This window comes from Streptomyces sp. NBC_01571 (assembly GCF_026339875.1).
Taxonomy (GTDB): domain Bacteria; phylum Actinomycetota; class Actinomycetes; order Streptomycetales; family Streptomycetaceae; genus Streptomyces.
In genome coordinates, this window is sequence record NZ_JAPEPZ010000001.1 from 1,886,296 (window position 1) to 2,001,638 (window position 115,343).

The following is a 115,343-nucleotide window of genomic DNA, read 5'->3' on the forward strand; positions in this document are numbered from 1 at the left end:
CCACGCCGGGCAGCAGCGGAGTGCGCGAGGCCAGCCGGGGCAGGAACCGTCGGGCCACGGCGGCCAGTTGGCGGACATGCCCGTGGGTGAAAGAGCGCAGGAAGCTGCCCAGCGTGGACGGGGCGCGCACCCCGGTGAACAGTCGCCGCATCGCGCCGTGCCGCAGCCGGTCCATGTCGTCGATGCTGTCCGCGCCCGCGGCCATGCCCGCGATCAGCGCCATCGCCTTGGCGGACGGGAAAGCGCCGGTGCCGTTCTTCGAGGCCGGCAGCCGCACCAGTTCGCCGATCAGACCCGGCAACCCGCACCGCTCGGCCAGGCGCACCAGCGGCGCGAGCCCGCCGTACGCGACCAGATTCGGATCATCGAACCGTGCGGAGACCTTCGCCGCGGCATGGGAAGATTGCATCTCAGAAGTGCCTTGCTGATCGTGCGTGCTGGAAGCCTAGAGAACTCCCATCATCGCAGGTCACAAGGCACTTCCTCGTTCCCGGCGGTATCACGGCCGGACATCAACCGGTGGATCCAGGATGAGTCCTCGTCGGTTCGCTGACGGGGACTCTGTGCTTGCGAGGTGCGGAATTTCGTGGGCTGGGGCAGGTTGGCGGCCCGGCTGTCGCGTCGGGTGGGCGCCGGGGTTCCACGGCTCCGGGATGTTGCTGTGGCTCGTCGGGACGGTCGGAGTCACTGGTCAGCCGGGGTTCGGCAGGGCTGCGAGTCGCTGGACCGCGTGGGTGATCACATCCGTCCAGGGCCATCGGGCGGTGAAGCGGAGCCAGCGGCGGCGGCCGGTGGTGACCAGCTGAGCGGCGGCAGAGAACAGGCGCAGGCGAAGCCGTTTGGGCTCCCAGCGGCGGCTTTCTGCAGTCAGGGCGAGCATCGGCATCCAGACGAGGAGGTCGAGTGCGATCTGGACGATCTCCAGCCAGATCCGGTTCTGGGCGGTGTCGTGCAGGGGCAGGTTGCGCAGGCCGGTGTCGCGGGCGTTTCGGATGCGGTCCTCGCAGCGGGCCCGGCGGCGGTGACGTAGTTCCAGGTCGGCGAGCTGGCCGCCTTGGGTGTTGGTCGCGAAGCAGGTGAGTCGTAGTCCGTCGAGGTCGGTGAATCGCAACTGGGCGCCGGGGTGCGGTCGTTCTTTGCGGACGATCAGCCGCATACCCTTGGGCCACGTGCTCAGGTCGGGGATGTCGGTGATCTCCGCGACCCAGGCGCCGGGCCGCTCGGTGCCGTCGGCGTCGTAGCCCGGCGTCCATGCCTTCTTCGGAATCTTCAGGACGGCCTGGTGGATGGCGTCGGTAATGGTCATTCCGACGGAATACGACAGCCACCGGCCCCGGCGGGAGAGCCAGTCGAGGAAGGCATGGGTCCCGCCGGCGGAGTCGGTGCGGATCAGCGTCTTCCGGCCCCGCCGCAGGTGCTTGGGGAGTTGGGCCAGGGCGAGTTGGGCTGTTTCGATGTGATCGCTCGCGGTGTTGGAGCCGGCGTTGCCGGGCCGCAGCAGCGCGGCGACCGGCTCTCCGGAACCGGCCTGGCCGTGGTCGACGAACGCGACGAGCGGATGATGACCGAAGGTTTTCTTCCAGGTCGCGGTGGCGTCCTGCTTCTCGGAGTGCGCGAGGACCAGCACGCCGTCGATGTCCACGATCACGTGACCGTCGGCGGCCGGACTTCTCACCCCGGCCAGTTCCCAGACCCGCGACCGTACTTCTGCCCGCGCCGACCGGATCGCGGTGAGCGCCTTCGGCCCGGCTGCGGCGAGGACGTCGATGAGCCGGGAGACCGTGGGATCGGATGCCACCGGGCCGAACACGTCGGGCTCGGACCGCAACATGGCGACATCGGCGAGGCAGTCCCCGCCCAGAGCCGTCGCGAGCGCGACATCCAGCAGGACCTTGCCCGGGTCGTGCACTGTCCGCGGCTTGCGCCACGGCGCCAGCGCCGCCGATATCGCGGTGTCCAGGCCGGACTTGCGGACCGACTCGACCAGCAGCACCGCCCCGGCCTGCGAGACCACCCCACCGCCACCGCCCTCGACGCGGACACGCGGGTACAACCCGATACGCTTGCTCACCTGGAGAGTGCTTCTTTCCGTGCAGCCAACAGGACCCTAGACAAGTCCCATCGTTGCAGGTCAGAAGCACTCTCTGCTTATTTGATCAAGGCATGGACAGGTCCACTCGTGAAAGCGCGAGGCTAGGCCGCGACCCTCGCCACGAGGGAAACGCAGCCGGTCATCCAACGTGTCCCAGGCATCGCCGGTGAGGTCGTCCAGCACGGCGGCGGCCGTGAGGACGAGCCGGCCGAGGCGCGCTTCCACGTCCTCCCACGTGTGTGTCACCTCGGTCGCCTCGCCCCGCGGGCCATGCCCAGCGCCCCGTACACGGCGGTGGCGACCTGCCTCATGTCCCCGCTGATCGCGAGGACCTGGACGATACCCCCGGCCGCTGCCGGCTCGTCCACCGTGTGGTCCTGGAGCTGCTGCTTCACCACAGCCGCGGCGTCCCCGCTGACCGTGTCCAGCGCGATCATGGCCGTCACGATGACGTCCGCGCTCCTTCGCCACGTCCCCCCACCCGTGTGACGCGCCCTTCCTCGGGTTCGCGCCGAGCACGCCGTGCAGGGCCTCCGCCCCCAGCTCCTCGCTGATCTTGAGCACTCGCACGAGCCGGGCGTCTTCCAGCGTCGTCGGCGCCGCGTCCGTGTCGAGCCACTTCCGCAGCAGCGTCACGTAGTCCCAGGTGTCAACCTTCATACCGTCCTCCTCGGGCGGTTCCTGCATCAGGGTCAGAACAGCGCTGGCGCCGAGTGCTCCACGGCGGCCGGGTCGGTCACGTCCAGGGGCGCCGTGGCATTGAGCGCCAGGGCGACCGTCAGGGCGGAGTGGTCCGTGAGCAGCCGGTCCTCGTCGGTGCGCGGCTCGTGCACGTACCGGGAACCCGTCACGTGGCGCGTGAAAGGCCCGGAGACGTGGGCGTGGTCGTAGCGGTAGCCGTCGCCGGTACGCCCCACCCAGGAATACTCCAGGGCGTCCGGGGCCAGGAGGCGGAAGGCGTCCTGGTACCCGGCCGTGGCGAGCCCGGTATAGAACTCGTACCCCCAGGCCTGGAAGGTCCGGTATCGCGGGACGTGGGTGGACTCCAGGATGTTGAAGCCCCCGAGGACCAGGCGGTGGCCAGCCTTCCCGGTGGGGAGCGCGGCGGCCAGGCCCTCCAGGAACGTGCGCTTCCTGGTGACCTTCGCCTCCGTCTGGTCGCGGGACGGGGAGCGGGCTTGTGGCGAGGCGGGACACGATCATCACGCCCCCCTCCCGGGTGCCGTGCGGCGGCCGGGGACGTCCGCGTACGGCTCCGCGACGAGCAGAAAGTTCCGATCGTCGCCTACTCGACCTCCGGGGAGTGGGCCGCGCTCCAGGCCCTCGGCACGGCCGGAATGGTCGAGTACCTGGCGAGTCCGCGCCGAGCTGGCCGCGCTCCACCCGGACGTGCAGACGACGGTGCTTCCCGTGAAGACGACCGGCGAAGGTGGAGGGGAAAGGCGCCTTCACGAAGGAGGTTGACGCCGCGCTCCTGGCCGGTGACGCCGATCTCGTGGTGCACTGTGTGAAGGACGTCCCCGCGGACCGGCCGCTCCTGGCCGGGACCGTGTTCGCCGCCTTCCTCAAGCGCGACGACATCCGGGACGCCCTCATCCACCCCGGCGGCGTCACCCTTGACGAGCTCCCGGCCGGCACGCGGATCGGCACCTCCTCCGTCCGCAAGATCGCCCAGCTCCCCGTATACCACCCGCACCTGGAGTGCGTCCCGATGCGCGGTAACGCGAACCGCCGCCTGGAGAAGCTGGGCGCCGGCGAAGCAGACGGGCTCATCCTGGCCGTCGCTGGCCTGGAGCGGATCGGCCGGCGCGAACGGAGACCCTGGCCACCGACGTGATGATGCCGCCCATCGGCGCCGGAGTCCTCGCGCTCCAGTGTCGCCAGCACGACACGGAGCTGATCGACCTCGTCAGCGGGCTCGGCGACCGCGACGCCTACCGGGAGACCGAGGCGGAGCGCATGTTCCTCCACGTCCTCCAGGGGCACTGCGACTCCCCCATCGCCGGGTACGCCCAGGTTGAGCGCGGCGGGGAGCTCTCGCTCCGCGCCACGGTGTTCTCCCCGGACGGGAAGGTCATGATCTACGCCCACGAGTGGGCGGGCCGCCTGGACCCGGCCACGCTCGGCACCTCCGTGGCCGTCTCCCTTCTTCGTCAGCGCCCGCGAGTTGATCGACGGCATCCCGTATTGAGCCCTCCGCGAGGGCGTAGCGGCGAGCCTCGCCTGCCCGTCCGCGCCCTCGCCGGGACCTCCCTGCCGAGGAGTCGGCCGAGTTACGTCATCGGGGGCGGAGCTCGGCGGCCGTTGTCGGTGCGGGCCCGTACGATTTGTCCATGCCCTCCCCCTCCAGGCCTCACGGTCGGCTGCAGCCTGCTGCTGCGCGGATCAACACGGCGATCCGACGACTCATGGAGGAGCCCAACACGCCCCGGCGCGCGGTGGAGTACCAACGGCTCCTGGTCGAGTGGGAGAAAGCCACCCGGGCCGATATGGTCAAGGCGGCGTAGCGCACGAGCACCCCGCCGACTGGGCGGGTCCTACCGGTAGTTCGTTAAACCCGCCGGTAGCCGTGGGTTGACGGCTGGGTGGTTCGGCCGCAAAGCGGTGGGTACGAGTCAACTGCCGTGCTGGAGATGACTGCCCGCCGTTCGTGTCCGCCCGCGCCAGGTCCATTGGAAGAGTACGCGAGCCGGTTCGACGACCTCTTTGCCAGCCTCGCCCAGCGGCGGGGGTTACTTGACCCTAGAGCGGAACAAGACGATCACCTGTCTGGCCGGAGCGGAGACGGTTGTCGGTGCGCGAACAGCTGCGGCGCAGCGATTGCAGTACTTTCTGTCCGAGTCCGTCTGGGACACCGAGCAGGTCAACGGCCGACGGCTTGACCTGATGCGCGGTCAGACTGCGACCGCTCCGCACGCCGACGGAGTGATCGTGATCGACGACTCCGGGGACCCAGGGACGGCACGGCCACCGCACATGTGGGTTGGCAGTAGCTGGGCCGGTTGGGCAAGACCGACAACGGCGTCGTCACGGTGACCACGGTGTGGACCGACGGCCGTGTGTACTCGCTTGACCACCGGTTCACTCCGGGGCCCGAAGCCTCTGATCTCCAATGTCCATCAAAGCGGACCGGGCAGTTTCTGTGTGTGCCCTCAGGTCAGCGCAGGCCGTCTGTGTCGTCGCACTCTTCACCGACTGGGAGTGGCCGATGGTCGCCCCCCAGGCTCTCGCTGTAGATGACCGAGGAGACCGCCCTGTCGTATGCATCGTTGAGGCCGTTCCCGCTTGTGCCGAGCATGTTCTCCCAGTCAATTCCCATACCTACGAGCCTATCCGCACCGCTCGAGACACTGCGGCCCTGCGGCTGAACAGCCTGGAGCTGCATCCGATCGAGGGCATCTATGTGCACGTGGGCGAGTCGAAGGCCAACCGGGACAATGTGCTGCCCGACATCGTCGTCCTGCCTTTCAGGCGGACGTCATCGAGCTGTGCGCTGTGCGGCACCGGATCACCGATGGGTCTGGTGGCGCCTCTACGACGGAAGACGCCCGTAAGCGTCGGCGGACGATCATGCGGCAGCTGCACAGGTACCAACTCGACGCGCATGTCTTCGGTGTCGGCGGCCGTACGAGGCTGATCAGCGGCGCGGACCTCGCCTCGCCCGCTCCCCTGCTGCGAGCGACGTACCGCAACAGGAGGGACGTACGGATTCAGGAAGCCGGTGTGAGCGGCGACGCGCTGCACGCGATGCTGCACAGGCGCATAGAAGAGGCCGGGATGGATCCGTCGGCATCCGGCTTTTACCGTCTGTGAGCAGGGCACGTCGCTCAGGGAAGACGAAACGGCGCGAGCACCGGGGGAATCATGCGGGCCGGCCGGTGGAGGAAGCCCGAGACGGCGTCTACGACCGGGAATTCAACCCGGCCGCCCGCAACAGCGTCATGCGCCTGGGTCGGTGATCTCTCCGGCCGGCTTGTTGCGGACATCACGCATCCGGGCGTCGAGAGCGGCCTGGGTCTCAGGGTCGAGCTCGTAGTCGCCGGCGGTTTCCGGCTTGACGTCCAGCGCGTGAGAGCGGAATGCCTCCCGCTCGGCGGACAGATGCTGGATGGTCTGGGTGATCCGGTGGATCTTCTGGCGCAGCCTCTCCCATTCCTGCTCGGCAAGGGCGAGTTCGGCGAGCTGGTTCTGGATCTCGGCTTCGTTTTCGCGGGCGTAATTGTCGCTGACCAGTGTGATCAGAGGGACCCCGAGAGCTTCGGCAGCGGTGACCGCCTCGTCGAGCCTGACCGCGCGGGTCTGCTGCTCGATGCGTGTGATGGCGGTGGAGTCAACGTTCGTGCCGAGCAGGGCGGCCATACGGCGCGCTAGCTCTGCCTGGCTGATGCCGAGGCGTTCGCGTTCTTGACGAAGTCGGCGGGCGAAAAGGTCGCCGGGCAGTGGATTCATGGCGGTTTGGCACTTCCTGGTCAAGATCGCGATCGGGTGTGTGAGGGTGGCCCGCCTCGAAATCGAGCAGGCCAGCGCCGCAGCAGTGCTGGAGCGGCACATTACACATCTCACACTGCGGATTCCACAGGCTTCCGCCGCGACCCTGCGGTCGCGCGTCGCGATGCCGATTCGCCTCGTTTCCGAGCCCCTTTTGGGTCTTTATCAATAGACCCTTTCACGGTCCATATGACTAGCCATACGAATGAGGTAGATTAGTCACTGCAGATGCGCACGTATACGAGCCAGCGGGGGGAGCCGACAGCATGTCTACCGACCACCCCGGCTTCTATCACTGCCCGACCGGGCGGATGAGCTGCGCTTGTTGCTTTGTGACTCACTGTCATGCCACCGAATGATTCGAAAGGCGAGAGGAAAGATCCATGACGAAGATCTACGAGGCAGCCGTCCTCACACAGGCTTCCCTGCCGAGTGCAGCCTGGGACCTGACCAGCTTCCTGCAGAACGCCAAGTCCCAGATCCAGCTCTGGGGCGGTCTTCTGCTCATGCTGCTCGGTGCTGCCGGCCTGGTCTGGGGCGGTGTGCTCCTGATCAAGAAGCTGATGGCCAACCCGCAGTCCGCGGGTCAGCAGCAGGGCTGGGGCACGATCGCGCTCCTCATTCTCGTCGGCGGAGCCCTGGGCACCGGCGGGTGGTCGCTGATCTCGACGATCGGTTCCGGCGGCCAGCAGACCATCACGGACCTCGGCGGCGGCACGGTGATCGTCCAGACCACCGATCAGTTCAGCGGGTTCCTGAGCGGCCCTTCCAAGTAAGAGGCCGTCACAGACGTGCACACGACCGGGGACAGAGGCGTCGAGCGAACCGGGTCGGTTGAGGTGCAAGGCCTCATCCGACCCGGTTCGCCATATCCGGGCCCGCAGCACGGTGCAGGCACGAAAGAGAGCAGAACATGGGGATCAAGGACAAGGCACTGGCCTTCAGCAGGAAGTTCAAGCTCGACTCGCACCACGCGATCGAGCGGTTTGGGGTGTTCTTCGGCATCTTCGCGGTCACGGGCGCGATCGTGATCAGCGCATCGGGTGCCTCGGCGTACCAGGCGGGGCGTGACTCGCTGTCGCAGACGGCGCTGTACACCAGCGACTTCAAGACGTCGAAGACGAATCTCGACGGCACCGTCGACGGGGTCTACACCAACGAGAGCGGCAGCAAGGCGCTCGTGATGATGCACTTCAGTCCGACCGCTCAGATCTCGTACAACGCCGCGGACTACAGGGCGTTCCTGCTCGGGTCGGACACCTCGCTGAACAGCGAGCCGGTCAGCACCAGCGGGATCAAGGGCTCCTTCTTCGCCTTCGGTTCGACCGGCTACGTCGGGGTCCTCCTCAACGCCGACCGGCCCTTCGACCGTCAGGTGTTGAACCTGACGGTCCGTGCGAATGCCGAACTCACCACGCCCGGAGCGGAGCAGGCGCATAGCAGCGGCAAGCTGGCCGGCGACGAGACCTTCTCCAAGTACGACCAGTGGCGGGTCTTCTTCAACCCCGGCGCGTCCGGGGTCCAGAAGATCGCGGCGCTCGACGCTCTGACCTTCGACCCTGCGCAGGCCTACTACGAGGTCGCGCTCAAGGAGATGGAGGCCGAGGCCAGGGATGCCCTGGACCAGAAGCTCGTCGAGATGCGCACGAATCTGACGCAGATTCAGTCGTATACCTCCGACCTGCAGACGACGAAGATCGACGGCCTGTTCCTGCGTCCGCCGACCGTCCCGGTCTCGATTGCCACCGACAAGATCACGGGCGTCTCCGCGGCCGCGGCCAAGGACGGCGTCTCGACGCTGGCGCTGCAGACCAAGCATGTCGTCCCCGGCGGCTTCGACCTCAACTGGCGTGCAGGCAACGTCTACGACGGCTACCTCGACGCCCTGGTGCCGGCCGGTCAGAGCTACGCCCAGTTCTTCACCAAGAAGCGTGACGAGGGCTCGGATCTGACGAGCCAGCAGATCTCGGACATGCAGTGGATCCTCTCGGACGGCACCAGCCTCACCAAGGACTACCAGTCCTCTGACGTGACGATGCGCCCGCTCATGAACATCATGAACAACCTTTCACAGGCGTATCAGGACTACTCCCGAAACAAGTCGCAGTACGAGTCTGATCTGTCGCTCGATCTGCTCCGACTGGACGTGAGTCTGCGGGACGTGCAGTCCAACAGCACCATTCGAGACGACAAGGACTTCCTCACCACGCTCCATTGAGTACGGCGATGAAGTGACGCATCCCGCTGCCTGACATTGACCCGGAAAGGAAAACGACATGGCCACCGACAAGCCGAATCGGAGTCCCAAGAAGGGGACGACGAAGGATCAGCCGAGCACGTCGGTGAGTCAGGGGATGCCCCGGCAAGGTCGCGGGACCAAGAGCCTCGGCCCTGAGGAGGGCATCGAGAAGCCTCCCGAGGGCAAGGCCAGCGTGCCCAAGCAGCTCCCGGCCCCGGGAGCTGCTTCTTCTGGTCCTTCTGGCGCGGCAAACACTGCGCCGAAGATGCCGGACGCGGCAGACACCGCAGAAACCGCAGGCAAGGCAGCCGGTGCCGCGAATGCTGGGTCGAAGATCAAGCATGGCATGAACGGCGTTGCCGGGAACATGGCCGGAGGCGCGGCCCAGAAGGCGATCGAGGGAGATGGCAGCAGCGCGACCCGCCGTAACGCCGGGCGTTACGCGGGAGCTGCCGTCTCCGGTGCCGTGGCCGGCGCACAGGCTGGCGGGCTTCCGGGAGCTGCCGTTGGCGCAGCGAAGAACGTCGGCGTCGAAGGGGCCCAGGACGCGGTCAAGGGCGTGTCCAAGGTCACCGGTGGCAGCCCGGACGCCAAGCCGGCCGACCAGCGCATGCTGGGTGCCGGCGGCACGGGCTACGAGCAGGGTGCGCCGAAGGACGACGAGGGCCTGGGCTCGAAGGCGGCCAAGGGCGTCGCCGTCGGCGGTGGCGCGGCTGCTGTTCCGCCGGCCATGGGTGTGGTCATGGCCATGGCCTTCCTGAACTGGCTCAAGTCCATGTTCTTCGCCGCCATGGCGATGGCCGTCAACGCCGGGAAGCTGCTGTGGACGCTCATCGTCAGCATTGTCAAGGCGGTTGGTCATGCGATCGCTGCGCCGTTCATGGCGATCGGCAGCTTTATAGCCAAGGGGGCCGGCGCGGTCCTGGGCGTCGCTGTCACGGCGACGATGGCCCCTGTAGCGGCAGCGATGTCGGGTGCGGTCGCGATGACCGCCACCGTGGCCCTGCTGGGCACGGTCTTGACCGGCGTCCTCAACTCGACGGCGCTGACCGAAGGCAGCATCAACACGAACGGGACGGCGTGCGTCGTCAACGCGGGTAGCGTCGGCAACGGTTCCGGGGCCACCGTCCCGGCGGACGTGGAGAAGAACGCCAAGGAGATCTACTCGGTACTCAGCAGCTGGGGGATGCCGAAGGAGAACATCGCGGGCATCCTCGGCAACTGGTCGCAGGAGTCTGGGATCGACCCGACGAGCGTGGAGAACTTCCCCTCGGGGACGTATGCCATGACCGCCGAGAAGGCCAGCGCCGCACAGAACACGGACAACGGCATCGGTCTCGGGCAGTGGACGTTCGGCCGCAACACGTTGCTGCGCCAGTACGCGAAGAGCAAGGGCGTCGACTGGTTCACGATCAAGGCCCAGCTGGCCTTCATGGTCGATGGTGACAACCCCGGCGATGTCACGGTCTTCAAGGACATGCTCAAGACGTCGCAGGGCTCGCCGCGTACGGCGGCGCTGCACTTCCACGAGAACTGGGAGCGCTCCACTGACGGCGCGGCCGGGCTCACCGCACGAGGCGACAACGCCGAGATGTGGTTCGGCAAGATGAGCGGCTGGTCGGTCGACAGCTCGATCGTGGGCGACGTCAAGGACATCGTCGGCGGGATCATCGAGAACATCGTCAACGGCATCAACACGATCCTGGGCAACTGCACCTCCAAGGGCGGCAGTTCCGTCTCGCTGAAGGACGGCGGGATGACCCAGGAAGAGGCTCAGGCCCTCGTCGACCTCTTCAACAAGGAGGGTGACAAGTTCCTCGACGACCGCTACGGCGACCAGGGTGGTCCTGGCTCGTGCGGGAGCAATCACGCTGAGAACTGCGTGTCGTTCTCGACCTACTTCGTGAACAAGTACACGACGTTCCAGACCTACCCGGCCGGTGACGGCAAGGAGACGGCGTACACGATCGCGGGGGAGGCCGGCAAGCAGTTGTCTTCGACTCCGACGGCGTATTCGGTGGGTTCCGGCCCGGGCTCCGGTCCTGCCGGCCACACCCTCGTGGTGCTCGGCGTCCAGGGCGACAAGGTCATCCTCGGCGAGGCCGGCTACTGCGCCTTCATGGGCCGGATCCGTGTCGACAGCGCGGCGCGGATGGCGGCCGAGGGCTGGAAGTTCGTGGACATGTCGGATTCGATGCTCCCCTCCGGCAAGATCAAGACGGTCTGATGCGCTGCATCTGATCTGGGAGTGAGAAGCCGGTGCCGGGCGATCTGGGCACCGGCTTCTTCATGTCCGGTGCAGGCCCTGCGTGCCGGCTTCGCTTTTCGGAGCCCTTATCGAATGGATTCAAGGTCTATTCTCAATGCCTTTCGAGATAGACTTGAGTCGTTTATGAGGGCAACGTGGAGTGAGGAGTGTGTTCCGTGACGAAAGTCCATGACGAGTCCGAGAGCTCGGGCCCCGATCAGGAGACCGGGTCGATACCCGAGGAGAAGCCCGCGGCACCGAAGACGCGCAAGAAGGTCACCGGAGCCGAGCTCGAGGAGCGCTTCGCGGGCTGGACGATGCGCCAGCGCGAGAAGGTCCAGGTGCGCACCCCTGAGGGCAACGCACGTTTGATCCGGCGCAGCGTGACCGCGGTGATGGGCATGGGGATCCTCGCCCTGGCCGTCGCCACGGGCGTGGTCGGCGAGAGCTTCAAGGCGAGCACGGCGGACAACGACGCCCAGATTGTCCGGCTCAAGGGGCAGCTGGACGATGCCCAGTCCACGCCCGTAAAGGCTGACGCCGGCGCGCAGTTGTCCAAGCTCACCGAGGCGGCAGCCGCTGATGCGAAGAAGGTCGCGTCCGGGGAGCAGACTTTCGCCACGTTGTACCACCAAGCCGGCGTCCAGCCCAGCCCGGACAACGGGTCCCCGAACAAGGCCACGTTGGAGATCATCAAGCACCGCCGAGACATGGCACCGCTGTTCAGCAAGGACTCCTTCCTGGTCAGTGACAAGGAGGCGTACAGCACCTCGTCGCTGACGCCGTTCGATGCGACCACCGAGATCGATCCGCGCCACGCCTGGTACATCCGCTACGACGGCCAGAACGCGGCTGCCCCGAGCACGTACGCGTGGAAGGTCGAGACGGTGATGCCCGATCTGAGCGTGAAGGACGGCTCGGGCGCGACGAACCAGGCAAAGGTCGTCTGGCTGTGCCGGGACACAAAGAGCGGTGAGGTGCTCGCCTGGGCGAGCGCGCGCTACGTGCGCAACGGCTCGACGGGGGCCTTCAGCGACCTGGCGCTCGTGGTGACGGCCACCGGTGCTCAGTACGAGAACCCCGCGATCAAGCAGCCGACCGGGTCCGGAGTCCCTGAACTCAGCGGCTCGGGCGCACAGAAGAAGGGTGGGAAGCGATGACGGAGCAGACGGCAGTACCCACGCGGCGGGGGTTCTTCCGGCGCAATCTCTCGGTCCTGGTGACGGCAGCGGTCCTCACGGTCGTCGCGACGGCTGCCGGTGTGACCTGGGGCAGCCAGCACGCGGCCCTGGCTGAGCAGGAAGCCCAGATCAACGACGCCGAGGGACATCTAGCAGGCATCCAGAAGAAGAACGCCGAGCAGGTGAACGCGGACGTTATGGCGGCCCTGGGGGTCAGTCAGAACCGGCTGAGCACCGACGGTGGGCGCATCAAGTTGCTGCTCCCGATGGCCTTCACGTGGGACTCGGGACAGAGCTACGAGGCGGCGCGCGAGAGCCTGAAGAGCCGGTTCGGCCTCACCGAGAACGAGACGTTCCTGAAGTCGTTCATGCCTTCGTCGAGGTTCAACGAGGACTCCCAGGGGCGGCGTTACTACTACATCGACACGGTCGGCCTGAACTCGGCCCTCGGCGCGGATCCGGACATCGAGGTCGTCGACGTCAAGGCGGGCGTCTACACCTACGCCGTCCTGGCCGACGTCGAGGTCACCTCCGACGCGGTGTCCCAGAACAAAGCGAGCAAAGCCAGTGTCACGGCGCACCGGCGCGCGCTGCTCTTCGTCACGGTCGACGCCCAGGGCAAGGTCTCGAATCTCTCCGGCGTCCCGGCGAGTGGCGAGACCCGCTATTCCGGATAACCAAGACTCCCTTTCGACTCGTCTCATTGATAGAGTTGCCCTGGTATTCGAGTGAAACGGTGAGTTGAGGACTAATGGCATCGACACAGACCGATGAGTCGGGTGGGGGCGCAATGCGCAAGACGCGCTTCGTCGCGACGTCCGCGTCCTCACAGGAGGGCGCGGACACTCCTGCGCAGACGGAGCCCGCGGGCGGCCTGCGCAAGCGCACCCTCGTGGCCGGCGTGAGCATGGGTGTGGGCGCACTGCTGTGCTTCGTACTCTCTGCGGGGTTCTCCGGCGGTGAGAGCGCGGTGAGCGATAGGGCTGCGCCGGAGATCTCCTCTCTGCAGGAGCAGATCAGGATCACCGAGGCGAAAACGGCGGCGCTGCCGAAGGCCGACGACGCCGAGCGTGGTCTGATCGCGGCCCTGACGGCGGCTGGACAGGTCGTGAAGCTGCAGAACGACTACCGCTACCTGACGCCCAGCGTGGCGGCAGATGGCGGCACGCTCGTCACGGCGACGTCTCAGTCGACGCTGCGCAACCTCATCCCCTACTTCGCCCCCTCGGTGCACCAGGCGGACCTGGGGCCGTGGTATCTGCTCGCCGGTGACAAGGACGTGGCGGCCGGCGTCGGGATCCCGATGAGCTTCAGCTCCGGCTTTGAGTGGGTCGCCCAGGTGCCCTACCTGGTCAACGACGACAGCACCATCACGGTGACCTGGCTGGCGATGGAGACCAGGACGGGTGCGGGCGAGAGGCCGGCGGTGCTGGCCTGGGCCCGCGCCGATTACGACCTGGTCCGCAAGGCGTTCGTGAACATCCAGACCGGCACAACGGCCACCGGCGAGGCCTTGAGGCAGGAGGTGAAAGCACCGTGAAGGAGGAGATCAAGGACAAGCTGCGCCAGCACGCCGGGAAGATCCTGCTCGGCGGTACTGGGGCGCTGCTCGCGCTCTCGGTGGTCACGCTCGGAGCCAGCCTGCTCAGCGACGGCCCGGCCTCGTCGGACACTCAGGCCGATGCGGTTGTTCAGAAGCTCGAAGGCAACCTCGGCGACGCCCAGGCCAAGCTCGCAACACAGCACACGGCGCTGCTGGTTCAGCTGCCGGGCATGGACATCGAGCGGGTGAACCGTGACAGGGCGACGGGCCGGTCCCTCCTGCTCAGCCTCACCGACAGCTCGGCGTCGACCCGGACCGTCAAGGAGCAGCAGGTACTGCTCGACGCGCGCTACGGCTTCCTCGACCACAAGTCCCGGGTGCTCACCGAGTTCGTGCCGGAGTGGATGACGGCGACCGGAGCCACGAAGGGCGCTAGGACGACGTACACGCTCGCTGATCTGGACATCGGTGTGAGTCGGGTGCAGGGCCTGAACTACTCCTACACGGGGGTGGCCCGGCTCGATCCGGTCCGCGTCGGGCCGGATCAGAACAGCGCTGCCAAGAGCGAGTTCACGGTCTTCACCTACTCCACCTCTCAGGACGGCACGGTGACGTCGCTGGACGCCTATCGGGCCTCCAGCAAGACCCGCGACGCCCTCGCTGCCGCCAGCGAGGAACAGCCCTCCCTCAAGCCGACCGGGTGAGCAAAGCGCCCACCGCTGCAGCACGCGTCCCAGAAGACCCCGACGAGACGTAAGGACACGAACATGTCGACCCAGACTCTGGAGAAGACCGAGACGACCGCCCCGACGAGCACGGCCGCGACGGCGAAGAAGACCACGGTGAAGCCCGTGAAGGAGCAGAAGGACTCGAAGCTGCGCACTGGATGGCGGCGTCTGGCCCCGAAGAAGGAGACCGGCAGGTTCTCCGTCGTGGTGTGGGCGGGGTTCTTCCGGGCCATCGTTCTTCTCGCCGACTACCTGCTGGCGTTCATCACAGCCCGGGTCATCATCCCGCTGCTGGGCGCATGGCTGCACCAGCGGTCGGGCGCATCCCGGGGTGCGCTCAGTGCGGACGGAACCATCGCCATGTGGCTGATGCCGCTTCTCTTCCTGGTCGCACTGCTCGCCGCGGGCGAGATCGTCGTGATGCGCGGCATGTGGCGCTGGGCAACGCGGATGATCGCGAAGAACCGGGACGCCCGGGGCGAGGCGACCGGCGCCGACGTCACACCGAAGTCCAGGACCAGGATCACCAACCAGAGCAAGACCAACCGCAAGAGGAGCACGTGATGCGCACCGCAGGACTGACGATGAACGACGTATGGGCCCACCGTGTCCTGCGTGAACGAGGAGTGGAGACGTACCGGCTGGAGGGGGTGACCGCCGAGCTCGGCGTCATGGTCGCATCGCTCGACCTCAAGCACCGGGGCAAGGAGGAGAACTACCGCCCGTATCTGCACATGACGGGCGAACTGCGCTCGGTCACTCCGGCCAAGGCCCTGCCGTTCGGCATCTCCCAGGTGACCTACTCCCCCGGCCAGGGCGAGAAGGTAGACGCCTTCTACGAGTTCGACGACCAGCAGCTGGTCGTGCTCGCCAGCAAGGGCTACTTCACGAGCGGCTTCGCCGTGCCCGAGCAGGTCACCGGGATCGAGTGGGAGCTGCCGGCCACGGCGGACATGCTTGTCCTCGCTCCGTCGGGGGCGCAGACCGAAGGCGATGCGCCCGTGGTCTTCACCCAGATCCACGACATCGGAGGCCTGGAGATCGATCTCGAGTCCAGCGGCTACGACCTCGCCGGCTACTTCGCCGACCACTCCAAGGACGGCGTCCCGCGGGCTGAGGCCGTAGTCGATACACGTGGGCTGAAGGCGCGCTCGGACGCGATCAACTCGTTGTTCACCGAGGACGAGCTGGGCCTGGACACCGAGGTCAAGCAGGTCGTCGGATCGCCCGTGCCTGAGGCAGCGCCGGTCGCTGACGGCATGAGCGCGCGTCTGCAGCAGATCGAGGCGGAGATCGCCGCCGAACGGGAGCAGTACCAGACCGAGCGCGCGAGCACCGAGGGCACCACGGAGAACCTCTACCGGGAGCGCGTGGCTGGGGCTCTGCACCCGGCCGAGGAGCAGGAGGAGCCGTTCGCTCCCCCGATTTCGGCCCGTGAGGCGCAGCGCGACCCGAACCTGGATCTCGACCTGGAGCTGGAGGAGCAGGAACAGGAGACCCGACGACGTGAGGTCAAGCCCGTCCCGAGCCTGGACAAGCGCAAGCGCCAGGTGGCCCAGCGTGCGGCCGATCTGGACTTCGGCGAGGACGGCGAGCAGAGCCTGGGGTCCTGAGGACGGATCAGGCATGACGAGCGCGGCCCCGGTTGCTGGCGAACAGCAGCCGGGGCCGTAGTGCATCGGTACCGAGACAGGAAAGGGAGCGACGATGGGCCTGAAGCAGGACATCATCGTGGTCAACGAATTCAGCGTGCCGCTGCCCGGCGGCAGGGGATCGCGCGGTGCGACGCCGGGCGACTACGTCACTCGGTACATGGCCCGCGAGCAGGCGACCGAGTCGCTGGCTCCCATCCAGCGCCTGCGCACCGACGACTTCATCATGCGCTACATGGCGCGGGAGTCTGCCGTTGAGCGCGCCGGTATCTCGCGGGGCGCGGCGAAGCATGAGATGCGCCAGGCCCAGGGCGACGGCGGCGTGGCCTTCGGCTACGGCTCGGTCTCACTCTCCGACGAGCAGCTGCGCGCGGCCGGCAACGACATCCAGCAGCACTTCGAGAACGGCAAGACCGTGCTCAAGACGGTGCTGTCCTTCGACGAGGAGTACCTGAGGAAGCACCGCATCGTCGATCAGGACTTCCACTGCGAGGCACGCGGCGACTACCGCGGCCACATCGACCAGATGAAGCTGCGCATGGCGATCATGCACGGTCTGGAGCGGATGAGCTCGGGCACCAGCGGCTTCGACGACCTGCGCTACGTCGGGGTCATCCAGGTCGACACCGAGCACGTGCACTGCCACCTGGCCATGGTCGACGGCGGCCGGGGCCAGGTGACGAAGAACGGTACGCAGCGCGGCAAGCTCCTGGACCGGCACAAGTCCAGGCTCCGCCGCGGTGTTGACGCCTGGCTCGATGAGAAGCATGCGGTGGCTCATCTCTCCAGCGCCGTCGGCTACGAGCGGCGCAACGTCACCACCTTCATCAAGCGGTGGGCGCACGAGCGGATCCGCGCCGAGTCCCTGCCGCAGTTCCTGCTCGCCTGCCTGCCTGCAGACCGATCGTTGTGGCGCGCCGGCTCGCATGACGCCCGCATGCGCAAGGCGAACCAACTGGTGACCGAGGTCGTGAAGGAGCAACTCGACCGTGCCGGGTCCCCGATGCCGGAGGCCATGGAACGCATCGTCGACTACGCCAACGAGCGCCGCGCGAAGGAGTCTCTGAGCACGGAGGAATGGCAGAAGCTGGTCGAGCAGGGACGTACGCAGATCATGGAGCGCGCCGTCAACGGCATCTACCAGATGCTGCGGGCCATGCCGGAGTGGGAGCTGCGGGTGCGCACGCCGATGCTCGAAGTCATGGGGATGGACTACCAGCAGATGGCGGTGCTCGCTGCGGACCGGCAGGGCGAAGACGAGAATAGGGAGGCCGACTTGGTCTCCTTCGGCTTCCGGCTGCGCAGTTACGCCTCACGCTTGCAGCACCACCGGGAGAAGGCCGGGGTCTACCGCGACCTCGCGCACCAGTGGGAACAGGCCGAGAAGGCCGACGTCGCCGCCGAGGACTCGCGCCCGCTCTACGACTTCTACCGCTTCGAGGAGAACTACCACCGGCGGCTGATGAGCAAGTACCGGCACTTCCTGCCCTTCCCCGGGGACGGCGGCCAGTGGTACGAGCAGGAGCAGGACGTGGCGACCTACGGCCAGCGGCTGCTCTCGCTCATGGCGCTGCGCGCGGATGCCTCCCTGCAGCGGATGAAAGACCCCGAGGAGGCCGAGAACCTGGGCCGGACGATCTACGATCAGCCCGGCGGCAGGCTCCTGACCGAGGGCAAGCGCGGCCGGGCGGTGCTGGACGCGCGTATCCGGACAATGAAGCAGTCCTATGACCAGAAGCTGAATAACCTGCGGGCCGATCTCGCTTCCTCCGGCCTGGTGCTGCGCGTGGGGTCGAGCGCCGAGGATCAGGCGAGTACGGAGACCGACGCGGTCAGCACGGACTTCAAGATCGTCGCCGGTGCCGCGTATGACTTCGACGAGGTCAAGGCCCTGGACCTGCACCACCTGGGCTACGACTTCGTCACCGACGTCGAGATCGGGCCGCACGCACACCAGACCTTCGTCGAGACGACCAGGGACCGCCGGCGGCTGCTGCTGGCGGCGATGGACTACCTGGACCAGTCCGGCCAGGCCGAGGCAATTCCCGATCTGCCGGTGGACGATGTCGCGGCGATGACACGGGTCTCCCGGGAGCTGGCACCTCAGCAGACGGACGAAAAATCCAGCACCCTCGTGTTGCGCTCCCGGATCGTGGAGCTGCGCGCCGAGCGCGAGCAGGCCGAGCGGATGCGGCGGTCCAAGGCTTCGTCACTGGACGCCGGCCTCGTCGTGCGGGTCCAGGCCCAGGTCGATCAGGCTGTGACCACAGCGGATGCCGGAATGGTATTCGACTCGTAGTCATCCCCTATCCCGACCGACTTCGAACGCGGACAGAAAGACTAGTCTCCAGTCTTGTCGAATGCTCTATGAGAGTATTAGCGTGAAGAGCGTTCGGCGGGACTCAATGCCTTGCCCGGACGATGTGACTGATCACGGCCGACTTGTCAGAGGGCAGTCGGAACAAGCGGAAGGAAGAGATCATGGCACTTCTCAAGGGCAAGGGCGCGATGACCGGAGTCAACCTCATCGCGAAGGTCTACAAGAACGGCGTCACCAAGGACGGCAAGTCCCAGTACGCCGACGTCCAGCTCGACGCTCGAGATCCGCGCGGTCCGGAGCAGACGAACCTACATCTGAAGTCCGATCGGGTTCAGGGTGAGGACGGCAAGGTCCGCTACAACAACGGCGCTCCGTACTCCACCGGTCAGATGGAGGAGATCATCAAGGCCGCGGGTCCGAACACCGAGCCGATCCTGAACAAGGACGGCAACGAGGTCGGCACCATCTACGGCTTCAAGGGCAACGTGATGCCCGCGACGCGCGGCACTGGCCTGGTGGTCAACACCAAGTCCGTCGAGGCCTCCGAGTTCAAGGTCGACGACAAGACGCTGGACAACCAGTTCGCGTCCATGCGCGCCGCCCGCGAGGCACGGGCGGCGGCCAAGGAGTCGCAGGCTCAGGCCCCGGCTCCCGAGGCCAAGCAGGAGCAGGCAGCTGAGGTCGAGGTCGACGAGCCGGCGGTCGGCTGAGACCGAGGTCGAGGTCGAGGTCGAGGTCGAGGTCGAGGTCGAGTTAAGCCCTATTCGAAAAGCCCCTGGATGTCACTTGGTGAACTCGCCGTCGTCGCAAGCGGAATGCTCGCTGTCGGCCTCGCTGCCGTGGGTGCCTCGACGTACTCACGGCGCCGCTCCCGTCAGGGCGATCAGCCAGCTTCGCACGGCTGATCCACAGATCCCCAGCGCGTCCGCCGCGCTGGGCGGGGGCCGCGTCTCCAGCGTCCCCCGCACCTCGACGAACACCTCCAACCGAAGGTTTCTTCTCATGCGATCCGCCATCCGCAACGCCGTCATGACGACGACGGCCACCGCGGTCCTGCTCGGCGGCCTCGCCGCCGTCGCCACGCCCGCGTCCGCCGTCGGCTCGTCCGCCTGCACCCGCAACGACCGCAACCACTCCGTGTGGGGCCCCAACCTGGAGTGGCCGAACATTCGCACCGGCCCCGGCGTGGCATACAAGTCCAAGGGCCACCTCGACTCCGCCGGCGAGTTCTGGGTGGAGTGCTCCGCCGTCAACAAGTACGGCAACCGCTGGTACTACGGGGAGAGTCTCTCCTCCAGCTCGTACGGCACGAAGGGCTGGGTCGCCGCCAGCTGGTTCTAGCACCACCGCGCGACGCCGACGCGACGCGCCCCCAGACCGCTCCCTCCTGGAGCGACCTGGCAGAAACGCCCTGACCTGACCACGGCCAGGCCCGCCTTCCAGGCCCCTGGCGACGCCGGTGACACGACACCCCGCCAGCGCCTGCCCACCAACCTCTCGCCGAGGCACACCCCTACCCAACCACACCCCTTTTATGGAGGTTTGCACATGTCTGCACGTCGCATAGCCGTACTCGCGGCCACCGCGGCCGCCGTCGCCCTGCCGCTGCTGTCCGCCCCGGCGGCCACCGCCGCGCCGCAGTCGGTCGCCACCGCGGTGCCCGCCTCGTCCTGCACCACCAACCCCTACCTTCCGTGGGCGGTGCACGGCACCAGCGCGGTGACCATCCGCTCGAAGGCGACCACCAAGTCGACCGCAGTCGGGGTCCTCTACAAGTCGCACAAGTTCACGGTGCACAAGACCACCAAGGGCGCGACCTGGGTGTACATCACCGACAAGAACACCAAGAAGACGGGCTGGGTCTCCGGCAAGTACGTCTACCGCGACGTGCGCATGTGCCTGGACTGAGGCACCGCCTCACTTCCGTGCCCCGGGCCGCCCGGCCCGGGGCACCTCCACCTGGCCTGCCCCCTCGGCGCCGCGCTTCCACTCCAGCCCTCACCCCAGTCCGGCAGGGTTCCGCGAGTCCGAATACGGCGGGTGAGCGACCCGCGACCAGTGCATGGAACGAAAGGCCCCGGAGTTCACTCCGGGGCCTTTCGCATTCTCCATTCAATGCCCTATCGAATGCTACCCGTGATAGGGTTTCGACTGATTTTCCAGTTAAATCTTCAGTCCAGTCGAGAGGTCTTGCGCGGCATGTTCCACGAGGCACAGCTCAACGAGCGCTACCCACTCCTGTCCAAGCTCTCGGAGCCACTGAAGAAGGCCGAGCGCGACATCGTCGGCCGTGAGCACGAGACGATGCAGCTGCTGGCCTCGATGAGCCGCCCTGAGCTGTGCAATGCGCTTCTACTGGCCGAGGCCGGAACGGGAAAGACCGCATTGGTCCAGGCCACGATGCTCGTGGATCCGGGCCGCCTCTACCTGGAGGTGGACCCGGCGCGCATGATCTCCGAGGCGGGCAACGCCGAGAACATGGCCTCGAAGCTCAAGGGCTTCTTCGACGAGGCCGAGGACTTCGTCAAGGACGAGAAGCACGAAGTGGTGCTCTTCATCGACGAGTTCCACCAGATCATCCAGCTCTCCGACGCCGCTGTCGAGGCCATCAAGCCGGTCCTCGCGGCTTCGGGAACCCGAGGCATCAGGATCATCGCGGCGACGACCTACGAGGAGTTCCACAAGCACATCTCGCCGAACCAGCCGCTCGTCGAGCGCCTGCAGCGCATCAACCTCAACCCGCCGGACCAGGCGACGACCATCAAGATCCTGCAGGGCATGGCCGAACGGTACGGGGTGGCCGACGAGTTCTACGACGACCACGTCTTCCAGCAGATCTACGAGTACACCCAGCGCTACATGCCGGCCAGCGCCCAGCCGCGCAAGTCGATCCTCGTGCTCGACTCCATGGTCGGCTGGCATCGCCTGACGCACCGACCGATGGACCGGGACCTGCTCTCGGACGTGCTCATGGAGTCCCTGAACGTGAACGTCGCATTCCGGGTCGACGGCGCGAAGATCAAGAAGCAGCTGGACGCCAAGGTGTTCAGCCAGGACTGGGCGACCGGCGCGGTGGCGCGTCGTCTGCAGTTGTCGGTGGCGGACCTCAACGACAAGGGGAAGCCGATGGCGAGCCTGCTGTTCACGGGATCGACGGGAACGGGGAAATTCTGCGTCGACTCGACGCAGGTTCCTGTCTACTCGAGCGACGGCGAGACCACCTGGAAGCTGCACGGCGACCTGGTCCCGGGCGACAGAGTGTTCGGTCGCCAAGGTCACCCGGTCGAGGTGCTCGGACACTTCCCGCAGGGCATGCAGGACGTCTACCGGGTCACGCTCTGGGACGGCCGGACTCTCGACGTTGGAGGACCGCACTTGTGGACGGTCTACACAGCCAAGCAGCGGTCGAAGAAGCATGCGGGCAAGGACGTCGCGCCGATGGTCCTGAGCACGCAGGAAATGGTCGAGCGTGGCGTCGTGCGGACCTACCCCGGCGACTCTCGGGAAGATCTGAAGTTCTTCATCCCGGCGAACGGACCGGTGCACTGGCCGGAGCAGGACTTCGACGTCGACCCGTACGTCTTGGGCGTCCTCATCGGTAACGGGTGCCTCACTGAGAGGCAGCTGACGCTCTCGTCTGACGGGGACGACGCCGACCACACCGTGTGGATGGTGGGCGAATGGCTGGGGTCGGCACCGAAGTCGTACGGACGCAACTACAGCTGGGTTTTCCCTGTCGGTGTTGGCCCGGTGGAGGACCGCCGCGATTCGCTGTACCAGACGAAGGACGTGCTTGCCTCGGTTCCCGATCTGATCGGTGCGCGCTCGGCGGAGCGCCGTATCCCGGAGAGGTACAAACACGGATCGGTACAGCAGCGGTGGGCGCTGGTGCGGGGCCTTTTCGACACCGACGGATCGATCGGTGCCTCGAACGACCGCTTCAACGTCTCGTACTCGACGTTCTCCAAGGGGCTCACGGAGGACCTTAGGGAGGTGCTGTTCTCGCTCGGCGTCTCGAACACGATCAAATCGTGGACACGCACGAAGGAGGACGGGCGCGAACTGGTCGAGTACGGCGTGCACGTGAAGGTCGGCAACGAGGATAAGGCCCGGTTCTTCTCCCTGCCCCGCAAGCAGGAGATCGCACGGCGCGCGGCCATCGAGACCTCGGGTCGTAAGCGCGTGAAGAAGTTCGACATGGTCGGCATCGCGTCGATCGAGAAGCTGCCGGAGCAGCAGAGCTCGTCGTGCATCTACGTCAACGACGAGGAGCACCTCTACCAGGCTGGTCAGTTCGTGGTCACGCACAACACGGAGCTCACGAAGCAGCTGGCACGACTGCTGTTCGGTGACGACCAGCGGCACCTGATCCGGTTCGACATGACGGAGTACGCCGAGGACTCGTCGTTCGCGGCGTTCCGTTCTGAGCTCACCAAGCGCGTGTGGGCCCTCTCCCACGCTGTGCTGCTTTTCGACGAGGTCGAGAAGGCCTCGGCGATGGTGACACGCGTGCTGCTGCAGGTGCTCGACGACGGCCGGCTCAACGACGCCAACAACCGCGAGGTGAGCTTCCTCAACACCTACATCGTGCTGACGACGAACGCCGGCTCGGAGATCTACAAGGACATCGCGCAGTACGCGGCGGACGACACCGGGTCGGGCAAGCAGCTGCTGGAGTACGAGAAGCTCATCCGCCGCTCGATCTCCTCGACGACGGGCGACAACCGATTTCCGCCCGAGCTGCTGGGCCGTATCGACGCGATCGTGCCTTTCCAGCCGCTGTCGCTGCTGACGCAGCAAAAGATCGTGCGGAAGAAGCTGCGCCAGATGGTGCAGGAGGTGTTCGTCAAGCACAACGTGCGCATCGACGTCGATGCGAGGGTCCTGCAGTACCTCATCGAGGACAAGGGCGATACCGCCTCTGATGCCGGCGGTGCGCGTGCGGCTGTGGCGAAGCTGACCGACGAGGTCACCACCGCGGTGGCGACCTTCCTCAACGAGCACCCCTCGGAACGGCGTATCCGCATCGACGTCGTCGGCGACCTGGTCAGCGACGACAAGAACCTGCTGAGTTCCGACGCCTACGTCGAGGTCAGCGCGGTGCGATGAACCGGTCCGAGGACGGCGGGAACGAGTCGACTCATGAGTCGATAGCCCATCGATGCCCCATGATTGCCTATCGCGATAGAGAGGCGATAAGATACTCATAAACCAGGTGAACTGTGTTTTATTAGCGGAGGGATCGTGCATCAATGGGCATTCTGGGTACGGCAACGGGAAGCCGCAGGAAGGAGCGGAAGAAGAAGCCCGACGAGCTTCTGGCCTCCGTGGTGAGAGAAACGGCAATCCCGGCGGCGGTAGAGCTGCTGCGGTCGAACACGCAGTTCGTCTTTCCCAGCGGTACGGCCTGGGTGATGCTCGTGCTCGCAGCCGACTCGATCGGTGGCTTGAGCAAGCGGCACGGCCGGGACGAGGCGAAGGGCTCGATCATCGAGCTCATCAGCTCCGACCAGATCCGCACGGTGGCCACGGCGGAGATGCTCGAAGAGGAGGTCTTCGGCATCATCCCCACCGACGAGACTCTCGCGCGCATGGAGGAGTACTCGCTGCTCACCGGTGCCACCTACGCCTGGGCCGTCGTGTGGCAGAAGCCCAGCGGCGATCTGCTCGTCGATCTCGTGAACGATGCGACCTTCGCGCAGGCACGCTTTGTCGCTGCAGGTACCACGAGCCTCGAAGAAGCCGTGGGCAAGAAGGCATGGGAGGAGCACAGCGGCCTGGTCGCCGAGGCTGGAGCCACTGCCCCCGCGGTCCTCGGGGAGGACGAGGGGGATGCGATCTTCGACGGAATCCCCGGTGACGAGGGGGCTGCCGAGGGCCTGGACGACGAGCCGCTCTTCAGCGACGTCGTCGACGCGGATGAAGGGGCGGACGCATCCATGCTCGGCGAGGACGCCGCAGGTATCGACGACGCGGGCGCCGTCTCGGTCGAGTCGGAGCCGGACTACGACGGCGACGAGGTGGCCGGCTACGAGGGTTTCGACGAGACCGACGCCGGCTACGGCGTCGAGGGCGACTACCAGGAGGCCGGCGACACTGTGCTGCTGGCCGATCAGGCCCAGGTGCGCGACGTCATCGCCCGTCGGTTCCTCTCCGAGGAGCTGGACCTGGACGTCCGGCTCGATGAGTTCAACGCAACCTTCGCCATCGGCGCGCCGGTCGTGCAGATCGCTGTGCCCGAGGGCGCGACGGAGTGGCTCGGGGACCAGGTCGCCCAGCTCAACCGGCAGGCCAACGCAGACCTGATGCAGCTCCGTTCCGCGCATGAGGATGAGCTGCGTGCGCTCTACGTCAACCTCATGTCGGCGCACACCGAGCAGGTCATCCGCGATGTGGCCACCGACCGCGCGGGCTCCCGGTACAAGCTGCTGAAGGACGCCGCCGAGGCCGAGCACCAGCAGCGGCAGACGGAGAAGGATGAGAAGATCCGGGCCCGCCGGGCGGAGATCGCCAAGGACTACGAGTCTCAGGCCTCCAAGGTGGCCCAGCAGGCGGCGCTCTCGGCGGAACTGCAGTACAAGGAGCGCAACCGCTCGAAGATGGAGCGCGAGCAGACCGACTCCATCGCCGGGATCGAGCGGGACATCGAGGACACCCACGCGCACAACCAGCAGGAGATCCTGCGGGTCCGGCGTTCGGACGCGACGCTGAAGATGCAGACCGGGCAGACGCGGATCTTCGAGGTGCTGGCCGAGCAGCAGTCAAAATACCTGGCGGCCGAGGAAGAGCGCCTGAACCAGTGGAAGTCCGAGATCCAGCGGATCGTCGACGACAACCGCAAGGCCGACATCGCCCAGTCCGAGGCGCTGGCCGAGCACCTGCGGACCACGGACGAGATCGGCGCCCTGCGCCGGGAGCAGCAGGACCTCCTGGAGTCGGTGCGCTCTGAGCACGCCGACCGGATCCGCCGGATGGAGGACGAGCTCGAACGCAACCGCAAGGACGCCATCACGCAGATGACGGCTCGGGACGCCGAGTGGCAGCACAACCTCGACCTGGAGAAGGAGAAGACCAACTCCCAGGTGGCACGGGTCACCGACCTGCTCCAGCAGCTGTCGACGGTCGAGGATTCAGTGGCCAGGCGGTATGAGGTGCGCCTGGCGGAGATGCAGGCCGACAAGGAGTCCTACGCCAACGAGCTGGCGCGGGCCTCCGAGATGCAAAGCCGCTCGAACAAGATCCTCGTCGTCATGATCGTCACGCTCTCGCTCCTGATGGGCGCGGCCGGCTTCATCGTCGGGGTGGTCTTGACCCGTTGAGCGGACCGGTCATGACCGACGGGGTGATCTGACGGCGCATGGGCCCATTCCCCATGCGCCGTCGTCGTCTGCGCAGGCAGGCGCACCGGACAGCAGGACAGCAGGACGAGCGAGGCTCGAGATTAAGGGATCACGATGGCCACGAACAGGCGGAAGGCAACACGGCCGAAGGCGAGCAGCTGGGACAAGATCTCGGCGCGGACGCCCGGCGAGACGCTGACGAACCGAGACGTCCACGACAACCAGCAGCTGGACCGCAGCACGTTCCTGACTCTGAGGTCGACCAGACCGGGCATCGTCGTCGCGGTGATTACCGGCGTGCTGGTGATGATCGTCGCCTGGGTCTTCTACTCCCTCATCGCCACGGCGGTGCTCTCGGTGGGCGCGTCCGTGGGTTCGGGCGTGCCCGGCAACGGCACCGGCAAGCCGAGCGTGTACTACGTCCAGGACACCACGACGGGTGCGGGCGGCTCGGTCGTGAAGTGCTACCGGCCCCTGGCCAAGGACGGCAACCCGGACGTGAAGGCGAAGTGCTACCACAGCGCTGAGGCTGTTCCGGTCCCCAGCTGGTACACCGCGGCGAAGGACGGCAAGCCCAGCGCCGAGAAGCCGGCTGAGCCCAAGAAGAGCGAGACGACGGTCGGCGAGCAGCTGGCCGACGTCTCGGGGTTCAAGCTCTTCATCACGCTCGGCTCGGGTCTGATGGTCGCCCTCATCATCGGTACGTGGTTCTCGCGGAAGGTCGCCGCGGCGAACCTGATGAACACCACGAGCGACATCAACCAGTACCAGAACGACCAGCACATCTCCCTGCCGGAAGAGATCCAGCAGAACTACGACTGGTTCCCCGACGCCGGTGCTCACTCAAGCGTGCAGGTCAGCTCGATGCTCAGCCACATGATGCTCAAGAAGAAGGGCCTGGGCACCGTCGAGGTCGCCCAGCGCGCCAAGAAGGACGTCATCGATGAGGAGGGGAACCTCGTCTACTACGCCGGCGAGGTCATGGACGACGACGAGGGCGATCCGCTGACGCAGACCCTGCCGATCATCGACGAAGACTTCGGCGACGAGCTGTTCGAGGCATCCGGGCTCCCCGATGACAAGACGCTGCGGCAGAAGTACGACACGGCACGGATCCCGTACAACCCTGACGGCAAGAACCGGGACAAGCTCGGCTTCGGATCGGACACGTACAAGACCGTCGCTGACCTGATCAAGAAGGACTGGGAGTTCCCGGCGTACGAGGTCCAGCGCCCGGCCGGGGCGTACGTGGTCGATACCGCGCCGGTGAACACCATGGTGCTGGCCATCACCCGAGCCGGTAAGGGCCAGACGTACATCGAGCCGATCATCGACATGTGGTCGCGGGAGAAGAAGCCCTCGAACATGGTCATCAACGACCCCAAGGGCGAGTTGTTGGTGAAGAACTACGTGCCCCTGGTCACACGCGGGTTCGAGCCGGTGCAGTTCAACCTGATCAACTCCATGAAGACCGACATCTACAACCCCCTGGGACTGGCGGCCGACGCGGCGCGTGAGGGCAACTTCACCAAGTGCGCGCTGTACGTGGAGAACATCGCCGGGATCTTCTTTCCGCTCGACGGCGGCGAGGACCCGGTCTGGCCCAACGCCGCCAACAACGCCTTCAAGCGCGCGGCCTACGGACTCATCGACTTCTATCTGGAGGAGGAGCGGGAGCTGCGCAGCGCCGCAGCCGTGCTGAATATGGACCCGGCGCTGCTGGAGCAGAAGCTCGATGACCTCTGGGGCAAGGCCACGCTCTACAACTGCTACCAGCTCTTCGTGCAGATGAGCTCGAAGAAGATCAAGAACCCTGAGGCCGAGCTGGAGAAGCGGGTCAAGGCCGGCGAGTTCGAGAACAACGAGGACGCCCTGGCCGAGGAGCAGGAGAAGGCTGCGGCCCAGGCCTTCATGTGGGAGGGCAAGGCCGATCAGGACATGCTCAGCCTGTACTTCAACGCGAGCGAGGAGCTGCCCCGCAACAACATGCGCACGCTGGTGGGCAACGCCCACAACGCGCTGCGCTCGATGGCCGGGGCGGAGAAGATGCTGGCCTCGGTGTACGGAATCGCGATCACCGCCATGTCGTTCTTCACCGACCCCACGATCTCGACGCTGACCTCGGGCAAGCCCTCGCAGAACACCGACCTGGCCGGCCTGAGCTTCCCGCGTCGCCTCGGCGTGCGCTTCGCGCCGAACTACGTCAAGCGCGACCACCTCGTCGGTCAGCAAGCCGTGTGGTCGGCCTACGCGGACCCGATGTTCACCGAGAACCTGGGTGAGGACTTCGAGCACGAGGAGATCGTCGGCCGCGAGGGTTGGGCCCGGTACAACTTCAAGGGCAAGTTCCCTGACGACGAGGCCTGGCTCAAGCTGGAGCTGGTCAACCCGCAGACAAAGATGCTGGTGCGCACCTTCTACTTCAGCTTCACGAAGAACTACCAGGTCTCGCTCAACGGCCGGCACTACGTGGTCGAGCCGGTGACGGGCAATAAGATCGTGAAGAACGGCGTGATGCGTGAGCTGAAGCCGGTGCGTGAGGGCGGCACCCGGGACGGGAAGATCCTGTCCTTCCAGCCCGGGGACACGCTCTACCCGGACACGCGACTCGACTTCTCCGGCGTCGGCAACCCGGAGAAGGTCTCGTACCAGGCACGGGCGATCACGCAGACGCTGTCGCGCTACTCGGAGTCCCCCAAGGCGCTGTTCCTGGTGACTCCACCCCACCTGATGAAGTACGCGAAGCTGATCCTGATCCTGGTCAAGCAGCTGTTCGACGTGAGCGCCGACCAGGCGTACATGACGAAGTCGAACCAGAAGCCGCTCTACCGCACGCGGTTCATGCTCGACGAGCTCGGCAACCTGCAGTCCGAGGGCAAAGGCATCGACGGCTTCGAGACGATGCTCTCCATCGGCCTGGGCCAGGAGCAGCAGTTCACGCTCATCCTGCAGACCCTGCAGCAGCTGCGCGACGTCTACGGCGAGAGCGTCGACAAGATCGTACAGGGCAACACCTCGAACATCGTCTTCTTGAAGTCCACGGACGATTCGATGATCGAGACGCTGGAGAAGATGAGCGGCAAGACGCACCGGTCGTACCGTGACAGCAAGCAGATCAGCCAGGATCTCGACAAGGTCATCGGCGGCAAGACCGAGGGCCGGGTCTCCTACACGATGAACACCAAGGAAGAGCCGCTGATCAGCTACAACGACATGGCATTCCTCTCGCCGCGCAACTCGATCGTCTTCCGGGCCGGCGACGCGCCGATCTGGAACCGCAACCAGACGATCCTGCCGATGTCGTTCCGGCTGCTGGGCAACACGATCAAGCACCCGGGGCACACGTACTCGCTGCAGACGATCCCGACGCTGTCCAGTGCCATGGACTTCGACGTGCGAATGAACCAGCCGGACTTCGTGAAGATGCTGGAGAAGCGCATGCGGCAGGCAGTCAAGGCCGCAGACGCGAAGGCGCAGTACAAGGAGATCTACAGCTACCAGGAGGTCGACATCGAGCGCCTGGATCCCGATGTCTACGCCGACGAGGTCATGGAGGTCATCACGACGATGACCACGGTCGACGAGGGCCAGGACCCCAACGCTCCGGTGGTCGTCGACCCCGACGCGTACGAGGGGATGAGCATGTTCGACGAGGACCAGTTCATCGAGAACGTCGAGGTCGGGGTTGCGGTCGCCGAGAGTCAGGCGGTCAGCGTCGAGCGGCAGCGTCTGCTCTACGCCGAGGGGACGATCAGCAAGGAGATGCTGGTCAACCCCGACGGCTCGGCGAAGGTCAAGAGCCTGGACATCGAGATCGGTGAGGCCTACAAGTCGGCGCAGACCGAGTTGGAACAGGATCGCGAGCACTTCTCGGTCGGCGGCGACGGCGAGCTGCGCAGCGCCGACGGGTCTCAGACGTACATCAGCCAGATCCGCTCGGACGCGTACGCCCATGCGGCCCGCCGGATCAACGGCCATGTGAACAACGAGGACTCGCGGGTGTTCGCGGAGGGGGACGTCACCGAGGAGGACCTGAAGTCCCTGGCGACGGTGATGGTCCACTCGGCCTTCTACCAGTACCTGGCCTCACTGCCGAGCTGGGAGGTGCTGGCCGACGGCCGGTTCGACCGGGCCATGGCCATCGAGATGAACTCGAAGTAGCCGACGGCCACTTGGGGCCAGCCAAGGATCACGGCCAGTGCCGAGGTCGTCTCTCGACTAAGGGAGACTGCCTCGGCACTGGCCTTTCTGGATGATCCCTCACTTCCTTTCGATAGGCAGAGTAGGCTCTATACATGCTTATGTAACCCCGAGCGTCCGCAGGAGGCTGATTGACTATGAAGAAGGCACACGGACTGCGCAGGTACTTCTATGAGTACGTCTACTACAAGGCAGTCGAGCAGGCCCGGGATCAGACCGGACAGGTCATCCCGATCTCCCAGGCCAAGGCGATCCGCGCCCGGGTCGACGAGATCCTCGGACAGCGGGGCACCGCGCTGGCCGACCCGCGGCTGGGCGCCACGGACTGCCTCACCGCCATCGACCAGGCATTCGCGGAGAAGGTGTCCGACTACGAGCCGCAGTTCGGTGACCATTCCCCGCAGAACGAGAGCTACCAGCAGTCGCAGCGGGAGTTCATCCGTGCCACCGGCGTCGGTGCCCAGGCCGACCCGAAGTCGGCCCGGCTGCCGATCAGCCCCTACGACCCCGACTGGTCCGAACGCGCGACCGTGAAGCGCGCCGGGACTGCGCTGGTGTACCTGCCGGACGAGACGATCGCACGCGTGGCCGGCGGCGAGGTGGAGACCCTGGCCGATCCCCGTCGCGGGAACATGGTGCTCTGGCGCATCGACGACGAGGGCAAACCTTTCGAGGCCGGCCGAGCGATGACGAACGATGACGCCGCTGGGCTCACCGCGCTGATGGACAAGATGAGCCAGCAGGAGTACGACCAGGTCCGCGAGTGGGTCATCGACGGCGGCCGGGATCCCCAGACGAACCGTGTCGACCGCAACCGCTTCATGTCCCGGCGCGCCGTGGCACGCTCGGCAGCACTGCTCGAAGAGCTGAAGGCCCAGGGCGTGTCCTACGAGGTGATGCGCGACCGCGAGCCCGGTCAGATCAAGGCGAAGATCGCCCAGACCGGCATGGAGATCCGCCTCACCGACACGCGCCAGGAGGAGTACGCCGGAGCCCGGATTTACGACAACGGCACCGTGCTGCGCTACTCGACGAACTACCGGGTCCCCGGCGGCATGGCGGTCTACTCCCCCTCGCCGACGGAAGCCGTTCAGCTGCTGCGCTTCGCCCAGGGCCACCGCATCGAGCGCACGGATCTTCCGGGGCACGCCGCCGGCGAGATGGGCACGACGCACCAGGAGCGCGGCCGTGGCCGCACGCTGGTGGATGTGCCCGACAGCTACCACGTCGACCGGGAGTCGATGTTCGTGGTCGGCAACTATGTGGCCCCGGGCGAGTCCGGTCCCCGGCCCGGGTCGAAGGTGATGCTGCGCCGGGACGCGAAGAACCGCTCCCTGCCGACCTTCTTCATCGACGCCCAGCCCGCTGAGGCCTACGCGAAGGCCGCCGTCGAGAGCGCGCGGCAGAACCTGCAGGCAGCTCTTGGCGTCGAAGACCTGATCGCTCGTGCTGAGGCCGAGCTGGAGCGAACCGGCGGACAGCTGGATGCGATCGAGCCGCCGGAGTACTCGGCTGACTCTGAGGTCGCTGCGATCCAGCGCTCCTACTGGGACGTCCTCACCGGCGCGCACAGCGATCTGCTGCGCCCGGGGGCGACCGAAGAGATGTACCAGGAAAGGCTGGAGGAGATCGGCGAGTTGCAGGCCGAGGAGGTGCCCGAGATGGGCAACCTCGTCTACGGCGGCACCGCCGTCGAGAAGGTCCGGCAGCACGCCGAGGACGTCCCCTTCGAACTCATCGGGACCTGGGAGGCGGAGCCCCACGACGTCGACGGCGAGTGGGTCGACCAGCGCTTCAACCCGGACCGGGTGGCGCGGTACATGACCAGCCCCACCGGGCAGTGGTCGAACCTCGACAACCTCGCCTCGGCGCTTCGTCGTTGCGGAATCTCCCCCGACGAGATGATGGGCTCGACCTTCCAGACGACCCGGTTCAAGGACCGGCTCGTCCGTTTCGACGCCGAGCGCTCCGTGCCGATCGCCGATCACGAATCTGCATTCATGCGGCGCATCGGGGCCACCGTGCGCGAGAGCATCGAGCGCAACGCGGCGACGGTCTCCGAGATCCTGGTCGACGAGCAGGGCGTCATCCGCTGGAGCGGCGAGAAGCAGCGCCGTGACGGCAAGGGGACTCCGATCTCGGGTGAGATCGGCCAGGTCTTCGATGTCGGCGAGTACGGCGAGATCACCACCGCCTTCGCCAGCGGGGATAACGCCCTGGTCGTGCCGGGCTACGAGGCCACGATCACGGCCCAGACTCCGGGCGAGGCTCCGACCTCGGTCGAGGAACGCACGCGCCTGCGCGGCTACGAGCAGCTCATGCACGAGCGCATCCAGTACCAGATCGCCGGCGACCTCATCGCCGGGCGCAGCGAGACCGGCGAGCCCTCCTCGCTCAACGCGGTCTACTCGCAGCTGTACGGCACGAAGCACCCGATCGACTTCATCGAGCGCGCCACCACGTACCAGCTCGACGAGTCCACCGGCGAGATCAAGGAGCACCTGGACGAGTGGACGGCCGCGATCCTGCAGACCGAGGCGCGCCGTGTGCGCTACTCCAACGAAATCAAGGCCGGCTCGACGATCTACGCCGAGTACCGGGCCCAGCGCGACCAAACTGACCCGGCTGACGACAACCGCTTCGACGCCTGGCGGCTCACCGGCGGGCGGAACATGACGGTACTCACCGGCAAGGACCGGAACAACGTCGCTGCGCCCAGCGGCTACTTCGACCCGGTGATGACCGGAGGCGCGACCAACCAGGGCATCGTGCGGTACCTGACCACTCAGGCCCAGGTCGACGCCGACGGCCGGATCGTGCCGGGCGACGAGAGCGTGGCCGGACAGCGTGCGCCGCTCATGGCTCTCCCCGAGCTCGAGACGCTGCGGTACGACCCGTTCGACCGCCAGCAGATGACGGCCTCGACGATCATGCAGTCTTCTGAGGTCACCGCGCCGGCGAAGACGGCGCTGATGACCTTCGGCGGCTGGACGGCTGATGACCCGATCGTGGTGTCGAAGGAGTTCGCCGAGCGCCACCGCATCCGCGGCGCCGGCGGCCAGGAGCGCGATCTCGTCGTGGGCGACAAGATCTCGGATCTGCACGGCAACAAGGGCGTGATCTCGCTGATCGTCGACCGGGACATGCCGCTGCAGGACGCGCAGGAGCAGGATGTCGTCGAAGAGGTCAACTGGTTCCGGGCCAACCCGGGCCTGGACGTAGTGATGAGCCCGTTCAGCCTGATCTCCCGGCGCAACGCGGGCTCGGCGCGCGAGCTGATGAGCGGAAACGTCTCCGACCTGCGCTCCCCCAACGGAGAACTGCGGCCGAGTGCCCTGGGCGAGATGCGCTTCGTGGTCACCCACATGGCCGTCGACGAGAAGACAAAGATCTACGACGACGAGCAGGTGCGTGCTGGCAAGGGCCGCAAAGCCTCCTCGCAGCTGGCCTGGGCGCTGCAGTCTCAGGACTGCCCGGCGATCATGCGCGAGTTCTACGGCCACAACAGCGGGGCCGAGTCGAACCTGCGCGAGTACCTGCTGGTGACCGGCATGGACATGGAGGCTGACGGCACACTGCGGGTGGTCGGCCAGGCCGAGGGCATCGACGAGCGCCCCGAGCGCCGGTTCATCCCGATGCCCGAGCTGCTGCGCACTCAGCCGCGCAAGGAGGGCCAGCTCCCGGGACTGAACACCACGGCGATGCGCAAGTCCTTCGGCAATCTCATCGGCGACCGCGGCGGCGACATGGAGATCCCGTTCCCGCTCACGTATCCGACCGGTGAGCAGACCGAGACGGTGAGCGCGAGCTCGTGGAAGCTGCCGGTGATGTCCTCACATCTGCGCAGTGGCCAGGAGTTCGAGGACGGGTCCTCCGTCACGCACGACTACACCCGCAGCTACCAGGACGTCTTCGTCGAGGCCTGCCGCTACCGCTACATGACCGAGCAGCTGGACGGCCAGGGTCTGTCCGCGGAAAAGCGCTCCGAGGTGCGCCGCGGCATGAGCGAGTCGGTCTCGCGCGCTCAGCGCGCCTTCGAGGCGATCACGACCGACGTGCAGAACCGGGTGCTCACGGGCAAGAACAACATCTTCAAGACCGGGCTGATGGCCTCGCGGTTGACCGACTCGGCGACGATGGTGTGGACTGCGGACCCGCGGCTGGACGTCGACCAGGTTGCGCTGAGCTCGGTCAAGGCCGAGCAGCTGGGGCTGGCCGAGGGTGACCACGCGCTGGTGTGGCGTGACCCGGTGCTCCGTGACGCCGGCGTGCGTTACATGCGGGTCGCGATCGACGACCGGCTCACCGGTGCCGCGATCAACCCGGTGATGGACGCCTGCTTCGACGGCGACTTCGACGGCGACTCGGTCGCCGTGGTGAAGCTGCACAGCGAGGCCGCCAAGGGGGAAGCCCTGGCGAAGCTCTCGGTGCCGGCCAACCTGCTGGACACCGGCGTGGTCAAGGGCGACGGCTCGCACCCGCTGGCCATGCAGGTCTCGCTGGACACCCAGGTCGCGCTCTCCAAGGACACTGCTCTGGCTGAGGAGCTGGAGAGCTCGCGCAGCGAGGCGAACCGGCTCCGGCTGCAAGCGCTCACGGGCGCAGAGTCGCCTGAGGACATCAAGCTCGACCAGCAGGTCGTGACGGAGGAGCTGAGCGCGCTGTACCGCCAGGCGCAGCGTGGCGAGTTCGGCGCGGCACTGACGTTCTCGGACCGCGAGGCGCACCTGCAGAGCGTGCGCGAGGTCTGCGTCGAGACCGGTGCCAAGGGCAGCGAGAAGAAGCTCACCGACTACGCCCGGAACCTGGGCGATGCGCAGGGCACGCCCGGCATCACGCAGGCCGACCAGGAAGCCTCGATGTTCGCCACGGCGATCAAGGCTCACGGCACCGGCCTGGGCGGCTCGTTCAGCCAGCGCGCCGTGCGCGCGCTGCGCGGCGAAGACCTCAAGGCCGTCCTGGAGGTCACCTACCCGGTGACCCAGTCGATCCTGCAGGCCAAGCACGACGCCGCCGAGGCCCGGCACAAGTATGCGATGCTCCAGGGCCCCGGCCGCGAGCTCTGGAGGGGCCGCAGCATCGAACACGTCGGCCCCGGTCAGTGGCGCACGGCATTCCTCGACGGTGAGCCCGTCCAGGCCACGGCCGAGGAGTGGGAGAAGAAGTTCATCGAGTTCTACGAGTCCAAGGAGGGCTTCGGCGTCACGGTCAACCCGGCCTACGTGGCCCGCGTGGCCAGTTCGCTGGAGGACCCGAAAACCGGGCTCATCCGCAACCTCGAAGAGGACCCGTCGCTGCGGGGCACCGTCATGGACCGGATGGCCTACGGCGGTGGCTTCGAGGCGCTCGTGCAGGCGGCCAAGAACCGCGAGAGCGTCTACGACGGCGAGAAGAACGAGCAGTTCGCGTCCTCGGGGACCCGGAAGGCCCGTGCGGAGATGTCCCGGCAGCTCGAGCAGCTGAGCTCCGCCGAGGCGCAGGGCCTGGACAGCGCTGCGATCGCCGTCGATGACTCGGCGGTCAAGCGCGACGTGATCTCTCAGGACGCGGGGGCCTCCCGCACCCGCGGCTCGCACCGCCGCTCTGCGCATGCCGTGGGCGTGGGCGCGTCGCGCCCGGTCTACACGCCGAGCATCGAGATCGATCAGCCGCAGGGCGACGACGACTACGGGGCGGGCTACTGAAATGGCACAGCACAAGGAACTGGGAACGGGCCCTGCGGGCCGCCCGCGCGCGGCCAAGGAGCTTCCGGTGGACGACGATCGGCAGCAGGCCGACGAGCCGCAGAGCAGCGCATACGCCTACTGGGACTCGCGCTCGGACGAGCCGATCGACGCCGAGGTGATCGACGAGCCCGGACCGGAGGACGCAGACGGTTCGCGCGCCTGGCGCGAGCGGCTCCGGGACCGCGCCCGCGGGTTCTTCGGCGCGAAGACACAGGATCGGATGGCCGACCGCGAGCGCGTGCACGGGATCGACGTCGACCGGGCAGAGGACGAGACCGAGGGCCTGGAACAGCGCGAGCAGCTGCTCAAGCTTCGGGCGGAGACGCGGCTGGCCGGCGAGAAGTACATGGCCTCGCTGCGTGACTCGAAGCTGCTGGTGCCCGGCTTCAACGACGAGGAACGGACGCAGGAGCTCGGCGTCATGCACCACGTCTACATGCAGATGATGATGCAGTCGTGTCTCAAGCCGCTCTCGCGCGGAGTGAATGCCAACTCGATCATCCAGGCCGTCGGCATGGTGATGACGATGCGGATGCTCGCCCCGGACTTCAAGAAGGAGATGGACAGCTACCTTCAGCCCCTCAAGGACAAGATCCAGGAACGCATCGACACCAGGACCCGCGGCATGATCGCCTCTGCCGAGAGCGGCATCGCGCACCGGCAGAGGATCTTCAAGGACGTGCCGAGCGACGCCCGGCGCGAGCGCCTCATCGGCAGCACCGATCCGCGTGACCACCTGACGAAGAAGTGGCGCAAGCGCTTCGACGCCATGCAGCACCGTGAGCGCGGCCACCGGGAGATGTTCACCCCGGACTCGGCAGCCATGACCGAGGTCGCGCTCATGGAGAACGCCTTCTGGAAGATGCGTGAGCCGGGCGCGGACGCCGGCCTGATCCGCGACAGCTACCGGGCGATGCGCAAGCGGCTGCACGAGCAGATGCGCGAAGACGGCCTGGAGCGCCAGGAGGTCGTCCAGCGCGCGCGAATGATCATCGGCGAGCGGATGGAGTACGAGCCCGAGCTGCGCACGATGTTCAACGGCGTGGCCCACGGCCGGATCGTCAAGGCTCCCGCGCACGAGGAGCGGATCGCAGGCTCCGACCGGGTCCGCACGGTCTGGAGCGGGGAGTTCGACGACCAGCTGGGTCAGCGTCTGCCCGAGGACGGGATGTTCACGCTGCGCCGGCCCATGGATGCGGACGCCCACCAGGTCCAGCTCGCCGAGACGATGAAGACCTCGCTGCTCGACGCGCTGGGCCGCAGCGACCAAGAGGGCTACGGGGGCAACATGCTCGGCTACCTGGTCGGCTTCGCGGCACAGAAGCAGGGCCTGGACACCAGCGGACTGCCCGACACGCTCCAGCACCGCCTGGACCAGTCCGAGGTGATGATCGCGAGCATGGACATCGACGGCCTGCCGCCCGAGGAGCAGCAGCGGGTCTACTCCAACGCTTACGTCGACGCGATGGAGGCGGTGAACGAGAAGTACCCGGATCTTGAGGCCGAGCTGAAGCGGAGCCTCGGGGAGAACTGGCAGCAGACGCTGCAGACGGCGGTCGACGACCCGGGTGCCTTCTTCGAGGAGCAGCGGCTCAAGCCGCGGTCGCGCCCTACGGGTCCGTCGTCCGAGCAGGAGGCCGGCCCGCAGAACGAGAGCCCGAACGCTGAGGCCGATTCCGAGGACTACCAGCCCGCCTGAGGGCGATCCGAGAACACGAACAAGGAGCAGGAGGAAGGGCCATGAGCCAGGAACAGAATGAGGGACAGCAGGTCAGGTTCGGCTCACGTTTTGCGCGGATGTTCGGCTACGTCACGCCGGAGGACCGGAGCCGATGGGAGCAGCAGCGGGCGCAGAACAAGCCGAACGTCAACGCGATCAAGCAGGGCACGAAGTCGGCGCTGGGCTCGATGATGGAGTTCGGGGAGCGCAACATCGGCGCGAAGCTCGATGCCGCCCACCGCGTAGCGGCGCAGCAGCGGTTCGAGGAGTCCCACGACAGGGTCGTGAACCAGCGCCGCGATCCGAACACGCGGAACATCATCGAATCGGTCGACTACGAGCCCAAGGACGACCGGGAGGAGATCGAGCCGGATCTGGAGCTCTAGCCGAATGGGCCAAGACAAGCGTAGCGAGTGGCACTCTATAAGCCCGTCTCTCCTTCTCGACTCGTTACTATCTTCGATAGACTGGTTTCTCAGCGAAACCGCGTCATGAAGGACGACAGGACAGGGTGTGGGTATGGAGACGACGACGAATCCGCGTGTCAGTAAGCGCGAGTTCATCTCTCGGGTCGCGACTCGCAGCGGGTTGCCGATCCGGGTGGTGAACAAGGTGTACGAGTCGCTGCTCGGCGAACTCACGGGCGCAGTCAGCTGCGGAGAGACGGTCGTGCTCACGAGCTTCGGCCGCTTCTACCGACAGGACCACAAGGGCCACAAGGTGCGCTTCGGCAAGAGCAACGTCGACGACTACGTGGTGCTGAAGTTCTCCGCGTCGAGCAGCTTCAACCGCCGGCTCGGCGGCGATGAGGACGAGATCTCACCGGAGACCTACGGGATGATCGAGGATGCCGACGAGTTCGAGAACGTCATTGAGGATCGTGAGCTACGGGCCGCGTCGTAGGCAACGAGGAGCCAGCAGAAAAAGAGAACCCCCGTGATGCACTCGACTTTCGACGTTTTCGCGGGTCGCTCTGGCGAGTGTGGCTGTTGGCGTTTGGGTCCTGCGGTCTTGGCGGCGGTCGTAGGGTGAGGCTGTGGATGAGCGGCTTGTAGAGCAGGTACGGCAACTGGACCAGCAGGGTCGGTCGGTGAAGGCGATTGCCAGGACGTTGGGGGTGGGCGTCAGGGATGTTGGCGGGGTGCTCAACGGTGCCGTGCAGGTCTCGGCGTCGGTGCGTGACGAGCCGCGTTGCTGGGTGAACGCCGGCTGGAGCCGCAGCGTGGATCTTGAGGGCGCGCCGCAGTGGGCGGCCTTGGACCCTGGGGCTTCTGACGCCGAGGAGGTGCGTGGCCTTGTCGCCGTGCTCGTCGCCGCGGACAGTACGCGCTCCGCGAAGGCGCAGGTCGCCGGGTTCCTGCTGGATGTGTGGTGTCTGGGGGTGAAGAACGCGCTTGCCCCGGAGTCGATGGGCGAGAGGCAACTGAGCGGGCACCGGGCGGTTTACTTCGGCGCCTTCGAGGGGCATGTGCCGGTTCCTGCCGAGCTTGCCCGCGCCCTGGTGTTCGGTGCCGCCGCCTACGCTCGCGGCCTCGGGTTCGATCCCGAGGCGGACTTCGAGGCCGCCGCCGCTGTCCTCGGTGAGCCCGCCGGTCCCTGCCCGATCCGCTTCGGCCGCGATGGCAAGCCCTTCTACGTCAACGGCCCCTATGACGATCCCGAGGCGGTGGCGCGGACGTTGCGGCGCGCCGTAGGTGACGACGGCTTCCACTGTGCCATTGCCTTCCCCGAGCAGCCGCGGCGTCGGTTGTCCTGGTCGCGCCGGTAGGCCGGACCCCGGGGCGGGGGAGCCCGGTGGCTATCACCTTGACGGGTGAGGCACCGGGTGTCCGGGCCCGTGGTGGGCGGGGCCGCGGCAGCATCGGTGGTGTGGCGACCGCGCCCGGGGAGGGATACCTGCGATGCCGACTGTGCCCGCTTCGCTGTTCGCCGTACTGGAGTTGGTACGGGGCAACTTCACCGCGCCGACGTTTCGAACCTTCACGGCGCTGGTCACGGGTCTGATCGCGCAGACCGGGCGGTGCACGGTGACCGGGATGCTCACCGGTGTCGGGTTGACGCGCGCATGGTCCCACGACCGCGCCCACACCTTCTTCTCCCGCGCCCCGTGGAACCCGGACATCCTGGGCATCTCCCTGTCCCACCTGGTCGTGCGCCAACTCCTGCCCGCAGGTGCGGTGTTGACGGTGGCGGTGGACGACACGCTGTTCAAGCGGCGCGGGAAGAAGGTCTTCGGTGCGGCCTGGCAGCACGACGGCGCGGCCACCGGACCCCGGGGTGTCGGGCGCGGGACCTGCTTCGTCGTCATCGGCCTGGTCGTCGACCTGCCCTTCCTGGCCCGGCCGGTGTGCCTTCCTGTCATGGCCCGGCTGTGGCGACCCGGGCAGGAAGGCAGCAAAGTCGACATCGCCGCGTCCATGATCCGCCTGCTGGCCGCCTGCCACCACGGCCGGCGCGTTCATGTCGTCGCGGACGCCGCCTACCACGGCAAAGCCTTACGCGATCTGCCCGCGACCTGCACCTTCACCACCCGACTGCCCGCACCCTCGGTCCTGTTCGCCCAGGCCCCGCCCAGGACCGGCAAACGCGGGCGCCCCGCGCTCAAGGGCGCGCGACTGGGCACGCCCGCCCAGCTCGCGGCCACCGCCGACTTCGCTCCCGTACAGGTCACGCGCTACCAACGTACCGAGCAGGTGCATCTGGCCGAGGTCACCTGCCTGTGGTACGGCTCCTTCCACACCCGCACCGTGCGCGTGATCCTGCTCCGCGACGACACCACCGACACCGGCTACGACCTGGCCCTGGTCACCACCGACCTGACCAGCAGCCCGGCCGAGCTGATCACCCGTTACGCGCGGCGCTGGTCGATCGAGGTCACCTTCGCCGAGGCCCGCGGCCTGCTCGGAGCCGGCCAGGCCCACAACCGCACCCGGGCCGCGGTGGAACGCACCGTGCCCTTCGCCCTGTACTGCTACACGATCACGGTCGTCTGGTACGCACTGCACGGCCACCAGCCCGGCGACGTGGCCGAGCACCGCGAGCGCGCCCCCTGGTACACCACCAAGACCGACCCGTCACTGTCCGACATGGTCGCCAAGCTCCGACGGGTGATCATCGCCGCCCGATTTATGCCCACCCGCCCAGGTCAGCCCACCGAGCAGGAAATCCGCACCGTCCAGCAGGCATGGGCCGCGGCCAGCACCGACGCCGCCGCGTGACTCCCCGAGCCTGTCAGAACGTCGAAAGTCGAGTGATGCACAGGCATCACGGGGGTTCTCTTTATGGCGGGACGAGCCCAGTTGCGACGCTCAGCCGTCGGCGATGGCAAAGATCAGCACGAGCACGATGACCAGGACGATGAGCACGCCAGCCCCGGCGAGGAGGTGCTCCCACCCCAGCGGCGAGTTGATCCAGCCCATGAAGTCGTTCACAGGCCGGCGAAGGTGCTCGCGATCGAGGCGAAGAAGCCGGTGACCCATCCGCCGATGACCGCCAGACTGACGCCGCCGATCAGACCGAGAGCGATGATGGCACGAGCACTCTTGAACATGGTCCTGCACATGACGCCCCGCACTACTTCCGGTCCTCGAAGAGCAGGTAGTACAGCCCGATGTGCGGGATGACGAGGGCCGCCAGCGCGATCCAGGCCCGCCCCGGGTCCTCGACCACCCAGCCGATGAAGTCCCTGACGGGTCCGACGTAGGCCAGTACGGGGGCGAACAGCTCAGTGCGGAAGATGACGTGGAAGATGCCGTAGGCCATGCCGAGGGCGATCGCCAGTCCGATGCCGCGCCGTACGAAGAGGGCGCAACGAGGACTGATCAACCGGCGGCGTCCCGCGGTTGTGCTGGACTGGGGTTCAGCATCCAGAGCTGCCGCCTGGGTCACTGGCTCGTAGTCGTACATCGCCACCATCTCGCTCTTATCAAATAGCTATTACCTCCATTCTATGAGAAACCATCAATGGTCAGAAGAATCGCGAATTACAGGTCACTCGAACTGGAGGTCAGGCTCATCCGCGGATGGCGTGCCGAAGCTGCTGATCGAGCGCTGTCGGGGTCGTGAGGGACTCGCGATCGGCTCGCGCTGCGCAGCCAGCTCGGCGAGAGTGAAGCCCACGGGGCGACCGAGGCGCTGGCCGGCCATGTAGTAGGCCTGCCCGTTCGCGCGTTCACCCAGGGCGATGATCTCGCGGGTGACGGGCTCGCCCGGGCGCTGGGGCGCGCGCTCCCGCCAGACGATCCGGTGCGAGGGCTTCGCATTCGGATCCGCGCCGACGTACGTGGTCTCGCAATCAGAGAGGTCGGGATAACTGGGCATGTACTCCAGCGGGTGCGTGCTCGGCGCGCCCTGCTGGATCCGGCCCAACTGGTTGAGAGCCACGCGCAGGAGCCGGTCCTCCGGTCCATGAGGGTGCATCACCGCGGCGTCGTGGAGCGTCTGGAGGTCCTGCTTGAGACCGGTCGTCGGCAGAAGGCGGACGGGAGACCGACGCTCACTCATCACGCTTCTCCTGCTGGGCAGCACGATGCCCATCCGCCCACTGCTGACCGAGCGGGCCAAGGCTCTCGGCGAGCTCTTCGATGGTCATGCTCGCCTCGCCGGAAGCGTCGGACTCCTGGGTGCGACGGGAGAGCTCGGCCTGGAAAGCAGCCTCAGCGTGGACGTGGGCCGCGTGGTCGTACTTCATGAGGCGCACGAACGCGGCGAAGGGGATGATCGCGGCCTCGGGCTTGTTGCCGTCCCCGAAGATCAGCGGCGTGATCTCGCCGCGGCGATAGAGGTTCAGCATCGTGGCGAGGTCCTCGCGCCTGAGCTGGTCGGTCGGGACGACATTGACGGAGAACTTCGGGAGCTCGGCGTCGGGAGTGCCGTTGTCGTGAGCGTTGCTGTTGTGAGTCATAGCTTCAGCCTAATCAGTCAGGAATAGCTTGTCATCGACTCGCATACGACTTTGTTCGCCGAGTCGATAAGGACATCGAATGGTCGATCGCTCCGCCTCTGAGAGACGGAGCGGTTAGGGGAAAGAAGAGACCCGTGCCCCAGTCCCGCACGGTGCGGAGCCGGGGCACGGGCCCTGATGGATGGACGGTCGCGACTTCAGAAGTTCCCCTCGTCGGTGAGGTCGACGGTGAGGTCAGCGCCCTCGTCGGGGCGCAGCAGCGCGAGAGTACCGAGCGCCGCGGACAGAACCTCGTCATCCAGGTCGGCAGTCCCGGCCGGGGGTAGAGGGGCGGGCGGCCTGCTCGTCGCGGACGGCCATGGGCAGCATGGCGGCAGCCTGCGACCGGTAGTCCTCCAGGCCCTGGGCGTACGTCCCGGCCGCGGTGATCCAGCCGTACCGGGCGGAGTGCAGGCGGCCGGCCCGGAACGTGTAGCCGGTCAGCCGACCGCGCTCGGTACGCTCGGCCTGGAATGCCTCGGCGTGCGGGTACGTGCGTTCCACGCGGGCGCGGGCCTGGTCCTCGGTCAGCTCGTCCGGCTGCGGGCGGTCGCACAGGCCGCACAGGCGGGTGTTGGGCACGCCGTCGACCACCTCGTCCACCTCTATGACCACGTACACGCAGCACTCCCGGCACGGCACGTCCACGCGGCGCACGCGCCGGCGGAACTCCAGCCGGTCTTCGAGCGTGAAGCGGAGCGGCCCGGCGCTGATGCCGTCCAGGACCAGCCACACGTGAGCGTTGGTGGTCTTGTCCACCTGGAGACCCTTGACCTCCATCGCCTGGCCGTCGACCACTACCAGGTCGCCGTCCTTGGCGTGGCAGGCCAGGCCGCGGGGGCGCGGCGGGTGGTAGAAGACGGCCGTGGTGTCGCGCATGGTCAGCTCCTCGCGGCTGCCGCGTGCGGGGCGGCAGCTCCCCGGCCACACCCACATGACGCCCTGCTGGCGGTCGTGCTGGGCGAGCTTGCCGGAGGGCAGCAGGGGCGCGGTGTGGTCGTCGTAGCCGCACAAGCCGGTCGGGCCGTCGTACTCGGCCGGGCCGTGGAACGGCACGGCCAGGCGGCTGCGCACCTCGACGGCGGCGGCCTGGGTCACCCGGCCGTCCGTGCCCGTGTACGCCTCGGCACGCAGGACGGCGCGGCGTCCCTGGACCTTCCAATCCTGGTCGACCTGCTCGGCGACCTCCATCACCTGGGTGACCGGCACGCCCAGTTCGCCGGCGATCTCGGCGACCTCCACGGGCCACGCCTGGGCCACGGCGTCCTTGGCGGCGTCCAGGTCGTGGTGGAACCCGACCTTGCCGTCGCGGCGCTCAGCGTAGGGGGCCCAGGCGGCGTAGCGGCCGCGGCGCATGCGGGCGCCCTCATCGTGGACGGTGCCCAGGAAGGTGCCGCCGCGGACGACGGCCCAGCGGGCGGCGCCGTCCGACTCCAGGCGCACTGTGTCCGGGTCCAGGGCGGCGGCCATGCACTCCAGAACCTCGGTGGGCTCGGCGGTCACCACGGCGATGTGCTCAGCCATGGGGGCGTCGTCCAGGCCGGTGCGGCGGGCGAGGAGGGCGGCCTGGTCAGCCTGCCACCGGTACTCGCTGCCGTCGCCCTGGCTGATGATGTTGCGGACGGACACCCAGTGGTAGTGGGCGCGGGCGCCGTGGCCGGTGCGGAACGTCCAGGCGATACGCTCGCCGTCCGGCAGGTCGACCGGCTGGAAGGCGTGGGCGGTGGCGTGGCTGGCCAGGACGAGCGTCCGGGCAGACCTCGGTCACCAGCTCCTGACGGCGCGCCTGGTCGTCCTGGTCGGCGCGGTGAAGGACGTGGGGGGCGACCAGGTCGGCACCGCCGTCGTCCCAGCGCACGGCCTGGTAGGCGTAGGGGGCGGCGCCGTCCGCCACGCCGAACGTGGTGCCGGTGCGCTCGGTGTCCTTGGCGCGCATGACCACCCGGGTGCCGTCCGTGTAGTAGGTCAACTCCGGGTCGAACATGGTCGCGGTCGTGACGGTGTCGGCATCCAGGGGGCGCACGCGCCGCTCGATGTCGGCGACCTTGGCGGCCTGGTCGTCCTCCGCTGGGGCTGCCGGGGTCTGCTCGGCGGCGCCGGCGGCGGGGGCCTCGGTCTCGGCCGGCGGCTCGGTAGCCAGGACCTCCACGGCGCGCTTGCAGGGGCCGCACGCCTTGCGGTCGGCGGCCTCCTGGGCGGTCAGCTCCCGGGACACCAGTCGACCGCAGCCGATGGTGTGGGAGTGGAACGTGTCCTTGCGGACGTAGTGCACGGCCTTGCCATTGCCGACCTGGGCTGGGGCGGTGGTGATCGCGGACATGACGCGGTTCTCCTGGTGGGTAGTGAAAGCAAAGGGGTGCAGGGCGCGCATGGTTCCTGTGGCGCGCGGGCCAGAAGCGCTGCGGCGAGGCGCCCTCGGGCGACCCCCTAGGCCACGCGCGCCCCGCCGTTTCGGTGTACGGGGTCAGTCGGTGAGGTCGACGGCGAGGTCCGCGCCTTCGTCGGGGCGCAGCAGCCCGGCGAGAGTGCCGAGCGCGGCGGACAGGACATCGTCGTCCAGGTCGACGGTCGCAAGCCCGCCCTCGTCCTCGTGCTTGTTCTCGTCTTCGTGCAGCTCCACGTCGTGGAGGCGGTAGTCGGCATGGCCCATGCCCAGCTTGGAGTCAGAGGCCGCGAAGACGGCATGCGTGTAGCGGGGGCCGTCGGTCGGCGTGAGCAAGCGGACCCGGCGGGCGATCGTGTCGCGCAGGGCGGCTTCCTCGGCCTCGGCGACGGTCTCCCGCAGCTCGGTCAGCATCACCGGGCCCACGGCGTCCAGGAGTGCCCGCAGGGCGGTCTTGCGGGCCCGTGCGCGGGCGTAGTCGGTGGCAACCTGGGCGCAGCACTGCGCGCGCCAGCACACGCAGCGGTGGCAGTCGAGACAGTTCTGGGCCCGGTCGCAGCCGCACCGGCAGTCGAAGGGGCGGCAGTGGGCACCGTGTTCCGTCTTCGGTGCGGCGGGGATGGCGGCCAGGGAGCGGGATATCTCGGTGAAGTCGCGGTTCTCGTCCACGAGATCTGCGGCCAGAACCTGGCCATCATCGCGGAGCTCCCCCGCAAGGTCATCGCAGGTCTGGCGGCGGACCACGAGGGCGTACGCCTCGACCTGCGCACCGACGAGCAGCGGCCCAGGACCCGGGACCTCCGGAGTGCCGCCGGGGGTGGGGGTTTTATCGGGTGAGGACATGGTCTGTATCCGTTCGGGTAGTGACCCCGCGGGCAGGCCGGGCCCACCCACGGGGCGAGTGCGGGGGCCAGGGTCTGGCCGTTTACGGCGGGGTGGGTCAGGTCGATGACCTCTGGCCGTCCAGCGGGGCCGGTGTGGGCCGGGACAAGGCCGCCTGTAACCCGTCCAGCCGCGCGTACAAGGTGCCTTCGGTCACGACGAGCTGCTCCGGGTGGCGTTGGATGGCTGCACGCCCTTCAGCACGGCAAGTTCCCGCTGTACCGCGGTCAACTTGGCCAGGTACTCGGCGGCCTGCATCTTCCAGTCCGCTGGCACGTCCGGCCGCGGAAGGACCCGGCCGGTCATGAAGCGGTCCCAGCCTTCCAGCGCGTACTCCAGGTCCCGGATACGAGCCCGCAGCCCGTCCGGGTCACGGTCCTGCCGTAGTTCGGCTACCTCGTCCTTGAGACGCCGTACGTCGCCGGCAGTGCGCAGCTTCTGGCGTTCCTTGCCCTTGTCGAAGCCGCGGCCAAAGGCGGCACGGCGTTCCTCGCGGGGGCACCCCTGGATCCACGGCGCCAGGTGCGCGGCCGCGTCCCAGTGTTCCTGGGCGCGTTCGGGGTCTTCCTGCTCGAGCTCGGCCAGGGGCCGGTAGTCGTACTGGCGGGCCAGCTGGTCGGCCAGGCGCTCCAGTTGGGACGGCAGGGTGATGTCGTCCTCGGTAGGATGGCCGGTGGCAGAGGCGATCCGGTCTGCCTTCTGCTGGAGGGACTCCGGGAGCCGCTCGGCGTTGACCGGGTCGTCCGGCAGGCTGTCCTGCAATTCCTGCCTCCTCTGTTCATCCATCACGACTCCTCCACGCTGTCATTGATGCGTTCGATGGAGAGACCGAGCAGTTGAGGGTTGATGGTGAAACTGCGGCCGTCCGAGGTGCGAACGGTGAAGCCCAGGCTGCGGTTGCCTGCGCTGGACCACTGCCAGGCGTCGACGACTTCGGCTCCGAAAGGTGACGCGGACCTTGGTGCTCTTGCGGGGGAGCGCGCGGGTCCTGGCCTCTTCGTCGCTGAGCGCGTGCAGGGGGCGCCGCTTCGGAGCGTGCAACGGTGACCTGGGTGGGGCGCAGACTCGGCACAGGAGTCTTAGAGGGCTTCTCGAAACCGAGTGTGGAGCTGGGGGTTCCGTACGGGTGTGCTGTTCAGGTGATTGTGGCCGCGTGGGGGCATGAAGGCAGGGCCTCTCGGTAGCACAGAGGGTGTCTACGCCACTGCTCACCGGGAGGCCCTGTTGCCGCAGTTGTATCGGTCTGCTGTGAAAGAGTCCATTCCGGACACACGGACGTGCGACTGCTTCGCCCACACGTACGGGAACGCGGCGGACAATGCGTCCGGCGGGCACTGCTATCCGACCGACATGAGGGACGCGGAGTGGGCCGCGGTCCGCGAAATGGTTCCGGTGCCGGCGTGGAGCGAGGGGCGGGGCGGCCGGCCGGAGGAGTACTGCCACCGGGACATACTCGACGCGATCAGGTATGTGGTGGACAACGGCGTGAAGTGGCCTGCGCTGCCTGTGGATTACCCGCCGTGGAAGGCGGTGCATCGGTTCTTCACCCGCTGGCGGAAGCAGGGGCTGATCGGCGAGTTCCACGACCGGCTCCGTGCCGCGACCCGTGAAGCGCAGGGCCGGGATGCGGAGCCGACGGCGGGGGTGATCGACTCGCAGTCCGCGAAGGGCACGTCGACGGTCGAGGCCGCGACCAGCGGCTATGACGGCGGGAAGAAAATCAAGGGCCGTAAGCGGCACATCGTGGTGGACACCCTCGGCCTGATCCTGGCGGCCATGGTCACCCCCGCCTCGACAGGGGACCGGGACGCCGCCCAGGACCTCCTGGCCCGGGCAGCCAGGCAGCATCACCGGCTTCGGCGCGTGTGGGCGGACAGCGGATACACCGGCATGCTGGTGGGCTGGTGCGCGACTGCTTTGAACCTGATGCTGACCGTCATCCGCCGCAGCGACGACCGGAAAGGCTTCGTCGTGCTGCCCAAACGGTGGATCGTCGAGCGGACCTTGTGCGCCACGAGGCGCTCTGTTTGTATCCCCGGCTCAGCCGGGAGGAACTCGGAAGGAGGTTCCTGGGCCGGATGACTTACCTGGATCCGAAAAGTGAAGGGGACAACAGCATGTCAGAAAACCAGTGACCGGGCTCAGTTGTCAGAGACGGTGTGCTGGGCGGCCCGCGCGATATGGCGAAGACTGGATTGTTTGAAGCCCAATCTCCAGAAGATGCAAGTTCCCATCCGCCGGAAAGACGACTGAAACCGGCGCCGTGCTCTGCCCTGGATTCGAAGGTTGTCTGGGGCACTTCCGGAGCTCGGAGCGATGTCCAACGAGGACATCCAAGGAGATGAGTGGGACGCCTAAGTCGCGCTAGAACGTACAGACAGAGACGAACGTGGGATCGCCTACGGGACGCGAGTCCTATGGCGACGGAGGCCCCGTAGTAGTCGCCGGAGTCACGACCGGCCAGGGAGGGCGGGAAAGCCGTCCACATCGGGCGAAGGGGGCCAGGTGACTCGGACACCACAGAATCGTGAGGTATGCGAAATGCAGAGCGCCAAAACGGTGCTGGGTGTCCTGCGTGAACGCGGCAGACGTGGTCTGCCGTGCAAGGAGCTGTATCGGCAACTGTTCAATCCGCAGTTGTATCTGCTGGCCTACGGGCGGATCTACGCCAATCACGGCGCGATGACGCCCGGGGTCACACCGGAAACCGTGGATGGCATGTCCCAGCGGAAGATCGACCGGATCATCGAGGTGATGCGCCACGAGCGCTACCGCTTCCGTCCGGTCCGGCGTGTCCATATCCCGAAGAAAAACGGGAAGACGCGTCCGTTGGGGCTGCCGACCTGGTCGGATAAGCTCGTCGGGGAAGTGATCCGCCTGTTGTTAGAGGCGTTTTACGAGCCGATATTCTCCGACCGCTCCCATGGATTTCGTCCGCGCCGTGGCTGCCACACCGCATTGCGGGAGGTGGACCACACCTGGACCGGGACGTCCTGGTTCATCGAAGGGGACATCGCCGACTGCTTCGGCAGCCTGGACCACCAGGTCCTGTTGTCGATCCTCGGCGAAAAGATCCATGACCAGCGGTTTCTGCGGCTGGTGCGCAACATGCTCAAGGCCGGATACCTGGAGGACTGGAAGTGGGGTGCCACGCTCTCCGGAGCGCCGCAAGGCGGAGTGGCCTCCCCGGTCCTGTCCAACATCTACCTGCACAAGCTGGACGAGTTCGTCGAGACAGTCCTTGTTCCGGAGTACACCCGAGGGAAGCGCCGGGCCCGAAACCCGGCCTATCTGGAGTTGCAGAATCTGCTGGCGAAAGCCCGCCGACGCGGCGACCGGGTCCAGGCCCGTGCACTGCGTCAGCGGATGGTCAGCCTGCCGAGTGCGGATCCGAACGATCCGGAATATCGCAGGCTGCGCTACATACGCTATGCGGACGATCATCTCCTTGGTTTCACCGGACCGAAAGCCGAGGCCGAGCAGATCAAGCAGTGCCTGGCCCAGTTCCTGCGTGACGAACTCAGGCTGGAACTGTCCCAGGGAAAGACGCTGATCACTCATGCCCGCACCGGGGCAGCAAGGTTTCTCGGCTATGAGATCACGACCCAGCACAACGACACGAAGAAGACAGGACGTTACCGTCGGGTCAACGGCCAGATCGCTCTCCGTGTCCCACGGGACGTGATCAAAGCCAAGTGTGCCCCCTATCTTGACCGCGGAGAACCCGCGAAGAGGACGGCCCTGATCAACAGCACCGATCACGCGATCGTGGCGACCTTCGGGACCGTCTACCGGGGCACTGTCCAGTACTACCTGCTCGCCGGAGATGTCTTCCGGCTGCACCGGCTGCAATGGGCCATGGAAACCTCGATGCTCAAGACCCTCGCAGCCAAGCACCGCTCATCAGTGTCGAAGATGGCCGCCAAGCACAAGACCAGAATCGACACCCCCAACGGGCCCCGAATCTGCTTCGAGGCCCGAATCGAGCGGAAGAACAGGAAACCGCTGGTGGCACGGTTCGGTGGAATTCCTCTCCAACGGCAGCGAGCGGCAGAACAGGGCTTGATCAAGTTCCGTAGGTGTCTGGTTCGGTTGTGATGCCCAGGATGTGGAGTGCTCGTTCGGGTTCGTTTCGAATCGCTCGGGTGGTTTTGGCGATGTTGTCGGATCCCAGGGCTTGATCAAGTTCCGTAGGTGTCTGGTTCGGTTGTGATGCCCAGGATGTGGAGTGCTCGTTCGGGTTCGTTTCGAATCGCTCGGGTGGTTTTGGCGATGTTGTCGGATCCGAGGGTCTTCAGGACGCCGATGGCGAGGTTGCGGAGGGTTGCCATGGCGCGGGGTGCGGTGCCGGTGTGGACGGTGGAGGCGTCTTCGGCGAAGGTGACGTCCCTGATGTGGTGTGAGGAGTTCTCGATCCCCCAGTGCCCGCGGATCGCGGTGGCAAGGCCGGCGGGGCCGGTCTGGTGGGCGTCGAGGCTGGTGACGGCGTAGAGGCTCTCCCGGGTCTCGCGCTGGCCGGTTTGCTTGCGGCGGCGGTGGACACGGATGGCCAGGCGGCCGTGGGGGAAGGAGATCCCGCCGAGTTCGTCCGGGACGGCGCAGGTCTTGATCGAGCGGGACTCGCGCCTGCCGTGCCCGGTGGTGGAGGCGGTGTGCTGGACGGGAATATCGCGCCACGGCAGGTCCGCGAGCTGGCTGTGGGCGGTCGGCTGGTTGGTCTTGATCACGGCGATGTAGTGGGCCTTCTTCGTCTCGACCAGCCAGGAGACGTTCGCCTTGACCGAGTGCAGCGCGTCGAAGGTGACGACGGTGCCGGCCAGGTCCAGCGGTGCCAGGAGCGGTTGGAAATGTGTGGTTTCGTTCGTCTTCGCGCCCACTTCCACCTGCGCGAGGGTGACGACCGGGGCGTGGGTGACCGCGGAGAGCAGATGCCGGCGCTTCGCGGTCAGACGGGCTGATCCCTTGAGTGTCTTGCCGTCGACAGCGATCACACACGGCCGCCCGGACGCCGAGGGCGATGGCCTGTGGGCCGGCTCGGTGGCGACGCGGTGCCGGTCGGCGAGGTAGGCGCCCACCGCCCGGTCCAGGGCGTCACCGTCAACGGTCCCCAGCACCCGGCCGATCGTGGCCGGTGACGGAGTGCGTCGCCAGCCGAGCAGGTGACGCCGGATCCCGATCACTACCAGGAGTGCGTTCGAGGCGCGCTGGCCCCACTCGGCGAGTTCCTCGATGCTCCTCGCTCCCGACACGGCCGCACAGGCGCACACCAGCAAGATCGCGGTCAGTGAGTACCAACGGCCCCGCCGCGAGCGCGGATCGGGCACCGCATCGAGGTAGGAACGCAGATCGGCGACCTGACCGGCGTCCAGCGGACCCAGCCTCATCAGCACGGCAGGGACCGGAGAAGATATTGCAGCAGGCACGGGCCACCTCGTGATCATCGGGCGTAGGAACCACAATGATCACGAAACCCGTGCCTGCCCTGCTATCCACCCCAACCGACGACAGCCCGGCCAACCCTCACCACCCCGGAACTTGCAGCCGCCCTGGTCGGATCCGAGGGTCTTCAGGACGCCGATGGCGAGGTTGCGGAGGGTTGCCATGGCGCGGGGTGCGGTGCCGGTGTGGACGGTGGAGGCGTCTTCGGCGAAGGTGACGTCCCTGATGTGGTGTGAGGAGTTCTCGATCCCCCAGTGCCCGCGGATCGCGGTGGCAAGGCCGGCGGGGCCGGTCTGGTGGGCGTCGAGGCTGGTGACGGCGTAGAGGCTCTCCCGGGTCTCGCGCTGGCCGGTTTGCTTGCGGCGGCGGTGGACACGGATGGCCAGGCGGCCGTGGGGGAAGGAGATCCCGCCGAGTTCGTCCGGGACGGCGCAGGTCTTGATCGAGCGGGACTCGCGCCTGCCGTGCCCGGTGGTGGAGGCGGTGTGCTGGACGGGAATATCGCGCCACGGCAGGTCCGCGAGCTGGCTGTGGGCGGTCGGCTGGTTGGTCTTGATCACGGCGATGTAGTGGGCCTTCTTCGTCTCGACCAGCCAGGAGACGTTCGCCTTGACCGAGTGCAGCGCGTCGAAGGTGACGACGGTGCCGGCCAGGTCCAGCGGTGCCAGGAGCGGTTGGAAATGTGTGGTTTCGTTCGTCTTCGCGCCCACTTCCACCTGCGCGAGGGTGACGACCGGGGCGTGGGTGACCGCGGAGAGCAGATGCCGGCGCTTCGCGGTCAGACGGGCTGATCCCTTGAGTGTCTTGCCGTCGACAGCGATCACACACGGCCGCCCGGACGCCGAGGGCGATGGCCTGTGGGCCGGCTCGGTGGCGACGCGGTGCCGGTCGGCGAGGTAGGCGCCCACCGCCCGGTCCAGGGCGTCACCGTCAACGGTCCCCAGCACCCGGCCGATCGTGGCCGGTGACGGAGTGCGTCGCCAGCCGAGCAGGTGACGCCGGATCCCGATCACTACCAGGAGTGCGTTCGAGGCGCGCTGGCCCCACTCGGCGAGTTCCTCGATGCTCCTCGCTCCCGACACGGCCGCACAGGCGCACACCAGCAAGATCGCGGTCAGTGAGTACCAACGGCCCCGCCGCGAGCGCGGATCGGGCACCGCATCGAGGTAGGAACGCAGATCGGCGACCTGACCGGCGTCCAGCGGACCCAGCCTCATCAGCACGGCAGGGACCGGAGAAGATATGGCAGCAGGCACGGGCCACCTCGTGATCATCGGGCGTAGGAACCACAATGATCACGAAACCCGTGCCTGCCCTGCTATCCACCCCAACCGACGACAGCCCGGCCAACCCTCACCACCCCGGAACTTGCAGCCGCCCTGGCGGCAGAACTCGCCGATCGCGAGCCGGTTCGGGTGGACTATCCGCAGAAGGAACTCATCGCGAGACTCCTGGCGGACACCTGCGAGATCTGCGGAAGCAAGGGCAACGTACAAGTGCACCACGTCCGCGCTCTCGCCGACCTCGCACATGCCGGATGGCAGCCTTCCGACTGGGCGCGCGTCATGCTTCACCGGCGACGCAAAACCGTCGTGGCCTGCGACACCTGCCACGACCGTATCCACTCAGAACGGCCAGCCAGACCACTCACGCAGTAGTCACTGGAGAGCCGGATGACCGGGAAACCGTCATGTCCGGTTCGGCGGGAGGCCGCGCGGAACAGGACTCGCCCTCACGGCGAGCACCTCACCGCGCGGCCGACCCAACCGCCTGGCTCACCCGTTCCCGGCGTCTCGCCCGCGACTACGAACGGCTGCCCGCGTCGTCGGAGGCGATGATCCTGTGGTCAATGACCATGGTCATGACCCGCCGTCTCGGCCGTCGCCGCAGACGAACCGGCCCGGTGCCGGCTCGTGCGCCCATCCCCGCGCAACGAGCCGCTTGAGCTTGCACCGCACACCCTCGGTCTTCGCCGGAACCACCTCCAGCCCCAACAAGGCAGTGATCTCACGGCAGTTCAGTGGCTGACCGCCAGTGGCACGGCGATCGGCCAGCAGGTCCATGACCTGCTGATACTCCGGCGCCAGTACCTCGGCCGACAGTCCCTCCCGCCAGGGAGGAACAACCGACCCGGGCCTCGCCGCCGTCGGCGCCGTGGCTTCGTTCCCGCCCGGCGTCCTCCCTACCTCGCCCTCCTGGCCTGCGGATTCACCCAGGTCGTCCCACACCTCGCCGACCCGCCTACGGGCGACCAACCACTCGTCCCACTCCGACTGCGCCGCCTCCAGCTCGGCCTGCAACTCCTCCACCCGCTTCCGGGCCGCCCGCTCCCGCTCCTCCAGCCGCCCCAGCACCGACGCCATCACGCACCTCCAGCACGCCACCTCAACGGACGCACCGGACCTACCTCACCCACCGCCGGACTATGCCTGACCAGCACAAACCAAGCCCCACACTCGGTTTCGAGAAGCCCTCTTACAGCGGCAGGCGGGGTCCTGCACCTTCTAGGACTTGCGGCAGCGCGAGCGGTACCAGACCAGCGGCGTGGTCTCGGGAAGCTGGGAGGTCATCGCTGGTCTTCCTTCGGCTGCGGGTCGGTGATCGGTGCGAGGTAGCCGTGCATCCGCCGTACGTACTTGATGCTGTGCTCGTCCCACCGGTGCCTGACCGCGACCTCCTGGAGGGTGCGGTCGTCCCAACCGATGAGGATCGCCCACAGGTAGGCGTCGATCCGGTCGACTGTCCAGTCGCGGTGATCCAGGAAGTCGGCCGACGTCCGCATCATGTTGCGGACCGCGGCGATGGCGCTGGATACGCCGCCGAGGGTCTGCCGGTGCCAGTCCCAGGCCTTGAACATGGCCTGCGCGGCGTCGTAGGTCTCCGCACGGTCGTGCTCGGTGTCTTCGACGGCCTCGTACAGCTCGCGCAGGCTGTCCTCGGTGTGCTCCTCCAGCGGGAGCCGGCCGAGCTTCTCAGCGAGCGAGACAGGGGCCTCGAGCTGGCCCGTGGCGAGCAGGAGATGTTCCTCCCACAGGGGGCGCAGGAGACCGCCGTACGTCTGCGGGCGGGACATCCACTCGCATGCGCAGGCCACCATCCACCGTCCGTTGGACAGGTCCACGGTGCGGGGCAGGTGCGCGGTGACGGCATCGAGGTGCTCGGGGCAGATGCTGCCCGTGGCGGGCCCGCGGGTTACCTGCCGCCATCCCTCCCCTGACCACTCGGGGCGGGCCGGCTGGCCGCCGGTGAGCGTGGCGAAGTGGTCGTACTGCTTCAGGCAGCCCCGTGTCAGGCAGGTGCGCAGGCCCATCGTGATGTGCAGACCAGCGAGTTCGCGCCGCAGGTCGACGAGTTCCTCCGGAGTGATCGTGTCTGCGGTCGGCTGATCGGTCACGCGCTGGTCCTTTCGCAGGTGGGGTGGCGGTGGGCGGCGGTGCCGATGGCGTGCGGGTAGTCGTAGAGGCCGGGCATGGGCTTCCACGTCTCGCCATGCGCCCCGCATGTTTGCAGCGCCAGCGTTCGCCGCCGTCGATCTCCTCGAGGTCGAACGTCCCTCCGTATCGAGGCTGGTGCTTCAGTCGGCTCCCGGAGCAGAGCCAGGGAACTCGCGCACGACGGAGACCAGGAGCGGCACGAGGGTGTCGAACGGGCCAGCTGCGTGCTGTTTCCCGTGCGGGGAGGCACTGTGGAAAAGAGCAACAGGGGCCTCCGGCAGGGTTCCGGACTCGCCGCACTTGGGGCACGCCCAGGTCCAGCCGACGACGGGAGCGTGGACGATCTGGCCGTCCTGGATGATCCAGTCGAAGCGGTCGGCCAGCCTGTGCTCGTCGGAGGCGACGGAATCGGCGTCGAACAGCTCGTCGGGCACGGTGAGTTCAGGCATCGGTGGGCTCCTCTCGGCTGGTAGTGGGCCCCGGCAGCGCCGGGGCATCGAATGACGAGCTTTCGATGGAGGGCTCGGCACCCGTCAGCCGGACAACCTCCAGGACGTGGGCCTCGATGTCGGCGCGGGCCTGGGCGACGACCTGCTCGCCGGCCTCCACGAGTGAGTCGACGGTGAACTGGGCGTTGCTGCCCGCACCGGCGACGGCGTTCTCCAGTGCGTTGAGTGCCTCCTTGGTGGCTCTCACGCCCTTCTTCTCGTGGATCGCCTCGTGCAGTGCCGCCGTGGCGGCCTTGACACGGGCGTACATCCGGTCGGTGACCTCGCGGACCTCCCGCAGGCTCTCGGCGGTGCGGGGCTGATGAGGGATCTCGGGCACGAAGGCGTCGTGCTCGGTACACCGGATGGTCACCGGCACGCCGCTGCCGAGCCCCACGGAGGACACGAGCGAGCCCCACTGCGCGAGGCTCATCTCGATCTCCACGAGCTCTCGGCCTGGATGAACCCAGTCGTGGTTGAGGTCGCGTTTGCGCGTGGCCTGGTGGACCGAGAGCGAGATGGTCTCGTTGTGGAGCAGGTCGGACTGGAACAGCGAACGACCTCCGCCGCTCCTCCGTGTCACGACCGCGACGCCGAAGGCGGGGTGGATCTCATCGCCCTGCGCTGCGTCAATCACTGGGTCCTGGACAGGACGGCGGCTCATGACTGCACCGCCTCAGTCGTCGGGTGGCTGCTCCGCCGTCGCGGACGGCCGCGCGCGCGGAAGCCGCGCACGTCGGCGTCGTACATTTCCACCTCGTACGAACGGCCGCCGCAGAGCTTCTCGGCCCAGTAGTGCACGTCGATGCTCGGCGCGCCGTCGGAGTAGTGGCTCTGCCAGGTGGTGATGTCCCAGGACCAGATGCGCGTGCCGGGCTTCTGGATCCGCAGATGGCGGTAGAGGCCGTCATCGTGGAGCACCACGAGCTGGTGCTCGGCGGTTTCGCGCAGGAAGTCCGCGTAGGCGTGGGCGTAGGGGTTGGTCGGCTTGGTCATGATGAGTGTGCTGCGCTTTCTCTGACGTGCGGTGGGATGTTGTGGGGAGGCGGCGAGCACGACGGCATGACGAAGCCGGGGCTCAGCTGACCGGCACGCTCTGCTTCTCCTGGGCCGGGAGCGTGGCGAGGACGGCGTCGGCCACTTCCTTCGCGGGGGTGTCGAGCGGCATCTCGCGCTTGTACCCGTGGCCCCATGAGAAGCCCTGGAACTCCGCGGTGTCGGTGAGCGTGGTCGCCTCGATGGGATACGAGCCGTCCGGGGGCCAGGCGTTCACAGTGGCGCTGTGAAACTGGCAGCCGCCGCACCATGCCCGCCGGCGCAGCGGCTGGGTACTCGTCGTCGGGGCGCCGGATTTCGACGAGGTGGACCGGGCGCTCGGTGCTGTCTGCGGGCGCCAGGTGCGGGAGAGGGGCGTCAACGGTCGTCATCCAGGGGTTCCAGGACGTCGGCCGCCGTGATGTCGCCCCGGATCAGCAGGAGGGCGACAGCGTGGGCCCGGTCGTGCGTGCCGGTCTTCTTGTAGATGCGCCGCAGGTGGGTCTTGATCGTGTCCTCGGAGAGGAACAGGTCCACGCCGGACTTCGCGTTGGACATGCCGCGCGCCACGCGGACGATGACCTGCTTCTCGCGGCCGGTGAGCGGGTGCGTCAGCGAGGGCGGGAGCATCCCCAGGTCGCGCAGGTGGCCGCGCCTGCCCCGGTGGAACGCCGCCTCCAAGTGGGGCATGACGGCCCGCAGGTAGGTGGCGACGACGTTGCGCTGCGACAGCCAGGCCGCCCGCGTCTTCTCTGTGGCGTCGGCCAGGTCGTGGGTCAGTTCCTCGCGCCAGGTCGGGGGGCGCGTCTCGGTGGGTTGGGCTAAGGACATATCAGCGCTCCTTGCGCTTACGGAACTTCGAGAATTGCTGGCCGCGCGGGCATCGAGTCGGCCAGGGCTTGGGCCGCCTCGGGGCGGCAGTTGGGACAAGGGCGTTTCGTCTGGTGGGTGACGGGCTGGCTGTCCCGGGTACGGTCGGCTGTCGGCGCCGCGCTCGGGCTCCTGCTCGACGGTGTCGATCCAGCCCGCCACGCACGGAGGCTCGTGCGTGCACCTGCACTCGGCCCACGGGTACGGTTCCCGGCTAGGAGCGTGTCTCAGTAACCGGCAACCCGCCTGCGGTTCGTGATTATTCATACGGGATGATCACGGTATGCGTGGTGGCGAGGGGCTGTTCGAGGTCGAGCCGGTCGGGAAGAAGCGGCCGCAGGGTCAGCTGGCGGCGGTGGACAAGACGTTTCGGCCCTTCGATCCGCATCAGGTCCTGCTGCTGCCGCCGTCGCTGGACGACTGGCTGCCCGAGGGCCACCTGGCCCGGTTCGTCGCCGACCTGGTCGATGAGGTGCTCGACCTCGGACCGGTCCTGGCGGACTACACCGAAAAGCGCGGCTACCCGCCCTACGATCCGCGGCTGATGGTACGACTGCTGATCTACGGCTACACCACCGGCGTCCGCTCCTCCCGGGCGATCGAGCGCCGCCTGGCCGACGATGTCGCGTTCCGGTTCCTGGCCGCCGGCCAGGAACCGGACTTCCGCTCGATCGCCCGCTTCCGCCGCCGCCACCTCGACGCGCTGGCCGGTCTGTTCACCCAGTCCCTGCACCTCGCACAGACACTCGGCATGGTCAAGATGGGACGCGTCGCGCTGGACGGCACGAAACTGGAGGCCAGCGCCTCCAAACACAAGGCGATGAGCTACGGCCGCCTGGTCGACAAGGAAGAGCGGATAGAGGCCGAGATCGCCGCTCTGGAAGCGAAGGCCCACGCCCTGCTGACCGACGCCGAGGCCGCCGACGAAGCCGAGGACGACACCTTCGGCGTGGACGGCAAGGAGGCGGACCTGCCCGCCGAGCTGGACCGGCGTGAGAAACGCCTGGCGAAGCTGCAGGCCGCCCGCGCGCAGATCGAGGCCGAGGCCGCCGCCAAGGCCCGCGCCCACGCCGAGGACAAGGAACGCCGCCGTCAGGAACGTGCCGCCAGCAGCGACGAGCAGGCCGTCACCGACGCCGGGGAAGCGGCCGCCGCCAAGGCCCGTCCCAAGCCCAAAGCCCAGGCCAACTTCACCGACCCCGACTCGCGGATCATGAAGAACAGCGACGGCGCCTACATCCAGGCCTACAACGCCCAGGCCGTCGTCGACGAAGAACACCAGGTCATCACCGCCGCCGACGTGACGACCAACCCCTCCGACGCACTGAACTACACCACGATGCTCGACCAGTCCGCCCACAACACCGGCATCCACCCCAAGCAGGCCCTGGTCGACGCCGGGTACTGCTCCGAGACCAACCTCGAAGCCGCGAACGAGCGCCAACTGGCCTGCGGCACCGACACCTTCATGGCCACCGGCCGACTCGCCCACGACGAGCAGGTCCCGCCCGCTCCACGCGGACGCATCCCCAAGGACGCCACGCTGAAGGAGCGCATGGCCCGCAAACTGCGGACCAAACCCGGCCGGAAGGCATACAGCCGCCGCAAAGCCATCGTCGAACCTGTCTTCGGACAGGTCATGACCTGCCAGAACGGCCGCCAGCTCCTCCTGCGTGGCGAGGACGGCGCCCGCGGTGAGTGGCGACTGCTCGCCGCCTGCCACAACCTCCGCAAGATCTTCCGACACTCCGGGCTCGCCGCCCAGGCCGGCTGACCAGCCAGGCCCCCGGCCCACGCCACAGGCCCTACCAGCCGAACAACAGCCGGGAAGGACCCAACCACGGCCTCACAGGTGCACACGAAACGGCCGCGACCGATCCCATCGATCACGGCCAGCGAGCCCCTTGCTCGTTACCGAGACACGCTCCTAGCCGAAGTGGTGCTCTGCGGGCGGTGGGGCCGCTGGAGGCCGGGAGCCGGGGACGTAGTCGGGGGTCACTCACGGGTCGTCAGCCGTGCGCGGCTGCCGCTCGAACGTCGGCGGCCCTTCCAGCTCTCACTGCAAGGTGCCGAGCGTCACGGGCTTGCCCGCCTCGGCGAGGACCTTGAGGGCGCGGGTGATGCGCGGTTCGAAGCACGCAACGCCTTCGGCTTCAGGAATCGACGAGCCAACCAGCGCCTGCGCTCACGCTGTGCGACCACTCGTCGCAGCCGACGGGAGGCGCACCCCCACTATCGGTATCCGGCGGCGGGGCAGCGCGAAGCTGGTGCGCGTGCCGGTGCGTGGCCGGAGTCCGGGCGCGCCTCAGCCGGGGCTAGACAGGGGCCGAGGCCGGTTTCACACCTCCTCGGCGTCCCAGGCCGTACGCGATGCGGAACGGATCGGGCATGTCCCAGGACCCATCGGTACTGGGGTGCACGACGCCAGCAGCAGTGAGCTCTTCGAGGAGGTCGTGGTAGCGGGCTAGGTGCCGCATGCCGCCGGGGTACGGGTCCGCCGTGCGGGAGCCGAGACGTCGAAGACGGTCTGGCAGGCACGCGTGGTCCCACTGGGCGATGACCTGGTCGGATTCGATCGGCAGCTGCTGCCCGGCCAGCGGAGCGAGTGCCGCCCGCACCCATGGCATGGCCTGCTCGACTTCTGCGGCGCGGGCACGCGCTCCCTCCGGCACGCCCCGGCGGATGTCCCGGTGGTGAAGGGCGCGCGGGTGGTCGGGGTGATCGTCCAGGGCGTGGCGCACGGCCTGCCTCAGTGCGATGAGGAACGGGCGCGGGCTGATTCCGCCGACACCGTCCTGGAGATGCGTGAGCATGAACCGGTACGTGGAGCCCTTGCGGGCGGTCGCGCCCATGTACGGGTCCGCGATCACGGTGAAGAGGCGTTCCTGTCGCGCCCATGTACGGGTCCGCGATCACGGTGAAGAGGCGTTCCTGCGCGGCGGGATCGGAGGTCAGTTGCTCGGGCGCGCTGAAGCGACCGTCGGGGGTGAGCCTCCAGCCCGGGGTCAGAGAACGGAAGGCGGCGGCAACTTCACTGGGGTGGTTCGCCAGGAGCTGGAAGAACAGCCCGTAGAGGTGCGTTCCGGTCACCTGGCCCCAGTGGTCCGGCGTGCTCCAGTTCAAGTCGGTCGTACGCAGAGCACGTCGGGCCTCGGACCTGAGCGCCCACAGGGCCGCGTCGAGGGTGTCGGGGCGTAGGAAGACCTTCGCCCTCACGCGCGGCCCGAGGCGGGCCAGGTCGGCAGCGAGCTGGAGGACTCCGGAGGCGAGGCGGTCCGTAATGCGCTGATCGGGGTGGAGACGGTCCAAGCTGTCGAAGACAACCAGATGAGTGTGGCCCTGCGAGTTCAGGTCGGCCACGGCCTGGCGCAGGGCGTCGGGGTTACGCAGCAACCACTGCGCGCGGTCGCGCCAGCTGGGCAGGTGTGTGAGGTCGCAGACGCCCAGGGCGGTCAGGGCGGTCAGGGCGACAGCGGTCCACACCATCACGGGGCGGATTCCTTCGCCGATCAGTGCCTCCAGCTCCGGCGCGGCCGGATAGCCGTCGCTGTCTCCTGCGGCCCCTGGGGCGGAGATCACCCGGGTATCCTCCAGGCGCGGCATCTTCAGGTCATAGGCGGCTGCCGCACGGAGGTCAGGGTCGGTCAGGACCCGGGCCCACAACGTCTTGCCGACTCCGGGACCGCCTCGGACCACGCTGCTGTCGATGAACAGCGCGGGGCGGCAGCCGGGCGTGTAGAACATGGAGGCCGGCAGTGTGGCGGCGTCGCGGGTCAGCGCTGTGGTGAGCGCGTCATGTATGAGCGTGCGCAACTGGCCGGGGGTGGGGAGCGTCATCACAGGGTCTTCCTTCCAGTAGGAGCGTGCAGCACGCGGGCGTGGTGGTCGCCAGCGGGCGATCAGTCGAAATCCGTCTCGGACAGCCATTGGGAGCAGCCCTCCCGCAAGAACCAGCCGCGCACGTTGGCGTCGTCAACCTGGGGTGCGGCATCCCGTGTCGGTCGCGGGTGCGTTGTGACGTCAGTCGTCGTTGGTGGCGGGCGGGATCGGTACGACTGTTTCGCCGCCTTGGTCGACCCATATGCGCCGGGCCCGGTCTGCTCCGTTTCCACAGCTGCGGCATACAGGGCGTCCGGGGTCACGTGGAGAGTGGTCATGGGCGCGGACATGCGTCGGGGTGGTGGTCACTGGCACACCGGCGCCGGTTTTCCCGTCCCTGATGGCCCGATTTCGGCGGATTCTCCGGCGCCGGCTGGTGGCTCGCCCTGAAGCTCCGGGTCATCCCATACCACCTACTCGTGCCGGAAGGTGCCCTTGTTGGTGGGCTCCCTGGTCGCTTCCGGTAGCCGAACTCCTCCACCGGCGGCCTGGGGGTCTCGTATCCGGCCTCTTCGAGGGGTGGTTGAGCTGGTTGACCAAGTGCTGCAGATTATGGGTCGTGCGAGCGCTGTCAGTCCTCGCTCTCGTCTTCGCCGGCCTTGCCGATCTCTTCGACGATGTACGCCGAGAGGAACTTGCTCGACAGCGGGTCGAGGCCGTACCGCTCTGACCAGCGCTTGAGGTACTCGACGGGCTCAGCGTTGCCGGGTTCGTCACGCACCTTGCCGATGGCCTCGGCGATCCACTTGAGGGTGTCCGTGCCGGGCCACTCCGGCGAGGTGCCCAGGCCGAGCGCGATCGCGTCGACCACATCGGTGTCAGTGAGGGGCGCGCTGGCCCCGCGGCTGTTCGCGTGGGAGAGCGGCTGCTCGTAGTCCGGGATGAAGCCCATGGCGAGGATCACGCTCTCGGGCAGCTTGTAGGCGTCCCAGATCGCTTGGGTCACGTTCGTGGGGGTGTCGCCGTTGGAGAGCCCGCCGGAGATATAGAGCCTGTAGTCGGCGACCGTGAGGAATGTCGTCTCACGGGAGTCGAGGGCCATTTCGAGGTTGTTGATGATGACGAGCCCGGCGCGCCGGGCGTACTCGATGAGCACTGCGCCGTTCTCGTCGAAGAGGTCGGACTCGTCGTCCAGATCCGGTAGCAGCTCCTCCAGCTCAGTTCCGGGCTCGTCGAAGGTGAAGAGCGAGGGATCTTCGATCTTCTCGAGCAGCTGACGGCCTCGGTCGAAGTTCGGCGGTTCGGTGCTTCCGGCCGGGAACGCGATGGTGGCGGTGAGCATGCTCGCGCCCATGATGATCTGCTCCTTCAGGATGGAAGAATTAGTGGGTCGAATCAGTCCTGGATCCAGCGGAGGACGTCGTCGACGTCCTGGTCGCAGCTGGCCTTGATCGCCTGGCGCGGGGTCGCGCCGGGGTTCTCGAGGTAGTGCAGCGCGGCGCTGTCGATGAGGTTGGCCGCGTCACGTACCTGCTCGTTCTCGGGCGCGAGATCGCTCACGTCGTTGGCGGCGCGGCTCATGGCGTCGCTGATGCGCTCCTGGAAGAAGGCGGCCTTCGCGCCGGTGGAGCCGTCGAGGCCCTTCGCTGAGGATCGTGCGGGTCGTGCGGCTGGCTCACCGGTCCTCCCCCGCGGTGTCGCCGGTAGTGCGCGACGGCGCATCGGCGTGCGCCACGGGGGAGACGTCCGGGTACGCCGCCTCCGTCTCGGTGACGTCGGTCCAGCCGTCGTGCTTCCAGTTCTCGGGGCTCATTCCGTGCACGGTCGCGGTTCCGTCTTGGCGGGCGAGGTAGCCGACCGCGTGGACCTGGCCGTTGTGGGGCGCGGGGGCTACGGCGAGGCACTGGAACATCCAGCGTCCGCGCTGATAGGTGCGCTCCGGCTGGAAGAAGTCGGGAGCGGCCGGGGCCTCCGGCGCGTCCTGGCTGTTCGGGCCCGGCACATACGGGATCTCTCCGCCGAGCCGAGTGGCGACTTCATCGACCGAAGCCAGTTCACTGATCTGCTCTACCAGCGTTCCAATCTCATCCGGCTCACCCGTCAACGCGAGTTCTCCGAGGTCCTCCAGCTTGGTCACCAGGTCATACGACGGCTCCTGGCGCAGCGCCAGGGCGAGAGCAACGAACGTTGCCGCCCGGCACTGGGCGTTGGCCGTCTTCAGCGCGGCGATTCGCTGGGTGAGGTCCTGACTCTGTGCCGGGCCTCGACTGAATCGAGCCCGCAGCCGCTCCAGCTCGGCGATCTCGCCCGGTGCGAGCCAGGCCGCGACCTTCCGGCGCGTCTCTGGGTCGAAGCACAGCGCCACGGGCCGCCCGTCGACCGCGCCGACCGTGAAGACCGGCTCTTCCTCCGAGGCGGGCTCCATGGCGACGTCGTACCGCGACACGACCAGCGGTTCGTGCTCTGGGCGGCTTCCCTTCTCCTTGGCCATGGCCTGGACGATCACCCGGCAACGGCGCCACGCGTCGGCATAGGAACCGGCGTTGAACGTGCCCTTCAACTCGTCGGGCAGCTTCATCGCGGCGAACTGCTCGTCGACCTCGCGCAGGACCGAGACGCGATCGAGGCGGCGCAGCGCGGCAACGATAATCTCGGTCGACGGCATGCCGGTGTCGACGAACTCAACATCGGGGTCCATGTAGGCGGCAGCCCACACCGACCAACCCCTCGCGGTGCCGACCTCGCGGATCTTCACGGACCACTCGCGCAGCAACTCTGCGTCGGAAGCCGCCACCAGCGCTTCGGACGTCTGGGGGGCGGCGTCGTGCCGCTCGGCCCACTGTCGGAGGATCCCGATGAGTGTGTCGCGGGCGCTCACTGGGTCTTACCTCCCTCGGCTTCGTCGAGGATGAGCGCGGCGGCCTGTTTGGCGGACAGCAGTCCGTTCCGCTCGGACACGGCGCGGCGGATCCGCTCGGCCTCGGCCGTGTGGCCATGGGCGTCGAGCAGCTCGGCGGCGTGCGTGCCGTGCATGCCCCGCCGGGTCTTGGTGGCGTCGAGGATGAGGCGGACGGCTGGGTTGCCGTCGATCCGGGCCTGGTTCCATGCGGCGGAACGTCCTTGGTGCACCTGGGAGTTGCGGGCGCGGGTGCCGCCGTGGCTCCTGCACAGTTCGCCGGCCGCCGAGCCGCAGTCCGGGCAGGCGACGGCGAGCGGCGGCAGGTTCTCACGCTGCCAGTCGTTCGGGGTCAGGTCGGTCATCAGGAATCCTTCGGAGTGCAGTAGGGGGCGCCGGGGCAGGGGCCGAAGCCGTTGTGCTGCGAGCACTGGAGCTGTGACGGATTCGGGCCGCCGTCCTCGGCGGGGTCGATCAGTTCCGAGGCCCTGCGCATTCCGACCTCGTACTCCTCGCGCTCGTAACGGCCGAACGAGTCGCGACGGCTCCAGGAGTCGTCCGCGTATCTCTTGCGCCGGCGCGCGAGACGCCAGCGGTAGAGGGGGCTCGGCACACGGTTGGACTTCCGCCGGTTGTGCCGGCGGCAGAGCATCTGGCCGTTCCACAGTTCAGTCGCCCCGCCGCGGCTCCAGGGGTGTATGTGATCGGCCTCAGTTCCCGGTGCCGGGCACCGGAACCAGAGGGGCGGCTTGTGCTCGCACCGGCCGTTGGCCTGGCGGATGAGCTGCTGCTTCTGGGGCCAGCTGAAGAGCCGGGTGGGATCACGCCAACGCCGCTTACGGCCAACGCCGATGGCGAGACACAGGACACCGAGCGCAGCGACGGCCAGGCAGGCGAGCAGCACAGTCGGATCTGGCTGCATAGCGCTCAGTGCAGGTCGTTGCCGAAGGAGATCAGCTCACGCCTGGTCACCCGGAACAGATCCTCGGAGTCGATGGCCGTGACGAGACTGACCTTGCCGAGGCAAAGGTTGGCCCTTCGGGGCTCACGATGCTCTGCGCCGGGGCGGGGCTCGGAGACGATGCGGTACTCGGGCATGGTCGAAGGCTGCTTTCTGTACAGGAACGCGTGAGCCGGACAGCGAACCGCCGAGGAGACTGGAGTGGCGCCTCGGCGGTTCAGATGGGGGCGTCCTCAGAAGTCGATGGAGTACTTCGGGGGACGGCGCAGGATCACCGCGGCGGCACGCAGGTCCTTCTCGTCGTCGGGCGACCTGTCGTCCTCGTCACGGAGGTCGGTGAGCGTGAAGGCACCATCCGGGAGCTGGTAGCCGTCCTCGGACGGGACGGCGTCGCGCATGCGGAACTGCAGCCCGATGCCGGTGTCCCAGTCGTTGATGGTCTGCAGGCTGTCGCTGTTGAACAGATCGACACGACCGTCGAAGACGTCGGTGTCGCCGTTCTTCCAGGTGATGTGGGCCTCGATCCGCGAGCCGGCGTGCTCGCTGCGCTTGATATTCAGGTCACCGATCACCTCGGCGAACGACTCTCCCAGACGCAGCTCGAAGGCGATCGCCCGCAGGTGGTCGAAGTTGATGTCGTACTTCCGGGAGAAGTCGACGATCTCGGCCACTTGCTTCTCGGCTACTCCGGGCACCTGGTCGCGCAGGTAGGTGGCCACCGTCTCGGGCTCGGGGTAGGCGAAGCGCATGTGGTAGTGGAAGCGGCCGGGGCGGTTGAGCATGTAGTCGTTGACGCGGTGCAGCTCGTTGACCGACAGGACGTAGAGGCGCTTCGTCGTGCTCAGCCCGTCGAACAGACTCAGGAACTGGTTCTGCGACTCGTCGTCCTCGTTGGAGAAGATCTTCTCGAACTCGTCGAAGACGACGACGACTTCGCCCAGCTCGTCGAGGAAGGCTGCCAGCCCCGGTGTGTCGTGGTGTACGAGCACGGTGGGCAGGTGGTGCTCCTCGCGCATCCGCTCGGCGAGCAGGCGGAGCATGAGGCTCTTACCCATGCCCTTGTCGCCGGAGAGGATGACGCCGAGCGAGCGGTCCATGGCGGAGTAGCCGGTGACGATCCTCCGTACACGGGAGGCGTGGCTGCCATAGACGGTCTCTCCGGCGCATGCCAGCGGCTCCGTCTGGCGCAGGCTGTAGCCGGTCGTCTGAGAGAAGGCGATCGTGTAGGTGGCCACGGGCAGGTCAGCGAAGGTCTGCACGGAGTCCCCGTAGAGGCGGAACTCCCCGCCGGAGGCGACGATCGTGGATGCGGGCATGAAGACTTCTCGCTTTCGCGGGAGTTGAGTGGATGGAGATGGCGGCGGACCAGCGGATCGGAAGCCCCCTGTTGTCCGAGGGCAATAGGGAGGTGCCCCAGGGAGTTGTGCAGCTCCGCGATGCGACCCTGGTGAGCGCCGAGTGCGACGACGACGAAACTCTGGGAGCGGCGGAACAAGCCGCCTCGCGTGAGGGTGTGTATTCCGCCGGAGAAGAAGCCGCGCCGACCGGGACCTTGCCGTCGTCGTCGAGGTGTGCCGACAGGCTGAGGATCTGGTCGCTCAGCCGCTGGACGGTGCCGTCGGTGAAGTAGTTCTTCATGAAGTAGGAGCGGTCGATCACGAGGTAGACGGCGGCGCGGTCGCCGAGGCCGCCGCTTTTGCGGAGGCTGCTGCGCGCCGCTCGTGGGACATGGCGGCGCGGGTCTTCTTGCGCTGGGCCCGTTGCGGGCGTGCGGGGCGGTGCTTGGCTCAGTGGGTCAAAAGCTCGTCGAGGAAGCTGTCGATATCGACGGTTTCAGACTCCCGGCCTGCGGGGACGACCTCGAAGGTCTTGGCGAGCCATGCCTTCACGGAAGCTGCCGGCCCTTCAAGGCAGGCGTATCCGCCGGGGGATTCCAGTTCGATGCTGAAGCAGCGGTTTCGGTGAGGACCGATCGGAGTGATCTTCACGTCCCCGATGCCAGCGGGTGTGATGAGGCCCTGGTCGAGCAGTTCCCGGGCGAACGTCCACCGGACCACCTCGTCGGGCGTGACGTCAAAGGAGAACTGCACCGCGTACGGGTCGGAGTCCGTGTAGTACAGCCGCACGGGGACGAAGACACGCGCGTCCGGGTCGGCCACGAGCGTCATGCGGATCTTCAGTTCCAGGCCGGGAAAGTCCATGGGTGGATTCCTGTTCTTCGGCGGGAAAGCGTGGTGGAGGCGGGAGGCAAGGCCCGGCGCTGCTCAAACACCGCCGTTCCGCCTAGCTAGGTCGCTGTGCGGGAGGGGGACATGGCGGGTGCGGCTTGCTGCGCCTGGCGTTCTGCCAGGGCGTTGATGGCGAAGAGGACCTCGCCCTGGATGGCCCATTGGACGAGGTAGGTTTGTGCAATGCGGAAGACCGCAGGGGCGGGTGTCTCGCTCGTCGAGAACACCCGCCCCTGCGGCATGGGGTGGCGGCGGTTGGTCAGACGGCCGCAGTGACCGCAGAGCGATCTTCGGTGTTGCCGGGAGCAGCGCTGTCGTTGTCGTCCAAGAGGTCCGGATCGATGCCGAGGGCGCGAGCGGCGTTCCTCTTGTCGCGCTCGGTCAGAGCCGTCACGATCTGCTCGTAACTGCTCTGGATCGGCGGGTTCTTCACGGTGCCGTAGCCGAGTACGTACTGGCTCTTCATGGCACGGGTAAAGGCGACGTAGAACATCCGCTTGACGTCCTGGGTCATCTTCGTGTCCTCCCTGTAGAGGACGACAACGTTGTCGAATTCGAGACCCTTGGCACCGTGGATCGTCGAAACAACCAGGTCGGCCTTGGACTCGAGGTTCTTCCGCTTGCGCTCCTGGTTCTTCTGCTTGTTGATGTTCAGCTTCTGCTGGTTCCGCCGAATCTCAAAGGAGAGCAGGTTGTCGCGCAGCCGATCGAAGAACGCCACGTGCGTGAGCGTGCCCTGGTGGCAGAGCGTGACCCAGCCGTTGATGGTCGCGCTGTTCTCGATCCACCACTCGGAGATCGTGCGCAGGATCGCCTTCTCAACGTTGGCGTTGGCAGCGTTCTTTGTCAGCTTGCCCATGTTGTCCTTGATCCCCTGGGAGACCACGAACGCGGCGTTGGCCGGCGGTGCCTGCAGGACGTCGTTCCAGAAGAACTTGATGTACTTCGAGAAGATGTCCGTGGCGTAGACCCGATCGCTGACCAGAGAGGCGACGTGGCGGTCCGGGTAGCGCTTTTCGAGCACATCCTGGATCAAGGACACCTCGCGGCGCGAGTAGGCCAGGAAAGCCACCTGCTCGCCCCGGTCCAGGCACTTGTCCACGTAGTCGGGGATGACCGTGTTACGCACGATCGCCTGCAGGTCCTGGGTGACGAACCCGGTGAGTCTGGCCACCTCGCGGTACTCCAGGGTGACCTTCTCCTGGAACGAGTCGGCCGTAGGCATGGCGAGCGAGTTCGCCTGCAGCTGGATGTTGGCGAACTGGTTGGTCTCCAGGCCGCCGAGCACGACGTTCGCGAAGTCCAGGATCTCCTGGTTGCTCCGGTAGTTCGTCGTGAGCTTGAAAGTCGCGAAGACCCCCGAGCCCTCCAGCGTGTTGAGCGCGCGCGGGTTCGCTGAGCGGAACTCGTACAGCGTCTGCGAGGCATCGCCGACGATGAACAGGGACTGAGCGTGCTTGGTGATGTACTTCAGCACGTAGATGAACTCAAACACGCTGTTGTCCTGCACCTCGTCGATGATGAGGTACTTCGACTGCACGTGGGCCGGCTCGGCCATGTCGTCGATCTTCTGGTAGCAGATGATGATCTGCAGCTCCAGCGACGTCTGCTCGATGCGGTCGAGCAGGGCGATCACCTCGTCGAAGTGGCTCTCGACGAAGGTGTTCAGGGCCGTGAAGGCACCGGTCCTGTTCTGGTCGACCTCCAGCAGGCGGTGGCGGAACGTCGCCGCGAACTGGCTGTTCGGGTAGAAGATGTCGATCGAGTTGATGATGGTGTCGATGGCCGAGACCTTGTGCCTCGGGTGGTTCATCGAGTAGATATCGATGATCATCTTGGCGATCGTCATCGAGCCGACGTCCGGGTTCTTCTCCGTGATGTTGTCGGCTGCGGCGTTGGTGAACGAGAGCACCGTGATGTCCGAGGCGGGGACGCCGCAGGCTTCGAGGTACTTAATCCGTTCGAGGATCACGGTCGACTTGCCGGTGCCGGCTCCCGCCTGCGTCATCACCAGCGGCTCGTGCGTGGTGAGCGCGTCGAGCTGCTGCTTGGACAGGTGGGGCGGCAGATTCGGAGGCGTGGCCGGCTGCGCAGGCACGATCAGCTGAGGCTTCATCTGCTCCAGGTGGTCGAGCGTGCGGTTCATCAGCAGGCTGAGGTTCTGCTTCGACAGCTTCGTGGCGATCCGGTCGGAGAAGGTCGCATCCAGCTGCTTGTGGATCTGGCGGTAGGCCTCCAGCGGGACGTTGTAGTTCTCCAGGTAGCGCAGCTGGACGGCGAGCATATTCAGCTGCTGCTCCGTCGGGCCCGCGGGCATGTCCTGGATGTAGCGGCAGACCTCGTCGGCAATCACCTCGGAGTCCCAGATCTGGGCCAGGCGCGTGATGCGCTCGTAGATCGAGTACTGGCGCATCCACTCGTCAAACTCATCGCCGAGGTTGGAGGCCGTCAGGCCGGCGGATGTGAGCACGTCCTGGACGTAGTCACGGGCGTTCTCCAGCGGGCTGGTGTCCCACTGCAGGAAGACGGCGGCGTCGTGGTTGCCGTAGCCGGCCGAGCGCGAGACAGCGGTCGCGTACTCCGGGTCGGGCAGCCCATTCTTGAAGAAGTACAGCTCCATCCGGTACTGGATGACGAGGTCGCGCGTGGACTTGCCGCCGGACTTGTCCTCGTAGAACACGAGCGCCTGCGGGGTCATGTCGAAGGCGACGTCCCAGTCGTCGAATCGGCTGGACGCGGTGTCGACAGCGAAGCGGTCGTCGGCGTGCGGGCTCGGCAAGGTGAAGGACCCGCCGGCGTTCAGAGCGCGGCGCGTGATCGGCGCGAGCGGGATCGACGTCGTGGTGATGTCATGCTGCGTCGAGCTCTGCTTGACCTCGATATCGGTGGCCATGGCGTAGGCGGTGTTGGTGGCAGTGTTGATCGGCAGCAAGGACTCGTTGAGCAGGCCGATCTTCTTGCCGTTGCCGGTGAGCTTCGAGGAGAAGAACTTCGGGTCGACGGCCTTCTGAGCAACGGCATTGGCCGAGAGGTCGAGGTCATCAAGCAGGACAGGCATGTCGCTGCCTTTCTTGAGTGGATTGAGGGGCGGATTGATAGAAGGCATGAATCACGCCGCATAGCAATTCCGACAAGAGATTAACAGCAAGTCGAATGCTCGAAGGTGAGCGAAGAGCACAGCGACAGGGCTGGACCATGGGGGCGCAGGTACGAACACGGGCGGGGCTCTCGTCAGCCGACGAGCCCCGCCCGTGTTCCTCTCAACCCACCCGTCAGGGGCCGTTAGGCCCCTGAGTCCGGGGTATGTGGCGAAGCCACGCCCCGGACACCGCGCGCTACCCAGGCGCGCGGTCGTTCATCAGCGGCAACTCACCTCACGTCGAGGTCGACTCCGAGCGGCGCCGGTCGGTTCCATCGACGGCAGCATCGTCGGCATCGAGATCCCAGGGACAGGCCGTGACGAGGGATCCTGCGGGATCGACCTCGATCAGGCCAAGCATGAGGCCCAGTTCGCGGAGTTCATCGGTGCTCCGGACATGGGCGGTGAGGTTCGTTCGGGCCGCGGCGGAGAGCTCCATGGCTCGCTTTCGGTGCTCTTGGAGCAGAGGTTTGGGGAGCATGGTGGACATGGCTGTCCCCCTTTCTGAGCAATGAGGGCGTGGGGGCGAGGTACGTCGCTGGCGTGCTTCAGGAAGACGAACGGCAGCAGATAGTCCTGATATTGGTGCGGGCTCAGCGGGCCGCGCAGCACCTCGGCGGCGCCCAGCAGGTGCCTCTCGAGCTGAGAGAGCGACCGTGGCATGACGGACGTCCTTTGCACGGCCCATGGGCAGTGGAATCAGTGGTGCCCGGCCGGGAGGCGGGGCGCCGAAGTCGTCTGGTGGGGAAGGGCGGTCCGGAACCTGTCAAAGCGATCAAGGCAGGTAGATCGTTTTAACGCTGTGCTGGGATCAGTGGGCCGTCTGGTGCCGGCTGGTTGATCCAGGCCGCTGCGGGGACCTTCGGGGGCTCCGGTGGCTTGCGGACGAAGCGTTCGGGGTGCTTCGCGTAGACCGCCTGGAGGACGTCGGCACGCATCTCGCGGAGCTGCTCGGCGAGACCGAAGTGCACGTCGTAGGGCGTGTGCAGGCCGATTCCGGAGTGCCGATGCTCCTCGTTGTACCAGGTGAAGAAGTGGGTGCACCACGCCCGGGCGTCCTCGAGGGATCCGAAACGCTCGGGAAAGTCGTGCCGGTATTTCAGGGTCTTGTACTGGCTCTCGCTGTACGGGTTGTCGTTCGACGTCTTCGGCCGCGAATGCGACTTGGTGACGCCGAGACCGGCCATCATCTGGGCGACGTTCTGCGCGACCATCGGGGACCCGCGGTCCGAGTGGATCGTCAACTGCCCCGTTTCAATGCCGTACTTGGCGATCGACTCGGACAGGAACCGCTCGGCGAGGTCCTTGTTCTCGTGGGCGGCGATCATCCAGCCGACCGTGTAGCGGCTGAAGATGTCGATGATCGTGTAGAGGCAGTAGTAGACGCCCTTGACCGGCCCCTTCAGCTTCGTGATGTCCCAGCTCCAGACCCGGTTCGGGCCCTCGGCGACCAGCTCGGGAACGGTCCGGGGTGGGTGGACGGCCTGGCGGCGGCGTTCACGGACCTCGCCGTGCCGTCGCAGGAGCCGGTACATCGTCGACTCCGAGCACAGGTAGACACCCCGGTCCAGGAGCACCGCGTAGATCTCGGCGGGCGCCATGTCGGCGAACTCCGGGGAATGGAGCACATCGAGGACCCGTATCTCCTCCTCGGGCGCGAGAGCGCGGGGGTGTCGGCGCCGTTCTGGCCGCGGCTTGGCCGGGGCGGGGCTTCGGCGGTGTCGGCGGTAGTAGGTGGCACGGCTCACGCCGAGCGCGGCGCATGCCTGGACGCGTCCGACCAGCCCGGTGAGCTCTTCAAGAGCCTGGTTGCGGGCGGTGTTGAACGCCACGGCCGCGAACTGGGCCCCGGTCACCGGTTCTTCTCGCCGTTCCTGTTCGGGGCGCTGTCCGTGGCGAACTGGTCGAGCAGCGCGGAGAGTTTTCCCTGGACCTCGATGACGGTGCGGGCCTTCGCGAGGTCGGCTTCCAGGCGGGCCTTCTCCGCCTTCAGCTTCGCGATCTCCTTGTCCCTCGGGTCCGCCTTCGGCCGTCCGGCCGACGCGGCGAGCGCGTCCCGGGCGCCCTTGTCCCGTTGCTGCCGCCACGTCGTGATCAACGACGAGTACAGACCCTCCCGCCGCAGCAGAGCGCCCTTGTCCTTCTTGTCCAACGTCTCGTACTCCGCGAGGATTCTCGCCTTGTACTCCGCGGTATACCGGCGCGGACCGGTCGAACGGGCTTCTACCTGCGGATCAGGGGTCCCGTGGTCATTCGTGCTGGCTACCCGGGCACTACTCCTTCTCCGCCCTCGACTCAATGAATCATCCAGTATGCCTGACTCGATCTACTTTGACAGAGAGGGGTCCGGCCAGGTGCGGGCTGGCCCGAGCCGTCGCTGGCCCGTGGCCGCCCGATCAGCGTGTCGATCACATTGGCGGTCACGGCCAACGCGGTACTCCCGAGAGGGTTGTGGCGGGTACCCGGCCCGTCTGGGCCGGGGTTAGCGCACCACGTCACTACCGCGAGCGTGTCGCCGGTCGGACATCGCGTGCTCGACTCGCGTCCCTGACGGGTCACGCAGTCGGCAGCTGGACGGCGACGGTTCCGCCGGACACGGCCCGGGCGATGAGTTCGACCAGCATCTGGCGAACCACCTGTGAGTCCGCTGTCTCGGGGTTTTGGTGCCCGGCGGCCGCGGCAAGCAGCACCGTCAGCGCCTCGGCCGCGGCGAAGGAGTCGTCCGTCGCGCCGGGTGATGACGGACGAGCGGTGATCGCGTACTCCAGGTGCCCCAGGAGACCGGAGAGTATGCGGCGGCGGATCTCGGCGAACCGGCTGTCGTCCTCGGCCGCCCGCAGGTCGACCACCCGCAGGACCACCTCGTGCTCCCGCCAGAACGCGAAGAAGGCGTCCACCGTGCTCCCGGCCGCGTGACGCCCGCCGCCCCACCAACTGCCGATCTCCGCGTAGATCAGTCCGTCGCTTCCCTCCTGCGCCACGGGCCGGGCCAGCTCCAGGGCGGCCGCGTCGACGTCTGCGAAGTACTGATAGAAGGTCGCGGGCGAGGTACGCGCGCGACGGGCGACATCGATCACTCTCGTCGCGTGATAGCCGTGCTCGGCCAGCAACTCCTTGAGACAGAGCAGCAGTTGGCTGCGAGTCTTCAGACCGCGTGCCCCGATCGGGCGCCCTGCGGTGCTCCGGATCTCCTCGGTCATGTCACTTCCTGTTCGGTGGGGTGGCACCGGCCCGGCCCCTCGGAGCCGGGCCGGCGGCGGCCGCTGTCTGGTCCAGGCCCGGCCGCCCGACGCGGGAGCGTGTTCGCCCCCGCGATGCTGGTCAGGGCCGGGCCAGCGCCGCTGTGATGTCGTCGACGGACTTGACGCCGAGCGCTCCTGTTCCGGAACATCCGGAACGGGAGCGCTCGGTGCGATGTGGACGGCTGCTCAGTCATCCGAGGGGGATGCCGAGGCTGTGCCGCCGGTCTGGGCAGCGAGCAGGTAGTCCTCGATCCAGGTGCGAACTGCCTTGCGCGCCGGCCGCGCACCCTGGGAGTCCACGTAGGTGGTCTCTTCGATGGCGCGCAGCTCGTCGTCGGGCATCGACGCGGGAAGCGCCTGGGCCAGCCGCGGCTTGGCCTCGACGATCCGTTCACGCTGCCGCTCGTAGTCGGCGGCCATGATCTGTCGGTAGGTCTGCCGGTCGATGGGGTTGAACCCCACGACCAGTGAGAACCGGCCCAGCAGCTCGGCGTCGAAGAACTGCTCCAGTGCCTTGTTGAGGCTCTGGTTCGAGATGGTCTTCGGGTTGTTGCCGAAGCCGATCATCTTGCCGTCGAGCGAATCACGGGCGGCGTTGGTCGTGCAGATGACCAGGGCCTTGGAGAAGTCCAGGATCTTGCCATGGGCATTGCGGATGTAGCCTTCGTCGAATGCCGAGAGGAACAGGCGCTGCACGGCCTTGTCGGCCTTCTCGAACTCGTCGAGCAGGATCACCCGGTGGGGGTTGGACTCCAGCGTGTCGAACGGGAGCTCCTGGTTGGAGTCCGATCCGACATAGCCGGGAGGTGCGCCGATGATCTTCGACGTCGACCACTCGCTGTGGAATTCGGTCAGGTTGAGGATGATCGGCTCGGTGCCGGTCGTCTCCTCAGCGATGATCTTGACCGCCTCGGTCTTACCCACACCCGAGGCCCCGGCGAACAGCCACGTCGTGGGCGTCTTCGTCGGGAACAGGTCGAGCTCTTCGCGGGCCAGACGGTCCGTGAGCTTGGCGAGCACGTCGTCCTGGCCCTGCAGGCGGCTGGTGAGCGTGGCGCTCAGCGCGGCAACGTCGAGGTCCTTGCGCTGGGCGTTTCCGGTCATCAGGCGCTTGGCCACATCGAGCACACGGGTGCTCGTCAGCGGCACCTGCGGAATGGACCGCAAGGTCTGCGCGAGCGCCGTGTCGCCGGCGACCTCGGCCTGGACGATGAGCTTCTTCTGCTCCAGGACCCGGTCAGCCATCGCCCGGTCGAGCAGCGTGATGGCGTTGTCCGGACGGCGCTGGCCAGCCCGGGAGTTCGCTTCGGCGATCTGCACCACCGAGGCCAGGACGTCGTCGGAGACCCCGATCTGGTGACGGTAGTGCGCCATCAGGCCGGGCCGGACCGTGGTCATCACGGCCAGCGTCTGTTCCACGCTCAGCTCGTCGACGATGAGCCGGGTGAAGCGACGGGCGAAGGCCGGGTCCTCATCGAAGGCACGAGACTCCGTGCTGGTGGTCGCACCGATGACGGACATGTCGCCGCGGGCCAGGGCCGGCTTGAGGATCTGCGAGATCTTGCGGCCGACGGCGTCGCCATGGCTGCCGGACCCTCCGGTGATCTGGTGGATCTCGTCCATGAACAGGATGGCCTTGTTCTTGGGGTCCGAGGCGAACTCGACGATCGCCTTGACCTTCTCCTCCAGCGAGCCGACTATGCCGGTCCCGGCGATGATGTTGGTGATGGGCAGCTCGTAGATCGTGTAGTCCTTGAGCTGGTCGGGAATGAGGGCGTCGCCGAGCGCGATGCGCCGTGCAATGTCCTCGACGATCTTCGTCTTGCCGACGCCGGCGGAACCGACCAGCAGAGCGTTGGGCTTGGTCTTGCTGATGATGACCGAGAGGACCTGCCCGATGAGCGTGTCACGGAACATGGTCGGATCGGCGTTCTTGAACTTCTCGTTGTAGTCGACGAGGAGCTCCTTGACGTCATCGGCGCTGCCACCGCTGGACGGCAAGGCCGCGGACGGGAACTGCGGAGGGAAGCTGCCGCCACCGCCGTTGCCCTTGTCGTCGTCGGAGCCGCCGGGTGTGAAGTTGCTGAGACCCACCGGGTCCTCCTTCGGTGCGGGTCGCTCGGCGTGGTGGCGCGCTGGGTGGATGCGCCACGGTGTCCCGAGCAGGGATATGGATGAGTGAGAGGGAAAGTCAGGGGTCGCCAAGAGCGGTGCCAGCCAGGGGAGTTGGTTGCACGGCACCGCTCTTGGCGGTTCTTGGGGCAGCAGGGTCAGACGACCATGCCGAGGAGCTTCTGCCGGATGCTCGGATCGATGTGCTGCATCGAGTCGGCGTAGCGTTTTGCCAGGTCAACCATGAACGACCAGTCCATGGCGGAGCACGGTGCGTAGTACAGGTTCTTCGGGTGGTCCTGGCGCGTGGACGGCGGCAGCCAGTCGAAGTCGGTGACCACGAGCGAGAGCCTGCGCTGGCGCACGCGGCTGGCGTTGATATACCGCCAGATCTGGGTGTACTCCGTTCCGCCCGACACCTTCGGGATCCTGCGGAACTCCTTCCAGATCTGAGTCGTCGACTTGTTCTCCGTGCGCAGCATCACCTCCTGGGACAGGAAGTGGCTGAACGAGTTGAAGTACAGGTTGATGTTGAGCTTCTTGGCGATCCGGATGAGCATCATGACCGCCTCCTGGTAGTTCTCCTCGGAGATCGAACCGGAGGTGTCGATGTAGATGTGCAGGTCGGGCATGTACTGCACCGAGGTGATCCGGCCGGGCTTGTTGCAGTCGTCCGGGTCCCGGCGGTTGGCCTTGAGGAAGGTCGCCTTCGTTGTGCGGAAGATGTTCTGTGACTTGTTGACCTTGCCCATCCGGCGCAGCACCCGGGTGATGTCCTTGAGCAGGTCGAGCTTGCTCGGCGGCTGCTTGCGGAACGCCACCTGGGCGCTACGGCTGCCAGGCTGGCCCGGTTGCTGCGTGGCTCCCAGGGCGGCGGCCCGGGCGGCGGCCCGTGGCAGCGACGTGAGCTTGGACAGCGACGTGTTCGAGACGACCTTCACCGGCGAGGCCAGCGACTGGTTGATGAGGTTCCACTCCCCCGTGATCTTCGCCGCGGTGGCCCGGGCATGGGCCTCGACGTTGACCAGGACGAGGGAGCGCGGGCAGAACAACTCCCCGATCGTGAACGGCAGGACGCCTGTGTCCAGGGCGGTGTTCTGCTGGCTGGCCTGGACCCGCTGCTGCTCGATGTAGTTCATGAGCATGTGCACGAGCACGCGGGCGAAGGAGTGCTCATCGTTGGCGTCAGAGTCGTCCTTGCGCACCAGCAGCGACTCGGTGAGCCCCTTCAGGGACAGGGCCGTGAAGTCGTTGAGCAGCTTGGTGGTGGCCAGCGGCAACGCACTGGCCATCGTCTGTGTCTGCTGGGACAGCCAGATCTTGAAGTCGTCGAAGGCCGCGGAGGACTGGAACCAGAACCCGAGGGTGTCGGGGTGGAAGGTGTAGGCGATCGAGGCGAAGAAGGCGCTCTCGTCGCCGGTCCCCGCCAGCAGAGCCTTCGCGGCCGGGAGGACATCAGCCTGCGCGGTGTAGAGCACCCGCGGGGAGGGCGCGGGCATCTTGTTCTGCTGTCCGGCCTGGACGGCGAAGAGCTCGGCGACCGGCAGCGGTGTGCCCTGGTCGAAGTTGATCAGGGTCTGCCCGAGCAGCTCCTTGACGGTCTGCTCGCTGGCCACGTTCAGCGTGTCGCCGAGGCAGCTCAGGACCAGATCCGGGATGTTCCCCGTCAGATCAGCGCCCTGGGCATCGGTGATGCTCGCCGGGGCGTTGGGGTTCAACGGCTCCAGCAGCGGGTCGATGAGGGTCTGCTGGATCGCCGGCATCGGGTCGTAATCACCGGTGCACGAGATGGTGTGCAGTGCGTCGAGTACGGCCGGCTTCTGGTTCGTGACGGTGATCGTCATGGGTCGTGGTCTCCTTCTGAGGACAAGGCAGCGGCAGAACGCCGCCGGTGGTGGGGAGTTGCAGCAAGGACTGCACCGCAGTAGTCCCCACCACCGGTAAGCGAGCGATCAGAGGAAGGCCGAGAGGACCGGCTTGGCCTGGTTGACGATCGGAGCGTCGATCTCCATGAAGGCCTCGAGGTTCTGGCGGTCGATCTGCTGGCTGGTCACCATCTCGATGAGCGTGCGGGTGTGCTCCGGCTCGATCTGGGTGATGGCCTGGGCCAGCTGCTCGATGAGGCGCGCGTTGTCCTTGCTCTCCTTGAGCGCGTACAGCAGCGACCCGGACTTCTCGTTGTCGGTCAGCGTCGCGATGACCGCGGCCATGTCGGTCATGGTCGCTGCGGCCTTCAAGCTCTGGTAGCAGTTCGGCTTCGGGACGTTCACCCGGTTCTGCTGCACGCCGCCGACGTTGCTCGCCAGGTCCTGGGCGATGGTGGCCACGAGCTGCGTGGTGAACATGGTGTCCCCGACGTAGGCCTCGATGGCCTCGTTCAGCAGCGAGGTCTCGCGGTCGCCGATCTGGATCGGGGTGGCCAGATACTGCGCCAGCTGCTGCGGGTCGGCCGCGTTGAGCCACTTCGACAGGTTGTCGATGGTGCGCGGCGTGGTGAGCTGGTTCATCTCCTCGCCGCCGTCGAACAGATCGGCCATCGTGACGTTGCCGTTGTCGTCGTCGTCCTGGCCGTCGGCGACGATGGCCTCGGGCGTCGACTTCTGGAAGACGAGCCCGGGGGCTTGCGTGAGCACCGTCTTCACCCAGGGGTTCATGTTGTCGCCGAGGACGGACATGAGGGTGGCGGCGTCGGGCTCGACGTGAAAGATCGCGAAGCGGGACAGGCTTGCCTCGTCGAGCGAGGTGACGTTGCCCCTGTCGTTGCCGGCCACGACGATGCGGACGTTCTTGGGCAGGTCGACGTACCCCATGCGGCGCAGCGTGACCAGGGTCAGCGCGCCGGAGGTGACGTCGGAGGTGGTGCGGTTGATCTCGTCGAGGAAGAGGATCGGCCACTCGCGCGGGTTCTTCTCGGCGTAGTCGATGCACTCCTGGATCACCTGGTGCGGGTAAAAGACCTGCTTGTAGCTCTGCGTGCCGTCGTCCTTGGTGTACGGCACCAGGCGCGCACCGGTGAGGTCTGCTTTGTCGGCGAGCTGGTTGCACGGCAGCGTGAATGCCTGCGTGCCCATGGAGTAGGCCAGGTCCTCGACGAAGCTGGACTTGCCGATGCCGGGTTCGCCCATGAGAGCGGGCGTCGCGCCGACCTCAAGGGACTGCTTGATGAGGGTCGTCAGGGTGTCGTTGAACTTCATGTCGACGTCTTTTCTGTGCGTGGGCGAGGAAGAGAGAGAAAGCCAAGAGATGTCGGAGGACGGCGCTGCTGCTCTCGGCGTCGCCGAGGCTGCATAGGCCGTGAAGGCTCCTGTGGCGCGGGCCGCGCCGTCGGAGCCTGGCGGAGACCTGCACTCCCGCCATTGGTGGCGATGGAGCCCCGCTGCACATCGCCACCCGATCGCGCTCCGCGCGATCCAGCACTGTCCTCCACCTGTGCCCGGCCCCGCCGCAGCACCCGTCACCCACCCCACCCCCGTTGCCGGAGGCAGCAGATGAACCAGGAGCAGAAGCAGCAGCAGGAACAGGCACAGAGCGTCAGTTGGTCGACGAGGAACGGGCCTCGCGGTCGGCCACGAGCGCAGCCGCCCGGTCGAGGAGGAAGGGCCGGCCGTTGCGCCGCTCGCGGTGCTTGGGGCGCGCAGGGATGACATCGACCGCCGCCTTGTAGAGCAACCACGCGGTGTCGCCCGTCGAGTACTCGACGCCGAGGGCGCTGTAGGCGCGCAGTTGCGTCCGCATCCAGCCGTAGAGCGAGGCGAGAACCGAGAATTCCCAGCGGGACATGTCGTGGTTGAAGTCGCCGGGATCCCGTAGCTGATGGCGTGCACTGGCCAGGGCCTGCTCGACGATCGCCTGCGAGTACGGGATGTCGGGCATGTCCTCGGTGGTGTCGACAGCTGATGCTGAAGCACCGGAGCTCTCGCTGGCGTTCACGGCCAGCTGCGCGTAGAGGTCCTCGATGGAGGCGAAGGCCGGCACATTAGTTGCTGTGTTGACGTGAGCGACGATGCGATCGGGCACCGGCTGGCGGGTGAAGGTCGACCAGTGGTCCAGGAGCAGCTCGTACCAGCCGTGTTCCTCACGCAGGACGCGCTTGCCGGCGGCTACAGGGAAGTCGTGGAAGTTCTTCGGCAGCGGCATGACGAGATGGAAGCCCTGGCCGGACATCGACAGCTCCGAGTAGAGGATGCCCGGCAGCCGCAGCAGGTCTGTGGCCACTCCTGGCGGGCAGTCGGCCTCGATGTCGAGGACGAGCAGCCCGTCAGTCTGGGCCTGGAGGTAGAAGGCGGTGTTCGCGGCGTTCGGTATCGCCGCGGTGAGTTCGTCGAGGGTGAGCAGGCAGGTCTCGTCCAGGGCGAAGGCTCCGCGTAGTGGGCTGGCGTGCTTGCAGCTGGACGTGCAGCCGGCGAGCAGGTGCCGTACGTCGATCGGGGCCTTGCGCTTCGGCGGCTTGGTGGGATTGTCGGGGGTCTCTTCCCCGATCTGTCCGGAGATGGTCCACCGACAGGCACTGGCGAGAGTGCGGATCGCGGGGTTGCCGTAGAACTGCGGGAACCAGGCATGGGGGTCGGCTGGAGTCATCGTGGGACGCACGCTTTCGGTCGGAGGCGTCAGGAGGGGAAGAGAAAGACAGGACCCTCGTACCGCACGGATGCGAGTACGGGGGTCTCATCGAGGGTCAGCGTGGATCAGCCCTGGTAGGTGATCCCCGCCTGCTGGGCCAGGCCGGAGCCGTTCCAGGGGTCGGTGGCCACGGGCGAGCCCACGGCCGAACCGGCGTCCTTGAGGGAGGCGTTCTCGGCCTCAAGGCGCGCGAGCTTCTGCTCCAGGGTCTCCTGCTGGGCAGGAGCCGCGGCCGGAGCAGGAGCCGCAGCGACGGGCGCAGCCACGGCGGTCGCCGGGGCCTGAGCCTGAACGGGAGCCTGCGCGGCCACGGCCACAGGTGCGGACGCCGGCTGGGGGGCCGGGAAGGACAGGCCGTCCTCGACCTCCGTCGCCACCGGGACGGCGGCGGCAGGGGCAGCGCTGGCAGGAGTGGCCTGAACGGGACGCGGCGTGCCGTTGAGCACGATGCCACGCGCAGCCAGCTCAGCCTGGTCGATGCCGCCGGCCTTGTAGTAGCGCGGCGCCTCGTGGACGATCACCTGCTCGAGGGCCAGGCCTCGGTTGTTGAAGTTCTTCGGCTTGTAGGTGCGCAGCACGAGCGTGACGTCGAGGCCCTGCGCGAGCTCCTGACCGGACTCGTCCTGGTCGTAGGTGCCGTCGCCCTTCGGAGAAGGGATCGCGATGACCGGCAGGGTGCTGCCCTTGGAGTCGATGGAGTAGTTGGGTCCGGTTTCGGGCCGCTTCGGGGAGTCGTAGCGGCGCTCGGAGACGAACTGCTCTTCGAGGGTGGGGTTGTTCGGATCGGCGAACTGGACCTCGGCGTGAATGATCGTCGCGGTGGTGTGCGGCTTGCCGACGGGGCTCATCCCGTTCTTCGTCTTGCGCTGGTCGCTGGCAACGAGCTCCGCGCCTTCGATGAGGCGGGCGAGTACGGCGAAGCCGAGCTTCCCGCGGATGAAGACGTTCTTGCCCTCGGTGATCTGGCTGGCGGAGATGGAGTAGTTGGCCATGGTGATGCGGTTCCTTCGTTCGGTCTGGCGGTCGGTGACTCAGGGGTCCATTGGGGGGCTATCGGACAGGATTCGGACTGCCATCCAATCCCTTATTCTATCAACTTCAGTTCGACTATGAGTAGAATGCCAATGCCGGACATGAATGATTGTGCGTGCTATTCGCAGAGGAGTCGGGACAGGGATGACGGCTACGATTCAGAGGCCAGTGGGGACGACGTCGAAGCCGTCGGCGCAGACGAGAGCAGCTGCCGGGAGTCACGCCGGCCCGATGGGCTTCGGCAACGGACCCGTCATCGCCGCCAGCGTCATGGTGGGCGGAGCGGCGCTCTTCGCCGGATGGGGCCTGACGCAGCTCGCGACGTCCGACGGCGGCTTCATCCAGGCACTGCAGGGCAATCACGCCCCGGTCGAGGCACCGGTGAATCCCGGCGAGAAGAACGCCGGAGGCGGCAGCGCCCAGCAGCCGAGCGAGGGCGGCACGGGGAAGCAGGACGAGAACGGGGCGAGTCAGGATCCGACGCCGGGTCGCGGCGACGAGGACAAGCCCAACGGATCGGGTGCACCGGCCGAGGCGAAGCCCGCGCCGAAGGCGAAGCCGTACACCATCAAGCCAGGCGATACGCTCACCGCGATCTCGGGGACGACGGGGATGCCGATCGGCATCCTGGTCGAGACGAACAAGATCCAGAATCCGGATCTCATCTACGCGGGGGCCTCGCTGCTCATCCCGCCGGTGTGACGACCCGGCAGGGCGGCACTGCCGCGTACCGAGCCTGATTCGATGCCCTGACCGCCACGAGGCGGTCAGGGCATCGTCGTCTTCTCAGGGCGGAGGACTCTGCTTCCCGGCGGGCCCGCAGGTCCATCAGGCGCGTGCGCAGCTGGTGCAGCTGCTCGACCTCGTCGTTCATGGACCGGATGCCATCCGGCGTGTAGTCCTGCGGGTATTTGAGCTTGTAGTCGCTGAGCAGCTCGATCTTCGCATCGACGAGATCGAGCGCTGTGCTCAGATCGAGGACGTCGTCCAGCGGGAGCCCGGAATCGGCGGAGGCGGTCATGCTTCGGTCCTGGGCTCTGCCGCCCAGTCGCTGCTCAAGGTCGGGGGGAAGGTTCTGGTCGACGGTGTTGAAGACGAACTGCGTGGGCCTCGTAGAGCTCACCGCGAGGCGTCACCCGGGACCGGCGTTAGCCGGTCCACGGCATGTCTCCCCGCAAAGCACTCGGCCTGGGTTCGACACACGGATCAGCTGTGCTGATCCCCTCCCCTGTTGCGAAACGCAGCACTCGTAACAGCGTCAGAGATCAGACGACCCCCGCCGGCCAGGCTGCCGGCGGGGGTCGTCTGAGGCACGAGGTCGTGGTCTCTCACGCCGCATCGGTGTCGTCGGACTCACCCCGGCCAAACAGGAATCCGCGGACATCACCGTTCTTCATCATGTCCTGCAGATGCGCCAGGAACACCGCACGCTGCGTGGCCCGGCGATCGGCCAAGGGGTCGTACTCGCGCAGTACCTTCAGGTTGACGACCCAGCCGTTCTCGCGAGAGATGGACTGGTCAAGCTGAGAGTCCGGAACGACGTCCATGCCGGTGAAATCGTGGTCGAACTCGGGCGCGATGCCGAGGTGTTGATTCGGCTCGTCGATGTAGAGCGTGTCGACGCCGACCTGCTGGCCGGCCTTGTCGAAAGCCACGAGGAACACACGGTCTGCCCTGGTGGTGTTGTCGACGTGGACCGCTGCAACGTTCGAGTCACCGATGAAGCTCGTCTGCTCGAACCGTTCGTACACGCGGGCACGAGCTTCATGGCACCACATGATGCGCCGGGCTTCATCGAAACCTTTGAACTCGTCAGAGTTGGACGCTTCGGGGTGGGGGTGGATCATCGGTGCGCTCCTTCATATGCGGTGGCTCCAACCACCTTTCAGCGCCCGCCTCCTGGTGCGTGCAGCGGTTCACCACCGCGGGCTTTGTCGGCTTCCCCGTGGGCAGTTTCGGCTTGAGCCTCACTCGCCTCATGGTTGGCCGGGCTTGCATCGGCAACGCTAGGCATATGCGCGTGGCGATGCCATTTCGCCGGTGCACAAACTGGCCGTTGACACCTGTCGGTATTGCACCAGTCGGCTACATGCCGGCGCGGAAGTGCACCTTCCTCATGACAGGGGTGTCGGGGTTGCACACTTTCAGGCCCCACGCGTAGCTCGTCTATCACTTGGCAAACTTCCGCCCCATCCTGAACACCACGCCACGAACGGCAGGTTGGTCGATAAGGAGACATTTCCCGGTGGTCTCTTGCGGTGGCGTGGAAGGTGATCTAACCCCATACTGACGAGCCGTTTTTCCTCGTGTCTTCCTTCGTCCCGCGAGGCGTTTGTGGTAGCCCTCCGATGTGATCGACCTTCCCTCCGAGCCAATGCTGGCGAATCCCGTCGAGACGTTTGCACTTCCCTTGAACTGGTTTGCCGAACCGAAATGGGATGGCTTCCGGGCGTTCGCGGCACACGATGCTACCGGTCCTACGGTGCTGCGCTCGCGCACGGGCAGTGATCTATCCGCGGCCTTTCCGGAGATCACCTCAGCCCTTCGGCGGTTGCCCTTTTCCGTCGTCTTCGACGGCGAATTGGTCGTGTGGGAGGAGAACAGGCTCGCGTTCAGGCGGCTCACGCAGCGGTTGCACCGCCGGGGCGCCGTCGCTCAGCAGGCCGCGGCTGCCCAGCCGGCCCACTACGTCGTGTTCGACCTGCTCCACGTCGAGGGCCAGAGCCTGCGCGAACGCTCATACGTCGAGAGACGGCGGGCACTCGAAACCCTGTTCCAGCGGGAGGGGCTGGCTGCGCCGTGGACGTTGTGCCCGTCAACAAACGATGCCGAAGTGGCCCGAGGGTGGCTGGCCTGGTCCGTGGCCGGCGTGGAAGGCTGCGTGTTCAAGGACGGCGGCGAAAGCTATCGGCCAGGAGAACGCTCCTGGCGGAAGTAGGTGCGCGACACCCTGGAGATGATCGTCGGTGCGGTCACCGGGGCGCCCCACCGTCCCCGGACACTGCTGCTCGGCCGGCACGACTTCGACGGACGACTGCAGTATGCGGGACGCACGAGCGCCTTGCCGGGAGTTCAGGCTCAGATCATGGGGGGTCTCTTGCGCCCGGTAGCGGATCACCCGTGGGCCGGGTGGTCTTTCTCCGCCGGCTGGGGATCACGGGAGAAACTGCAGGTGTCTCTGGTCGTTCCGGAGACCGTCGTCGAGATCAGCGTGGATGTCTCCCGGGACGCCCGCGGCCGTCTGCGCCACCCTGTGCGCTTTGTGCGTGTGCGTGCGGACATGGCCGTCGAAGACGTGCCGCCCCTCGACGCGCTGCGAAGGCCGGCCACATGAGGAAGAAAAAGGAGGGGTCTCTCTCACGCCGAGTTCTGTGACGCCGAGGCGCTCAGCAGGCAACGACAGACAGTCCTTGCTGATCTGAGGGCAGATCAGGCTGGCCCGTGACGACATGAAGTGAGAACTGCAGATCGCGTACGCCCGCGAGGGTGGCGAGATCGCGCTGCATGTGGTTCTCCACGGCCCGCAGATGGGAACGCACTGTGACCTCGGAGAGACCGAGCGCGCGGGCTGCCGGCTCGACGTGCGTGTCGAAGGTGAGCCAGGCGAGCGCCGTGGACTGGAGGTCACGCCGGTCTGCCTGGACCGGTCTGACCAAGGTCTGTGCCCAGGCGTGCACCTGGGGAGTGTCCAACAGCCGCGCCAAGGAGGGCGGTTCCGCACCGGCCAGCCGCGGAGAGGCGGAACCCTCTCGTTGCGTGACCAGTTCCATGGCCAGGGCGACGGCTATGCGGTCGCTTATGGACGTGAAGTCCATGCGTAGGAGTTCGGCGGCTCGTGAGGCGCGGCGCATGACCGTGTTGCGGTGCAGGCGCAGCCGGCGGGCGGCCACCGTGTATGGGTAGGCGAGGGCGGCCGGAAGGGTTTCGCGCATGGACTCCCACTGCGTCTCGTCGCGCATCAGCGGGTGCAGCAGGCGGCGGGCCCAGTGTTGCGCTTCCGCCTGCGGCAGGAGACTGACGAGGTCGGAGCCGTGCACGGAGAGGGCCACGGAGTCAGGCTGGAAGGCGGCAAACCTCTGGGCGGTGATGGCCTCGTGAAGTGCGTCGGCGAGCAGGGCCATGGAGTAGACCCCGCTGCCCCCCAGAGACGACGGCGACCCCAATGCGCCCACCAGGCGGGTGAGTTCGGCGGAGACATCCTCCCCGGAATCCTCGTCGGGGCGGATCGGCTGCACGATCAGTATCCGCCGGTCGTCTCTCGGGGCAGGCACGACGAGGGCATGCTGGCCGACAGATGTCCTGCAGCGGCGGACAGTCAGCTCCCGGCGTGACGGCTGGGTCTCCACAACGAAGACGCGGGCGGTTTCCGTTTCCAGAAGTCCGGGCGCCAAATTGGCCATGACACGCCGCGCCTTTTCAACCTCGCCGTCTAGAAGAAGCTCGAACGCTGCGCTGCGCGCCGCTTGGGAGGCACCGGAGGCTGCCCGGTATTCGCGGTGCGCCTGGTCCACGAGGCCCAGGAGTTTCGCCGCATGACGCAGCAACCGCAGATCCGCCTCGTCGAATGGGGTTCTGCGGGCCACCGCGAGTACGGTGTCCGCGGCCGAGGCCGGGGCGAGCGAGATGAGCTGGGTGTGGGGTCCGGAGAGCGTCTCGGGGAGAACTCCGTCGACGGACTGCCGGATGATGGCCTGAGCCAGCTGCTCTGCTGCCGTGGCCGGTGAGGCGGCGAGGACCCGCTCCGGTTCGCTGACCAGAACCTGGCAGTCGAGGACCCGGGCGAGCCAGTCCGCGATGCGCTGCATGGCCCTGGAATCGGCCAGCTGGGCCGGCAACTCCTGTACCAGGGAGCTGAGTTGGGCGGCACGATGCTCAGCGAACCTCAGGCGGGACTGCTGGATCTCCTCATGCACGCCTTCCCAGCACTCGGTGGGAGCAGACGTGATCAGCAGGGCGATGCCCAGCCCACTGGCCCGGTCCACGATGACCGGGGGGAACGGCTGGCGCGCCCCGGGAGCTGCACTGACGGCCAGACCTGCGCCGCCGTCCCGGCTCATCCGCTGCAGCAACAGATCGAGAACCGTGGTGATACGGCCACGCAGGCGGAAGGGAGAAATTCCGGTGATCAAGACGAGCGAGCCGTCAGGCAGAGCCGACGGGACACCGTCTTCCAGCAGCTGCTCCGGCGTCACCGTCACCACGCCGGTGATCTCCGCGGTCTGGGCACGCAGGGAACCGCTTGCTACGAATGTCAGTTCGAGTTCCGGCCGGTCAGTGGGCAGTGAGCCCAGAGTCAGCATGGTGCGCTCCTCGGGAGTCGGGACGAGGTCGTGAAGTACCTCCGGTACCGGCTGGCCGGCACAGGCACTCAGTGATCACGACCTCATGGCTCCGCTTCCGTCGATTCGCATTACTGGTCCTGGAGGTGCGCTTTGACCCACCCGCGCGCCAGCAAGAAGAAGCCGGGGGCGTGGAGGTGCCGCCCGCTCGAGACGGCGTCCCGCGGGAGGTACCGCGGGATGCACGAGGCGCTCGGCCCGGCGCCATCTGCGGGCGCGGGCCAGTTGCGCCCGGCGGGGAGTCACGCGAGGGCACGGACGAGCCCCTCCCCCGGCGCTCACCCTCCCCCGTCGAGAGCAGTGGCGTTCACGAAGAGCACGCGCCATGGCTGACTCTCCCCGCACATCCCGGCCAGCATGGGCACTGCTGTTGGATGCCAGCTCCATCCTCAACTCTTCCCCCTGCCGGTGCAGCGCCCGAACTGCGAGCGTGAGCCGCAGTTCGGCAAACACCAACGCCGCATCCACCGCCGTCGTGTCCAACTCTTCGGGCTACTGGGGACCCAGCACCCAGGAGATCATTCCTGCACTACAGTCGTTACGGTCAGTAATCAATCTGCTGCGCAGGGTTTCATTCACCCTATCGTGATCCTGCCTTGCGCCCCCGGCTATGTCAACTAAAATACACAGCACCGAACCCCGCCTGAGTGAGAGACCGATACATAGTGGTGTACAGCCTGCAGCAGGACGGCCCCCAGGCCCTGTCCGGCAATCCCTGCCTGTGCTGAGGCGCGGCCGCCGCCCTCTGGCGGAGAGACTTAGCGCGTTGATGGCCGCCCGCCGCGATGCCAAAGGCCGCGCGTTCTCGTCGCGCACGCTGTCTGCCGCCGTCGACGCACTGCCGGGCGAGCACCCGTCGGTGTCTCACGCCGCCATCGCCAAATTGGCCAAGGGTTCCCAGGACAACCCGACGGTGGGCACCATCCTGGCACTGTGCGAAGCTCTCGGCGGCGTCCCACCCGCACATCTTCTGCCGCACAACACCTATGGCGATCTCAAGGCCCTGGAGGCCTTCGAGGATCCTCAGGTACGCCGAGTTCTCGCACTGCTGAACGGCATGCCGCCCGACGAGGTGCAGAACCTCATCGCGGACCTTGAACAGCGTCGGGATGATCTCGGTCTAGAGCCGGTGCCGGACGACGAGGCGGACAAGTCGCCCGACAAGCCTCAACGACGCCGGAGTATGGACGACGCCGCACGCTATGCGGCAGATGCACTGGAGGGTTTGTAAGTGGTCGACGGCATAGTCTTCGGGACGTGCACCGCAGCCGGATTGGTGGTCACAGCGCTCTGCACACGGAGGGCCGTGGGCAATCCGCGGGTGTCCACCTGGGCGATCGCCCTCGCCTTCGGGGTGTGCACACTGGGCGTCCTGTGCGCCGTCCCCGCGGTGGCCGATGCGTTGCAGGACATCACGGGCCTGCACAACGTCGGCAAGCTGGTGGCTCACATCTGTGCGGTCCTGTGGTGTGCCTTCCTTCAGATCACGATGGTGGACCTCGCCTACCGGCCCGAGTACCTGAAGGCCGCGATGTTCCAGCGCGGCTTCGCCGCCGCGGTGGAACTGATGATCCTGGTGCCGCTCTTCCTGGCCACGAACCGGCCCGATGTCGAGTTCACGACCGAGTACGCCGACGACCCGAAGGTCGCCGCGTATCTGCTGATTTACCTCTCCTACGTCCTGGTCACCTGCGCTGAACTCGCATTCATGTGCGGCAGGACGGCACGCCGCAACTGGGGCATCAGACCGTGGAGCGGCGCCGGCTTCGCCTTGTCCTCCGTGTCGGCGGCCCTCGGCCTGGCGTACGCGTTCTCCAAGGGCTCGTACATCATCTTCTACACCCTCGACAATCCCTGGCCGCTGAAGGCCGAGGAGGTCGTGAGCCCCACGCTGAGCGGACTGGCGGTGCTGTTCCTCTTCTGCGGTCTGACGCTCCCCATGGTCGGTGCCCTGCGTGAGCGCCTGCGCGACAAGAAGGCACTGGCCGGAGACTAGGAGCGTGTCTCGGTAACGAGCAAGGGGCTCGCTGGCCGTGATCGATGGGATCGGTCGCGGCCGTTTCGTGTGCACCTGTGAGGCCGTGGTTGGGTCCTTCCCGGCTGTTGTTCGGCTGGTAGGGCCTGTGGCGTGGGCCGGGGGCCTGGCTGGTCAGCCGGCCTGGGCGGCGAGCCCGGAGTGTCGGAAGATCTTGCGGAGGTTGTGGCAGGCGGCGAGCAGTCGCCACTCACCGCGGGCGCCGTCCTCGCCACGCAGGAGGAGCTGGCGGCCGTTCTGGCAGGTCATGACCTGTCCGAAGACAGGTTCGACGATGGCTTTGCGGCGGCTGTATGCCTTCCGGCCGGGTTTGGTCCGCAGTTTGCGGGCCATGCGCTCCTTCAGCGTGGCGTCCTTGGGGATGCGTCCGCGTGGAGCGGGCGGGACCTGCTCGTCGTGGGCGAGTCGGCCGGTGGCCATGAAGGTGTCGGTGCCGCAGGCCAGTTGGCGCTCGTTCGCGGCTTCGAGGTTGGTCTCGGAGCAGTACCCGGCGTCGACCAGGGCCTGCTTGGGGTGGATGCCGGTGTTGTGGGCGGACTGGTCGAGCATCGTGGTGTAGTTCAGTGCGTCGGAGGGGTTGGTCGTCACGTCGGCGGCGGTGATGACCTGGTGTTCTTCGTCGACGACGGCCTGGGCGTTGTAGGCCTGGATGTAGGCGCCGTCGCTGTTCTTCATGATCCGCGAGTCGGGGTCGGTGAAGTTGGCCTGGGCTTTGGGCTTGGGACGGGCCTTGGCGGCGGCCGCTTCCCCGGCGTCGGTGACGGCCTGCTCGTCGCTGCTGGCGGCACGTTCCTGACGGCGGCGTTCCTTGTCCTCGGCGTGGGCGCGGGCCTTGGCGGCGGCCTCGGCCTCGATCTGCGCGCGGGCGGCCTGCAGCTTCGCCAGGCGTTTCTCACGCCGGTCCAGCTCGGCGGGCAGGTCCGCCTCCTTGCCGTCCACGCCGAAGGTGTCGTCCTCGGCTTCGTCGGCGGCCTCGGCGTCGGTCAGCAGGGCGTGGGCCTTCGCTTCCAGAGCGGCGATCTCGGCCTCTATCCGCTCTTCCTTGTCGACCAGGCGGCCGTAGCTCATCGCCTTGTGTTTGGAGGCGCTGGCCTCCAGTTTCGTGCCGTCCAGCGCGACGCGTCCCATCTTGACCATGCCGAGTGTCTGTGCGAGGTGCAGGGACTGGGTGAACAGACCGGCCAGCGCGTCGAGGTGGCGGCGGCGGAAGCGGGCGATCGAGCGGAAGTCCGGTTCCTGGCCGGCGGCCAGGAACCGGAACGCGACATCGTCGGCCAGGCGGCGCTCGATCGCCCGGGAGGAGCGGACGCCGGTGGTGTAGCCGTAGATCAGCAGTCGTACCATCAGCCGCGGATCGTAGGGCGGGTAGCCGCGCTTTTCGGTGTAGTCCGCCAGGACCGGTCCGAGGTCGAGCACCTCATCGACCAGGTCGGCGACGAACCGGGCCAGGTGGCCCTCGGGCAGCCAGTCGTCCAGCGACGGCGGCAGCAGCAGGACCTGATGCGGATCGAAGGGCCGAAACGTCTTGTCCACCGCCGCCAGCTGACCCTGCGGCCGCTTCTTCCCGACCGGCTCGACCTCGAACAGCCCCTCGCCACCACGCATACCGTGATCATCCCGTATGAATAATCACGAACCGCAGGCGGGTTGCCGGTTACTGAGACACGCTCCTAGCCTCGCCGTTTCACTTGGGTACGGCTGGCTTTGGGGCGGAAATGCGAAAGTGCCTTCCTGACCTGGGACGATGAACCTTGCTGAGGAGTTCTGTCGGTCCAGGCGGAGGGCACTTTCTACGTGCAGGCTATCGGGTTGCGTCCCAAGATCCAGGTCAGTGCAGATGGTTCGGGGGTGGTCGGGCATGCCGGGGCACGGTTACTGGCCGATCTCGCTGATGCCACCGGGCTGACCGCCGCGTACTCCACCGCGCTCAGGCCACTTCGGCCGCGCGGGACCGGGCATGATCCGGGCCGGATCGCCACCGACCTGGCGGTGGTGCTCGCCGACGGCGGTGAGGCCATCGCGGACCTGGCCGTACTGCGGGACCAGGCAGGGGTGTTCGGTTCGGTCGCCTCGGCACCGACGGCCTGGCGACTGCTCGCCGACACCGACGAGAGGACACTGGCTTCTCTGCGCGCGGCGCGTGCCCAAGCTCGGGAAGTCGCCTGGATGCAGGCCGCCGAGCAAGGCGAGGGCATACCCGCAGTCCGGGCCGCGGGACGCATTCTGCCCGGGCTGGTCCTGGACCTCGACGCCACGCTGATCACCTGCCACTCCGAGAAGGAGCAGGCCGCACCCACCTATAAAGGCGGCTTCGGCTTCCACCCGCTGCTGTGCTTCCTGGCCAACACCGGCGAGGCACTGTCGGGCCGACTGCGTCCCGGAAACGCCGGTGCCAACACCGCGAGCGACCACATCACGGTGTTCGACCAGGCACTCGCGCAGATCCCCGACGCTCAACTTCACGGCACCGACATCCTCGTCCGCACCGACAGTGCCGGATCCGCGAAAGCATTCCTCGCCCACGTCCGCGACGTGCGGAAACGAGGAATCCGTACCTTCTTCTCGGTCGGATACGCCATCACCGAGCCGGTCCGTCGCGCTGTCCGGGCCATGCCCGACCGCCTCTGGCATCCCGCCCTGGACCAGGACGGGACTCTGCGTGATGGCGCCGAGGTCGCCGAGCTGACCGGCATGGTCGATCTGGACGGCTACCCGGCCGGCACCCGCATCATCGTGCGCCGAGAGCGGCCGCACCCCGGAGCCCAGCTGTCCCTGTTCGACCAGGACGAGGGCCTGCGGCATCAGGTGTTCCTCACCGACACCCCGTACTCCGGTGGCGGTTCCGCCCAGTTCCTGGAGGTCCGCCACCGCGGACATGCCACTGTCGAGGACCACATCCGGTGCGGCAAGACCACCGGCTTCGGCCGCTTCCCCTCCCGCGACTTCGCCGTCAACGCCGTCTGGCTCGAACTCAGCCTCGCCGCGATCGACCTGCTCGCCTGGACCCGTGTCCTCCTCCTGGACGGGGAGCTGGCCACCGCCGAGCCGAAGAAACTCCGCTACCGGCTACTGCACGTCACGGCCCGCCTCACCCGCGGCGGCCGACGCCTCCACCTGCGAATATCGGCGACCTGGCCCTGGAGACACGAACTGGCCACGGCCTTCCACCGCCTCGCCGCACTGCCCCGACCCGCCAGCTGACCAGCAAACCCCCGTCCGCCCACGACCCGAAAGAACCCGGAGAACCCGACCACCGCGCCGGGACTCCGACCTGCCCAAGCACCGAAATCACATCGGCCACCCAACAGTTGGCGATCAGCGACGCCGCCTCAGCCCAACCGAAACGGCGAGGCTAGCTGCCCCGCCCACGCCGGACAGGGCAGCGGCGTCGTCGACGAGTGCCTCGGTCAGGACGAGGACTCGGTGGCTGCGTAGCGCACCGGCAGTTCGAGGAGTCCTCGGGCGCGCAGCGAAGGCCGCCACCGCGGTTCGTTCCCGGTGAGCTCAAGATCCGCGAACCGCTCCAGGAGCGCGGCCAGGGCGATCTCAGTCTCGGCTCGTGCCAAGGGTGCGCCCAGGCAGTAGTGGATGCCGTGGCCGAGCGCCAGGTGGCCGCCGGCATCGCGGCCGAGGTCCAGGCGGTCCGGGTCCGGGAAGCGATCCGGGTCGCGGTTGGCGGCGGACAGGGACAGCAGTACCGTCTCGCCCGCCGGAATCCGGACGCCGCCGATCGTCACGTCCTCGATCGCGAAGCGCCGGATGGCAAGCAAGGCCGGGCCCTCGAAACGGGCGAACTCCTCGACGGCGGCAGGAATCCGGGACGGGTCCTGCCTCAGCAGCACCATCTGGTCCGGATGCTGCAACAGGGCCAGGATCCCGTTGCCGATCAGCTGGACGGTGTTCTCATAGCCAGCGAAGAGGATGAGGAAGGCCAAGGACATCAGCTCGTCCTCGGTGAGCCGGTCGCCCTCCGTGTCCCGTACGGCGATCAGGTCGCAAAGGAGATCGTCGGCCGGCTCGCGCCGCTTGTGGGCCATGAGCTCTGTGAAGAAGCCCAGCATGGCCACGATGGCTTCCTTGGCTTCGTGGGGGCGGGCCGGATCCGGGGCGATCAGCGCTGTTGTCCAGGAACGGAAGTCCCTGCGGTGGCTTGCCGGGACGCCGAGGAGATCGCAGATTACGGTGATCGGCAGCGGGGCCGCATAGGCGGTGATCAGGTCTGTGGTGCCGTCCGCGCCCAGAGCGTCCAGGAGTTGGTCGGCGGTGGCGCGGATCGGCGCGCGCAGCTGCTCGACCCGGCGCTGGGTGAAAGCCTTCCCGACGAGGCGACGCAGACGGGTGTGGTCGGGAGGATCCATATTCAGGAGGTTGGCGTCCAGAGCCGGAGGCAGGGACAGCCCCCGGTAATTGCCCTCACGCGCATGCGTCTTGTCCAGCGACAGCAGCGGATCGGCAAGGCCTGCGCGAACGTCGTCGAACCGAGTGACGAGCCAGGCAGGTTGCCCATCCGTTCCCGTGATGCGGTGTACCGGAGAGGTGGTCCGCAGCCCCTGGTATACGTCGTATGGGCGGGTGATCAAATCGTCCGCAAGATCCATGTGTCCACCCTAGGAGCATGTCTCAGTAACCGGCAACCCGCCTGCGGTTCGTGATTATTCATACGGGATGATCACGGTATGCGTGGTGGCGAGGGGCTGTTCGAGGTCGAGCCGGTCGGGAAGAAGCGGCCGCAGGGTCAGCTGGCGGCGGTGGACAAGACGTTTCGGCCCTTCGATCCGCATCAGGTCCTGCTGCTGCCGCCGTCGCTGGACGACTGGCTGCCCGAGGGCCACCTGGCCCGGTTCGTCGCCGACCTGGTCGATGAGGTGCTCGACCTCGGACCGGTCCTGGCGGACTACACCGAAAAGCGCGGCTACCCGCCCTACGATCCGCGGCTGATGGTACGACTGCTGATCTACGGCTACACCACCGGCGTCCGCTCCTCCCGGGCGATCGAGCGCCGCCTGGCCGACGATGTCGCGTTCCGGTTCCTGGCCGCCGGCCAGGAACCGGACTTCCGCTCGATCGCCCGCTTCCGCCGCCGCCACCTCGACGCGCTGGCCGGTCTGTTCACCCAGTCCCTGCACCTCGCACAGACACTCGGCATGGTCAAGATGGGACGCGTCGCGCTGGACGGCACGAAACTGGAGGCCAGCGCCTCCAAACACAAGGCGATGAGCTACGGCCGCCTGGTCGACAAGGAAGAGCGGATAGAGGCCGAGATCGCCGCTCTGGAAGCGAAGGCCCACGCCCTGCTGACCGACGCCGAGGCCGCCGACGAAGCCGAGGACGACACCTTCGGCGTGGACGGCAAGGAGGCGGACCTGCCCGCCGAGCTGGACCGGCGTGAGAAACGCCTGGCGAAGCTGCAGGCCGCCCGCGCGCAGATCGAGGCCGAGGCCGCCGCCAAGGCCCGCGCCCACGCCGAGGACAAGGAACGCCGCCGTCAGGAACGTGCCGCCAGCAGCGACGAGCAGGCCGTCACCGACGCCGGGGAAGCGGCCGCCGCCAAGGCCCGTCCCAAGCCCAAAGCCCAGGCCAACTTCACCGACCCCGACTCGCGGATCATGAAGAACAGCGACGGCGCCTACATCCAGGCCTACAACGCCCAGGCCGTCGTCGACGAAGAACACCAGGTCATCACCGCCGCCGACGTGACGACCAACCCCTCCGACGCACTGAACTACACCACGATGCTCGACCAGTCCGCCCACAACACCGGCATCCACCCCAAGCAGGCCCTGGTCGACGCCGGGTACTGCTCCGAGACCAACCTCGAAGCCGCGAACGAGCGCCAACTGGCCTGCGGCACCGACACCTTCATGGCCACCGGCCGACTCGCCCACGACGAGCAGGTCCCGCCCGCTCCACGCGGACGCATCCCCAAGGACGCCACGCTGAAGGAGCGCATGGCCCGCAAACTGCGGACCAAACCCGGCCGGAAGGCATACAGCCGCCGCAAAGCCATCGTCGAACCTGTCTTCGGACAGGTCATGACCTGCCAGAACGGCCGCCAGCTCCTCCTGCGTGGCGAGGACGGCGCCCGCGGTGAGTGGCGACTGCTCGCCGCCTGCCACAACCTCCGCAAGATCTTCCGACACTCCGGGCTCGCCGCCCAGGCCGGCTGACCAGCCAGGCCCCCGGCCCACGCCACAGGCCCTACCAGCCGAACAACAGCCGGGAAGGACCCAACCACGGCCTCACAGGTGCACACGAAACGGCCGCGACCGATCCCATCGATCACGGCCAGCGAGCCCCTTGCTCGTTACCGAGACACGCTCCTAGCTAGCCTCGATCTTTCTTGACGGTCCGCGAGGGAGCCGGTGGACCGTTTCGCTTTCGGTGGCTGATGCCGGGCAGGCCGTGGGCCCGAGTGTCGCGTCGGGTGGGCGCCGGGTTCCACTGCTCCGGGTGGGGTGGTGCTACTCGCAGGGGTAGGGAAGCTGCTGGTCAGCCGGGGTTCGGCAGGAGTGTGAGCCGTGCAAGGGCGTCTGTGATCTCGTTGGTCCAGGGCCAGTGGGCCGCGAGGCGGAGGATGCGGCGCCGGCCGGTGGTGACGAGCTGGGCGGCTGCGGAGAACAGGCGGAAGCGGAGGCGGCGGGGTTCCCAGAGACGGGTCTGGCCGGTCAGGGCGAGCATGGGCATCCAGGCCAGCAGGTCGAGTGCGATCTGGACGATCTCCAGCCACACCTTGTTCTGCGCGGTGTCGTGCAGGGGCAGATTGCGCAGGCCCGTCGCGCGGGCAGCTCGGATACGGTCCTCGGCCCGGGCCCGCAGCCGGTGACGGAGCTCGAGTTCGGCGATGGGACGGCCGGCGGTGTTGGTAGCAAAGCAGGTGATCCGCATGCCGTCCGCATCGGTGATCCTCAACTGGGCCCCGGGATGCGGCCGTTCCTTGCGGACGATCAGCCGCATGCCCTTCGGCCAGCCCTCAAGCAGGTCGCCGGTGAGTTCGGCGACCCAGGCCCCGTCGCGGACCTCGCCGCCGGTCTCGACGGCCGGCGTCCATGCCGATGCAGGGATCTTCAGGACGTGCTGGTGAATGGCTTCGGTGATCACCATGCCGACCGAGTAGGACAGCCAGCGCCCGCGCTGGGCGATCCAGGCGACGAACTCGTGGGTGCCGCCCGCGGAATCGCAGCGGATCAAGGTCTGTCGCCCCCGCCGGTACTTCGTGGGCAGCTGAGCGAGGGCGAGGCGGGCGGCCTCGATGTGGTCGGCGGCCGTGTTCGAGCCCGCGTTGCCCGCCCTGAGAAGGGACGCGACAGGTTCACCGGTGCCACCGGAGCCGTGATCGACGAAACCCATCAGCGGGTGGTGACCGTAGGTCTTCTTCCAGGTCGGGGCGGCGTCCTGCTTGTCCGAGTGGGCGATGACCAGCACTCCGTCCAGATCCACGGTCACCTGCCCGCCAGCGTCCGGAGCCCCGTCGCGGGCCAACTTCCAGACCCGGCAACGGACTTCGGACCGGGCTGTGCGGATTGCGGTCAGTGCCTTCTCGCCCGAGGCGGCAAGGGTGTCGATCAGGCGGGAGACTGTCGGGTCGGAGGCGACCGGCCCGAACACGGCTGGCTCGGCCCGAAGCATGCCCACATCTGCCAGGCAGTCCCCGCCCAGCGCGACCGCCAGCGCCACATCCAGCAGGACCTTGCCCGGATCATGCACCGCCCGCGACTTGCGCCACGGCGCCAACGCCGCCGATATCGCCCTGTCCAGGCCCGTTTTGCGGATCGTCTCCACCAGCAGCACACCGCCGGCCTGGGAGACCACCCCGCGACCACCACCTTCGGTACGGACACACGGGTAGGACCCGATACGCTTCTTCACCTGGAGAGTGCTTCTTTCACGCGACGACCTGGACCCTAGACAAGTCCCATCGTTGCAGGTCAGTCCCCCTGATCCCTTTCGGGTACGCCTTGCTGGCGTGAAAACATGATCGCGGTGCCTGCCCGCCGACCCCGATGCTTCGTTGGGACTGTGAGCCCGTAGGTCAGTCTGGCGCCGGGACCGCAGAGGGGCCACGCACTGTTGCCTCCGAGCACGCCGGTCAGATTCTCGCTCCCCCAGCGGTCCCACGGGCAGGCACCGTCCTGTACTGGCACGGTGTGAAGGGGAGGGGTTCATGGCTGAGGCCGAAGACATCGAGGAGATCGAGCAGGCGGTCGAGCTTGTGGAGCGGGTCGCGGCGATCGACATCGCCAAGGCGTCCGGGATGGTGTGCGTGCGCCTGCCGCACGAGGACAGGCCGGGCTTTCGGACCCAGCGCGTCTTCAACACCATCGCGACCAGCGGCGCGATCCTGGACCTGGCCGACCACCTCATCTGCCAGGGCGTCACCCGCGTGGTCATGGAAGCCACATCGACCTACTGGAAGCCGTACTTCTTCCTGTTGGAGTCGCGTGGCCTGGAGTGCTGGCTGGTCAACGCCCGTGACGTCAAGAACGTCCCGGGCCGGCCGAAGACCGACCGCCTGGACGCGGTCTGGCTGGCGAAGCTGGCCGAGCGCGGCATGCTCCGGGCCTCGTTCGTGCCCCCGAAGCCGGTCCGTGAACTGCGCGACCTCACCCGGGCGCGTGCGGTGATGACCCACGAGCGCACCCGCCACAAGCAGCGAACCGAGAAGCTCCTCGAAGACGCCCAGATCAAGCTGTCCACCGTGATCGCCGACATCTTCGGGGTCTCGGGGCGCGCGATGCTGCAGGCACTGATCGCGGGCGAGCGCAGCCCCAAGGCCCTCGCGGACCTGGCCCACGGCACGATCAAGGCCAGTCACACCACCCTCGCCGAAGCCCTGACCGGCCGGTTCGAGGAGCACCACGCATTCATGTGCCGGATACTGCTGGACACCGTCGATTACCTCACCGTGCAGATCGACAAGCTCACCGCCCGGATCACCATCCGCCTGGCCGAACTGTCCACCACCGAGGACGACGAAGGCCCGGGTCAGGGCACGCTGATGCCGATCACCGACGTGGAACGACTCGACGAGATCCCCGGCGTCGGCCCCAGCACCGCTCAGGTGATCCTCGCCGAGACAGGCCTGGACATGACCGTCTTCCCCACCGCCGGCCACCTTGTCTCCTGGGCGAAACTCTCCCCACGCACCATCCAGTCCGGCGGGAAGAACACCTCCGGGCCGACGGGCAAGGGCAATCCCTGGCTCCGGGGAGCCCTGGGCGAGGCGGCGATCTCCGCCGCGCGCACCGACACCTTCCTCGGCGCCCGCTACCGGCGCATCGTCAAACGCCGCGGCCACATGAAAGCCCTGGTCGCGGTCGCCCGCTCGATCCTGGTGTCCGTCTGGCACCTGATGGCCAACCCGACCGCCCGCTACCGCGAACTGGGCGCGGACTTCCATGCCCGCAACCTCGACCCCGCACGCAAGGCCCGCGACCTGGTCCGCCAGCTCAAGGCCCTCGGCCACGACGTCACCCTCGCCCCGGCAGCCGCCTGAACTCCTCCCGACACCCCCGAACACCCCGGAAGAGCCCCCGACAGCCACCGCCGAGGGGCTATCTCGCAGTACCCACCTGACCGTCGAGTTTTCCGGTCAGAATCACTCTCCGCGTTTCTGATCACCTACCGGACGCCCTGCCACGTGAAAGCGCGAGGCTAGGCCAGCTGCCTACGGGTTGCTACGCCAAGTCTGCGTCGCTGACGTACATATCCCTGCGGCGGATGAAAGAAAAGGCGACCAGCGCGCCGACCGCCGCAACGATCATGCACACCACCATGGCATTGTGCAAGCCGTCCGTGAACGCGGTGCGAGCGGCGAGAGCGACGCGTGCGGCGATCTCGGGGTCCGGGATGCTCGCGACAATTTGCCTTGACCCTCCGGCAGCCACTGTGTCTCCGATGTTACCGCCGAGAGCGCGGCCGGATGGGGATGCATCGAAAAGGTGACTCACCCGAGCCTGAAAGAACGCACCTATGGCAGCAATTCCCACGGCCGTCCCAACCTGAAGAAATGTCTCATTCATCCCCGATGACATTCCTGATTTTTCCGGCTTGACGAGGGAAATAGCCAAGGAGGCGCGAGGCGGTTGAAACAGCCCCATGCCCAGGCCCAGCAGGATCATACTTGGCAGCAGTGCGGTCCATCCACTGTTCGGAGTGACCAGCAAAACCAGCCCAATTCCCGCAGAGATGGCTGAGAGGGATGCGCCGAGGAGAATAGCCGGCGGCACCTTTTCGGTCAGCAACCCCACGACGCCGGCCGCGATGAACAGGGTGAGAGTCAGGGGTAGGAAGCGGACGCCGGCCTGCCAGGCGGTCAGGCCGAGTTCGTTTTGCACATAGGAGATTTCCAGGAATATGGCGGCCATCTGCGCTGCCGCACACAGGATGGTCACGACCGAGAAGCCCATGAATGTGCGGTTGTGGAACAGTGAGAGGTCGAGCATGGCACGCTCGCCCAACCGGCGTTCGAGGACGAAGAATGCTCCGAATAGAATGACGGAGGCGGCAAAGCAGGCCACGATGACCGGGCTTTTCCAACCTTCTGCTTCGCCACGGAGGAATCCGAGCACCAGCAGTGCCAGGGCAAAACAGAAGGTGACCAAGCCAGACCAGCCCACGGGGCGCGGAGCGGTCTCCCTTGACTCTTTCACGCGCGAGAAGGATATGATCAGTGCGAGAATTCCGACGGGTACGTTGATCAGGAAGATATACCGCCAGGACACCGAGGTCAGTGCACCTCCGATGAGCGGGCCGAAGGCGATGGCCAGTCCCACCACACCGCCGAAGACACCGAATGCTTTGGCCCGGTCCTTGCCTTGGTACTCCTGTCCTATCAGTGCGGGTCCAACGGCGAACAGCACCGAACCACCGATGCCCTGGACTGCCCGGGATAGCGAGAGCATTTCCACATTGTGGGAGAGTCCACAGGCGAGGGATCCAAGAATGAAGACGATAAAGCCGATGTTGAAGGTGCGCTTGCGTCCCGATCTGTCTGCGATCGATCCGGCTGTGAGGAGAAAGATGGCCAGCCCGAGCGCGTACGCATCCAGGACCCATTGCAGCGCTGGGAAAGAGGAATGAAAATCGGCCCGGATGTCAGGAAGTGCGACGTTGACGACTGTAAGGTCGAGTATCAGCATGAAGGTCGCCATAGCAACTGTGGCTAGGGTCCAGCCACGTCCACGCGTGGCCCCACCAGTGGTAGTTGTGAGATCTGGCGAGTCGGGGAGAGCCTCGTCACGACGGGAGGCCATTCCCCGGGGCCCCGTGGTCTGGTGAACGGAATCGGGCATTGCGTTGTCTCCAGGTGGGATGTTGTGGTGGATTAGGCGTTTCTGACGCGTTGCTCGCGTCGCAGACGCTTCGCGATGGCCGGTGCGTCGTAGCGCATGTCCGGTAGCTGACCACCTGGCAGTCGGTAGCCAATGAAGTGCAGGCCAGGGGCTTTTTCCAGAGTCTCGGCGCCATGAACAAGGGGACGCCCATCTGTTCCGAGTACTCCGAGGTGCCCGACTATTGAACTGATTCCGGCCCGCTGGCCTGTGGCCAGCACAACGACGTCAGGCTGAATTCGCTGGTCGTCGGCAAGGATAACGTCGTCACCGTCCAGGCGGATAACCGCCGGGACGGTTGTCACTTCTCCCTTTTTGAGAGCATCTAGCAGACCGATTTCCATGGTGACTCCGTGGCCCCGTTCGGCGAAGGCCGTCATCATTCCCGTCGGCGGTGCACCAAAATACTGTTCTGCCTCGGGGAAAAACCGACGGTGGACATTAAGCGAGGATTTGTCGAGCATGGTGGACGGCAGCTTCAAATAGTGTTTCGTGACGTATGTCAGGGCTGCCGATGAGAAGCCGAGCATACGTTTGGGCGCGAGGATCGGCGGCGTGCGAACGGATACACGGACCTTCCCGGCACCGCCATTCACCAGATCGAGTGCGATGTCATGGGCGCTGGCACCGGTTCCTACCACTAGAACATCGCGCCCGGCATAGGGAGCTGAATTTTTGTACTGAGTGACGTGTACCAATTCGCCCTTGAAATCACCCTCACGTGCCCACTCAGGGACGAAAGCCGGACCGTTGAGCCCAGTTGCCAAAACGACAGCGGTGCCGCTGTACTCTCCGGCCGATGTCTTCACGACCCAATCCCTTCCGGCTTGGTCAACCCGCGTTACCGAAGCACCGAATTCGATCGGATCGCCGCTCATCTGGGAATATTGGGTCAAGTACTGCACGAAGTTGTCTCGACTCACCCAGGGACCATACTGTCGAGGTATACGGTGGCCGGGAAGGGAAGAAATTCCCCGTCCCGAGTTGAGCCGGACGCTATCCCAATGCTCACTCCAACGTGCGCCAACACCTGCGCCTCGCTCAATAAGCAGTGTTGTCAGCCCGAATTTATGCAGCATGTGGCGGACGGATAGACCTCCCGGGCCACCGCCGATAATGATGACATCTCGGCCTTCGTCGGGGTGGTTACTCATGCGAACACCTCTCAAGAATTTTCAGAATGCGTGTTAGATTCAGGTGCAATGTTTCGGCTAGAACCGCAAGGCAGCCTTCATCTTCTGAATTCGGGTGTCAGGACGAAGGGAAGCTGCCTTCTTGGCATCTTCCTCGATGAGAGCTGTCGCAGCCCGCACCTTTTCTTTTGCCTGTTCGACAGCGTCCTTTATGGGCATCACCAATGGGAATTCGAAAATGCCGATTATTTTTTCAAGCCGCTCCTCGATTGAGCCGCCGACGACATGGTAGGGTATTCCCATTTCCTCGATTGTTTCGATTAGCAGGCGGTCCGAAAGCGCCCGGAATTCTTCCGAGACCGGGCGATGGCCATCTGCTTTCAGTGGAAACTCCACCGGTAGGTGAACATAGGCGTCATACATCTTTTTTGCTCTTGCCTTCACCACGATTCCGTATGCTTCCATGTACTGCCGATAGAAGGCTACGTAAGGCAGCCCGACGATACGCTTAGCGATACGCAATGGTGCCGGCGCTCCGGGGCTGACGCCGATTTTCAGGCGTCCAACACCGTAGATCCACTCGTGAACCACGGAGCCGTCGGAAACATAGGAGCCGGTCTGTATGGCCTCGTGATGGATCCGCTCCTCCAGCCTTCGCAAACCAAGCGCCGTCAGTTCACTCGCGGTGAGCTCTTCGAGTTGCTTACCCGGCGCTATGCCCTGAATCAGTTCACGGGCCGTAAGCGCATGGGTGCGCGGAATGCCAACCGCCAGGGAAAGCGCCTCAGTTGTGGTCGACTTCCCGGTCGAATATGTACCCGATACAGCCAGGCGAATTGCGTCAGTCATAATAAATTCCGCTCATCTAAAGAAAATTAGAGTTTGCTTTTCATCTGGAGGGCAATATGTGGGTCACGGATGCTGTCCCAGACATGCTGAGCATGCTTGCCTCAAAATCTGCCATGCGCCATTCAACTCCACCCTTTTCGATAAGCCGCAAGGACTTAGTATTCGCGGACGCCATGAAAGGACTTGCGAACGGCTGATAGGGCGTCTCCGTAGAGAACGAGAAATGCCGCATCCAGAGGGTCGAGGAATCATCACGGCTGACGGCGTCCAGGCGATAAAGGGAAGCCTGAATCAATTGAGCCGTGACAATAATTCCATCCAGCACCGAGACGCTACGAGCGTACGCCGAAGAAATTCCCCCGTAAGCCCTGATGGAATTTGGTGTAAGCGTGACTGCTCCACGGGCATCGGTCTTTTCCTTTTCGATGCGTACCACCACGTTCTCGACGGAACGAATATTTTCCCTGTGTCCAACGCCGTACAGCGGGAAAGATTGACCCAGGACCTCGGATGCCGACGGGAAGGATGCCACCTTGTGGGACAGGTGGCTGATTTCATGCTCAACCGTAATTTCGACCTTGATGTTGGCGATCATGCATTCAAACTTTGTCACATAGTCAAGAATGGAGTACGGCTGCCGGAAAGTGTCCGCTCCCCGAGCTGAAATGGGGAATGCGTCCAGGTTTTCGACCGGCGCCGCGCCAGCCCTGATGTTCAGCGAGCGTATCCATGCGCGGGAGATCTGCTCCTCGTTCAGGCCGTAGACCTGGAGTAGGTAGCACTCCGCCAGCCACACAGCAAAGACGACGGCATCGACACTGCTCAGATGAGGTTTCAGCTCCCCGGCAGACGAACTCTTGGAAGACCACAGGGCCGGATAAGCCAAGCTACCCGTGGCGCTGACGACCGACACCTGGCCCAGACCAATATGTATGTCTGAGATCGACTGCTCGACCCTTCGTAGTCCATCGCCGAAGTAACGGCGAGTAGCGGGACCCAACGCATCATCGATTGACGCGTACTCAACAATAGACGCCAATGGCTGTTCGGTGATGGCCATGCTCACAACCTTCTTGGCGTTTGGTTATTAGGGTGGTGACCGTCGGGGGTCGAACTTAGCCCCTAACAACAGAAACGTGACGGGTGCTCAGAAGGTTCAAAAAATGTGCCCCCCGCCACATCTGGCAGGGACCTGCAGCGAGTCAGGCGCACTGTGACACGCAGTAGCAGACACTCGCGGCCGAAGAAGCCGTGAGTTATTCGGCCCCGGTCGGTGTATGTGCGTCTTTGAGACGGCTGGCGACATAGCTGGCCCGGTCTCCCCCGTTGAGGGTGTGCCAGGTATGGGCTGTGCCGTCGGCGGCGCCCAGGAGGTCGGCGAGCATCTTCCAGTGGACTGCGCCGACCAGGGCGAGCCAGGCACCGTTGCGGGCCTTGCTGATGCTGGGGACCCCCAGCTGCTTCAGCCGTCTCTGCAGGGTGTTGGAGTGCATGGGCTGGTCGGGACGAAGGCCAGGGAAGAGAAAGGGTGTCTCGCGTGTCCTGAGCGGAGCCGCCAGCGGGCGCCTCTCGTTGATGAGCTGTTGCAACAGGACCGACAGCCGGGGCCGGAGCCAGAGGGGATCTCGGCCGAGCTGAAGTCCGAGGACCCCGGGTTCCTCTGGGTGCACCCGGACGTGGCTGACGGTGAGCTTCACCAGTCGGTCGGCCCGCTGTCCGTATTGCAGGACAAGACAGCCGGCGACGCGGTCGAGGATCGCCTGTGAGGCATCGGTCTCCAGCTTGAGGGCAGTCAGAATCCGGTCGGCGTCGCTCATGATCGACCGGTCGACGGATCTCACGGCGGTGGCGATGGCGACGTTCTGGGGGGCGAGTCCGCAGGAAGCTGCCCAGATCAGGAACGACCTGGCATAGCTTTGGAGGGTTTTGTTGGCGATCAGCCATCGGTCGAGGAGGCTCTGGGAAACGTCAGCAAGGCTGTGCTCACGCCGGCGAAGATGGTCGAGCAGGTCGCGGGCGGCGTGCAGTCTGCGGCGGAGATGTTCGCGATGAAATCGGTTGAACCCGGTTCGTCCGAGATGTTCGTGTGCGAAAGGCATCAAGTGCCATTGGGCATACCGGGCAAGGATTGACCTGTCGCGCGGATGGGTCACCCCGTCGAGGCAGAGTTGGATATCCCTTCTTAACTGCGCGAGTTGTTCCTCTCTCGGCTCCAAGATCTCGGACAGTACGAGCAAACCGCGCAGGTGATGGGCAGACGAGGTCTGGCGGAGAGCGTCGAGGGCATCGTGGGAGCAGTCGAGTTCGCCGCTGACGATCGCGCGGATGAGTTGGCCGCCGGGCCGGCGCAGGTAGAGGACCAGCGAGTACGGGTTGTCGTAGCGCTCCAGGACTTCGGCCAGGGGTGCGAGCCGGGCCGAGCGGCGGCCATCAGGGCCGGTGAACGTCTCGTTCAGTTCCCTCTCGGCCCTGCAGCGAGGACACTCGCCCTGCAGGAGACGACCCATGGACGCGCAGGTCGGGCAGCGGTAGGCGAAGGTCACTCCGGCGCATTCGGGGCAAATGGGACCAGCTTCTTCGTAGCGGAAGACGGCGGCCATCTGGCCACATTGGTGGCAGTGCTGGTGGGTGAAGCGGACTGTGTCTGTGCAGGGGAGGCAGACGGGGCCCTCAGGCCAGCGGCGTTCGGCTCTGGCGAGGGTCCCGCAGCGGGTGCAGGGGACGCTGGCTGCTGCGTAGCAGGACACGCAGCGGGGTGTGCCATCCCGGGTGGCCATTGGCATGGACGGGAGTTGTCCGCAGTCGACGCAGGTGGGGCCTGGTCGGGCGTGCTGCCAGCAGGTCATGCACCAGGGGCCGCGGTGGTCGCGTGCGCTGATCACCTTCGTGATGCCGCAGCCGCAGCAGGGTTCGGCTCGGTCGCGGCGGCGGCAGCCGTCGCACCAGGGAAGACCTTCGTCGTCACGGTAAGCGACTGGCATGCTCCGGCTGCAGATGCGGCATGGTTCGCAGGGGCGGGTCTGCTGGACACAGGCGCGGCAGAGCCCGCTGTTGAGGACGCCGACCTTGCGGCGTTGACCGCATCGGGGGCAGAGCACGACCGGTGCCCGCCGGTTGTTGCACTTCTCACAGAGAGGCCCGTCTTCCGATATCCGGTCGGCGGCCCTCGTCTCTCCGCAGTCGACACACCGGTGCCTCGGGCGGTCGCCGCGGTTCAACCGCTGATAGCAGGCACTGCAAACCGGACTGCCGTCCTCTTGCCTGACGGTGATTTTCCGGGTGATGCCGCATAGGGAGCACGGCTCCGCACGAGCACGGTTGCGGCAGGTATCGCACCAGGCCCCCTCCTTGGTATGCGCGGAGGCCACGACTTCACGGCCGCAGACGCAGCAATTCTCCTTGGGCAGTGTCTTGCGGTGGCAGCCGTAACACATGACACCCGTGGGGGTGTTCTTCGTCGCCCTGAGGGTGCGGCCGCAGACGTGACACGGATGGGACACCCGTCGCTCTCGCTGGTAACAGCGTCGGCAGACCGGACTGCCAGCGCGGCGCACTGCGACCCTGCCGATCCGGTCGCAGACCGAGCACGGCTCGGCGCGGGCCTTGGACCGGCAGGTCTGGCACCAGGCGCCGTTCTGGTCGTGGTAGACCGGAACCGTCGGCCTTCCGCATGTGCAGCAGACCTCTGTCGGTCTGCTGTTCTTGTAACAGGTGTGGCAGAGCCTCGCAGCTTTGAGGATGAGATAGCGCTCCTGACCGCAGCCGTTGCAGATGCCCCGTTCCTTCGTTCCCACCTCAGGCCTCGGCGTCGAAGAAGTCCGTGGCCAGCAACGACATATCGGGAACCACCGGCCTCGGGCCCTTCGGAGTCGGCGGCTCGACGGGAACCTCGGGTTCGACTTCGACGACCAGTTCCTCGAAAGTGCTCTTGAGGATCTTGCAGAGCGCGAGAATCAGCTCCAGCGGCATTTTCGGCGGCCGGTCGGTCTTCACCAGCCGGTAGATACTGCTGCGGTCCATGTCGAAGCCGTACTTGTGGAGCTCTGCCCCGAGCTTGGTCGTGCTGTACCAATTTCTGCGGACTGCCATCAGTTCCTGGAGCCGCCACTCGTAGCGGGGCTGGAGAGCCCCCAGCTCTTCCTTGCCCTGCGGGTTCCCGGCTGCGGGGATCGCCGCCATCACGTCCTCCTCGGGCGGCCGGCGGCGCTGACGGGCTCCCCGGCTGGCTGTTCGCTGAAGTCGTCGTCCATGTCCGCCTCGGCCTCCGCCAGGGCGAACACAGCCGCAAGCTGGATGCTCTCGGCAGCATCCAGGAACTCTCGGACCTTCAAGTTCTTGAAGTCGCTGCTGAGCGCCGTATAAATCGCAGTAGTTGCCGCGTGCGAATGCCCGACCTGCTCGGTCACGAACTGGCCGTCGTATCCCGCCTCGATCAGCCTGGTCACGTAGGTGTGCCGCAGGCAGTGAGGGCCCAGCGATTCCGGCAGTTTGCCAATCTCGCGCCAGTGCTGGAATCGCTGGTTCACCGCGCGCTCGGAGATGACCTCGTCGCGCTCGGTGGGGAACATCACGCTGTCATCATCACGGTCGGCGTAGAACAGCGGGCGGACGTGTTCCATGTAGAGCTGGACAGTCCGGACCGCCCAGGGCCAGACCGAGATCACCATCCGCCGCTTCGGCGGCTGCCCCGCGCCGGCGGCCTTGCCCCAGCGGACCGCCAGGCCCGCATAATCGCCGAACTCCGGCAACTTTGCCTGCCGCCGCCAGTCATGCGTCTCCAGACGGGCCGTCTCCCGCCGTCGAAGCCCCCAGCCATACATCGTGGTGAACATCGCCAGGTCCCGGGCTGCTGCCAGGGCGCCCTTGTGCCCCGCTGCCCGCAACCGCTTGATCTCCGGATCCATCTGTCCGAAGAAGAGCTTGATCTCCGGCCGTGTCAGGGGCCGGTTGCCACTGGGCTGGCCCATGTACTCCTGCGAATGACGCACGGAGTTCAGGTCCCGTAGGGCGAAGCCAGTGAACGTACCGAACCTCTCCATACAGACCTGCGGCCACTCGTAGGCCGGATCGCTCAGATAGGTCAGATACAGGGCGAGATCGCCCTGGTAGCCCCGCATGGTCGTCGTGGCCACGCTGTCCGCAAGCATGGCTGACCATCGGTCGAACATGGCCAGGTTCCAAGCCGGCTCCCACGGGTAGCCGCCCGAAAATGCCTGCACCTGCCGCACGATCCGAGCACGATCTTTGATCGTCCCCAGCGACAGGCGACGGGCCCTTTGGTGATCGCCGAACCCTTGAAGGGTGACCCTGTTGCCCATTCGGTTACGCGGCGAGGCTGAGTTCGAGTCGGGCGAGGTGGCTGGTGTGGCGGCGGTCGAGTGGCCTGCCGTTCCACCAGGCGTTCAGGCGGATAAGGTTGAGGGCGACGGCGCTGTGGACGTGCTCGAGGTGGGTCTTGGCCAGGCCGCGGTAGCGGGCCCGGCGGCTGTCGGTGACGGCGATCGCTTGTCGCATGGTGCCCTCGACACCGGCGCGTAGGGCGTATGCGTCCTGCCAGTCCCGGTCGGCCTGTTCGGCGCGTGCGGTGCGCAGGGCCTCGGTCAGCGGGCGAGGGTTCAAGGTGAGCTGCCGGAAGCCCCGGCGGCTGGTGGTGCATAACTCGCGGACCGGGCAGGGGCCGCAGGTCGGCTTGGTGAAGGCGACCACGATCATCGGGTGGCCGTGCTGGGTGCACGGGCTCCAGGAGGAGCTGGTCTGTCCCTGGGGGCATGTGACCTGCTGGTACTTCCAGTCGATGGTGAACGCGTCGGCCTGGAAGCCCTGGGCGGCGCGGGTCTGGCGGGACTGGTCGAGCAGAACCGGGGTGATCAGCGTGATGCCGTAGGTCTTGCGGGACTTCACGATCAGTTCGGCGCTGGGGTAGCCGGAGTCGAGGTAGTGCTCGCCCGGAGGCAGGCCGCGGCGCTGAAGCTGCTGGTGGATGCCGTCCAGGGCCTTGGTGTCGGGGACGGTGGAGGCGGTGGTGGCCACGTTCGTGATCAGGTTCGGGGCGGTGCGCTCCTTCTCGGGCGCATCCGTGCAGCTCTCACTCACATGCAGCTTGAACCCGTTCCAGAAGGTGTCGCGCTTGGCGGACCAGCGGGCGTCGAGGTCGTAGGGGAAGCGATGCGCAGATGGCCGGGCGGCAGCCCGTCGCCGCCCTCCTCGGTCCTGGTGCGGCGGGCCACCGCCTCGCGTCCGTTCTGCGCGGTGGTGCGGGTGTAGTTCTGCAGCAGCACGGTGCGCAGGGTCTGCACCGCGGGCAGCTCGCGCAGCCAGGGTTCGGAGCGCGGATCGTAGACGGAGCTGAGCAGGGCGAGGCCGTCGCGGGCGTAGGTCAGCGCGAGCTGGTCGCGCTTGGTGGCGGAGGAGGGCATGCGCCAGGTGTCGATGCGGGTGTCGTAGCGACGCGACCAGCCGGGCACGTCCAGCACGCCGGCGACCCAGTGCGGGGCCGCCACCGTCAACGCCTCCACTGCCGCGCGTACCGACTCACCCGCCAGCTCCAGGCGGTTCAGGTCCCGCACCGCGGAGACGATACGGGTGGAGTCGGTGCGCTGCTTGCCCCCGGCCCCGACCAGACCCTGCGCTTTCAGACGGGTCAGCAGCAGGTCCAGGACCTTCTCCTCCAGACCGTGCTCAACTACCCGAGTGCGGAACTGGGACAGCACGGTGAAGTCGAAGCCGGTGTCTTCCAGCCCCAGCCCCAACGCGTAGGCCCACGAGAGCCGGTCACGCACCGCCTCAGCGGCCTGGCGGTCCGTCAAGTTCTCCGCCATCTGGAACACCGTCACCAACGCCAGGCGCCCCGGAGACCAACCCGCCGGCCCCGTCTTGCCGAATGCAGCCGCGAACTCCTCGTCCGGGAACAGTTCCCCGAGCCGGTCGCGCACCGCCACCGGCAACGGCACCGCGCGTCCGTAGTTCTTCGCCCGGACCGCCCGCGTCACCACGGGATCCGGCTCCGGCCACGACCGCGGCTCCAACGACACGACCACTCCCACCCCGCGACCGGGGATCAGGAAGGAACCGGCCGCAGCACCAACCGTGCCAGCACAATCAAGCCGCTGTCAGCCCACAACCCGAATGGGCAACAGGGTCAAGGGTCTTCTCAAAGACTGCAGCCTCGGGCCGCAACATCGAGATGCCTTCCACGACATGCAGCCTGGCAACCCCCGGAACAGCGAGCACACTGCCCGAACCTCCCCGAACCATCCGTCACCCTCCGCGATCAGCGACCACGCGCAATCCTCATACAGTGGTGCACCCACCGCACCACCGGTGCAGTGAGTACACCAGCCGCAGAAGTCGCGCAGGCCAGATCGCGGACAGGACCACCCCATCGAGCGACTATTCGGCACGAGCAGCGAGCTGACGCGGTAGTGTCCAGGCACTTCTCCGCAGCACGGCTGATGCAGCCCGCGCAACATTGCCCAGAGCGGGCGGCGCGGTCGCGAGATTCGTCGCTGCGGAGTCCGAGCGACTTCAGGCGGCGAACGCGCCGGGTCAACTTGACCGCGTTGGGCTTGGTCGCCAGACCCAGCTTCACCTTCAAGCCGTTGATGATCGGGGTGAACGAGGCATCCTCGACCTGCTCCTTGAAGGCCTTCGTGCAGTACCTGGTGCCCAACCGGGGAAAACAGCCGTACGCGGCGATGTACGTCAGCAGGTCGTACGGCTCCGGATCGTCGTCCAGAGTGAGCTTGGTGGCCTCGATGTGCCGCTCGGCTGGCACACCTGATGCGGCGCTCTGCTGGGCAGCGAGCTCGGACACGCTCGGGTAGTACTGGCCGCCGTACTCGACGCCGGGCCATTCCAGCGGGCCCAGGGTGGCGTGGAACGTCCACACGCGGTCGGCGACACCAGCCGCACGGGCAGCGTCCATCAGGACGCTCTGCATCAGCCAGCTGTCCTTGCCGCCGGACAGATTCCCAACGATCAGGTCGTAGTCCGCCAAATTCGGCAACTGGTCACGAGTGACTGTGTTGTCGGGCACGACCAGCGCGGTGGGCTCGATGTCGAACAGGGTGCTCACGGTGGGCCCTTCAGGCGTCAGGGTCGGTGATGGCGGCGGGGACCAGCTCGGTCGTCATGGCGAGTGCGTGCACCAGGACCGGGGTCCGGGAGCCGTCCCGGCGGGGCTCGGTGTGGGTGTGAAGGGTCCAGAGGGTGACGCCGTCGCCAGCCGCCTGGTGGGTGACGTGGCCGCCGAGTGCACGCAGCCAGGCGAGCAGCTCGTGCATGTCGGCGAAGATGTACGCGGTGTCTTCGCGGGCAGCGAGGCGCCCGGTGGGGAGGCTGTGGAGGTCGGCGGTGACCAGAGCGGCCTCGTCCGCGTCGCTGCTCTCGGCGCTCTCGCCGATTGCCTCCTCGGGGGTAGCGACGGCATCGGCGGCCGGCTCGGAGTCAGCGGGGGAGACAGGGAACGGGCTTGCCGTCGGCGTGCGCCCTGACAATGTCGCGGATGTCGTCGATAAACGGCTCGTCGTTGATCACGGACGGGTGGGCGATGCGTTCACCGTCGGGGGACACCACGATCCACGGCCACTCGCGGCCGTCCTCCTTCACGATCGTGTACACCTGCGCGCGCGTGGTCGCGTGCTACAGAAACCCCGTGATCCGCTTCACCGTGATACACCGCTTACCCGCCATGTCCGTGCGTCCATCCGTGTCGTTGTCGTGGTCCTGCCGTGTCCTGCTGTCGCTGTCGCCCGGAGGGAGGGCGGGGAAGTCCTCGATGCCCCGCGCTGCCAGTTCCCGGCACTCCCCGCACCGCCAGTCCAGCGGCCACACCCCCCGGCAGCACCGGCGCGGCGCGGTGCGCTCGGCCTCCCGTGCTGCCTCGCGGCGGGCCTCCCGGCGGTCCCGGATCCGCGCCCGCCGCATCAGGGCCTCGATGCGCTTGCGGGTCTTCTCCGCCTCGACGGCCGCCCGCTCCGCGCCCTTGCGGGCGACGGCCAGGCGGCGGCGTTCCTCACCGCCCCCGGGGAGCACCGGCAAGGCGTGCGCGTCCTGGCCAGCGTGGCTGTCCCACTGGCGGGCGCGGCGGGCCTTGCGAACCGACGCCATGACGTCGGCCTCATCGCGCAGCACGCCCGGCCCGGCAGCCTCGGCGAGCCTGAGCGCCTCGTGTCCGTCCTCCGTCGCCACGACCAGGCCCGAGGCGTGACGCGCGAGGTACCCGCAGCGGGCGAGTAGCCGCACCCGCTCACCCTTGACCCGCCGCCCTGTACGGCCGTCCGCGTCGACCGCGCGGAACCCGGAAGCGTCGGCTTTCAGGCCACCGGTGACAGCCAGCCGCACCGTGTCCACGAACGCGGCACACCAGCCGAGATCGGCCATGGTCCGCGCGGCGTCGCTATCCGGGCCCTGCGAGCCGACCATGACCCGGGGGCCAGCGACCAGCGCCAGCCGGGGGCGGGGGGCCGCCCCGAAGTGGGCGGCCGTCGTCTTGCTGCTCATCAGACCACTTCCCCCCAACGCGAGCGGAGATCGTCAAGCGACGCCGTCAGTGCGTCGAACGGATCCTCCGACAGCAGCGGGCCTCAGCCGGGGGCGCCGGGGCAGGGACGACCGGGTCTCGTCGTACTGGACGGTGAGGTCGTCCTCGGTGACGAGGGGCGGGTCAACAGTGGTGTAGGTCATGGTCTGTTCTCCTGGGTCGCGGTGAGGCTACGGATAGCGCTCAGCCGCTGGCTGATGGTTTGTTCGAAGCCGTTAAATGTCGGCACGTAGTACTGCGTGCCGAGCGCTCGGTCAGGTAGGTACTGCTGGGTGACGACGCCGTGCTCGAAGTCGTGCGGGTACAGGTATCCCTGGCCGTGGCCGAGGGCCTTGGCTCCCGGGTAGTGCGCATCGCGCAGATGCACCGGGACCTCCCCGGTGCGGCCACGCCGCACATCTCCGAGCGCCTGGTCGATACCGCGGATGATTGCCGGCGACTTGGGAGCCGTGGCGATCGCGACCGTCGCCTGGGCGAGGTTGATCCGGGCTTCGGGCATGCCGATCAGCTGGACCGCCTGCGCGGCGGCCACTGCGATGGAGAGCACCGACGGATCAGCCATGCCGACGTCCTCGCTGGCGTGCACGATCAGCCGGCGAGCGATGAACCGCGGGTTCTCCCCTGCCTCGAGCATCCGGGCCAGCCAGTGCAGGGCAGCGTCGGGATCCGAGCCGCGAAGCGACTTGATGAACGCCGAGATGACGTCGTAGTGCTGGTCGCGGTCGTAGCGCTGCAGCACGGATCCGGTGATCTGCTCCAACACCTCACGGTTGATGGTGCTCTTACCGGCGGCCTGCGCCGTGGCGACAGCGGTCTCCAGACGGTTCAACGCCTGGCGGACGTCGCCGCTGGAGAGGTCGGCGATCGCATCGAGTGCAGCGTCTTCGACGCCGATTCCGGTCGCGCTGAGTTGCGGGTCGTCATCGAGCGCCCGCGCCAGGAGTGCGACGATGTCGCGGCTCTTCAGGGGTCGCAGCACCATGAGGATCGAGCGTGAGACGAGCGCAGCGTTGACCGCGAAGCTCGGATTCTCGGTCGTCGCCCCGATAAATGAGATCAGCCCGGCCTCGACGGCGGACAGGAGCACATCCTGCTGGGCCTTCGAGAAGCGGTGGATCTCGTCGATGAACACCAGCGTCTGCTCGCCAGCGTCCAGCGTCTTCTGAGCAGCAGCCAGCGTCTTGCGCACGTCGGCGACGCCCGCGGACGTGGCCGAGAGTTCGACGAAGCACCGGCTGGTCTGATGCGCGATAGCGCTGGCGACCGTGGTCTTGCCCGACCCGGGCGGGCCCCAGAGTAGGACCGAGGTGGCCCCCTGTCCGCCGGCGAGCAGCTCCAGCGGTGAGCCGGGGAAGATCAGGTGTCCTGGCCCACCATCTGGTCGAGCGAGGTGGGCCGCATGCGGGCGGCCAGCGGCTGGCGGCTGGAGGACACGATGGCCCCTTTCGTCGATGGTCGGACGGGAGGGAGCCTCCTCTTGCGTCTGGTCGGCCGGCTGGATCGGGATCAGCCGGCGCGGCCTGCGCTGGCTCCTTTTCCTGCGTGCGGAGCTTGTTGAGCACCCGGTACACGGTCTTGCCGGAGATCCGGAGCTCGGCGGCAATTGGAGGGCACGTCGGTCTCCTGCCGGCCATCGCGGCGGCTGCGTCGTTCAGGCGTCCAGAAGCACGCAGACGGGGCACTCGGGTGCTCCGGACGGTGCGTCGCGCTGCACGGTGTAGCCGCACAGGCAACCATGGGATGTGCCGTCGCTCACGTGCATGTAGGCGTCTTCTCGCCCTTGGATCTGGTTGCGGGCATCGGTGATTTCACCAGGCTCGGCGAAGGCGATGCCGTTTGCGCCCATCGGGGCGAGGTTCCCAGCGATGGATTTCTTGAGGGCCGCCACATTCGGGTCGTAGGCATCGACATCCAGCCCGGTGAACGTGACGTTCTGATTTGCCGGGTTCGGCTTGGGGCTCCTACGGGGCCTGCCGGCGGTAAAGTCCTGCACTGCGCTGTCACTCCCCTGTCGTGTGTTGGCACGTCCAGTGCTTCGTGGTGCTCGTGGTGGGTCGCAGGAATGCGGAAGCCCTGGGGAACACGGGTCCTCCAGAGCTTCTCGGCATCTCATGCTGTCGTCCGGGGCGGCTGTGCCGCCCGCTCCGCACCGACGTCGGGACCCGTGTAGAGCGCGCAGGACGAAGCGGCGGCCCGTTTGGTGCGCGACGATGCTGGCGATGGTGGTCTTGCCGCATCCGGGCGGGCCATACAGGAGCACTGAGGTCGCGCCGCGGCCGGACACGAGCAGTTCGAGCGGCGAGCCCGGGAAGACGAGGTGCGCCTGTCCAACGATCTGGTCGAGCGACGTCGGCTGTTCCAGGAATGCGGGCATGCAAGGACACTCCAGGTCCGTCACGAAGGTGAAGCGAAATCAGGGGCCGAGCGTGCCCGTGCACTCGCGCTGGCGTCCGGGCGTTCCCTGCTCATAGCGAGGAGCGCAGCGTGATCGTCAGCGTTCTCGGGTGGGTGGGGCCGGTGGGTGAAGGGGCTGCACGTTCCTGGGTGTCCGGCGCCGGACTTGCAGTCGAACGGGATCGGGCGGCCATGGCCCTTGCGGCAGACACGGGGGCTCATGGCGTGCGCCTACGGCAGCACGGCGCGGAACCCGTTGGTGAGCAGGGCCACGGCCGCAGACAACTCGCGGGGTGTGGTCAGCGCGCCCAGCTGAGAGGCCACAGCCGAACTGCTGTGCCCAGCAGCGGCATTGAGTGCCGCCTGAACGACGTGGCGGACGGTTTCCGTGACGCGCATCTGGACTTCGGTGTCCTCCAAGTCGGCAGCTGTGACCTGCCCGCGCCCCATGAGGCGGTTGGTCTTGGAGGCGACATCGAGGGTGGTGAGCGCGTCGTCGTCCACCGCGGGGGCGAGAGCGGAGAGGTTCGCGCCGCCGAAGGCAGTACGGAAGCGTGACGGGCAGTGGGTGTGAAGGTTCATGGCGAGCTCGGCGGCGAGGCCGCGGACGGCTACCAGACCGTACGCGTTGGCCAGTTGCGTCATGAGTCCGAGCGCTGCGTGAAGATCCCCCTGCCTGAGGGCCATCAGGTAGGCGTCGGTGACGGCGCGTATGAGCTTCTCGGGAATTGCGGTACTGGACACGGTGTTTTCCCCGTTCGGGTGTTCGGGTGGCTGCGCGCCGACGGACTCGCAGGTGATCGGGTTGTCCCAGTCGTGATCGGTCATGAGCGCTGCTCCTTGAGCTTGTTGGGTACGGCAGATGGCTGGGGCCAGCAACGAATCTGCCGGTGGAGCTGGGCTGGTCGTTCCAGCACGGCCCCACCGGCAGGCGGGTGTTTTTTTCGCCCCCGAGCCGGCAGTGCCGGCCCAACGCTTGTGCTTCAGAGCGGTTCGGCGACCTGACTCTTGGCGTCGGGGCCCTCGTAGTCACTAAGGTCGATCACCACGGCCTGGCCCGTACGCCGACACCCGTCGCCTTGTCAACGACGGTGAAGACACAGGTGTCCCCGTCGGTGGCACCGTCGCGGCCGAAGATGTCCGCCCAGACCTGGCGCGCGGCTCCGAGAGCCGAGCCTCCTTCGGCGTCGATCTCCCAGCTCACGAGCCACGCGGTGTCGCGCTCCGTTGTTGGGTCGAGCTCGGCGGGGGCGGAGCCTTGGTCGAAGGCAAGGTTGATAGCCCGGATCCAGTCTTCCCGGGTGGCGTCGGCATCCGTCACCGAGTCGCGGACGGTCATGGCGAGGGTGTCGATGCGGATGCTCATGGTCGAGTCTGCTCCTTCGTGTCGGGGTGTGGTCTCTGCTGGATCTCGGGCGCGTACGGTAGCCGGAACTCACCCAGCGATCCGCTGATGTACGAGTGCGGTTGATGATCGGCCTTTCGTTGGCCGGCCCGTGGTGCGAGGTGAAGACCTCGCCGTCGCGCGGCGTGAAGCTGACGTCGTGGGGGGACCCAGTCGTAGGGCCGGCGGGTAGCGCTGTGGCCACTGGGCGAGAAGTGGCCAGTGGATCCGACGGCCACCTCGTTGGGACCCAGGAAAACGATGACCTGGTGCTCACGGTTCGCCAGGGCGGCACGGATGCTGACTTGGAGGTCGGAGCGTTCAAGGGTCTGGGCGCAG

The 115,343-nt window shown here is 66.9% G+C and carries 102 protein-coding genes and 6 pseudogenes (1 of these 108 running past the window's edge); 39 read left to right on the top strand and 69 right to left on the bottom strand.

Annotated features, from left to right (window positions below):
- The 4 genes from OHB41_RS08335 to OHB41_RS08350 all read right to left on the bottom strand — a co-directional run.
- Positions 1-409, bottom strand: partial view of an IS1380 family transposase gene (locus OHB41_RS08335; protein ID WP_266697311.1) — the beginning only. It extends 983 nt beyond the left edge of the window; the window shows 409 of its 1,392 coding nt (coding positions 1-409); its start codon is at positions 407-409; its stop codon lies beyond the left edge, outside the window.
- Between the two features lie 282 nt (positions 410-691).
- Complete coding sequence (locus tag OHB41_RS08340) at positions 692-2,071, bottom strand: IS1380 family transposase (RefSeq protein WP_266697312.1); 1,380 nt, start codon at positions 2,069-2,071, stop codon at positions 692-694.
- Between the two features lie 263 nt (positions 2,072-2,334).
- Entirely contained in the window at positions 2,335-2,538 is a 204-nt protein-coding gene (locus OHB41_RS52010; protein WP_323138363.1) for a hypothetical protein, read from the bottom strand.
- Between the two features lie 246 nt (positions 2,539-2,784).
- A complete protein-coding gene (locus tag OHB41_RS08350) occupies positions 2,785-3,009 on the bottom strand; it encodes a hypothetical protein (protein ID WP_266697313.1) in 225 nt (74 codons plus the stop codon).
- 451 nt (positions 3,010-3,460) lie between these two features.
- Here OHB41_RS08350 and hemC point away from each other — a divergent pair.
- The 4 genes and pseudogenes from hemC to OHB41_RS08370 all read left to right on the top strand — a co-directional run bounded on the left by hemC (position 3,461) and on the right by OHB41_RS08370 (position 5,905).
- Positions 3,461-4,283: pseudogene (gene hemC, locus OHB41_RS08355) on the top strand (hydroxymethylbilane synthase).
- A gap of 142 nt (positions 4,284-4,425) precedes the next feature.
- The gene (locus OHB41_RS08360; RefSeq protein ID WP_266697314.1) at positions 4,426-4,599 is read left to right on the top strand and encodes a hypothetical protein; all 174 of its coding nucleotides are present in this window, start codon (positions 4,426-4,428) and stop codon (positions 4,597-4,599) included.
- Positions 4,600-4,725: 126 nt separating this feature from the next.
- A pseudogene (locus OHB41_RS52575) lies at positions 4,726-5,157 on the top strand (transposase); the annotation flags it as partial.
- 505 nt (positions 5,158-5,662) lie between these two features.
- Positions 5,663-5,905, top strand: a complete 243-nt coding sequence (locus tag OHB41_RS08370; protein ID WP_266697316.1) for a hypothetical protein — start codon at positions 5,663-5,665, stop codon at positions 5,903-5,905.
- 126 nt (positions 5,906-6,031) lie between these two features.
- Here OHB41_RS08370 and OHB41_RS08375 read toward each other — a convergent pair whose 3' ends face one another.
- A complete protein-coding gene (locus OHB41_RS08375; protein ID WP_030214145.1) occupies positions 6,032-6,541 on the bottom strand; it encodes a helix-turn-helix domain-containing protein in 510 nt (169 codons plus the stop codon).
- Between OHB41_RS08375 and OHB41_RS08380 the strand changes: the two genes are divergently transcribed.
- The 12 genes from OHB41_RS08380 to OHB41_RS08435 all read left to right on the top strand — a co-directional run bounded on the left by OHB41_RS08380 (position 6,540) and on the right by OHB41_RS08435 (position 19,201).
- Positions 6,540-6,752 (top strand): hypothetical protein, encoded by a 213-nt coding sequence (locus OHB41_RS08380; protein ID WP_030214142.1) that lies wholly within the window; start codon positions 6,540-6,542, stop codon positions 6,750-6,752. The two genes, OHB41_RS08375 and OHB41_RS08380, sit on opposite strands and share 2 nt — an antisense overlap.
- Positions 6,753-6,963: 211 nt before the next feature.
- Entirely contained in the window at positions 6,964-7,356 is a 393-nt protein-coding gene (locus tag OHB41_RS08385) for a hypothetical protein (protein ID WP_006378607.1), read from the top strand.
- Between the two features lie 137 nt (positions 7,357-7,493).
- Positions 7,494-8,798 carry a hypothetical protein gene (locus OHB41_RS08390; RefSeq protein ID WP_266697317.1) on the top strand — a complete coding sequence of 435 codons (1,305 nt, stop codon included), beginning with the start codon at positions 7,494-7,496 and terminating at the stop codon, positions 8,796-8,798.
- A 367-nt stretch (positions 8,799-9,165) separates the two neighbouring features.
- Positions 9,166-11,046 (top strand): phage tail tip lysozyme, encoded by a 1,881-nt coding sequence (locus OHB41_RS08395; protein ID WP_266697318.1) that lies wholly within the window; start codon positions 9,166-9,168, stop codon positions 11,044-11,046.
- Positions 11,047-11,243: 197 nt separating this feature from the next.
- Positions 11,244-12,227 carry a hypothetical protein gene (locus OHB41_RS08400; protein ID WP_266697319.1) on the top strand — a complete coding sequence of 328 codons (984 nt, stop codon included), beginning with the start codon at positions 11,244-11,246 and terminating at the stop codon, positions 12,225-12,227.
- Positions 12,224-12,925, top strand: coding sequence for a hypothetical protein (locus OHB41_RS08405; protein ID WP_266697320.1), 702 nt, complete (start codon positions 12,224-12,226; stop codon positions 12,923-12,925). The genes OHB41_RS08400 and OHB41_RS08405 overlap by 4 nt, the downstream gene beginning before the upstream one ends.
- Positions 12,926-13,038: 113 nt before the next feature.
- Positions 13,039-13,788 carry a hypothetical protein gene (locus OHB41_RS08410; RefSeq protein ID WP_103544052.1) on the top strand — a complete coding sequence of 250 codons (750 nt, stop codon included), beginning with the start codon at positions 13,039-13,041 and terminating at the stop codon, positions 13,786-13,788.
- Positions 13,785-14,495, top strand: a complete 711-nt coding sequence (locus OHB41_RS08415; protein ID WP_103544051.1) for a hypothetical protein — start codon at positions 13,785-13,787, stop codon at positions 14,493-14,495. Before OHB41_RS08410 ends, OHB41_RS08415 begins: the two co-directional genes overlap by 4 nt.
- A 63-nt stretch (positions 14,496-14,558) precedes the next feature.
- A complete protein-coding gene (locus OHB41_RS08420; RefSeq protein ID WP_103544050.1) occupies positions 14,559-15,083 on the top strand; it encodes a hypothetical protein in 525 nt (174 codons plus the stop codon).
- On the top strand, positions 15,083-16,132 hold the full coding sequence (locus OHB41_RS08425; RefSeq protein WP_051713638.1) for a hypothetical protein: 1,050 nt from the start codon (positions 15,083-15,085) through the stop codon (positions 16,130-16,132). The genes OHB41_RS08420 and OHB41_RS08425 overlap by 1 nt, the downstream gene beginning before the upstream one ends.
- Positions 16,133-16,226: 94 nt before the next feature.
- Positions 16,227-18,470, top strand: a complete 2,244-nt coding sequence (mobL, locus tag OHB41_RS08430) for a relaxase MobL (protein ID WP_266697321.1) — start codon at positions 16,227-16,229, stop codon at positions 18,468-18,470.
- Between the two features lie 182 nt (positions 18,471-18,652).
- On the top strand, positions 18,653-19,201 hold the full coding sequence (locus tag OHB41_RS08435) for a hypothetical protein (protein ID WP_103544048.1): 549 nt from the start codon (positions 18,653-18,655) through the stop codon (positions 19,199-19,201).
- A 147-nt stretch (positions 19,202-19,348) separates the two neighbouring features.
- Here the strand turns inward: OHB41_RS08435 and OHB41_RS08440 are convergent, their stop codons facing one another.
- Positions 19,349-19,495, bottom strand: coding sequence for a hypothetical protein (locus OHB41_RS08440; protein WP_158697430.1), 147 nt, complete (start codon positions 19,493-19,495; stop codon positions 19,349-19,351).
- On the opposite strand from OHB41_RS08440, the gene OHB41_RS08445 reads away from it, so the two are divergent.
- The 11 genes from OHB41_RS08445 to OHB41_RS08495 all read left to right on the top strand — a co-directional run bounded on the left by OHB41_RS08445 (position 19,494) and on the right by OHB41_RS08495 (position 40,695).
- The gene (locus OHB41_RS08445) at positions 19,494-19,832 is read left to right on the top strand and encodes a hypothetical protein (protein WP_044472790.1); all 339 of its coding nucleotides are present in this window, start codon (positions 19,494-19,496) and stop codon (positions 19,830-19,832) included. The genes OHB41_RS08440 and OHB41_RS08445 overlap by 2 nt on opposite strands.
- 207 nt (positions 19,833-20,039) lie before the next feature.
- Positions 20,040-20,399, top strand: a complete 360-nt coding sequence (locus OHB41_RS08450) for an SH3 domain-containing protein (RefSeq protein WP_030214108.1) — start codon at positions 20,040-20,042, stop codon at positions 20,397-20,399.
- Between the two features lie 291 nt (positions 20,400-20,690).
- The gene (locus OHB41_RS08455) at positions 20,691-23,600 is read left to right on the top strand and encodes an AAA family ATPase (protein WP_103544043.1); all 2,910 of its coding nucleotides are present in this window, start codon (positions 20,691-20,693) and stop codon (positions 23,598-23,600) included.
- Positions 23,601-23,743: 143 nt separating this feature from the next.
- Complete coding sequence (locus OHB41_RS08460; RefSeq protein ID WP_266697322.1) at positions 23,744-25,810, top strand: hypothetical protein; 2,067 nt, start codon at positions 23,744-23,746, stop codon at positions 25,808-25,810.
- Between the two features lie 135 nt (positions 25,811-25,945).
- Positions 25,946-29,992 (top strand): type IV secretory system conjugative DNA transfer family protein, encoded by a 4,047-nt coding sequence (locus tag OHB41_RS08465; RefSeq protein ID WP_103544041.1) that lies wholly within the window; start codon positions 25,946-25,948, stop codon positions 29,990-29,992.
- Between the two features lie 176 nt (positions 29,993-30,168).
- Positions 30,169-35,715, top strand: coding sequence for a hypothetical protein (locus tag OHB41_RS08470; protein WP_266697323.1), 5,547 nt, complete (start codon positions 30,169-30,171; stop codon positions 35,713-35,715).
- Between the two features lie 67 nt (positions 35,716-35,782).
- Entirely contained in the window at positions 35,783-37,456 is a 1,674-nt protein-coding gene (locus OHB41_RS08475; protein ID WP_266697324.1) for a hypothetical protein, read from the top strand.
- 41 nt (positions 37,457-37,497) lie between these two features.
- Complete coding sequence (locus tag OHB41_RS08480) at positions 37,498-37,863, top strand: hypothetical protein (protein WP_006379250.1); 366 nt, start codon at positions 37,498-37,500, stop codon at positions 37,861-37,863.
- A gap of 133 nt (positions 37,864-37,996) precedes the next feature.
- Positions 37,997-38,380, top strand: a complete 384-nt coding sequence (locus OHB41_RS08485; RefSeq protein ID WP_030214098.1) for an HU family DNA-binding protein — start codon at positions 37,997-37,999, stop codon at positions 38,378-38,380.
- A 133-nt stretch (positions 38,381-38,513) separates the two neighbouring features.
- The gene (locus OHB41_RS08490; RefSeq protein WP_266697309.1) at positions 38,514-39,245 is read left to right on the top strand and encodes a hypothetical protein; all 732 of its coding nucleotides are present in this window, start codon (positions 38,514-38,516) and stop codon (positions 39,243-39,245) included.
- Positions 39,246-39,378: 133 nt separating this feature from the next.
- Complete coding sequence (locus OHB41_RS08495; RefSeq protein ID WP_266697310.1) at positions 39,379-40,695, top strand: IS701 family transposase; 1,317 nt, start codon at positions 39,379-39,381, stop codon at positions 40,693-40,695.
- A 90-nt stretch (positions 40,696-40,785) separates the two neighbouring features.
- Here the strand turns inward: OHB41_RS08495 and OHB41_RS08500 are convergent, their stop codons facing one another.
- The 9 genes from OHB41_RS08500 to OHB41_RS08540 form a co-directional block, all read right to left on the bottom strand.
- Positions 40,786-40,908: a hypothetical protein gene (locus tag OHB41_RS08500; RefSeq protein ID WP_258039814.1), complete on the bottom strand. Its 123-nt coding sequence runs from the start codon at positions 40,906-40,908 to the stop codon at positions 40,786-40,788.
- The gene (locus tag OHB41_RS08505) at positions 40,905-41,027 is read right to left on the bottom strand and encodes a hypothetical protein (RefSeq protein WP_266697325.1); all 123 of its coding nucleotides are present in this window, start codon (positions 41,025-41,027) and stop codon (positions 40,905-40,907) included. Before OHB41_RS08505 ends, OHB41_RS08500 begins: the two co-directional genes overlap by 4 nt.
- Positions 41,028-41,050: 23 nt before the next feature.
- Entirely contained in the window at positions 41,051-41,392 is a 342-nt protein-coding gene (locus OHB41_RS08510) for a hypothetical protein (RefSeq protein WP_103544038.1), read from the bottom strand.
- A 75-nt stretch (positions 41,393-41,467) separates the two neighbouring features.
- Positions 41,468-41,980, bottom strand: coding sequence for a hypothetical protein (locus tag OHB41_RS08515; protein WP_266697326.1), 513 nt, complete (start codon positions 41,978-41,980; stop codon positions 41,468-41,470).
- Positions 41,973-42,380 carry a hypothetical protein gene (locus OHB41_RS08520; protein ID WP_030214093.1) on the bottom strand — a complete coding sequence of 136 codons (408 nt, stop codon included), beginning with the start codon at positions 42,378-42,380 and terminating at the stop codon, positions 41,973-41,975. Before OHB41_RS08520 ends, OHB41_RS08515 begins: the two co-directional genes overlap by 8 nt.
- A 294-nt stretch (positions 42,381-42,674) precedes the next feature.
- Entirely contained in the window at positions 42,675-44,048 is a 1,374-nt protein-coding gene (locus OHB41_RS08525; RefSeq protein ID WP_266697327.1) for a hypothetical protein, read from the bottom strand.
- Positions 43,990-44,739, bottom strand: coding sequence for a hypothetical protein (locus tag OHB41_RS08530; RefSeq protein ID WP_266697328.1), 750 nt, complete (start codon positions 44,737-44,739; stop codon positions 43,990-43,992). The genes OHB41_RS08525 and OHB41_RS08530 overlap by 59 nt, the downstream gene beginning before the upstream one ends.
- Positions 44,740-44,883: 144 nt before the next feature.
- Positions 44,884-45,645, bottom strand: coding sequence for a hypothetical protein (locus OHB41_RS08535; protein ID WP_146064927.1), 762 nt, complete (start codon positions 45,643-45,645; stop codon positions 44,884-44,886).
- A gap of 192 nt (positions 45,646-45,837) precedes the next feature.
- Positions 45,838-46,470: a hypothetical protein gene (locus OHB41_RS08540; protein WP_146064926.1), complete on the bottom strand. Its 633-nt coding sequence runs from the start codon at positions 46,468-46,470 to the stop codon at positions 45,838-45,840.
- Between the two features lie 564 nt (positions 46,471-47,034).
- Between OHB41_RS08540 and OHB41_RS08545 the strand changes: the two genes are divergently transcribed.
- Both OHB41_RS08545 and OHB41_RS08550 read left to right on the top strand, forming a co-directional pair.
- Positions 47,035-47,766 (top strand): IS5 family transposase, encoded by a 732-nt coding sequence (locus OHB41_RS08545; protein WP_266697329.1) that lies wholly within the window; start codon positions 47,035-47,037, stop codon positions 47,764-47,766.
- Positions 47,767-48,225: 459 nt separating this feature from the next.
- Positions 48,226-49,740 (top strand): annotated as a pseudogene (locus OHB41_RS08550) (reverse transcriptase/maturase family protein); the annotation flags it as partial.
- A gap of 125 nt (positions 49,741-49,865) precedes the next feature.
- Here the strand turns inward: OHB41_RS08550 and OHB41_RS08555 are convergent.
- Positions 49,866-51,068: an ISAs1 family transposase gene (locus OHB41_RS08555; RefSeq protein ID WP_266705556.1), complete on the bottom strand. Its 1,203-nt coding sequence runs from the start codon at positions 51,066-51,068 to the stop codon at positions 49,866-49,868.
- 78 nt (positions 51,069-51,146) lie between these two features.
- The gene (locus tag OHB41_RS08560) at positions 51,147-52,340 is read right to left on the bottom strand and encodes an ISAs1 family transposase (protein WP_266705554.1); all 1,194 of its coding nucleotides are present in this window, start codon (positions 52,338-52,340) and stop codon (positions 51,147-51,149) included.
- A 198-nt stretch (positions 52,341-52,538) separates the two neighbouring features.
- On the opposite strand from OHB41_RS08560, the gene OHB41_RS52015 reads away from it, so the two are divergent.
- Positions 52,539-52,781, top strand: coding sequence for an HNH endonuclease (locus OHB41_RS52015; protein ID WP_323138364.1), 243 nt, complete (start codon positions 52,539-52,541; stop codon positions 52,779-52,781).
- 201 nt (positions 52,782-52,982) lie between these two features.
- On the opposite strand, the gene OHB41_RS08565 is transcribed toward OHB41_RS52015, so the two are convergent.
- The 7 genes from OHB41_RS08565 to OHB41_RS52580 all read right to left on the bottom strand — a co-directional run bounded on the left by OHB41_RS08565 (position 52,983) and on the right by OHB41_RS52580 (position 56,911).
- Entirely contained in the window at positions 52,983-53,486 is a 504-nt protein-coding gene (locus OHB41_RS08565) for a hypothetical protein (protein ID WP_266697331.1), read from the bottom strand.
- Between the two features lie 203 nt (positions 53,487-53,689).
- Positions 53,690-54,517 (bottom strand): hypothetical protein, encoded by an 828-nt coding sequence (locus OHB41_RS08570; RefSeq protein WP_266697332.1) that lies wholly within the window; start codon positions 54,515-54,517, stop codon positions 53,690-53,692.
- Positions 54,518-54,697: 180 nt separating this feature from the next.
- Positions 54,698-55,006: a hypothetical protein gene (locus tag OHB41_RS08575; RefSeq protein ID WP_103544030.1), complete on the bottom strand. Its 309-nt coding sequence runs from the start codon at positions 55,004-55,006 to the stop codon at positions 54,698-54,700.
- The gene (locus OHB41_RS08580) at positions 54,999-55,682 is read right to left on the bottom strand and encodes a hypothetical protein (protein WP_266697333.1); all 684 of its coding nucleotides are present in this window, start codon (positions 55,680-55,682) and stop codon (positions 54,999-55,001) included. The genes OHB41_RS08575 and OHB41_RS08580 overlap by 8 nt, the downstream gene beginning before the upstream one ends.
- Positions 55,683-55,705: 23 nt before the next feature.
- The gene (locus OHB41_RS08585; RefSeq protein WP_103544028.1) at positions 55,706-56,041 is read right to left on the bottom strand and encodes a hypothetical protein; all 336 of its coding nucleotides are present in this window, start codon (positions 56,039-56,041) and stop codon (positions 55,706-55,708) included.
- An 82-nt stretch (positions 56,042-56,123) separates the two neighbouring features.
- A complete protein-coding gene (locus tag OHB41_RS08590; RefSeq protein WP_103544027.1) occupies positions 56,124-56,318 on the bottom strand; it encodes a hypothetical protein in 195 nt (64 codons plus the stop codon).
- A gap of 140 nt (positions 56,319-56,458) precedes the next feature.
- Positions 56,459-56,911, bottom strand: a complete 453-nt coding sequence (locus tag OHB41_RS52580) for a helix-turn-helix domain-containing protein (protein ID WP_526024900.1) — start codon at positions 56,909-56,911, stop codon at positions 56,459-56,461.
- Between the two features lie 394 nt (positions 56,912-57,305).
- On the opposite strand from OHB41_RS52580, the gene OHB41_RS08600 reads away from it, so the two are divergent.
- Positions 57,306-58,724, top strand: a complete 1,419-nt coding sequence (locus tag OHB41_RS08600; RefSeq protein WP_526025027.1) for an IS1182 family transposase — start codon at positions 57,306-57,308, stop codon at positions 58,722-58,724.
- A 541-nt stretch (positions 58,725-59,265) separates the two neighbouring features.
- Here OHB41_RS08600 and OHB41_RS08605 read toward each other — a convergent pair.
- From OHB41_RS08605 to OHB41_RS08705, 20 genes and pseudogenes are all read right to left on the bottom strand, one after another.
- A complete protein-coding gene (locus OHB41_RS08605) occupies positions 59,266-59,820 on the bottom strand; it encodes a hypothetical protein (RefSeq protein ID WP_266697334.1) in 555 nt (184 codons plus the stop codon).
- 1,580 nt (positions 59,821-61,400) lie between these two features.
- A complete protein-coding gene (locus tag OHB41_RS08610; RefSeq protein WP_103544025.1) occupies positions 61,401-62,123 on the bottom strand; it encodes a hypothetical protein in 723 nt (240 codons plus the stop codon).
- Between the two features lie 41 nt (positions 62,124-62,164).
- Positions 62,165-62,350 carry a hypothetical protein gene (locus OHB41_RS08615; protein WP_103544024.1) on the bottom strand — a complete coding sequence of 62 codons (186 nt, stop codon included), beginning with the start codon at positions 62,348-62,350 and terminating at the stop codon, positions 62,165-62,167.
- Between the two features lie 94 nt (positions 62,351-62,444).
- Positions 62,445-63,647 carry a hypothetical protein gene (locus tag OHB41_RS08620; protein WP_266697335.1) on the bottom strand — a complete coding sequence of 401 codons (1,203 nt, stop codon included), beginning with the start codon at positions 63,645-63,647 and terminating at the stop codon, positions 62,445-62,447.
- Complete coding sequence (locus tag OHB41_RS08625; RefSeq protein WP_200698712.1) at positions 63,644-64,030, bottom strand: zinc finger domain-containing protein; 387 nt, start codon at positions 64,028-64,030, stop codon at positions 63,644-63,646. The genes OHB41_RS08620 and OHB41_RS08625 overlap by 4 nt, the downstream gene beginning before the upstream one ends.
- Positions 64,030-64,587 (bottom strand): HNH endonuclease, encoded by a 558-nt coding sequence (locus OHB41_RS08630; RefSeq protein WP_103544022.1) that lies wholly within the window; start codon positions 64,585-64,587, stop codon positions 64,030-64,032. The genes OHB41_RS08625 and OHB41_RS08630 overlap by 1 nt, the downstream gene beginning before the upstream one ends.
- A gap of 5 nt (positions 64,588-64,592) precedes the next feature.
- Positions 64,593-64,763: a hypothetical protein gene (locus OHB41_RS08635; RefSeq protein WP_181007495.1), complete on the bottom strand. Its 171-nt coding sequence runs from the start codon at positions 64,761-64,763 to the stop codon at positions 64,593-64,595.
- Between the two features lie 96 nt (positions 64,764-64,859).
- Positions 64,860-65,942, bottom strand: a complete 1,083-nt coding sequence (locus tag OHB41_RS08640; RefSeq protein ID WP_103544021.1) for an AAA family ATPase — start codon at positions 65,940-65,942, stop codon at positions 64,860-64,862.
- Positions 65,869-66,264, bottom strand: a complete 396-nt coding sequence (locus tag OHB41_RS52585; protein WP_078507328.1) for a vWA domain-containing protein — start codon at positions 66,262-66,264, stop codon at positions 65,869-65,871. Before OHB41_RS52585 ends, OHB41_RS08640 begins: the two co-directional genes overlap by 74 nt.
- A 149-nt stretch (positions 66,265-66,413) precedes the next feature.
- Positions 66,414-66,827, bottom strand: coding sequence for an SsgA family sporulation/cell division regulator (locus OHB41_RS08655; protein WP_200698713.1), 414 nt, complete (start codon positions 66,825-66,827; stop codon positions 66,414-66,416).
- Positions 66,828-67,113: 286 nt separating this feature from the next.
- The gene (locus OHB41_RS08660) at positions 67,114-69,912 is read right to left on the bottom strand and encodes a UvrD-helicase domain-containing protein (RefSeq protein WP_006379206.1); all 2,799 of its coding nucleotides are present in this window, start codon (positions 69,910-69,912) and stop codon (positions 67,114-67,116) included.
- A 316-nt stretch (positions 69,913-70,228) separates the two neighbouring features.
- Positions 70,229-70,483, bottom strand: a complete 255-nt coding sequence (locus OHB41_RS08665; protein WP_158697438.1) for a hypothetical protein — start codon at positions 70,481-70,483, stop codon at positions 70,229-70,231.
- A gap of 44 nt (positions 70,484-70,527) precedes the next feature.
- Positions 70,528-70,656: pseudogene (locus tag OHB41_RS52290) on the bottom strand (type I restriction-modification system subunit M N-terminal domain-containing protein); the annotation flags it as partial.
- A 131-nt stretch (positions 70,657-70,787) separates the two neighbouring features.
- A pseudogene (locus OHB41_RS08670) lies at positions 70,788-72,292 on the bottom strand (IS3 family transposase).
- A 256-nt stretch (positions 72,293-72,548) separates the two neighbouring features.
- The gene (locus OHB41_RS08680) at positions 72,549-73,193 is read right to left on the bottom strand and encodes a TetR/AcrR family transcriptional regulator (protein ID WP_200698715.1); all 645 of its coding nucleotides are present in this window, start codon (positions 73,191-73,193) and stop codon (positions 72,549-72,551) included.
- 228 nt (positions 73,194-73,421) lie between these two features.
- The gene (locus OHB41_RS08685; protein WP_266697338.1) at positions 73,422-75,329 is read right to left on the bottom strand and encodes an AAA family ATPase; all 1,908 of its coding nucleotides are present in this window, start codon (positions 75,327-75,329) and stop codon (positions 73,422-73,424) included.
- 176 nt (positions 75,330-75,505) lie between these two features.
- Positions 75,506-77,191 (bottom strand): vWA domain-containing protein, encoded by a 1,686-nt coding sequence (locus OHB41_RS08690; protein ID WP_006378804.1) that lies wholly within the window; start codon positions 77,189-77,191, stop codon positions 75,506-75,508.
- Positions 77,192-77,299: 108 nt separating this feature from the next.
- Positions 77,300-78,541 (bottom strand): AAA family ATPase, encoded by a 1,242-nt coding sequence (locus OHB41_RS08695; RefSeq protein ID WP_006378909.1) that lies wholly within the window; start codon positions 78,539-78,541, stop codon positions 77,300-77,302.
- Between the two features lie 337 nt (positions 78,542-78,878).
- Complete coding sequence (locus OHB41_RS08700; protein WP_006378925.1) at positions 78,879-79,925, bottom strand: hypothetical protein; 1,047 nt, start codon at positions 79,923-79,925, stop codon at positions 78,879-78,881.
- 107 nt (positions 79,926-80,032) lie between these two features.
- Complete coding sequence (locus OHB41_RS08705) at positions 80,033-80,959, bottom strand: hypothetical protein (RefSeq protein ID WP_006378826.1); 927 nt, start codon at positions 80,957-80,959, stop codon at positions 80,033-80,035.
- A 271-nt stretch (positions 80,960-81,230) separates the two neighbouring features.
- Here OHB41_RS08705 and OHB41_RS08710 point away from each other — a divergent pair, with 271 nt between their 5' ends.
- Positions 81,231-81,701 (top strand): LysM peptidoglycan-binding domain-containing protein, encoded by a 471-nt coding sequence (locus OHB41_RS08710; protein WP_006378639.1) that lies wholly within the window; start codon positions 81,231-81,233, stop codon positions 81,699-81,701.
- Here the strand turns inward: OHB41_RS08710 and OHB41_RS08715 are convergent.
- Both OHB41_RS08715 and OHB41_RS08720 read right to left on the bottom strand, forming a co-directional pair.
- Positions 81,685-82,020 carry a hypothetical protein gene (locus tag OHB41_RS08715; RefSeq protein ID WP_200698717.1) on the bottom strand — a complete coding sequence of 112 codons (336 nt, stop codon included), beginning with the start codon at positions 82,018-82,020 and terminating at the stop codon, positions 81,685-81,687. The two genes, OHB41_RS08710 and OHB41_RS08715, sit on opposite strands and share 17 nt — an antisense overlap.
- 307 nt (positions 82,021-82,327) lie before the next feature.
- Positions 82,328-82,846 (bottom strand): hypothetical protein, encoded by a 519-nt coding sequence (locus OHB41_RS08720; protein WP_200698718.1) that lies wholly within the window; start codon positions 82,844-82,846, stop codon positions 82,328-82,330.
- A gap of 503 nt (positions 82,847-83,349) precedes the next feature.
- Here OHB41_RS08720 and OHB41_RS08725 point away from each other — a divergent pair.
- Together OHB41_RS08725 and OHB41_RS08730 are read left to right on the top strand one after the other, a co-directional pair.
- Positions 83,350-83,937: an ATP-dependent DNA ligase gene (locus OHB41_RS08725; RefSeq protein ID WP_266697339.1), complete on the top strand. Its 588-nt coding sequence runs from the start codon at positions 83,350-83,352 to the stop codon at positions 83,935-83,937.
- Entirely contained in the window at positions 83,938-84,333 is a 396-nt protein-coding gene (locus OHB41_RS08730) for a hypothetical protein (protein WP_266697340.1), read from the top strand. It begins immediately after the preceding gene.
- 52 nt (positions 84,334-84,385) lie between these two features.
- Here OHB41_RS08730 and OHB41_RS08735 read toward each other — a convergent pair whose 3' ends face one another.
- A complete protein-coding gene (locus OHB41_RS08735) occupies positions 84,386-86,299 on the bottom strand; it encodes a helix-turn-helix domain-containing protein (protein ID WP_266697341.1) in 1,914 nt (637 codons plus the stop codon).
- A gap of 808 nt (positions 86,300-87,107) precedes the next feature.
- Between OHB41_RS08735 and OHB41_RS08740 the strand changes: the two genes are divergently transcribed.
- A complete protein-coding gene (locus OHB41_RS08740; RefSeq protein ID WP_030214026.1) occupies positions 87,108-87,569 on the top strand; it encodes a hypothetical protein in 462 nt (153 codons plus the stop codon).
- A 75-nt stretch (positions 87,570-87,644) separates the two neighbouring features.
- Positions 87,645-88,334: a hypothetical protein gene (locus OHB41_RS08745; RefSeq protein ID WP_234324918.1), complete on the top strand. Its 690-nt coding sequence runs from the start codon at positions 87,645-87,647 to the stop codon at positions 88,332-88,334.
- A gap of 153 nt (positions 88,335-88,487) precedes the next feature.
- Here the strand turns inward: OHB41_RS08745 and OHB41_RS08750 are convergent, their stop codons facing one another.
- The gene (locus OHB41_RS08750; RefSeq protein WP_526025027.1) at positions 88,488-89,906 is read right to left on the bottom strand and encodes an IS1182 family transposase; all 1,419 of its coding nucleotides are present in this window, start codon (positions 89,904-89,906) and stop codon (positions 88,488-88,490) included.
- Positions 89,907-90,137: 231 nt separating this feature from the next.
- On the opposite strand from OHB41_RS08750, the gene OHB41_RS08755 reads away from it, so the two are divergent.
- The gene (locus tag OHB41_RS08755) at positions 90,138-91,574 is read left to right on the top strand and encodes an IS1380 family transposase (protein WP_266705744.1); all 1,437 of its coding nucleotides are present in this window, start codon (positions 90,138-90,140) and stop codon (positions 91,572-91,574) included.
- Between the two features lie 206 nt (positions 91,575-91,780).
- Here the strand turns inward: OHB41_RS08755 and OHB41_RS08760 are convergent, their stop codons facing one another.
- Positions 91,781-92,971 (bottom strand): cytochrome P450 family protein, encoded by a 1,191-nt coding sequence (locus tag OHB41_RS08760; protein WP_256905610.1) that lies wholly within the window; start codon positions 92,969-92,971, stop codon positions 91,781-91,783.
- Between the two features lie 150 nt (positions 92,972-93,121).
- Here OHB41_RS08760 and OHB41_RS08765 point away from each other — a divergent pair, with 150 nt between their 5' ends.
- Complete coding sequence (locus OHB41_RS08765) at positions 93,122-94,540, top strand: IS1182 family transposase (RefSeq protein ID WP_526025027.1); 1,419 nt, start codon at positions 93,122-93,124, stop codon at positions 94,538-94,540.
- A gap of 322 nt (positions 94,541-94,862) precedes the next feature.
- Here OHB41_RS08765 and OHB41_RS08770 read toward each other — a convergent pair whose 3' ends face one another.
- Positions 94,863-96,239, bottom strand: a complete 1,377-nt coding sequence (locus tag OHB41_RS08770; protein ID WP_266697342.1) for an IS1380 family transposase — start codon at positions 96,237-96,239, stop codon at positions 94,863-94,865.
- A 295-nt stretch (positions 96,240-96,534) separates the two neighbouring features.
- On the opposite strand from OHB41_RS08770, the gene OHB41_RS08775 reads away from it, so the two are divergent.
- Complete coding sequence (locus OHB41_RS08775; protein ID WP_266696064.1) at positions 96,535-97,866, top strand: IS110 family RNA-guided transposase; 1,332 nt, start codon at positions 96,535-96,537, stop codon at positions 97,864-97,866.
- Between the two features lie 181 nt (positions 97,867-98,047).
- Here OHB41_RS08775 and OHB41_RS08780 read toward each other — a convergent pair whose 3' ends face one another.
- From OHB41_RS08780 to OHB41_RS08870, 19 genes and pseudogenes are all read right to left on the bottom strand, one after another.
- Positions 98,048-99,664 (bottom strand): MFS transporter, encoded by a 1,617-nt coding sequence (locus OHB41_RS08780; RefSeq protein ID WP_526024901.1) that lies wholly within the window; start codon positions 99,662-99,664, stop codon positions 98,048-98,050.
- Between the two features lie 32 nt (positions 99,665-99,696).
- Positions 99,697-100,857, bottom strand: a complete 1,161-nt coding sequence (locus OHB41_RS08785; protein WP_266697344.1) for a flavin-containing monooxygenase — start codon at positions 100,855-100,857, stop codon at positions 99,697-99,699.
- A gap of 57 nt (positions 100,858-100,914) precedes the next feature.
- Positions 100,915-101,685 carry an ATP/GTP-binding protein gene (locus tag OHB41_RS08790; RefSeq protein ID WP_266697345.1) on the bottom strand — a complete coding sequence of 257 codons (771 nt, stop codon included), beginning with the start codon at positions 101,683-101,685 and terminating at the stop codon, positions 100,915-100,917.
- Between the two features lie 40 nt (positions 101,686-101,725).
- Complete coding sequence (locus tag OHB41_RS08795) at positions 101,726-102,745, bottom strand: AvrD family protein (RefSeq protein ID WP_266697346.1); 1,020 nt, start codon at positions 102,743-102,745, stop codon at positions 101,726-101,728.
- A 196-nt stretch (positions 102,746-102,941) separates the two neighbouring features.
- A complete protein-coding gene (locus OHB41_RS08800; protein ID WP_266697347.1) occupies positions 102,942-104,285 on the bottom strand; it encodes a hypothetical protein in 1,344 nt (447 codons plus the stop codon).
- Between the two features lie 1,195 nt (positions 104,286-105,480).
- Positions 105,481-105,864, bottom strand: coding sequence for a helix-turn-helix domain-containing protein (locus tag OHB41_RS08805; protein WP_266697348.1), 384 nt, complete (start codon positions 105,862-105,864; stop codon positions 105,481-105,483).
- Complete coding sequence (locus OHB41_RS08810) at positions 105,864-107,003, bottom strand: tyrosine-type recombinase/integrase (RefSeq protein ID WP_266697349.1); 1,140 nt, start codon at positions 107,001-107,003, stop codon at positions 105,864-105,866. Before OHB41_RS08810 ends, OHB41_RS08805 begins: the two co-directional genes overlap by 1 nt.
- A 4-nt stretch (positions 107,004-107,007) precedes the next feature.
- Positions 107,008-107,778, bottom strand: coding sequence for a transposase (locus OHB41_RS08815; RefSeq protein ID WP_266697350.1), 771 nt, complete (start codon positions 107,776-107,778; stop codon positions 107,008-107,010).
- On the bottom strand, positions 107,775-108,716 hold the full coding sequence (locus OHB41_RS08820) for a transposase (protein WP_266695978.1): 942 nt from the start codon (positions 108,714-108,716) through the stop codon (positions 107,775-107,777). Before OHB41_RS08820 ends, OHB41_RS08815 begins: the two co-directional genes overlap by 4 nt.
- A 239-nt stretch (positions 108,717-108,955) precedes the next feature.
- Entirely contained in the window at positions 108,956-109,759 is an 804-nt protein-coding gene (locus tag OHB41_RS08825; RefSeq protein WP_266697351.1) for a hypothetical protein, read from the bottom strand.
- Between the two features lie 10 nt (positions 109,760-109,769).
- Positions 109,770-110,180, bottom strand: coding sequence for a hypothetical protein (locus OHB41_RS08830; RefSeq protein WP_006378906.1), 411 nt, complete (start codon positions 110,178-110,180; stop codon positions 109,770-109,772).
- Positions 110,131-110,304 (bottom strand): hypothetical protein, encoded by a 174-nt coding sequence (locus OHB41_RS08835; RefSeq protein ID WP_006378913.1) that lies wholly within the window; start codon positions 110,302-110,304, stop codon positions 110,131-110,133. The genes OHB41_RS08830 and OHB41_RS08835 overlap by 50 nt, the downstream gene beginning before the upstream one ends.
- 21 nt (positions 110,305-110,325) lie before the next feature.
- On the bottom strand, positions 110,326-111,186 hold the full coding sequence (locus OHB41_RS08840; protein WP_266697352.1) for a hypothetical protein: 861 nt from the start codon (positions 111,184-111,186) through the stop codon (positions 110,326-110,328).
- A 33-nt stretch (positions 111,187-111,219) separates the two neighbouring features.
- On the bottom strand, positions 111,220-111,369 hold the full coding sequence (locus tag OHB41_RS08845; RefSeq protein ID WP_266697353.1) for a hypothetical protein: 150 nt from the start codon (positions 111,367-111,369) through the stop codon (positions 111,220-111,222).
- On the bottom strand, positions 111,366-112,829 hold the full coding sequence (locus tag OHB41_RS08850) for a replication-associated recombination protein A (RefSeq protein ID WP_266697354.1): 1,464 nt from the start codon (positions 112,827-112,829) through the stop codon (positions 111,366-111,368). Before OHB41_RS08850 ends, OHB41_RS08845 begins: the two co-directional genes overlap by 4 nt.
- A 48-nt stretch (positions 112,830-112,877) precedes the next feature.
- Positions 112,878-113,219, bottom strand: coding sequence for a hypothetical protein (locus OHB41_RS08855; RefSeq protein WP_266706564.1), 342 nt, complete (start codon positions 113,217-113,219; stop codon positions 112,878-112,880).
- 195 nt (positions 113,220-113,414) lie between these two features.
- Positions 113,415-113,600, bottom strand: a pseudogene (locus OHB41_RS08860) (AAA family ATPase); the annotation flags it as partial.
- 251 nt (positions 113,601-113,851) lie between these two features.
- On the bottom strand, positions 113,852-114,448 hold the full coding sequence (locus OHB41_RS08865) for a hypothetical protein (protein WP_266697355.1): 597 nt from the start codon (positions 114,446-114,448) through the stop codon (positions 113,852-113,854).
- A gap of 214 nt (positions 114,449-114,662) precedes the next feature.
- Positions 114,663-114,986 carry a hypothetical protein gene (locus OHB41_RS08870; protein WP_266697356.1) on the bottom strand — a complete coding sequence of 108 codons (324 nt, stop codon included), beginning with the start codon at positions 114,984-114,986 and terminating at the stop codon, positions 114,663-114,665.
- Between the last annotated feature and the right edge of the window lie 357 nt (positions 114,987-115,343).

Excerpts from the sequence above, each read along its gene's own strand:
- OHB41_RS08360 (WP_266697314.1), top strand. The coding sequence starts at position 4,426 with ATGCCCTCCCCCTCCAGGCCTCACGGTCGGCTGCAGCCTGCTGCTGCG.
- OHB41_RS08370 (WP_266697316.1), top strand. The coding sequence starts at position 5,663 with ATGCGGCAGCTGCACAGGTACCAACTCGACGCGCATGTCTTCGGTGTC.
- OHB41_RS08380 (WP_030214142.1), top strand. The coding sequence starts at position 6,540 with ATGGCGGTTTGGCACTTCCTGGTCAAGATCGCGATCGGGTGTGTGAGG.
- OHB41_RS08375 (WP_030214145.1), bottom strand. The coding sequence starts at position 6,541 with ATGAATCCACTGCCCGGCGACCTTTTCGCCCGCCGACTTCGTCAAGAA.
- OHB41_RS08385 (WP_006378607.1), top strand. The coding sequence starts at position 6,964 with ATGACGAAGATCTACGAGGCAGCCGTCCTCACACAGGCTTCCCTGCCG.
- OHB41_RS08390 (WP_266697317.1), top strand. The coding sequence starts at position 7,494 with ATGGGGATCAAGGACAAGGCACTGGCCTTCAGCAGGAAGTTCAAGCTC.
- OHB41_RS08395 (WP_266697318.1), top strand. The coding sequence starts at position 9,166 with ATGAACGGCGTTGCCGGGAACATGGCCGGAGGCGCGGCCCAGAAGGCG.
- OHB41_RS08405 (WP_266697320.1), top strand. The coding sequence starts at position 12,224 with ATGACGGAGCAGACGGCAGTACCCACGCGGCGGGGGTTCTTCCGGCGC.
- OHB41_RS08410 (WP_103544052.1), top strand. The coding sequence starts at position 13,039 with ATGCGCAAGACGCGCTTCGTCGCGACGTCCGCGTCCTCACAGGAGGGC.
- OHB41_RS08420 (WP_103544050.1), top strand. The coding sequence starts at position 14,559 with ATGTCGACCCAGACTCTGGAGAAGACCGAGACGACCGCCCCGACGAGC.
- OHB41_RS08425 (WP_051713638.1), top strand. The coding sequence starts at position 15,083 with ATGCGCACCGCAGGACTGACGATGAACGACGTATGGGCCCACCGTGTC.
- mobL (WP_266697321.1), top strand. The coding sequence starts at position 16,227 with ATGGGCCTGAAGCAGGACATCATCGTGGTCAACGAATTCAGCGTGCCG.
- OHB41_RS08435 (WP_103544048.1), top strand. The coding sequence starts at position 18,653 with ATGGCACTTCTCAAGGGCAAGGGCGCGATGACCGGAGTCAACCTCATC.
- OHB41_RS08445 (WP_044472790.1), top strand. The coding sequence starts at position 19,494 with ATGCGATCCGCCATCCGCAACGCCGTCATGACGACGACGGCCACCGCG.
- OHB41_RS08440 (WP_158697430.1), bottom strand. The coding sequence starts at position 19,495 with ATGAGAAGAAACCTTCGGTTGGAGGTGTTCGTCGAGGTGCGGGGGACG.
- OHB41_RS08450 (WP_030214108.1), top strand. The coding sequence starts at position 20,040 with ATGTCTGCACGTCGCATAGCCGTACTCGCGGCCACCGCGGCCGCCGTC.
- OHB41_RS08455 (WP_103544043.1), top strand. The coding sequence starts at position 20,691 with ATGTTCCACGAGGCACAGCTCAACGAGCGCTACCCACTCCTGTCCAAG.
- OHB41_RS08460 (WP_266697322.1), top strand. The coding sequence starts at position 23,744 with ATGGGCATTCTGGGTACGGCAACGGGAAGCCGCAGGAAGGAGCGGAAG.
- OHB41_RS08465 (WP_103544041.1), top strand. The coding sequence starts at position 25,946 with ATGGCCACGAACAGGCGGAAGGCAACACGGCCGAAGGCGAGCAGCTGG.
- OHB41_RS08470 (WP_266697323.1), top strand. The coding sequence starts at position 30,169 with ATGAAGAAGGCACACGGACTGCGCAGGTACTTCTATGAGTACGTCTAC.
- OHB41_RS08480 (WP_006379250.1), top strand. The coding sequence starts at position 37,498 with ATGAGCCAGGAACAGAATGAGGGACAGCAGGTCAGGTTCGGCTCACGT.
- OHB41_RS08485 (WP_030214098.1), top strand. The coding sequence starts at position 37,997 with ATGGAGACGACGACGAATCCGCGTGTCAGTAAGCGCGAGTTCATCTCT.
- OHB41_RS08495 (WP_266697310.1), top strand. The coding sequence starts at position 39,379 with ATGCCGACTGTGCCCGCTTCGCTGTTCGCCGTACTGGAGTTGGTACGG.
- OHB41_RS08505 (WP_266697325.1), bottom strand. The coding sequence starts at position 41,027 with ATGTTCAAGAGTGCTCGTGCCATCATCGCTCTCGGTCTGATCGGCGGC.
- OHB41_RS08510 (WP_103544038.1), bottom strand. The coding sequence starts at position 41,392 with ATGGTGGCGATGTACGACTACGAGCCAGTGACCCAGGCGGCAGCTCTG.
- OHB41_RS08515 (WP_266697326.1), bottom strand. The coding sequence starts at position 41,980 with ATGAGTGAGCGTCGGTCTCCCGTCCGCCTTCTGCCGACGACCGGTCTC.
- OHB41_RS08520 (WP_030214093.1), bottom strand. The coding sequence starts at position 42,380 with ATGACTCACAACAGCAACGCTCACGACAACGGCACTCCCGACGCCGAG.
- OHB41_RS08530 (WP_266697328.1), bottom strand. The coding sequence starts at position 44,739 with ATGTCCGCGATCACCACCGCCCCAGCCCAGGTCGGCAATGGCAAGGCC.
- OHB41_RS08535 (WP_146064927.1), bottom strand. The coding sequence starts at position 45,645 with ATGTCCTCACCCGATAAAACCCCCACCCCCGGCGGCACTCCGGAGGTC.
- OHB41_RS08540 (WP_146064926.1), bottom strand. The coding sequence starts at position 46,470 with ATGGATGAACAGAGGAGGCAGGAATTGCAGGACAGCCTGCCGGACGAC.
- OHB41_RS08545 (WP_266697329.1), top strand. The coding sequence starts at position 47,035 with ATGAGGGACGCGGAGTGGGCCGCGGTCCGCGAAATGGTTCCGGTGCCG.
- OHB41_RS08555 (WP_266705556.1), bottom strand. The coding sequence starts at position 51,068 with ATGAGGCTGGGTCCGCTGGACGCCGGTCAGGTCGCCGATCTGCGTTCC.
- OHB41_RS08560 (WP_266705554.1), bottom strand. The coding sequence starts at position 52,340 with ATGAGGCTGGGTCCGCTGGACGCCGGTCAGGTCGCCGATCTGCGTTCC.
- OHB41_RS08565 (WP_266697331.1), bottom strand. The coding sequence starts at position 53,486 with ATGGCGTCGGTGCTGGGGCGGCTGGAGGAGCGGGAGCGGGCGGCCCGG.
- OHB41_RS08575 (WP_103544030.1), bottom strand. The coding sequence starts at position 55,006 with ATGCCTGAACTCACCGTGCCCGACGAGCTGTTCGACGCCGATTCCGTC.
- OHB41_RS08585 (WP_103544028.1), bottom strand. The coding sequence starts at position 56,041 with ATGACCAAGCCGACCAACCCCTACGCCCACGCCTACGCGGACTTCCTG.
- OHB41_RS52580 (WP_526024900.1), bottom strand. The coding sequence starts at position 56,911 with ATGTCCTTAGCCCAACCCACCGAGACGCGCCCCCCGACCTGGCGCGAG.
- OHB41_RS08610 (WP_103544025.1), bottom strand. The coding sequence starts at position 62,123 with ATGGGCGCGAGCATGCTCACCGCCACCATCGCGTTCCCGGCCGGAAGC.
- OHB41_RS08615 (WP_103544024.1), bottom strand. The coding sequence starts at position 62,350 with ATGAGCCGCGCCGCCAACGACGTGAGCGATCTCGCGCCCGAGAACGAG.
- OHB41_RS08625 (WP_200698712.1), bottom strand. The coding sequence starts at position 64,030 with ATGACCGACCTGACCCCGAACGACTGGCAGCGTGAGAACCTGCCGCCG.
- OHB41_RS08630 (WP_103544022.1), bottom strand. The coding sequence starts at position 64,587 with ATGCAGCCAGATCCGACTGTGCTGCTCGCCTGCCTGGCCGTCGCTGCG.
- OHB41_RS08635 (WP_181007495.1), bottom strand. The coding sequence starts at position 64,763 with ATGCCCGAGTACCGCATCGTCTCCGAGCCCCGCCCCGGCGCAGAGCAT.
- OHB41_RS08640 (WP_103544021.1), bottom strand. The coding sequence starts at position 65,942 with ATGCCCGCATCCACGATCGTCGCCTCCGGCGGGGAGTTCCGCCTCTAC.
- OHB41_RS52585 (WP_078507328.1), bottom strand. The coding sequence starts at position 66,264 with ATGAAGAACTACTTCACCGACGGCACCGTCCAGCGGCTGAGCGACCAG.
- OHB41_RS08655 (WP_200698713.1), bottom strand. The coding sequence starts at position 66,827 with ATGGACTTTCCCGGCCTGGAACTGAAGATCCGCATGACGCTCGTGGCC.
- OHB41_RS08660 (WP_006379206.1), bottom strand. The coding sequence starts at position 69,912 with ATGCCTGTCCTGCTTGATGACCTCGACCTCTCGGCCAATGCCGTTGCT.
- OHB41_RS08665 (WP_158697438.1), bottom strand. The coding sequence starts at position 70,483 with ATGTCCACCATGCTCCCCAAACCTCTGCTCCAAGAGCACCGAAAGCGA.
- OHB41_RS08680 (WP_200698715.1), bottom strand. The coding sequence starts at position 73,193 with ATGACCGAGGAGATCCGGAGCACCGCAGGGCGCCCGATCGGGGCACGC.
- OHB41_RS08690 (WP_006378804.1), bottom strand. The coding sequence starts at position 77,191 with ATGACGATCACCGTCACGAACCAGAAGCCGGCCGTACTCGACGCACTG.
- OHB41_RS08695 (WP_006378909.1), bottom strand. The coding sequence starts at position 78,541 with ATGAAGTTCAACGACACCCTGACGACCCTCATCAAGCAGTCCCTTGAG.
- OHB41_RS08700 (WP_006378925.1), bottom strand. The coding sequence starts at position 79,925 with ATGACTCCAGCCGACCCCCATGCCTGGTTCCCGCAGTTCTACGGCAAC.
- OHB41_RS08705 (WP_006378826.1), bottom strand. The coding sequence starts at position 80,959 with ATGGCCAACTACTCCATCTCCGCCAGCCAGATCACCGAGGGCAAGAAC.
- OHB41_RS08710 (WP_006378639.1), top strand. The coding sequence starts at position 81,231 with ATGGGCTTCGGCAACGGACCCGTCATCGCCGCCAGCGTCATGGTGGGC.
- OHB41_RS08715 (WP_200698717.1), bottom strand. The coding sequence starts at position 82,020 with ATGACCGCCTCCGCCGATTCCGGGCTCCCGCTGGACGACGTCCTCGAT.
- OHB41_RS08720 (WP_200698718.1), bottom strand. The coding sequence starts at position 82,846 with ATGATCCACCCCCACCCCGAAGCGTCCAACTCTGACGAGTTCAAAGGT.
- OHB41_RS08735 (WP_266697341.1), bottom strand. The coding sequence starts at position 86,299 with ATGCTGACTCTGGGCTCACTGCCCACTGACCGGCCGGAACTCGAACTG.
- OHB41_RS08740 (WP_030214026.1), top strand. The coding sequence starts at position 87,108 with ATGGCCGCCCGCCGCGATGCCAAAGGCCGCGCGTTCTCGTCGCGCACG.
- OHB41_RS08760 (WP_256905610.1), bottom strand. The coding sequence starts at position 92,971 with ATGGATCTTGCGGACGATTTGATCACCCGCCCATACGACGTATACCAG.
- OHB41_RS08775 (WP_266696064.1), top strand. The coding sequence starts at position 96,535 with ATGGCTGAGGCCGAAGACATCGAGGAGATCGAGCAGGCGGTCGAGCTT.
- OHB41_RS08780 (WP_526024901.1), bottom strand. The coding sequence starts at position 99,664 with ATGCCCGATTCCGTTCACCAGACCACGGGGCCCCGGGGAATGGCCTCC.
- OHB41_RS08785 (WP_266697344.1), bottom strand. The coding sequence starts at position 100,857 with ATGAGTAACCACCCCGACGAAGGCCGAGATGTCATCATTATCGGCGGT.
- OHB41_RS08790 (WP_266697345.1), bottom strand. The coding sequence starts at position 101,685 with ATGACTGACGCAATTCGCCTGGCTGTATCGGGTACATATTCGACCGGG.
- OHB41_RS08795 (WP_266697346.1), bottom strand. The coding sequence starts at position 102,745 with ATGGCCATCACCGAACAGCCATTGGCGTCTATTGTTGAGTACGCGTCA.
- OHB41_RS08800 (WP_266697347.1), bottom strand. The coding sequence starts at position 104,285 with ATGGCCGCCGTCTTCCGCTACGAAGAAGCTGGTCCCATTTGCCCCGAA.
- OHB41_RS08805 (WP_266697348.1), bottom strand. The coding sequence starts at position 105,864 with ATGGCGGCGATCCCCGCAGCCGGGAACCCGCAGGGCAAGGAAGAGCTG.
- OHB41_RS08810 (WP_266697349.1), bottom strand. The coding sequence starts at position 107,003 with ATGGGCAACAGGGTCACCCTTCAAGGGTTCGGCGATCACCAAAGGGCC.
- OHB41_RS08840 (WP_266697352.1), bottom strand. The coding sequence starts at position 111,186 with ATGAGCAGCAAGACGACGGCCGCCCACTTCGGGGCGGCCCCCCGCCCC.
- OHB41_RS08845 (WP_266697353.1), bottom strand. The coding sequence starts at position 111,369 with ATGACCTACACCACTGTTGACCCGCCCCTCGTCACCGAGGACGACCTC.
- OHB41_RS08865 (WP_266697355.1), bottom strand. The coding sequence starts at position 114,448 with ATGACCGATCACGACTGGGACAACCCGATCACCTGCGAGTCCGTCGGC.
- OHB41_RS08870 (WP_266697356.1), bottom strand. The coding sequence starts at position 114,986 with ATGAGCATCCGCATCGACACCCTCGCCATGACCGTCCGCGACTCGGTG.